This window comes from Granulicella mallensis, assembly GCF_014203225.1.
Classification (GTDB): Bacteria; Acidobacteriota; Terriglobia; order Terriglobales; family Acidobacteriaceae; genus Granulicella; species Granulicella mallensis_A.
In genome coordinates this window covers 1-114038 of record NZ_JACHIO010000018.1, presented here as the reverse complement: position 1 = coordinate 114038, position 114038 = coordinate 1, and the positions used below count along the sequence as shown (strand labels likewise).

Sequence of the window (114038 nt, the reverse complement as noted above, 5' to 3'; positions counted from 1 at the left end):
AGCGCGGCCTCCCACTCGGGGAGAATGGCGCCGGTGAGGTGCGCGCTTTCGTCCTTCGCGGCGTGCAGGTCGGGCCGCGCCAGAGCGTCCAGAGAGGCGGCGATCATCAGCTCAAGATTGCGCTCGGCCAGTACGACATCCGAGTACTTCCAGTTGAGCACTTCGCCCTGCTCCGTAATGCGCAGCTCGCCGGTAAAGCTGTCGAGTGGCTGCGCGTAGATCGCGCGATGTGTTGGGCCGCCGCCACGGCCTACTGTGCCGCCACGGCCATGGAAGAGCCGCAGGGTTACGCCGCATTCTCTGGCAACCTCATGCAGTGCGCGATGCGCCTTCCAGATCTCCCAGGTGCTGGCGATCATGCCGCCGTCCTTATTGGAGTCCGAGTAGCCGAGCATGACCTCCTGGCGACCGTTCCACGCGGCCAGCAGGGGCTTGAAGGCTTCGCTCGACCACAGTTCACGGCACACGTCCGGCGCATTGCGCAGGTCTTCGATGGATTCAAACAATGGAACCGGTTGCAGGCCGGGATCGCGTCCTTGTTCGACGTCGCCGCCCTCTACGTGGACATTGCCGAGCCGCGCGAGCCATAGGACCCGAAGGACATCCTGCGCGGTGCTCGCGCCGGAGATGACATACTGCGCGATAGCTTGTGGCGCACGCTGCTTGACCTCGGCAACGCCCTGGAAGGTCGCCAATACTTCTGCTGTCTGTGGCGAAAGCGGAGCGGGGAGTTGCAACGACGCAGTGTTATGCCAGGCGCTCAACTCATCGACGGCCACCTCGTGCACGCGTGCGTGCTGGCGGATGTCCAGTGTCTGCAGGTGCAGGCCGAAGGTGCGTACCTCCAGCAGTAGCGGGTCGATGAAGAGCTGTGCCAGCCGCAGGCCGCGATTGGCCGCGAGCGAATCGCGCAGCAGCGAGAGATCGTCCAGCAGCTCAGCCGCGCTGCGATAGGGCTGCAGCGTTGCATCTCCTGTCAGTCCAAGGTTGCGATGCATCGTTGCCGGTGGCGAACCGCCCAGGCGCAGTGTGATGCACGCGATCATATGGCGCACAGCCTCATACGAGATGTGGTCCTGGATGGTGGCGTGGCCAGCGGCCCTCAACTCCTGCAGGTATTTGTCGAGGCGCGCTTGCAGGGCAACCGAGATGGGTGCCTGATTGGTGGAGGAGGCCAGCTGCTCGAAGACGTCCTGCAACTGCGTGAGGTAGCGGTCGAGCAGCAGCTGCCGTGACATCGCGAGCGAATCACAGGTCGTCTGCGCGGTGACGAACGGGTTGCCGTCGCGGTCGCCGCCGATCCAGGAGCCGAAGCTGACGACCAGCGGAAGCTCGGCGATGGAGGGCTGGCCTTCGTCCGAGGGGAACCCAGCCTCGGAGGGGAACTCGGCAGCGAAGGCGTTGGCGATCTCTTTGTAGAGCACGGGAATCGTGCTGAAGATGGAGGCGTCGTAGTAGTCGAGCCCCATGCGCACTTCGTCGCGTACGGTAGGCCGTGCACTACGCACGTCGTCGGTCTGCCAGAGCGCGGTGATCTCCGCCAGCAGCTCGTTCTCGAGGGCATCGAACTCCGAGGGTGGCAGGAGGATTCCGTCGAGCCTTTCAAGGAGGTCGGAGATGCGGCGGCGCTTGAACATCACGCTGCGTCGGGCGACCTCGGTGGGGTGCGCGGTGAAGATCGGGGTGATGCAGATGTGTCCCAGCAGCCGCAGGGCTTCGTCCCGGGTGATGCCCGTCGCGCGCAACCGGCGCAGTGTTCCGCGCAGGCTGCCGCGCTGCGGTGTCGCCTCGGCATCCAGCAGGGAGGCGCGGCGGCGGCGCTTGCGGTGGTTGGTTTCGGCGAGGTTGATGAGCTCGAAGTAAGAGGCGAAGGCTCGCGCCAGCCGATAGGCCGTTGTGGGATCGGCGGCGGTCTCGTGGGTCAGGGCCTGGGCTTCGTTCAGATGCCGGAGGCCAGCGGCTTCGTCCCCGGTGGCTTCGGCCTCGCGGCGTGCGATGGCGATGCGTCGCAGCGATTCGACGGCGTCGAACAGGGCGTCGCCGGCCTGCTCGCGCAGAACCTGGCCGAGCAGCGTGCCGAGCGAGCGGATGTCGCGGCGCAGAGGGGTTTGTTTCTCGTCGCCAGATCGCGCTTCGAGTTCAGCAAGACGTGCAGGCCAATCAGTCGGTGTCCACAGCGAGGGCATAGTTAATTATGCAATGCCGTTGCATGACTTAGAGAGATCGACCGGCGGTTGTCCCTGCTTTTGTTTCTAACCTTTGTTTCTGAGTCAGGCTGCTAGGCCTTCCGGCGTGCAAACTTCAACCCCGACCAATCCTCGCTCACGGAGCAGACTTTATAGTCCACCAGGCCGCGTGCGAGCGCGGTGTCGCGAACGTGATTCTGGTTGAAACCCGGTTTATGCACGGCTTTGGGATGAATGATCCATGCGGAGGAACCCTCCGGCAGCTGCGTGGCGAGGATGTCCACCGTGGCTTCGAGATCGGCGAGCGATCGGATGAAGCAGAGCGCAAGGAACGTCTTCGCGGTGAGGCGTGTGCTCAGGCGCACGGAAGAAGGCAACTCGCCCAGTGTCTGCTCGAAGCCTTCGGGCGCAGCCAGCAGAGCCACTTCACGCGGTTCCGGGGTTGTCGGCAGAATACCTAGCTTGCGCGGCAACGGCGTGCCGGAGTAGTCGGTACGTTTCTGCGTTGGTTGTGGCATGGCTGAGAGCGATCCGTTGAGCGTAACACCCACGGGTATAACGTGCCAGGCGAGGTGAGGCGTCCTTGGCCTGGGCAGGTTTCTGATGGGGGAGCGTGAAGAAGTTAAAAAAAATTCATTTATAGAGTGCAGAAGTGTGTTTGGCTGGTACGCTCATTCTGCACCGAACTACAAAGGAACGACTCATGGCAATCACTTCTCCTGCATTTTATTTTGTTTTGATTGGTCTTTTGATTGGGGTTGCGACGCTATTGTCGCGCGGTACCAGGCAGGATGCAAAGAAGTTGAACGTTCCGCTGGAGTCGCTGCGCGGGCTGCTGGCGGTCAGCGTGCTGTCCTGTCATGCTCTGGTCTCGTATTTTTCCTTCAAAACAGGAAAGTGGGACCCGCCACCGTCGGCTTTCTTTTCCTATGCCGGAACGGAATCGGTTGAGATGTTCTTCTTCATGAGCGCATTTCTGTTCTGGTCGAAATGCCTGGCAAATAATGGGGTGGGAGGGTACGGCAGCTTCCTGCTAAAGCGCCTTCGCCGGCTGGCCCCGGCATACTATGTTTCGGCGCTGTTGATCGTGTTGGTGGTCCTGGTCCGCACACACTTCCGTATTCTCATCTCTCCGCTGACGTTTCTGGGGCAGTTACTGATGTGGCTCGTATTCATTCCTACGCCAACGATGAACGGGCTGAAGGATGTGCCAAACATCAACGCCTCCGTAACGTGGACGTTGTTTCTTGAGATCCTCTTTTACCTGATGCTGCCCGTGCTGTACCGCATCTTCAAGGGATATCGCATTCTGATCGGGGTCGGAGCGGCGCTGGCCATCTACGCTGCACTGGCGTTGCGTGGCGTCCGAATGTCTTCCGACCCTCACACAACCAGCCCTGTTGCGCTGGGCGTGCTCTTCCTCGATCTCCTCTTCGGCTTTGGCTTTGGATTGGGGTTGTTGCTGGCGTTCGTGTTCAAGACATGCCCCCCGGAGTGGCTTGCCGTGCTGCGGCAGAGGCGGTGGACTCCCATCGCTCTGCTGTGCCTGGCGGCTCCCATGCTTTTGAAGGTGAAGTACTACGATGCGCCGCAGTTCTTGTTTGTGATTGTCTTTTTTGCCTTTGTGGCGGCAGGAAACGACTTCTTCGGTTTCCTTTCGCTGCGTGGGGTGTTCCTGCTGGGAACGGTAAGCTACAGCTTCTACCTGACGCATGGCATTGTGCTGTACGTGCTCTCGCACGGATTGGACCATTGGGTCCCGATTGTCTCTCTCTCTCCGCTGCGATATTGGGGCTTGATTGGCGTGGTCGGTATCGCGACGACCTGTCTGGCGACGCTGCTGTACCACAACGTCGAAGTCAAGTTTATGCATCAGCGATCTGCTTTGGCGCATGCGGTGACGAAGGACGAGACAGCTCAAGAAGCGGTTGTCGTGGCACAGGAGTCCGCTGCGACATAAACGGTTTCTTTTCGCGTACGACGAAGTGCAGGTCGTCATTCCGTGGCTTACCGGATTCTTGCCGGTCGGCTTACTTCGGGGATAACGAGGCCGAATAAATACTCAGTTGCACATACGCAGCTTCTAGCAGCGGTGCTGCGACGCCATGAGCGCGGCCTCGGGCGAGGAAGTCTCCAAGGATGTGGTCGGCCTCTACCGGTGCACCCTTTTGCAGATCCCGAAACATGGAGGCCGTGAGCGCGGAGCCCGGTTCGGTCATGCGGGCGGTGTGTTGCTCTAGAAAGTCCGGCTTCTGCGGATAGCCGTTGGCTGCCGAAATGGCTGCCGATTCGGCGATGATAGCGCGCACAGTCTCCACGCCGCCTGCAGCGGCTTCGATCTCTCCGATCGTCCCGCGCAGCAGGCAGGTGGTGCCGGCAAGGCTTGAAAGCATCGTCCACTTCATCCACAGAGAGGCCAGGATGTCGGGCGAAAGCATGGTTGGGAAGCCGCAGCCCTGCAGTGTAGCGCCCAGGGCCTCGATGCCCGGGGTGACACTCTTGTCGCGCTCACCGAAGACCATGTCGTGCCACGGCCCGAACTGGAGGACATGGCCTTCGGGACTGAGATCGGAGACGATGCGGGTCGAGCCGCCAAGAATGGCGCTCTCCCCGAAGCGCGCGACGAGGATATCAAAATGGCGCATGCCGTTGAGCAGCGGAAGGATCATGGTCTGCGCGCCGACGGCGGGCGCAAAGTCCTGAATGGCCGCGTCGAGCGAGTAGGCCTTCGTGCTGAGCACGATGAGGTCGAAGGGCTCGACGATCTCGGAGGCGAGCAGCAGCTTCGGCTGCATCGCGAGGTCGCCATGGGGGCTCTTGACGACCAGCCCTGTGCGGCGCAATTGTTCGGCGCGACCGGCACGGACGAGAAAGGTGACATCACGACCAGCAGCGGCGAGCCGTGCTCCAAAGTAACCGCCAACAGCTCCGGCTCCGACGATGAGAATGCGCATGAGGTTCTCCTACTTGCATCCATGTTACCGAAGCAAGAGGCATGAGGTGAGAGTATGAACACGAGCGGAATAGCGTATTCACAAAATAGCGATTTAGTTCGAAAGCCACATTCCAAAGGCCGCGATCGTAAGCGGGCCATTCGACGGTGAGGTTGGTATCGAACTAAGCCCCGAAGGGGCGACGCTATCCCAGCCCAGGGCGTAGCCCTGGGTTACAGGGCCAATAGTGCTAGAGGGCTGAAGGCCCGATCTATCGTTCAATCCCAGATATACCGTTCATCGTATTCAATGCCGTATTTCTTGAGGAAGGTTAGATATTCCTGCTGAAACGTGCGGGTTCGGTGATGTTCTTCCTGAGTATCGATGTAGCTTCGCAATACTTCCAAATCCGAAGGTCCGACGGAGAACGCGCCGTATCCAGCCTGCCATGTGAAATGAGCCAAGGTGGACGATTGTACTTTGAGCCATTTTGAGGATGAAGCCTTCAGTTCCATTACAAGTTGCGAGATTGTAATCGTTCGAGAGAGGCGAATAGCGAGGTGGACGTGGTCTGCGACACCTCCCACTCGATAGCATTCGCAGTCCGCGTTGCGGGCCACGGTGGCGAGATAAGCGTGAAGTTCTGGCCGTATCTTGGCATCGAGGATGGGTGTGCGGTCTTTAGTGCTGAAGATGATGTGGATGAGTAGGTAAGAGAGCGACTGTGCCATGGTGAAAGGATAGATCGGGCTTTCAGCCCTCTGTCTTTTCTCTACGTCACGACCCAGGGCTACGCCCTGGGCTGGGATAGCGTCGCCCCTTTGGGGCTTAGAGTTGTGCTGAGTTCAGTGGACCTGAGCCAGCCTCAATTTTCCAGCCAATTGTGACTTCGTACTCTGTCGCGGGCATATCTGTCCGCTCATTCCTCGTGATGGTGAAACTGTCATTAAAAATGAGCAACATCAGGCCGTAGTCTGTTCTTCCAACTGCATCGCCAGTTCTTCCCACTCTGCCGTTCGTGCGGCGTGCTGTTCGCGGAGGGTATCGAGCTCCGTAGCAATCGCTCGTGCAGCCTCTGCTGTTGTGAACGCAGCCTGCTGTTGTTCGGCTGCCAGAATGCGGGCCTCGAGGTCGGGAAGTTCGTTCTCGATAGTGGCTACACGGTCTTCGAGCTGCTTCAGCTTGATGGGGTTCAGGCGCTTGACATTGGTCTTGGGTGTCGCCGTCACAGGAGCCAGCGAGCCTTCCAGCTCGTGCGTGCTGGTACCAGTCTCCGGCACGGCACTGCCTGCCTGCTTGACGGGTTTGAACATGCCCGTGGCCGCGTCGATGTGGGAGTTGGTTGCGGTATCCGTGGTGAGCTTGGCCTTGGCCTCGGCGGTGTTCGTGGGGATGCCGCCGCCCTTGCGGAAGAGGTAGTCCTCGTAGTTGCCGGGATAGATATGGACGCGGCGGTCTTCGACCTCGAAGACGCGCGTAGCCAGACCGTCGATGAAGTAACGATCATGCGAGACGAAGATGACTGTGCCGCTGAACTCGCGGATGGCATCCAACAAAACATCTTTGGCGCGAAGATCGAGATGGTTCGTCGGCTCGTCGAGCAGCAGGAAGTTCGCGGGTGAGACCAGCATCTTGGCCATCGCGTAGCGGTTGCGCTCTCCGCCGGAGAGCACGCCGAGCTTCTTGAAGACGTCGTCGCCGGTGAACATGAAGCAGCCCAGCAGCGAGCGCAGTGTGACTACGTCGACGCGCGGGTTGGAGCCGGTGATGTCGTCGAGCATCTCGGCGTTGCCGTCGAGCACCTTGTACTGGTCCTGCGCGAAGTAGTCGGCCAGCACGTTGTGACCGAGCCGAAGGGTTCCGCTCGTGGCCTCTTCCAGACCGGAGAGCATGCGAATCATCGTCGATTTGCCCGCGCCGTTCGCGCCGACGAGCGCGATGCGGTCGCCGCGTTCGATGGTGAAGCTCACATTGTCGAGCACACGCTTTTCGCCGTAGTGCTTGGTCAGGTTGGTGACCTCGATCACGGTGCGGCCGCTGGCGGGCGGTTGCGGGAACTTGAAGTGGATCGTCGCCTCTTCTTCCGGCACTTCGATGCGCTCGATCTTCTCCAACTCCTTGATGCGCGACTGCACCTGCTTGGCCTTGGTGGCCTGGGCGCGGAAGCGGTTGATGAAGGCTTCGAGGGCTTCGATGCGGTCGCGTTGGTTCTTGTACGCGGCCATGATCTGCGCGCGGCGCTCTTCCTTCAGCGTCAGGTACTTCTCGTAGTTGCCGTGGTACACGTGCATCCGCTTGTTCCAGACTTCGACGATCTTGTTCACCGTGACGTCGAGGAAGTAGCGGTCGTGCGAGATCAGGATGAAGGCGTTCTCGTAGTTGTGCAGGTAGTCTTCGAGCCAGTTGCGCGATTCGAGATCGAGATGGTTCGTCGGCTCGTCGAGCAGCAGCAGCGAAGGTTTCTGCAGCAGCAGCTTGGCCAGCGCGATGCGCATCTGCCAACCGCCGGAGAACTCCTCCGTCCGGCGCTGCCAGTCTTCCTTCGAGAAGCCCAGGCCGCCGAGCACCGCGCCTACCTGCGCGTCCAGCGTGTAGATGTCGTGCACGTGCAGATGGTCGGCGATCTCGGAGTAGCGGTCGGCCGCAGCGGCGTACTCGCGTGACTTGGGGTCGGCATCGGAGAGGATGTGCGTCAGCGCTTCGGACTCCTTCTCCATGTCGCGGAGCTCGTCGAAGACTGAGAGACACTCCTCGAAGACGGAGCGGCCGGAGAGCGCGAGGCCGTCCTGCGGCAGATAGCCGAGCGTCATGCCCCGGACGTGGGTGCGCTGGCCGTAGTCGAGCGACTCCATGCCGGAGAGGATCTTGAGCAGCGTGGATTTGCCCGTGCCGTTGCCACCGACCAGGCCGGTGCGCTCATTGGGGGTAATGAGCCAGTTGACGTCATCAAAGAGGAGTTTTTGGCCGAATCGTTTGCCGGCGCCGGAGAGTTGGAGCATCGATTTCTATTTTCTCATTACTGCTTTCTCATCCTTGCGCTTTTGCCTTTGCCTTTGTTCTTGCCTTTGCCTTTGTTCTTGCCTTTGCCTTTGTTCTTGCCTTTGCCTTTGTTCTTGCCTTTGCTTTTCTGGTTGTCATTCCGAGCGCAGCGAGCGAACCTGCTTCCTCCCGCTCTTTGTTCATATCTCCCAGAAGATACGCGCCAGAGCCGGAGCTTGGTTTGGGCTCACTCATGTCGCTTGTGGTAGCGCTGGCAAAAAACGGGAGAAAGCAGGTTCGCTCGCTGCGCTCGGAATGACAACAAGAAAGGCAAAAACAAGAGCAACAGCAGATTCCCTGCAGGAATGACAACCAGAAAAGCAAAGGCAGCTGCTAGCCGTCCCAGCTATTAAATGCATCGAAAGGAGATTGGAGCCTTGCACAAATGAACGACGATGAGACGCAGCGTGGTACCGAGCCCGAACGGGCCGCAGTGAACAGATCGCCGCGCTGGTGGCGCAGGCGATGGGTACAGGTGACATTGACGGCTGTGGTAGTCGTCCTGGTAGGGCTTGTGATCGGAGCGGCCTATGTCATCCATAACGAGGAGCCTCTCGTCCGCGGACGTGTGGTAGCGGCACTGAGCCAGCGATTCAACTCACCGGTTGAGCTGGATAAACTAAATATCTCCTTGCTGCAGGGGATTGAAGTGCATGGAAGGGGCCTGCGCATACGCTATATCGCGGGACCCACAGCGCCGGACCATGAAAGCAATGTGCCGATGCTTTCGGTAGCCAGCTTCACGTTCCGGACGAACTTCACGGAGCTGTTGCACCAACCGATGCGCGTCGAACATGTAAGCGTCGAAGGCATGGAACTGCACATTCCGCCTGCGAACCAGCGTGGACCCTTGATCCATCACGACGATCCAGGGGCTACGCCGACGAAGGTTACGTTCCTGGTAGACAGGATCTCCTGCAAGGATGTGAAGCTCTTCATCGAGACGAGCAAGCCAGGGAAAGATCCATTGGAGTTCGACATCCAGAAGCTCATCCTGACGGATGTCGGCGCGACCCAGCCGTTTGCGTATGAGGCTGATCTGACCAATCCCAAGCCCCTGGGGCAGATTCATGCCACCGGGCACTTTGGTCCCTGGGCCAGCGCGGAGCCGCGCGATAGTCCGCTGGACGGTGACTACAGCTTCAGCCACGCCGACCTGAGCACGATCAAAGGCATCGGCGGAATGCTGTCGTCGACAGGTCACTTCAGTGGACAACTCGGGAACATCACGGCCGACGGAACGACGGATACGCCGGACTTTTCGCTGGATGTCAGCAACCATCCGGTGCCGCTGCATACAACGTTCCACGCCTACATCGACGGTTCCACAGGCGACACGACGCTCGATCCGGTGCAGGCTCATCTGTTGCACTCGGACTTTACCGCTCGGGGTAAAGTGCAGATGATTCACGGGCAGGGGCACGACATCGCGCTCGATGTGGATATGCCCCATGCGCGTATCGAGGACATGCTGGAGCTCGGGGTGAAGACCGATCCTCCACTGATGCACGGTGCCCTGACGCTCAAGACGAAGCTGCACATTCCGCCTGGGCACGTGCGCGTGGCGCAGAAGGTAGAACTGACAGGGAACTTTGCGATTCATAGTGTGGGATTCAGCAATCCCAAGGTGCAGGACCGCGTGGACTCGATGAGCATGCGTGCCCAGGGCAGGCCCCAGGAGGCCGGTGCGGCGGGCAGCGATCGCCAGGCTGAGGTGCAATCGGAGATGACTGCGCACTTCAACCTGGGCCATGGCGTGATTACCGTGAACGACCTGCACTACAAGATTCCCGGAGCTCTGGTACTGCTGAATGGCGTCTATTCGATGGATGGCAACCTGTTCGAGTTCAAGGGCCACGTCCGCACCGATGCGACGGCCTCGCAGATGGTGTCGGGCTGGAAGTCCTGGCTGTTGAAGGGGGTCGATCCGTTTTTGAAGAAGAATGGAGCCGGCCTGGAACTGCCGATATCGATTAGCGGCACAAAGGGTGATGTAAATTTTGGGCTGGCACTGAATGGCACCTCGAATGAAACGCCCGAGCAGATGAAGGCGGATTTGAAGGCGAAGGCCGCGGCGCGGAAGGGTTTCCCGCAGCCTCCGAAGCATTGAGCTGTTCAAAATGAAAGACAGCGGCTGCCTTGCCCTGCTAACTTGGATAAAGAGCAATGTCTTCACAGCAGCATCTTTTTTCCGAGACCCGGCCCGTGCAACCCGCCCAGAAGAACGAAGATCCGGCGCCCGCGCCGGTGTGGCTACAGCGGTTGAGCCTCATTGTGCTGGTTATCTTCTGCTTTTATATCGGCGGAATCCTGTCGTTGCTGCCCTGGTGGCCGCGTTATTGGGACCAGAATGGCTGGCTGCTGGCGCACCCCTCGCTTGACGCGATGCTGCAACACGGCTGGGTGCGTGGGATCGTAAGCGGAATCGGACTTTTGGACGTGTGGATTGGTGTGAGCGAGCTGCTGCACTATCGCGACTACCGGGCGTAGTTGCAGGGTAATCCCATTTGATTTTTAGTGCCAAAACGAATGCCTGGTGGGTAACACCAATCCTAAGCCCCGCAGGGGCGACGCCATACCAGCCCAGGGCGTAGCCCTGGGTTACAGGCCAATAGAATTCTGAGCCCTGAAAGGGCGATCTATCGGTGGCAGCACGATAGGTCGCCCCTTCAGGGCTTAGCTACTGCGGCGGTCCTAACCCAGGGCTACGCCCTGGGCTGGTATGGCGTCGCCCCTGCGGGGCTTAGTTTGGTGCTTGTCTCTATCTTTATGTTCTCCCTCTGTATTTTCAGCGCTGAGGATTTCAAGGCAATTGCCCTGGGCCTAACGGCTTTACCTCTATGAATTCACATCCGCTCGCGAGACAATAGCTGTCTTATGCCGAACACCCTCGATCCCAAGCACTCTGCGGAAAATCCCAACCCTCTTGAAGCCGCGCCTCTCGCGTATGAGAACGACGAGTTTTTGAACTCGCCGGATGGTCGCATGCTGCGCATCATGGCTGAATACTCCGAGCCGATGGCGCGGTTTCGCCGCGAGCGCATCCAGGACACGGTCGTATTCTTCGGCTCGGCGCGGTTTCGCGCGTTTGATGAGGCCTCTCAGCAGCTCGAACTGCTGGAGAATACAGGTTCCACCAAGCTCGCTCCCCCGGAGGAGCAGCCCGCCCGCGCTGGGGAGTCGGAGGAAGACACCACGGAGTTGAAGCACAAGCGCGCGGAGGCGGCGGTCGAGATGGCCCGTTACTACGAGGATGCGCGCACGCTGGCTCGGCTGATGACGGAGTGGTCGTCGAAGCTGCCGGGACGCAGGCATCGTTTTGTGATCACGTCGGGTGGCGGCCCAGGCATCATGGAGGCGGCAAACCGAGGCGCGTGGGAGGCTGGCGGCAAGACCATCGGGCTGAACATCAAGCTGCCCTTCGAGCAGATGCCGAACCCCTACATTACGCCCGCGCTGAACCTGAACTTCCACTACTTCTTCATGCGCAAGTACTGGTTTGCCTACCTCGCGAAGGCGCTGGTGGTCTTCCCGGGCGGCTTCGGAACGCTGGACGAGATGTTCGAGCTGCTGACCCTCGCCCAGACGCATAAACTGGCGAAGAAGATCACGGTCGTCATCTACGGATCGAGCTACTGGAAGAACGTCATCAACCTGGAGCTGCTCGCCGAGAAGGGAGCAATCGGGCTCAAAGATATGGACCTCTTCGAGTTCGCCGACACGCCGGAGGAGGCGTTCCACATCCTGCGCGATGGCCTCACGATGAACCACCTCGATGGTGAATCTTCCGGCCAGCGCGATGAGGAACCAATTCCAGCAACACCCGCTCCCAGCGCACAGGAACTGCTTGGGCCGGATATCGCGAAGACGCAGTCGTAGAGCAGGAAACAGCTGCATTTCCTGTTTGCGTGTGGCGTTTCATCGAATCATAGTGGCAGCATGCAAACATTTCGCTGTGGCAAGAACCGGAAGGGCCTGGCTTCAGCCAGGCCGTAGGTGTGAGGCACGATCCCTTCCTTTCTGCCGAAGGCCGGAGTGAAGGCGCAGCCGCAACGACTGAATTGCCTTCTTTAGTGGAGGCGAACCAGTCTGGTCATCGGCACGAATCTCTGCAGCACGTCCCGAGAGGCACACTCCATCAGGTCCGACATTGGTGAGGTGCAGGCCCTGCGAGGGAAGGGCAGAGGCCATCCCCATACGTTTTTGGGTGCATGAAAGAAAGCAATTCAGTCGTTGCGGCTGCGCCTTCACTCCGGCCTTCGGCAGAGCGGAATAAGTTTTCAGCTTGACCTTATGCGGCAGGGTTGAAACCCTGCCCTTCCGGTTCTTGCCACATCAGCGTGTTTGCATGCTGCGAGAAAGAACTGATGACACGCCCTAATTTCTGGTAAGAACCCGCAGCAGAGCTCTTGGTCCTACGAGCACAAAGTCCAGTACGACACGCGGCATCGTGCGCAGATCGTGTGCCAGGGAGGTGCCATGAGCCCCGCCGAGCATCACGCCGCGGCGCATGGCGTACCAGCTAAAGCACGATGAGATGGACGCGAAGCAGAACGAGACGATAAGGCCGGTGCCCAGGTGCGGCGTTCCGGCCGCGCGGTGTATCCCGAGTTGGGCCAGAAGCATCAGGGAAGGCATGCCAAGCCAGACGACCAGCGCGGTCGCCCAGACCGGCTGTGCGGCGCGCAGGCGCTGCGAGACGGCTCCCAGCAGCCCGGCGGCGAAGATGGCGAAGACAGCTTCCACCAGCATGGCGCGGAGAGCCTTGTGATGGCCTGATTTCAGGTTGCTCGCGAAGAAGGTGCTCGCACGGATCACCGCGCTGATCGCCGCCGCCTTCCAACTCCAGGTGGCGAAGAGCGTTGTGCGGGGACGCAGTACGATATCCCGCAGGGCCGTGCCTAAAGCTATATCGAGATCGTCCGAATGCGCTGCCTGCGTCGAGTTCATAGCCAAGTTCATAGCGTCAAGTTCATAGCTAGGATAGGTGCATCATAGCGGAGAGCGTGAGTATCTAGCCTCAATCTCACAACAATTGCGTATAGGAAACTCCAGGGGGAAGGCCTCTGTTCTGCCGAATCTCCGCGTCGTGCCTGCTTCATTGCCTAAGGGGAAATAGAGAGGGAAATCACTTCTATCTCCCTGCGTTTACATCATTTACTCCAAGCGCTGATAGCATGAGGGCGATGCCGCTGCGGGTTGCGTACTTTCCGGACAGCTTTCATGAAGTCAATGGCGTTGCGCACACCAGCCGCAACTTCGTCGCCTTTGCGCAAAGGCATGGGTTGCCGTTTCTGTGCGTCCGCGCAGGCCGCCGCGCCAATGCCTTTGAGCAGGAAGGCGAACTGCGCACGCTGGAACTGGGCCGCAGCGGGCTGGCGGTGAGCCTTGAGCAGGACCTCCACTTCGACACGCTGTTCTTTCGCTATCGCGACCTGATCTCGCAGACCGTGCGCGACTTTCAGCCGGACGTGATTCACATCACGGGCCCCAGCGAACTGGGCATCTTTGGCGCGTACTTTGCCTGGAAGCTCGGCATCCCGCTGGCCGCAAGCTGGCACACGAATGTGCACGAGTATGCCGCGCGACGCATGCGCTGGCTGACGCGTCACCTGGGAAGTGCGGGCAAGAATCTGGACAACGCCACCGAGACGGCCACCCTGGACGCGACCTCGCGCTTCTATCGCCTGGCCAAGGTGCTCTACGCCCCGAACCCCGAACTCTGCGCTCTGCTGGAACGCAAGACCGATCGGCCCTGCTACCTGATGCAGCGGGGGGTTGAGACGGACCTCTTTACTCCTGCTAAACGCACACGCACGGAGGACGGACAGATCGTGCTCGGCTACGTGGGAAGGCTCTCGGTAGAGAAGAACGTCGCGCTGCTGCCTCGTGTCGACGCCGAGCTGCGCGCCCGAGGGATTACCGCGAAGTGGCTCATCATCGGCCACGGCGCGGAGGAGGCTGTCCTGCGCCGTGAGCTGCCGTCCTCGACCAACTTCGCCGGGGTGCTGCGCGGCGATACCCTGGCCGAAGCCTACGCGAACATGGACCTGCTGGTGTTTCCTTCGCACACCGACACCTTCGGCAATGTGGTGCTGGAGGCCCTGGCGAGTGGGGTTCCTGCGATCGTGACACCGGATGGCGGTCCCGCACATATCGTGCGCGATGGACAGACCGGACGTGTGGCGACCGACGCCGCGTTTGCAGGCGTGATCGCCGAGACGCTCACGCAGCCCGAGCAATTTGCAGCGATGCGAACGGCCGCGCGGGAGTATGCGATGGGCTGCTCGTGGGACGCGGTCTTTGAGCGCGTCTATGCGGCGTATCCGACCAGCCGGTAACGGGTAGTGTCTGGAGAATCGGGAACAACAGAGAATCACCGATTTTGTTCCCCCCAGAGACGTCATCCTGAGCGTAGCGCCTCGCGTTTTTTTGCGAGGTGCGGAGTCGAAGGACCCCGAAGGGTTCGATCTCACCCAAGAGGTCGGGACCTTTCCCAGCACGAGAGTTCAGGCTCGAGCGCTCGGGGTAGAAAAGCTCCAAAGGGCATAGGCGAGAGGTTAACCTTCGGGGTCCTTCGACTCCGCGTCCCCAAATGCTGGGACGCTACGCTCAGGATGACGATTCTGTGGGAGGTACAAACAAAAGCTGATGACGCTTCTGTGGGGAGACATAAAACATGAATGCAGCGATAGTGGTTTTGCTCTAAACCACTATCTCCGATTCGTCAGATGCTACCTGGGGATGAGTCCTGAATCGATGCCCGATGCAAGTGTTCAGGTCTGGAATTGAACGCCGCGCGGAATTGTCTGGGCGTCTGTCCCTTTGTCTCTTTGAACTGACGATTGAAGTTCGCCAGATTTCGATACCCGACACTATCAGCGATCAGGGAGATCGGTTTATCGGTATGGATCAGGAAGGCGCAGGCGTTGCCGATCCGCAGCCTGGTGACGTATTCGGTCGTCGTCATTCCCGTCTGCAGCTTGAACAGACGGTGCAAAGAGCTTCTGCTTAGAGCTGCGATCTGGCTGAGCTGGTGAACAGCATTCTGTTCCCGATAGTGCTCATGCAGGTAGGAGAGAACGCGACCGATCCGCTCTTCCAACGCATCGGGCATGGCATGGACCGGCGCCGAGGTCAGTGGTCTTGCCTGCACATCCCGCGACAGCAGGAGCAGGAGTTGCAGCAAGGCCGGCAATCTGTCCTCGGCTGTCTGATCCAGCATGGCGCAGATCATCGGACGGGCCCTGGCTCTCACCTCTTCGGAAAACTCGATGGCCCTGGCCGAGCTTTCAAGAAGCGCCTGTAGGGGGCGTAGCTCGACATGCGGCCGAATCAGGCTCTGTACGAAGGCGTCACTGAACCACAAGACGAGTGCCTGGTGTGTCGGACCTCTCCCACAGTCTCCGCTGGAGCACCAGGTATGAGGGATCTTCGGGCCAATGAGGACCAGATCTCCGTCATCGTAGGAGGACATGTTGTCTCCAACAAAGCGCTGCCCACGGCTGTTCAAGGTCAGGGTCAGCTCGTACTCGCTGTTGTAGTGCCACTCGAAGGGAATGGCCGGCAGGCGCCGGTCGAACAGGGTCCACGATCCTTCTTTCGAGGCCGCAATGTATTCGAGGTAGGGCTTCATCGTGGGTACCGAATGACGGAATTGTATTCGTTTTGATAAAAGATGTGAGATTCCAGTACCGGTTTTTGATACAGGGCGCAAACATGGACGAAGCCGGACTGCCTATCGTTGTCCTGTGCGCAAGAGCGCTCTGGAGGCAGCGATGAACCAGACAGCCGTGATGGACGAAAAGGCAGCGGGCAAGCCCGGCGACAACAAACTCACCCCTGCAATCTCTCGGGAACCCCTTCACCTGATCCAGAAGAAGCTGCCTCTGCGGGTGCTTTCCAGGGAGGACTTCGCGCACTGGCAGACCTATGGCTTCGTGGTGGTCAAACAAGCTGTGCCCAACGCTAACGTCGAAGCCCTGAAGAAGCTCCTCTGGGAGTTCCAGGAGATGGATCCCAATGACATCTCTACCTGGAACACGGCTCAGCTACGCGATCATGCGATGAAAGAGCTGAACAACAGCGGCATGGTGGAGATCTACAACCATCAGGCCCTCTGGGATAATCGGCAGAAACAGCGCGTTTACGACGCATTTGTGGACATATGGGACGACGAAAAGCTCTGGGTCACGATCGATCGTGCCAACCTGAACACGCCCAACAGGAGTGGCCGCGCCTTTAGCGGCTTTATTCATACCGACGTCGACACGACGCTCGAGCCGCTTCCCGTCAATGTGCAGGGGGTCCTCTCCCTGGTGGACGTCGATGGCGAGACGGGAGGCTTTCAGTGTGTCCCGGAGCTCTTCCGCACGTTTGAGGAGTGGAAGAAGCTCCAGCCGGAGGGACGCGACGGCTTCAGGCCCAATGTCGATGGGTTCGAGGTGTATCCGGTGCCGATGAAGGCGGGCGACCTCATGATCTTCAACAGCCTGCTGGCCCATGGCATCCGTCCGAATACTTCGGAGGACAAGGTGAGGATGGCGCAGTACATCTCGATGACACCGGCCGCGGAGATCGATGAGGAGTTGCGCGAGCGGAGGATTCAGTCGTGGAAAGAGCGCCGGGCACCGGAGGGATTCGCTTTTCCGGGGGATCCGCGCGAGTGGGAGCGGACGAAGTACGAGACAGCCGTTCTTACTCCCTTGGGTCGTAAGCTGCTTGGGCTTGATTCGTGGGGTTGAGCTGCTAGTACGAGTGCAGCTCCCCAATGAAGACACTCCAGGGCGCGAGGGTCAGTTGCTGGGTCGTCTGGAACCGCATGTTTGCTTTGTCGGAGACCAGCAGCATGCGCAGCCCGCCAGGACGCAGATGCAGGCGCTCTATATCGTTTTGGAGCGAGAGTGTCGTGGTCTTCGCCGAGAGGTTACAGGCAATAATGACGGTCCCCGTTTCGCGCACACCCGGAGCCTGGCGTACCCATACCAGAGCGTTGTCGGCGTTGTGATCGAGTACGGAGAGCGAGCCCGTCTGTAATGCCGGACTTCCGTGATGTAACTGGCTCAGCCTGCGGTAGAAGTTCAGCAGGGAATCGGGATTCAGATCCTCGATGGCTACATTGAGAGATTCATGCCCTGGGACGGAGGCCTCTGCGGGTAGCTTTCCGGAGGTGAACCCCATCAGTGAATTCGGATCGGCGCTCGGTTCGCCCGTCCTCGGATCGATAGGCCGGGGCTTGGGCTTGGTAGGCGGGGGAACATAAGGCACGAAGGCGGTGTAGACGTCTTCGCGCTGGGGGGTGGGCGTCGGTTTGGGAGCTTCTGCCACGGGCTCAGTCGGCTTTGGCAATGTGATGTTGCCGGGAGTCCACTGCATCGTGGAAGCGCGCTCAATTCCGATCTCCTGCCCATCATGCAGTGAGGCAGGCCCATGCGAGGCAAGCAGCATCGTGGCGGCGATCTTCGCCAACGAAGCCTCTGGCGGCGTCTGTCCATCGAGCTGCAGGACGAGGGGCATGTCCGGCGAGGCTTGCACTGCAGCCAGCTCGCCGCGGTAGTTTTCCAGCGTAGCAGCCCCTTTGCCGAGGTTGAAGTCGACCAGTTCGTGAGACGCACCGCGCTGCCCTCGACGTGCTGTTGCGGCGGCGGGGTCGTTATCGGTGAGCAGGATGCGGTCGCCGGGAAAGCTGTTGACCAGTTGGCGGAGAGGCTGCAGGGGGTCTGCTGTTCCGGCCGGGCTCGCAAACAGCGAACTCTTCGCATAGAGCCCTGCCGCTCCGCGTGTTAGCCAGGACCTCGCCTCGGCCAGGGCTTGTTGTGCCCCGCCTTCATGGTGGGGTGCGAGTTCGACGATGATTCGCACATGGCGACTGGTCGCCTCACTGAGCAGATCGTCGAAGCCTGCGTCGTCGAAGGGCGACTCCAGCACGATGGCATCGACCCCGAGGGATTGCAGGTAGTCCAGCCGCTGCGCAATGCCGCGCAGGTCGCCTGTGCCATCGCCGTCGGAGTCCTGAAAGTTTTTGGGTTGGACGCGATAGAAGACGGCGTTCTGCCACCACGTCTCCTGCGTAAGGCCTGAGCCTGCCCAGCCGGGGCGTGCGAGGGTCTGGGCCGCCACTGGAATCGTGGGCGGCGCGCAGAGCAGGAAGACGCTACAGAGAAGGATTGTCCGTTGGTTCAGAATCTGCATAGACAAGACCGTTCCTCACTTTGATGCTACGTGAGAAACGGTCCGTGGATAGGCTTGGGTTATTTGCCCAGACGTGAGTTACTTGCCCAGATAGGTACGGTAACGCGTCTCGACGACGCCGGTGTTACGCGCGAGTTGCAGCTTGGCCACGTTGTACTGGTAGAGCGCGCTCACGAGCTGAGCATCTGCACCGGTCACCGTCGCTTGTGCGTCCACCACTTCAAGGTTCGTGTCGACGCCCGCGGTAAAGCGGTCGCGCACATCGGAGAGCTCCTGTTTGGCGAGTTCCACGTTGCTCTGCGCTACCTTTACCAGCTCATTCGCAGCGTTTACGTCCAGCATCGCAGATCGAATCTGGGAGTCGATGGCGACGCGCAGGTCAGCCTCGCGCTGCCGCAGATTGGTAATCTGGGCGCTTACCTGCTGCTCTTCTCCACGCTGCGCGGCTTCCCGGAAGATGGGGAACTTCAGGCTGCCCTGGGCGGTGAAGACACCGTGGTACAGGCCTCCGGTTTCACCCAGAACGCCGTAGAAGCCGTTGAAGGCCAGGGTCGGCAGGCGCTGATACTTCACGGCGCGCAGCTCGCGGCCGTAGACGTCGGCCTCTGCCTGCAGGCTCAGGAAGTCTTTGCGGTGCTGGTAGGCCGTTGCCTTGGCCTGGTCGAGGTCCATGTCCGCAAGCTGCTGGAACGGCGCGGTATCGGTGAGCTGAAGCTGCTGTCCGGCGGGCAGGCCCATGATGCGGTCGAGCTGGATGATGTCTTCGGCTAACTGGGCTGCGGCAGAGATGCTGGATTGATCGCGCTGCTGATATTCCACCTGGGCGCGGAGAGCGTCAAGACGGATGCCGACGCCGGCGTTGAGCCGGTCGGTGGCCTGATCGAAGAGCGTTTTGGCCGACTCTTCTTCAGCCTGGGCGTTGGTCAGGGTGGCCTGGTCGGCGAGAACCTTTAGATAAGCGGTGCTAACGGCTAGTACAAGGTCTCCGCGACCGTTCAGTGTGTTCAGGTCGACGACGGCTGCTTCGCGCTTTGCTCCGCGATAGAGCTCGTAGGCTGAGAGATCGAACACTGTCTGGTCGGCGTTGATCTGCGCCTGGGTTGTGTTGACTTTGACGATAGTCGGGAACTGACTGGGATCAAAGCCAAAGTCAGCAATGAGCGAAGACTTAAAACCCAGGGCCGCGAGATTGATCTGTTGCGCGCTGCTTTGGGCTGTGACGCTCAACGAGGGCAGAAGCGCATTGATGACGCTGTATTCGTCGCCGCGCACGGTGCGTTGGTTCGCGCGGTCGTACTTGATGCGCAGGTTGCGCTCCAGGCCGTAGGAGATCGCGTCATCCAGCGAAAGCGGCAGAGGGCCGTCTTTGGGAAGCTCAACGATGACGCCGCCCGGTCCCGTGGTCTTGCTGGGGGCGGTAAAGATCATTCCCGACCCAGCGGGTCGCCCTTGCGTCGTGTCTTCCAGTGCCAGCACAGCGCTGGGGGCCGAAGGCAGGCTGGCCGTCGCCGAGACCGGAGCCTGCTGCGCAGGTAGGGCGTGGCCCGTGGCCAATACAGCGGCCAGCGCTACAGCTGAAGAGAATCGATGTCGTTGCAAAGTCACTGTCATTAGAGTGCCACGCAAAGGAAGGAGATGCGAAATATCGGGAGAAAAGTTGTTTGTTCTCAACAGTCGGTTTTACGGTCCAGACCATTGCGGTTTTTGGCAACTTCCAGGGACTATGGATTTTTGAGCAGACCCGCTGCCTCCTGCAGGCTATGTGCCGGCGAGGGCTTCCAACCGGTTTTTACCTCGTCCTCCTGGGTTCCGATGGTTTTGAAGAGCGCGTGTCCCCCGATGTGGACGTGCGTTTCGGTAATCTGCCACAGCCCAGGGGCGATCTCGCGGCGTTCGATATCGAAGGTGCCGCCCTGGTTCAGCTTTCCGATGAGGCCGAAGGCAATTTTGATGTCTCCGACCAGCTTGCCGCGCAGGGTGCGGATGCGATTACCGTTCTTCACGATGACCATCTGTCCGGCCATCGTTCCCATGACGTGCGATTCCATGTTCGGGGGATCGAAGGCGGGATTCGGCTGGTAGGCCAGGGTAATGGTCTCCGGGGTCTCGCTGACGATCGTCCAGAGGTAGGCTTTGGGGAGCATCTTCAGCATGGAAGAGGCCTGTTCGTCGTCGTGCGCATCTTCTTTGCGCTGTTTGGCCTGGGCGGAGCGATCGTTGGCGTACTCAGAGATACGGCTCATCTCCTCATCGCTGGCTGCAGCATCCAGGGGCCGGCCCCACCGTTCCACGATGCGCTTCAACTCGCCGTCGGGTGTCTGGACAGCCTGATAGGTGACGTCTTTGCCGGGGGTCACATCGTGGCCTCGATAGATCCAGAGGCTCTTATCGGTGCGAGCGGCGGACAGTTCGGACTGCACAGCAGCTTCAACCGCCTGCTGTGCCTGAGGCTGTGAGGCCTGTGCCTGAAGATTCTGCGGGGAATACAACGCGGCCACCAGCGTAAAAGCGACCAACGACAAATTTCCGATGGAGCAGCGTACCAGCATCGTTTCAGATTAGATGCTGGAGGGGCCCTTGTGGTTAAAAGGGGTTATTCGGGGACAATCTTTACGAAGATGCCGTCGGGCAGACTCGCGCTTCCGAGCAGATGCACTACCCCGTCGCGGGTAAAGCCGCGAAGCATTCCTGCCGGAGGTTTTTGCGAAGCGCTGGCCGGCGAAGCCACTCCGGGGGATTCTTGTACCCCTCCAAGGCTGGACGGTTGGGATGGTGCGGTCGATTTTGAAGGGTAGGGTGTTGCGCGCGGAGTTGGGGCTGCTTCACCGGCGGCGCGCGGACGCTTCATGCCGCGGTCCATCGCTTCGTTGGCCAGGCGGTCGGCGTCCTTGTTCTTGTGGCGCAGGGCGTGGCTGATCTGGAAGCCGTCGAGTTGCGCGATACGGCGGCGGGCCTCTTCCCAGAGGGGGCGCAGGTCGGGCGAGTTCACCTTGTACTTGCCCTGGATCTGTTTGACCATCAGCTCGGAGTCGGAGACGACGCGGAGATTCTTGTAGCCGTTGTCGAGTGCCCATTGGAGGCAGCCGAGCAGACCGGAGTATTCGGCGTAGTTGTTGGTGCGGAGGCCGAGGAATTCGCTGAGTTCGGCCAGAACCAGACCCGCCTCATCCTGGATGAGGGCTCCATAGCCAGCGGGGCCGGGGTTGCCGCGGGCACCTCCGTCGCAGTGTGCAGAGATCCAGGAGGCGGTGTTCTTCGGCGATTCAACAACGCGCGGCTCGGACGGTTCGGGGAAAAGCGAAGGCATTGAGACAAGTGTAAATGCCCCCGGAGATATTCGGGCGTCCTATGCGGCTATGCGGCTGCGAACTCGAGTTTTCGGTATGGGGCCGTTATACACGTAGACCCAGCACTCCTGCTGCGTGCCGTCATCCAATGTGACGGAAGTTTTCAGGCGTCGAAAGAGGCTGTGTTCAGGATCCTCTGGCTGGTACTCTTCGTATTCGTCCAGACGCCTCAATGCGGTGTTATCAGAAGGTAAAGTGAAAATTTCACCAGAAATCTCTTCAGTATTGCGGGATGTGAGGACCACGGCAGGATAATCGGCGAGTTCGTAACGAACTCCCCGAATGGTTCCATGGCCGACATGGCGAAAGTGGCTCACAATATCGGCGATTTCTTTTGGCGCACGATTAGGGTGCAGCGTGCCGTAGACGAACAGTCGTTCTGCCATGCTTTCACTCCCTTCAATGCGCCTTGCGCCTCTTACTAAGAAGTTTATCGAGGTACTCGAATCCTTTGTGCGGATTCTTAACATAGTCTCGCAATAGCCGATTTTCTTCTAGCAGGTTCAGGTAGTAGCCAAGCATTGCCTCAACGGCTTCTGCTGACAGAGTACCGCAGCTCTCAAAGTAGGCCGCTAATTCGAAGAAATTTAGAAAGTCCGTAAACTCTCCTGATTCCGACGAGACAAGCCGGTCAATTTTTGAGGATGCGGACTTCTTGTCGTCATCGAGGGCATTGCGAATCTTTTTGTATGTTTCGTCTACGAAGAAAGAGCGATGAAGTTGGGAGATGAACTCTGCCTCTTTAGTACGGGTGTTTTTCTGATAAGTACGAATTGCTATGCCTGCCGAAACGGCAGCGACTATGGCCGAGACACCGGCAAGGGCTAAGGAAGACCATTGCAATGCGAACTTTTGAATATCAGTGGGACTCATCGGTGAAGTGATGATAATCGCGAAGACTAGAAAGTTGAATTTCTCGACGCTCTGCTTACCTTTGATCGGGTGAAATCGTCTATCGAGGTGTAGTCACCTGACTCCGGAGTCAGACAAGCATGAGCGTAGTAGAGGCGATCGTCCTTCCCGGCGAGACCAGCCGCCGTCGTCCCAGTCCCTTCGCCCTCGGCCTGCAGCAGGCACCAGGTAGCGCTGCAGAGGTAAAATCAGCGGCAGGTATGCCGAAAGCCGCCGCACAACCCGGTACGCGTGCCAAACTGTCCACCGAGCAACTTGAGGCACGGCAGCAGCAGCGCGCTGAAGACGACGAATTGATCCGTGCGGCCCAGAAGGGCGATCGCGCGGCCTTCGATACGCTCGTCCGCCGTTATGACCGCAGCGTGCTTCGTCTCGCGCTGCATGTGCTTGGTAATGAGCAAGATGCACAGGATGTTCACCAGGACGCGTTCATCAAGGCATATCGCCACCTGTCGAACTTCCGTTTCGAGTGCTCGTTCTATACGTGGCTGTACCGCATCGTCACGAACCTGTGCCTGGACCAGCTTCGCCGCCGCAAGAGCCGCCGCGAAGACCCGTCGACCGTGCTGGATAGCTCGGGCGATGAGATCGACCTGCTGGCTAATCTGCAGGATGGCCGTGCGATGGCCAACCCGGCCCGCGAGCTGGAGCGTAAGGGCATGAACGAGGCCATTCAGAGCGCACTGGCAGAGTTGACACCGCGTGAGCGTACGGTCTTCGAGTTGAAGCACTACCAGGGGCTCAAGCTGCGCACCATCGGCGAGATGCTCTCCACGACGGAAGAGACGGCGAAGAACACGCTCTTCCGGGCAACAAGGAAGTTGCGGGCACGGCTCGCGGATGTTCGATAAGAAGTAGAAGTAAGAGCAGGGATTGGAAGTACGGGCTCGTCGTCAGATCGTGAATTGGCAATAAATCAGTGGCCGTAGAGCCGCATGCAGCAAAGGCAATACCACTCAGAGGCTGGTTAGAGGTACGCAAACATGACGTGTGAAAACGCACAACAGAACATCATCCTCGCGCAGTATGGCGAGCTTCCGGACGAGTTGCAGTTTCCGCTGGAACAGCACATCGCAGGATGCGAAGACTGTCGCCGCGAGTGGAAGGCCCTGCTGGCCCTGAACGAGGAACTCGCGCTGACACCCATGCAGGAGCCCTCGCCGAACCTTCTGGCCGCCTCGCGCATGAGGCTGGATGAGGCGCTCGACGCCATGCCGGCCCGCTCGCTCTCGCAAAGCTTCTTCGGCAGCGCCTTCCGCTGGCTGGGCTACGTGCAGGGAGCGCCCGCGCTCACCACGCTTCTGCTCGGAGCGGGCTTTCTGGGCGGCAACTTTATCGCGCGCTACCAAGTGGCCCATGCGCCCAAGCTGCCGACGCCGGTCATTCTTTCGAACTCGACCAACGGAGCGATTGCGAGCGTTTCGGGCATCGTGCAGACGCCCAACTCCGACCTGGTGCAGGTGAACTACAACCGGCTGGTGCCGGAGACTGTGCAGGGATCGCTCGACGACCCGCAGATTCGCCAGTTGCTGATGCTTGGCACCAAGCTCGCGACCAGCAACGATGTTCATGCCAACTCGGTGGCGTTGCTGGCCAGCGAGTGCGCGGCTGGCCATCGCTGCGACGCGGACGGTACAAGTGAGGGAGCCACCGGCATTCGCACGGCGTTGCTGGCTTCGCTGCGTAACGACAAGAGCCCGGAAGTCCGGCTCAAGGCATTGGCTGGATTGCAGCCCTATGTGGCCCAGGACGAACATGTTCGCGATGCCGTACTGGGAGCGCTGATGCATGACAAGAGCGCTGACGTCCGGACACAGGCCGTCTCGATGCTGGAGCCGGTGCAGGGAGACTCCAGCGTGCGGCAGGTGCTGCGCACCGTTTCGTCGCAGGATGCTAATCCGGCTATTCGTACTGCGTCGTTCCAGGCTCTACAAGGTGCGGCAGATATCCAGTAATGCCAGAATCGCTACAACTCGAGCTTGTGCGACTGAGCCTCTCTCCACAGAATCGAGGGGGACAACCCTTTGTGTTTTCGCGGCGGGGTGGAGCGCTCTCCTGCCTGCTTGCTCTCACGCTGACCTTCACAGTCGCACCCCGTTTGCTGGCGCTCACCTCGCAGCAACTGCGCGGTACCGTCGGGGGGCATGAACATGTTGCCGGATATCTTGGAGTCGGCTTTCATGACATCACCGACGATCAGGTTGCAGCGCTGCATCTGCAAAAGGGACGCGGTGCCGAGATCATCCTGGTCGATCACGATGGGCCTGCGGGCAAGGCGGGGTTGCAGCCGCATGACATCGTCGTGCAGATCAACGGTCAGCCTATCGAGGGAGCAGAGGTTCTGCGGCGTATCATTCGCGATGCCGGCGCGGGGACGGCGATAGGGCTATCGGTCGTGCGCGAGGGACATCCTGTCTCGCTGATCGTGCAGCTGGCTGATCGCGATGAGGTCGCCCGCCGCGCCTGGCAGGAGCACATGATAGCGTCGGATGCGCCGACAGACGATACGGTCGATAGCAGCGTGGATGGCAATACGGCCGATTCCGCTCCCCGGTCAGCTCATACCCAGGGCTTCATTGGCAGCATGCTGCACATCGGGCCGTACACCGGGGTTGCGTTGGAGGCGATGGAGCCGCAGCTTGCGGGATTCTTTGGGGCTCCGCATGGCGTAGGCCTGCTGGTTCACACGGTCGAGCCCAACAGCCCGGCTGCGGTGGCGGGTTTGCGCGCGGGAGATGTTGTTTTGCGCGCGGACAGCGTTGCCATGATCTCGACAGCCGCATGGGCCAAGCATCTGCATCTCAGCAAAGGTCGCCCGATTGCGTTGACTGTGTTGCGTGATAAACGAGAGCAGACGCTGATCTTAATTCCTGACAGCAAGAAGCGGTCGGCGGTGGTGATCCCGCAGCTCTTCGATGAGCCGGTTGTGGTTGTTTCGTATCTGCGATAGGCCTGTAGCGATAGGCCTGGGTAGTGTCTGACGAATCGAGGACTACGTTTTTGCTGTTGTCTCTGAGATAGGCCCGGGCTTTAGCCCTTGGGATAAGCCTTCCTATCTCCTGGCATCTCTGCCTGCGGAGAGGAGAGCCTATCCCAGGGGCTGAAGCCCCTTTATTGGCTATCTTGAATGTCCGGGCTAAAGCCCGGATCTGTCTCAGAAGCAAAGACAAAAACCGCTATTTCCCATTCGTCAGACACTACCTAAACCCAAACGCCAAGCTTCGTACGTAAGTTACGACTTCACGACAGCAGCGGGCTTGCCTTCCTGCACGTAGTTCTTATTCCATGCAGGGATTTCGGCAACGTAGGTGCCGGGTTTTTCGATGACGCACTGGCAGCCGAGCCGGGAGTTCAGCTGCAGGCCGGGAGCCAGGTCCAGGCGGTCGAGTTCAAGATCTTCAGCCTCGGAGACGCCCTTTTCGCCTTCCTTCAGGAAGATGTGGCAGGTCGTGCAGGCGGAGACTCCGCCGCAGGCGTGGTCGAGGAAGATGCCATAGTTTTCGGCTACGTCGAGAAAGCTCATCGGCTGGCCGTGGCCGTCGTAGGGCAGCGAGCCGAAGGGGAACTCGACGGTCTTGTTTTCTGGTTGGAAGGTCACGCGGACGAGGTTCTCCGCGGGTGGCTTGGAGAGGTCTACTTCAGGAAGCGGGTTTTGTGCGTGCTCTGACATGTCTTCCTCTATTTTAGTCTTCTGTCGATTCGCCTGGCGTCTCGGGATCGTTCTCGGCCGCTTCGATCTCGTTTCCGGGCTTCGAATCTTCCACTTCAGCCTTGGCGAAGGCATGCGGTGCGTTGGGTGCGGTGCCGAGGCCTTCGCCTGCGGCCTGCATTGTTTTGCCGCCGAGCGCGCCGGTGACGGCGGTGTCCATCATGATCTCGGCGAAACGGCGTGTCTTCTTGTCGAGATGCTCGATCGCGTTGCGGATGACCTTATAGTCGCCGCCGGTGATGGAGGCCTTGAGTTCGAGAGCGGCGGCCTTGATCTCCTCGTGTTCGAGCGAGGTGAGCTGCTGCCATGCGGCGGATTTTTCACCCTTTTCGACGGCGGCGAGGATCGTCTCCGCCTCGTTCTTCGCTTCGATCACCTGGCGTGCGGTGATGTCCTCTTCGGCGTTATCGAAGGAGTCGAGGATCATGGTCTCTACCTGCTCGTCGGTGAGTCCGTAGGTGGGCTTTACCTCGACCTGGGCCTCCTGTCCGCTGCGCTGTTCGCGTGCGCTGACGTGGAGGATGCCATTGGCGTCGATGAGGAATTTGACTTCGATGCGCGGCAGGCCGGCGACCATGGGAGGAATGTTCTTGAGGTCGAAGCGGGCCAGCGAGCGGCAGTCCTTCGCCAGCTCGCGTTCGCCCTGCAGGACGTGAATCGCGACGTTGGTCTGGCCGTCGACGCCGGTGGTGAAGTGCTCGGTGGCGCTGGCGGGGATCGTCGAGTTGCGCTGAATGATCTTGGCCACCACGCCGCCGAGGGCTTCGATGCCCAGGGAGAGCGGTGTCACATCCAGCAGCAGCAGGTCGTTGGTCGCGGCGTTCTCCGAGCCGGAGAGAATCTGCGCCTGCACGGCTGCGCCGAGTGCGACCACTTCGTCGGGGTTGAGCTCAGTGTGCAGCTTCTTGCCGCGGGCTTCCAGATCGAACAGCCCGGTGACCAGCGTGCGAACCGCGGGGATGCGCGTGGAGCCCCCGACCATGACGACTTCGTCGATCTGAGCCGCGGTGAGTCCTGCGTCCTTCAGGGCCTGTTTACAGGGGCCGGCAGTGCGCTCGATGACGCCCGCAATGAGCTGCTCGTACTGGGTACGGGTGATCTCGCGGAGGTACTGTTTGCCGTCTGGGAGCTCAAGGATAAGACGCGTGGAGTCTGCGGATGACAGCGCGATCTTCGCATCGATCACGGCCTTGCGCAGCGCCTGGATCGCTTCGGGATTCGTGCTGATGTCGAGACCGAGGTCGCCCTTGATGTCGTCGAGCGCGACGGCGGTGAGCAGGTTGTCGATGTCGTCGCCGCCAAGGTGCGTATCACCGCCCGTCGCGATGACCTCGAAGATGCCCTCGTGCAGCTTGAGGATGGAGATGTCGAAGGTGCCGCCGCCGAAGTCGTAGACAGCAATGATGCCGTCGCGCTTCTTGTCGAGACCGTAGGCCAGTGCGGCGGCTGTCGGCTCGTTGACCAGTCGCAGGACTTCGAGTCCGGCGATGCGGCCTGCATCCTTGGTAGCCTGGCGCTGTGCGTCGTTGAAGTACGCGGGCACGGTGATGACGGCTTTGGTCACTTCAGCGCCGAAGAAGCGCTCCGCATTTTTCTTGAGCTGTAAGAGGATATAAGCGGAGACCTCGGGCGGGGTGAGGGTGAGGCCGCCGATGTTGAGCTTTAGCACCTCGCCTGCCTTGAGCCCTTCGGCAAGCTGGAAGGGAAAGAGCTTCAACTCGGGTTCGACATCGGCGAGATCACGGCCCATCAGCCGTTTGACGGAGTAGATAGCGTTTGCCGAGTTGGTCAGAAGGACATTACGCGCGGCGTTGCCGACCGAAAATCCCTGGGCCGTATCCTGATCGAACGCGACGACCGAGGGAACGATCGGCGAGCCGTCTTCTCCGGGAATGACGGCCGGCGTGTCACCCTGCATGAAGGCGATGAGCGAGTTGGTGGTGCCGAGATCTATGCCGACGACGCGCTGCTGAGCTTGTTGCTGTTCTGACACGAAAATCCTCTTTCATGGGCGCTGTCGCGAGACAGAAGCGCCAATGACTATTGTCTTACATCGCGGACGGAGTTTGTCCTATATCGTGCTGGAGACTTGCAAAATTACGGTACAAATACCAGGCGCGTGTCTTGTTCTTTTTCGTTCCAGAGAGCTTCGACCTCGCTCAGAGGCACGGTTTTGATACTGAATGCGAAGGGTTTTTTTGCAGCAGCTTGAAAGAACTCCGCAATGGCCTGGCTGAGCTGGCTGAGCGACGCACTGCCGAAGCCGCTGCCGAGAAGCTCCAGTCCGGAGCTGCGCAGAGTGGCCGCAGGCAGGGAGATATTGGCTCCGGCGCTCGATCCGATCTGGACGAAACGCACGCGCGTCGAGGTGGTCTTCAGCCCTTTCTTCGCGATGGCCTGAAGCGCGGCCTCGGCGGGAGCGCCCCAGAGATAATCGAGCACGACATCGATGCCTTGATCGAACTCAGCGCGGAACGCGGCTACCAGGGCCTCGGGCTCTTGTTCGAGAGAGATCACTGCATCTGCGCCAAACTCTTTGAGCTTCGCTAAAGCTTCCGGGTTACGTCCCGCAGCGATGACGCGCCTCGCGCCGAGACGTTTGGCAATCTGTATGGAAAGCTGCCCGGAGACGCCTGTCGCGCCCAGAATCAGAACGCTTTCACCGGCCACGAACTTGGCTCGTACCGTGAGTGCGGCCCAGGAGGACATGGCGGGGTTAGCGATTCCTGCAGTGGTCGCATCGTCCAATCCCTCAGGCAATGGCAGGCACATCCAGCTTGGGGCCAGAGTGCGTTCGGCAAAGGTGCCGAAGGGGCTTCGCGCCACGCCGAAGAAGACGCGTGTTCCATCTTCCAGTCGCCCGACGCCATCGACGCCGGGAATAAACGGCAGTTCGCCGGTGCTGCCATAGTGCGTGCCGTTGGCCAGCGACTTCACGATGGGGTGCAGCGCGGCTGCGGTTACTGTGACAAGTTTTTCGCCTTCTGCTGCAACTGGGTCGGCGAAGGTCGTGTAACGGGGAGGAGCATTGAAGGCGTGGACGACGGCAGCGTTCATTAAATTCTCTCCTGGCAATTGCTTTCCACTGTACAGATGCGCTGTGATGGCGCGATGATGCAGGTCAGAGGCAAAGGTCATGTCACTACAGCAGAATCTTACGGGATCGACAATTATTCCGAGCTTGCGGTATCGCGATGCGCATGCGGCTATCGACTGGCTGGTGCGGGTCTTCGGCTTTCACAAACAGGCTGTGTACGAAGGCCCGGACGGCACGGTGATGCATGCACAGCTTACGCACGGGCTCGGCATGTTGATGTTGGGCTCCATCCAGAACCACGGCGAGTTCAGTCGCGTGATGGTACAACCGGACGAGATCGGCGGCCGCGAGACGGCGGGGCTCTGCCTGATCGTTGAGGATTGCGATGCGGTCTATGCTTCGGTCAAGAAGGCCGGTGCGGAGATTGTGCAGGAGTTGTCCTCACCGGAATACGGTGGCAAAGCCTTCGCTTGCCGTGACCTCGAAGACCATGTTTGGTGGGTGGGTAGCTATAATCCCTGGGCGGTGCAGGCATGAGCGGCCTTCCGTACGCAGAGGCACTTGGATCGCGCGATCCGCAGCAGGTCATTGCCGAGACGCCACTACGGTTAGCACGCGTGCTGGAGGCTTTGACACCTGAGGAGATCGAGGCACAACCCGCGCTGGGCAAATGGAGTGTGCGTGAGATCGTCGCGCATCTGGCTGACTGTGAGATCGCCTGGGGTTGGCGACTGCGGCAGGCCCTGGCCGAAGAGCATCCGGCGATTCAGCCCTTCGATCAGGAGGCCTGGTCACGTGTTTATGCAGCGTACTCGCTGGCGCAGGCAAGAGCCTGCTTTGAGGCGTTGCGGGCCTGGAATGTGGCGTTCGTCGGGGCGTTGAGCGAGGCCGATAAGCAGCGTCCTGTGACCCATCCCGAGCGCGGTGAAGAGACGCTTTGGAACATCTTGCAGATTATGGCTGGGCACGATTTGCATCATCTGGAGAGATTGGAAAAGTAATCCGTGTCTAGGACATGTTCTCCAATGGCGCGAAGCGCGTTCCCCGATGCTTTGGCATCGGGGATTCGGAGGGAGCCGTAGCCTTTAGGCTACGGAATTTAGGCCTAGCAAAATGTGGCCTTTAGGCCCGGGCCTTCTTTCGGCTGCGGACAAAAGGCCCGGGGCTAAAGCCCAACTCTCGCCTGGCTCTTATTCCGTAGCCTAAAGGCTACGGCTCCCTCCGTGTCCGCGACGCTGAAGCGTCACGGAGCGCGCTACGCGCAGTCCAATGAACGCCCTAACGTGCAGAAGTTCCCTCGTGCCGCTGCTTCGCCAACTTATCTTCAAACTCCTTCTGGTGTTCTGCCACGGCACGCTTATACCCCTCGGGATCGAGCCACACGGCGGAGCCTTCCGTCGCCATTCGCGACAGCTTCTCCTTCATTTCAAAGTAGCCTCCATGCGCGCCGAGAAAGATGTCGCAGGGCAGCGAATGCAGAACCTCGAAACCATGTGCGAAGTCCTGGGCGATGCCGGGATACGAGGCCGGACGTGTTGCCGTCGCTACGAGCCGGTACTCCGAAAGCACATTCCAGCTGCCCACGATCACCACATCGCGCGGCTTGCCGTTGTCCCGAACGCGCATCGTCCAGGTGGTGCAGCCGCGTGTGTGGCCTGCGGTCTTGTGCGCCACGAGCACGCTGCCGCCGAGTTTGACCTCGTCTCCGTCGCGCAGCACGCGGTCAACGTGGGCAGGCGGCATAAGCTGCCTGCCTCCGTAGGCGAAGTCGCTGCGGCCGCCGTCCTGGATGGTCGGCACGTCGGCGTCCATCACCATATACTTCGCGCCGGTCTGCTTCAGGATGGCCGCGCTTCCCCCAGCGTGATCGGAGTGAGCGTGGCTGATGAGCAGGATCTTGATGTCGGAGAAGCGAAACCCAAGCCGCTCGACGCTGTGCCGAATCTGCGGCACGGAAGACTGCAGATTGGAGTTGATCAGGATGTCGCCCGCAGGAGTGACAACGAGATACGACGCCAGGTCCCGGCTTCCGACATAGTACAGGTTGTCCGCGATGCGGAAGGGCGCGACAGGCGTGATCCAGTCGGGGTTCATCTGTGCGTGCAGCCTGCCGAAGGAGAGCAGGACGATGACAAAGCACAATAGTTTGCGGCAAGGGCTCATCCCTGCTTGATAGCAGAGCGAACGGTTCAAAAACCAGCGAAGAACGTGAGGGAACTTCGCTGGTAACGGTCGGAGCTTTTCAAACTATTTGGTTGGAGCAGATGCCTGTGCGCTCAGGACGAATTGAGCTTCGCCACGGCCGAACGACCAGTCGTCCATGCTGTTCTCGCTCAACACGATCATGACGTCGTCTGGGGCGACGTTCGCCCGTTCTTGAAGGAGCTGGGCCGTCTTGCTGTAGAACGCCTGCTTGATCTCAGTCGAGCGGCCCTGGCGAAGCGTCACATGCACGATGAGGAAGTCGCTGGTGCGCTGCATCTTCATGAAGTGCGGGTCGCCGATTAACTCATCCTGGCTATGCGCGGTCAGGACTATGAAGCGGTCGCCTTCCGGGATGTTGAGCGTAGCGCGCATGGAATCGTAGATCGCATCGGCGATCTGTTTACGACGATCGGTGGAGACGGTATCGGAGACGGAGATTCGTACGAGTGGCATGGTTTTTTCCTGTGTGTTCCTGAGTCCTTAGGATTCGAGAGCTTCGTTGACATCCCGCACAAGGTTGCGGATGTAGCTGCGGCGATTGAGTAGTGCGACCAGCGCTTGCTTGGCCGAATCTTTTGCGGTTGCGTCGTTGGCATCCACGGCGGCGTCCCACTTCGACCACAGGGCTTCGAGCTGCTGCTGCGACTCGCTCAACATGGCGGTGAAGTGCTGCTGCGCCTGTTCAAGATCGCGGCGAGTCTGGGGATCGTCTTCACCCATCTTCTTGGCGATGCGCATCTCTTCGAGCTGCATGTTCAACTCGAAGGCCTCTTCGAGCAGATCGGGCGGGGCGACCTGCTTCTTCTCCGTGCCCGCAGCCTTGGCTGCATCGGTGGCCGCGCGTGACTGCTCTTCCAACTGGATGCCTTCGAGCGCGAGCAGATACTCAGTCCGCGCGATGGGGTCGCGCAGGGTGCGGTAGGCGTCGTTCAAGCGTGAAGAGGCGGCGAGCGCGGCATCCTGCTCGGCCTGTGGTTTGGCGGCGAAGCGATCAGGATGCAGCCTGCGCGACTGTGCGTAGAAGGCCTTCTCCAGCGTGGGGAGATCGATGTGGAGATGCTGCGGGAGTTCGAACTGGGTGAAGTAGCTGGGGGAGGCTTCGTGGCTCATCGGGTCTTCCAAATCTCGACTTGTTCTCTCTAGAATCTCGTCTTGTTTCTTTAGATTAGATGTTTTTGCAAGCCAGCGCGAAGCGGAGAATCGTAGACTGCTATTTATGACCCGATCGATTGTGTTGCTGCTTTCTCTCTCGTTGTTTGTTCCTTCCGCGCTGGCTCTGCAGAAGCCAGCAGCAGCGAAGTCCGATGCCGAACCCGCGTGGATGGCGGATCTTGCGCGGCGGCACGAAGAGTTGATCCAACGCAATGGCCCCGGGACAGATGCTGAACTGCGGGACCGGCTACTGGCTATGCTTGATCGCGACCAGGAGGCGCGCGGCGTGAAGGACGGTCAGCCGAAGAACAAAGAGAAGCTGGAGATCGCTACCAATCTCGCGGAGATCGACGCAGGGCTGACGACGGAGTTGAAGGAGATCGTCGCCAAACAGGGCTGGCCGACGATTGGGCTGGTAGGCATCAAGGCGTCGAACGGAGCGATGTATATCCTGACGCACTCGGCCGACCATGCGTGGCAGCTTTCGTTGCTGCCGCAGTTGGAGCAGCTCGCGGATGCCGGCAAGATCGATGGCTCCACGCTGGCACTGGTCATCGACAAAGAGCTGGTGTCGGAGGGGAAGCTGCAGCGCTATGGGTCGCAGTTCAAGTTTGTGGACGGAGCGATGGCGATGTATGGCGTCGAAGATCCGGGGACACTGGACGCGCGACGGGCCAAGGTGTTTCTTCCGCCGATGACGGTTTACAAGCAGATGCTGTCGGAGATGTATCACCTGAAGGCGACGGACAAGATTGTGAGTGCTTCGGCACCGGTGCAGTAGGCTACGCGGCGATGGCGATGCGTTCTGCCGTTGTCACGGGTTCAGGAATAGGCAAGCCGTCTTCGTGGAGGCCTGCAATATGGAGAGCAATGCCTTCGCGGATGAGGGTATCGGCTTCTTCGCGGGTATCGCCGACAACTCCGAGGCCAGGGAGATCGGGGGCATAGGCTCCCCATCCACCATCTGCTGCTCGTTCGAAGATAACTAGATATTCACGCATCAATTACTCCAAGCCTGCTTGCCTCAGAATACTCTTTCGAGTCCCCTCTGGCACGTCTTTTCCAGGCTTACCCGCTATCGTGACGCGACCAGATTTGGATGGATGTTTGTATTGCTGGTGGCTGCCGACAGTATGAACAAGTCGCCAACCGTCCTGCTCAATGAGTTTGACGATTTCTCTATACTTCATAGTTTGTCCTCACACGGGTTATCTCCGTAAGGGACGGATCATGTCAAATCGTTGAGGTTTACGCCGAAAAACTAGACCCACACCCGCAGCTCTTGGTGGAGTTGGGGTTGATGAAGTTGAAGCCCTGACGCATCAGCGTCTCTTCGAAGTCCAGCACCATGCCCGCAAGATATAGGTAGCTCTTCGGATCGACGAAGAGACGAACAGGCTTTGCGCCGCTGGGGTCGTTGGGGGTCTCGATGCCTGCTCCGAAGACGAAGGTACGATCACGCTCGCGGGGCTGGGTGTCGAAGCGGATGTTGTAGCTCAGACCCGAGCAGCCGCCGCCCTGAACGCCCAGGCGCAGACCGCCCTGGTCGGGCGAGATGCCTTCCTTGGCCATGGCGACGCGGATGCGCTTGAGCGCGTTCTTCGTAATCTCAATGGCGGCCTTCGCGCGAGAGGTCTGGCCTTCGGCGATGAGCAGCGTCATGCCTGCAAGAGGGTCTTTGGGAGCCGCGGGCACGGGAGCGCTCATGGCCTGGCTGGTCGTCGAACTGATGGAGACGGTAGACATACGTTTATTCGATGAGTGTTTTGGCCGTAGGGAAGCAGATTCCCTACGGGAATGACAGAAAGAAAAACAAAGGCCGGCGGTGATGCTGTCCGCCGGCCCACGAGTATTGGTTTGCGCTTAGTGAGCCGCGACTGCGACGCCAGCTTCTTCGGCAACGCCGTTCTTTTTCTTCCAGTCGCCGATCGCGGCGCGGATGGCGTCTTCCGCCAGAACCGAGCAGTGAATCTTGACCGGAGGAAGCGCGAGCTCCTTCACGATGTCGGTGTTCGAGATCGTCAGAGCCTCGGCAACGGTCTTGCCTTTGACCCATTCGGTAGCGAGCGAGCTGGAAGCAATCGCCGAGCCGCAGCCGAAGGTCTTGAACTTGGCATCCTCGATGACCTGGGTCTCGGGATTCACCTTGATCTGGAGGCGCATGACGTCGCCGCACTCAGGGGCGCCGACCAGGCCGGTGCCAACCTCGGTCGAGCTCTTGTCGAGCGTGCCGACGTTGCGGGGATTTTCGTAGTGATCAACAACCTTATCGCTATATGCCATGGGAATCTACCTCGTTTCCTTAGATGATACTCCGAAGCTGGAGGGTTCGGAAGGGCTTGATTATTCCCTCTGGCTGTTTGGCGCGGGAATTGTGTCCTCGTTGCCCGTACCGTAGGTGGGGTAGGGCAGCGGTTCGGTGTTGATTGGAATGGCTTTCAGGGTGATGAGGTCCTGTTGAACCATTGCCCAGGCAGCGGAATCATTTTTTGTGGCAAAAGGCAGGCTTAGGTCGGCGTAGTAGAGGAGAATATCGGCCTTGATACCGGGAGGAACGGCGTTCGCAGGGTGCAGCGCCAAGCTGTGGAGCAGACGGGCATAGGTGGCGTCGGTCAGAGAATAGCCGCTGGGCCTGACCGGATAGCCGGTGTCCAGATCGCGATTGAGCAGCGGATGGTGTGGATCGTGAGAGCCGCGAGGGACCTGTTGTTCCGCTCCGGAGAGGGCGGGGAGCGGCTGCGAGGGGGCGGGATCGGAGTGGGTATCCTCTGCGGCGGCGAGCGTGGCGGTCTGTTTCGTCGCAGGGGGAGGGGTGAAGCGGCGCAGTTGGGCGTCGAGCTGGTCGGCTGAACGCATGACCGAGTGGATATAGTCGGCCTCCGTCTGCTGGGTGGGGCCTTTGACGGCAACCAGTTTCAGCGCCCCGACCTTGGGCAGAATGAAGAGAAAGCCGGCGAGACAGTAGGTGCCGACTCCGGCCTTGCCACGGTAGGAGTCCCAGTGGTTTTTCTGGGAGATAGCAGCAAGCTCGTTGGTAAGGCGCTGAAAGTCGGGATCCGTGGTGAGGTCCGAGGGTTCGCGTCTGCGGTGCAGCAGGGTTACGGCAAACGCGATGCGTGGAATGAAGCCGCGCACGGCGAAGCGATAACCACGGACATTGATACGGCTGCGGCGATGATCGGTGAAGTCTTCGCGCAGGCCATATGTCTGGTAGAAGGCGAGAGCGAGTTGGCGGGTGGGAACCTCGAGACCGACGTGTCGCAGGTAGGGCAGGGGAGCGAAGCGGTGATGCGCGATCTCGTTGATATCAAAGGCGAATTCGGTCTGTACATGCTGATGCTTGCCCTGGGCGTAGTTCACGGATAGGCCGTAACGCTGACCGAGAGTGGGGAACTCGATAGGGACAGCCCGATTGGTGGCTTCGGAGTGGCCGATGGTGTCGCCGATATAGTGCGAGAGAGCGCCGACGGCAAAGGCCAGTTCATCGGCATTTCCGGCGTTGCGGAAGAGGTTGACGACGAAATCTCCCGACCGGACGTAGTGGGTCAGGTTGGAGAAGTTGGCGTCGCCGAAGGGGTAGTAGCCGATGTCCTGGATGACGCAGCCACCGTAGGCATAGGCGCGCGCATGCTCAATCTGCGCGGGCGTCAGCGTGGGATAGCGGCTGAGCAGCAGTGGAACGATGGAGCTGTCCCAGGTGAGATCGATCAGTTGCTCATGGGTCAGTACGGAGTAGGCGTCTGCGGGGCGAGCGAGGCCGAGCATACAGAGCAGGGCGACGAGCGCGAGGCGGAGGCTCAGAGTCATGTTGTTCGGATAAGGGTATAGCAGAAGCCCTATGTTTTTCTTGTTGTCATTCGACTTCGATGACAACAAGAAAAGCAGACGCACCTTATAAAATCAATCGCGGTATTCAAATTGAACACCGTCGCTTGCCCGGCGCAATTGCCAATCTGGGCAGAATCTCGACAAGACAATCGTTCATCAGGAGACAAGCATGAAGGAAATGCGCTTCGCAGCCATCTTATGTGTCGCCCTATCGCTAAGCGGTTTGGCTATCGGGCAATCCGGCTCTGACAAACTGAATCGGCAACTGATTCAGGCTTCGGATGACGGCAATGCCGAGGTCGTGAAGACGCTGTTGGCGCAGGGAGCTGATATCGAAGGCCGGGATGACAGCGAGCAGACTCCACTCAAGGTGGCCACCGAACACGCCAGAGTTGATGTCGTACGGGTGCTGTTGGCTAAGGGCGCTAATGTTGAGGCTAAGTCCAACTCTAAAGGGACTTCTCTCAACTGGGCCGTGGGTGGAGACGGGAAGATTCCCCGAAGTGAGTATGCGGATCGCCTCGCGATCGTGAAAATATTGCTGGATAAAAAGGCCGATACCACGGCGAAGACGACAAGCGGTGATACAGCCCTTCACCTGGCTGCTCTGAATTATGTAAATACCGACATTCTGCAACTGCTCTTGAGCAAAGGCGCAAACGTCGAAGCAAAAAATCGGAACGGCTTCACTGCCTTGATTTACGCAGCTCTCGAAGATCACACCGAAGCCGTGACGATGCTTCTGGCGAAGGGTGCCAAGATCGACGCTGCGGACTCGGAGGGGAAGACAGCACTGATGCATGCCGTCAGTGAGGAGCGCATTGATTCAGTGAATCTATTGATCTCTAAGGGGGCGAACATCGAGGCCGTGGACAACGAAGGCCAGACCGCGCTGTTCCGGGCGGCTATGGATGATGATTCCAACTACGACTGGGGCGGCAACTATGTAGAAGTGACGAAGCTCCTGCTGGCCAAAGGCGCCAACGTGAATGCCAAGGACGACCACGGTCGTACTCCTCTTCAGATGGCTATCAGGAACGACAAGCGCCAGGTCATCAAGCTGCTGCAGGAAAAGGGCGCGCACTAAATCGATACAGCAGATTCCCTTCGGGAATGACAACAAGAAAAGCAAAAGTAGAAGCAGAAACAAACCCCATTCATTCGCGAGGAATGAATGGGGTTTGGATAGTTCCTAGCCGAAATTACAGGCTCTTGGGCAATTTCAGCACCTACGGCTTCATCTTCATTACTAAACTAAATAGGAACAATATGGTGTAACCTCCGAGCACGATAGGTGCAGCCGAGACGATAAGCCAGTATCGAAACGTTACGTGCAGGCAATGGTCGACGATCGCTGTTGCTGCCAGCATGGCAAGCAATACAAGTGAGACTCGAAGAAAACGGCCCGTATCGCTTAGGATTCTCTTTTCCATGCGGTCTCCAGAGGATGTCCACCCGATTGTACTTGTCTGAATAGAAGCGCTTCCAGTGTCCTGAATCAATGTTTGTTGAAGAAGGATGGCCTTTTTCTTACAGCGCGAAACGGAGGGAGCAGGGGCCTTCAGGCCCCTGATTTTAGGCTTAGCAAACATGTGGCCTTTAGGCCCGGGCCTTCTTTCGGCTGCGAGCAAAAGGCCCGGGGCTAAAGCCCGATTCTCGCTTGGCCCTTGATTCCGTAGCCTAAAAGGCTACGGCTCCCTCCGGCCCGCGACGCTAAAGCGTCACGGTTTGCGCTTCGCGCTCTCCGGCAAAGCACAATGAGCGCAAAAAAGAGCAGACGCCTTGTGTAAGGCGCCCGCTCTTTTGTGTTCGTAGCTTTTGAAAAGTGCCTACAGCTTAGTGCGCAGCCCACTCGATCTTGCTGAGGTCGATGCCTTCCTTGACCATCTCGTACAGCGGCGAGAGCTCGCGGAGCTTCGAAACAACGTCAATCAGCTTGTCCGAAACGTAGTCCACTTCCGCCTTGGTGTTGAAGCGGCCGAGGCCGAAGCGGATGGAGCTGTGTGCCACATCGTCGCCAAGGCCGAGGGCCTTGAGAACGTAGCTGGGCTCCAGCGTGGCCGAGGTGCAGGCCGAACCGGAGGAGACAGCGATGTCGTTGATGCCCATCAGGAGGGATTCACCCTCGACGTAGACGAAGCTCATGTTCAGGTTGCCGGGCAGATGATGGTCCATGTTGCCGTTAACCTGCGTGTAGTCGAGAGCCTTCTCCAGCTTTGCGCGAAGGTAATCGCGGAGCTCGATCTCGCGGGCGGCTTCGGCTTCCATCTCGTTCTGGCAGATCTCACAAGCAGCGCCGAGACCGACGATGCCCGGAACGTTCAGCGTGCCCGAACGCATACCGCGTTCGTGGCCGCCACCGTTGATCTGCTCGGAGATCTGTACACGCGGATTGCGGCGGCGAACGTACAGCGCGCCCACACCCTTCGGGCCGTAGATCTTGTGGCCGGAGAGAGAGAGCACATCGATGTTGTCGGCGATCACGTTGACGGGAATCTTGCCGACGGCCTGGACCGCATCGGTGTGGAAGAGCACACCCTTCTCGTGGCAGAGCTTGCCGATCTCGCGGATCGGCTGGATGACGCCGATCTCGTTGTTCGCATACATGATCGAGACGAGGATCGTCTGGTCGTCCATGGCGCGCTTCAGGTCTTCAATGTCAATGAGCCCATCAGCCTGCGCGGGCAGGTAGGTGATCCGGTAGCCGGACTTCTCGAGGCGCTTGCAGGTGTCGAGCACAGCCTTGTGCTCGGTGACCTGGGTGATGATGTGGTTGCCGCGCTCGCGGTACATCTCGGCGATGCCCTTGATGGCGAGGTTGTTCGACTCGGTCGCGCCGGAGGTGAAGATGATCTCCTTGGCGGTAGCGCCGATGAGCTTGGCGATCTGTTCGCGAGCCTTCTCGGTCGCGGACTCAGCCTCCCAGCCGAAGCTGTGGTTGCGGCTGGCGGCGTTGCCGAAGATGCCGGTCAGGTAGGGCATCATGGCCTCAAGCACGCGCGGATCCAGCGGCGTGGTCGCGTGGTTATCCATATAGATGGGCAGCTTGACGCCGGCGGGCAGGGGCTCGTTCGATTGAGTGACGTTAATTCCGATACTTTCAGCCATGATGTGCGCTCCTAAACTTGAGTGTTGCTGATTACAAATGGTTTCCGGCCAGCTTTAAACTGCGGATGAGCTGGCTACGAGTAAAACTAGAGCGCGATGCTCACTAGACCGCCAGCCAGGGCCGCAGCAGGAGAGTCCTCGATCGGTTCAATCAGATCCGAGACGCGGATGCCGCTGAGCAGTTCCTTGATGCTGTCGTTAACCTTACGCAACGGTTCTTTGATGGTGCAGGTACCGTGCAGGTCGCAGGTTCCGTGGATAGTAATGCAGCTGGTGATAAAAAGCGGGCCGTCGATGGCGCGAATCACCTCGAAGGCCGAGATGTCGTGGGCCGAGCGGGCAAGCGCGTAACCACCGTTGGTTCCGGCGTGCGAAACCAGCAGACCGGACTTGGCCAGCGTCTGCAGGATCTTGGCCAGAAGCTGCGGAGGGATGTGATAAGCCTCCGCGATATCCTTGGCGGATTGCGCGCCATTGGTGGACTGCTCGGCAAGGTACTTGAGCGCTATCAATCCGTAGTCCGCTTTTTTGGTCAGTCTCAGCATGATCGGCAAAGGCGAATCGAACGCATGTCGCGTAGATTTCGGCCATTCTCAGTGTACGGCGCGGAAGGTTCGTAAGCAAGACCAATGCGGTCGGAGTTGCTAGTTGTGTAAGACTGCGCCACTGGGAGACGACATCTGCACGCCGTCCTGCGATAGGCTAAGATTCGTTATTCGATACAACTTTGTGAATGCTTTTCGTCAATTCCGTGCCACGCCCAACCTGCTGACTATGCTGCGGTTGTTCGTTCTGCCGTTTCTGGTCATCACCATTCTCGACGGCCACTGGCGGGCGGCGTTTGCGCTGCTGTGGTTGGCCGGAGTGAGCGATGGGCTCGACGGTCTGCTGGCGCGCTGGCTGCAGCAGCGAACTACGCTCGGTCAGTATCTCGACCCCATCGCCGACAAGCTTTTGCTGAGTACGCTCTTTGTGGTGCTGACGCATGTGGGCCTGATTCCGCGCTACGTGACGGTACTGGTCTTCAGCCGCGACCTGGGAATTTTGTTGATTGCCACGCTACTGTTCGCCACCAATACGCTGCGCGACTTCCGCCCGAGCCTGTTGGGCAAAATAAACACCGTGGTGCAGATCCTTGGGGTCTTGACGGTGATGACCTGCCAGGTGATTCCGCAGTCGGGGCTGCACGATCTGAAGAGGTTGCTGCTCTGGGCTATCGCTGTGCTGGCACCGGTTTCGGCTGCGGAGTATGCGTGGATCGTAATCCGGCGAGTGCAGGAGCCGGTCGCGGTGGCTCCGCCGAAGGCATGAGGCGATTGTCTTAAAAAGACATAGGGAATGTAGCTTTTGGTTAAAACCGGGTTGCGGGCCTGACGAGTTGCGGATACACTGAATAGACGCACCAGAGGCGCGTAGCTCAGTTGGTTAGAGCGCTACCTTGACACGGTAGAGGTCAGCGGTTCGAATCCGCTCGTGCCTACCACTCCTCTCCACCCTCCGCTAGACGGGCAGGATACCACCGGAGAAATCTTCCGGAATCCAGATTGCGCGTGGGTTGTTGATGGGAGTCTCTTCTGGGGCAAAAGATTCGTTTGGAGCAATGTCATGGCACAGGTATGTGAGCTTTGCGGCAAAGGCCCGCAGTTCGGTAACAACATCTCGCACGCGCACAACGTCACCCGTCGGCGCTGGAACCCGAATCTTCAGTCGGTGAAGGCCCTTACCAACGGCGCGACCAAGCGCGTGAAGGTCTGCACCAGCTGCATCAAGACCGGCAAAGTCGTAAAAGGCTAAAAGCAGGAAACAGCAAGTAGGAAACAGCAAACAGTAGACCTTGTGGATACTGTTTGCATTGCTGCATCTACTGCCATACCCGGAAATCCGAAATCTTCTGAAGACCAATAAAAAGCCCCGCCTGTAGGCGGGGCTTTTGCTATTTGCTACTTTTTGTTTCCTGTTTCCTGTTTCCTGTTTCCTGCTCTTAGCTCTTCTTCTCGAACGCCAGCGAGGCTGAGTTGATGCAGAAGCGCTGCCCGGTAGGTTTGGGGCCGTCGGGGAAGACGTGGCCGAGGTGAGCCCCGCAGGTGGCGCAGGTGATCTCAATGCGGCGCATGCCGTAGCTGTTGTCTTCATGGGATTGGACGGCGTCCGACGAGATGGGGGCATAGAAACTCGGCCAGCCGCAGCCGGAGTCGAACTTGGTTTCGGACGTGAAAAGGGGAGCGTCGCAGGCACCGCAATGGTACATGCCATCGTCGTGATTGTTGGTCAGTACGCCGGTGAAGGGGCGTTCGGTGCCCTTCTCGCGCATGACATGGTACTGCTCCGGGGTGAGGATGGCGCGCCACTCCGCGTCGGTCTTTTCGATCTTTGCAGGCTTCGTGCCGGTGATGGTGGTTTCAGGCATAGTTGTCTCTCCTCTGCTCTTCATTCTTCACTTATTAGATGCTGCCGGAGGTCGGACGGTCCAGCGGCCGGGTTCGTGTGAAGGATAGAGGGACAAGGATCTTCTTTGATACTTCTGTTCGTTAGATTTAGGACCTGTTATCACTTCTTCTGGGGCGAAGTCGAACTCTGCAAACAGTTTGCCGGGGCACCATTTCGTTAAGGGCATGGCTTCAGCCATGCCGCAAGCCCAGCGTCGAAGCCGCGTACCTCGCTGCCGCAGGCCGGAGTGGAGCCCGCAGGGCGCAACGGTTGAATTGTCTTCTTTGGTCGTAGCGAAACCAGTCGCTCTAGCCACGGATACAGCCTTGGTGAGCCCTGCACAGTCTCGGTGGCATAGAGGAAAGCAATTCAGTTGCTCCGGCTACGCCTTCGCTCCGGCCTTCGGCAGAGAGGAAAGAGATAGTGCCGAGTTCTTACGGCCTGGCTGAAGCCAGGCCCTTCCGATCCGAGCCACAGCAAGCTATGTGCACGGCTCAATCTTCATCTTGAAATCGTAGTTGTATGACACATGCCCTGGATCGCTTTTGCGCGTGACCTCCACGGGGTTGGAGCACTCGATCGGAACTGAAATGACTGGAAGAGCAATCCTCTAAGTTTGATTCCGGCAAGGTTGTTGCTTTTCCCTGTGTACCAGTAAAAACACGCCCATTTATTTTGTTCATTTTTCTCTTGCGCAACATCGTGAGCCGAGAGTAGTGTGTTGCGAGCATTAGTCAAGCGCTTTTCTAATACGGTTGCGGCTGGATCCAGACGGTCAAGCGGCATTCTGTCGCACGGAATGGCAGGGCCGTTCCGTTGAGCGGCGTTGCGTGCCAATTTATTCGAGTGCGGTTTTCCGCATTCGTTACAGATAGATGTCTTGTGTGGAGACAAACGTTTGACTCGGGTGCTATGGAGCGATACCTCTTCGGCTTAGCGGTTGCGGCTGGGGCCCCATGCGGAACGGGATAACAAGCTTTGTCCCTATAAATTTTTCACTTGCGCATTGCACAAAATTCAGAGTAGTGTGTTTTTCGCTCCAGTCAACCGCTTTTGTAGAGAATTACGCGGTGTCGTTGTGCCTTGTTTCATGTTTCATTTTGAGGAGACCTGCCATGTCGAAGTTCGTTCGTGTTGTCGGCTGTATGTTCATGCTGTTTGCTCTTTCGCTGATGGCCTCAGCGCAGTTGTCTACATCTACTCTGTTTGGTACGGTTACGGACTCTACCGGTGCCGCTCTTCCTAAGGCAACGGTCACGATCACCCAGACGGACACCCAGTTTGTCCGCACGGTTGTGACCAACGATGCCGGAGAGTATCGCGCCGACTTCCTTCCGGTCGGACCTTACAAGGTGACCGTTTCGGCGAGCGGATTCAAGACCCTCGATCGCGAGGGATTGACGCTGACTGTTACTGAAGAGGCAAAGCTGGATCTTTCCATGCAGGCGGGAGGCACCTCGCAGACGGTAGAGGTCACAGCCGACATCCCGTTGCTGAACACGGGTAACTCCGTACTGGGCCGGACAGTCGACAACGTCGAAATCGACAACCTTCCCCTGGTCGATCGCAATGTCTATACGCTGTTGGATTTAACGCCGGGTGTTCAGAACAACAACGCCGCGGGCAGTGGTGGTAATGGCGGCGTGATCAACCCGCTTGGCTACCCTGAGCAGCACGTCAAGATCAACGGTTCAACAGACTCGGGCGTAGGCCAGGTTGCGTATTACCTGGATGGCGGCTCGAACATGACCGGTGTTCGCAATACGGGCAACCCGCTGCCGAACCCGGATGCGATCAGCCAGTTCCGCGTGGACACCAACAACTTCTCTGCGCAGTTTGGCCGCAACTCGGCCGGTGTGGTTTCGGTACTGACGAAGTCGGGCTCCAACGACTTCCATGGTTCGGTCTTCGAGTTCTACCGCGATCGCAACTTCAACGCTACAACGCACCTCCAGTCATCGAAGACACCCTACAATCAGCAGCGCTTCGGTTTCGTGCTGGGTGGTCCGGTGATTAAGAACAAGCTCTTTTTCTTCGGGTCTTACGCGGGGTTCCGCTACATCTCGGATAACATCCTGACGACCACTGTACCCAGTGCGGCGATGGATGCCGGCAACTTCTCAGAGAACATTCCCACGACCGCCGTCCCGGCAGGGCAGACGAACTGCACGGTCGCGGAGCAATCTTCGACGAAGTTCTGGGCCTGCAATCCCTATCGCTCCAAGACGGGTTCCGATCCTGCTTTTTACCCTGGCAATATCGTTCCTGTCTCAGATTTCGATCCTTCCATAGCCGCTATCCTCAAGGCTGGGCTTATTCCAACGCCTAACCCCTCACAGGCCTCTGACACCATCTATACCCGCCGCGACTTCAGCCCGTTCCGCGAGAAGACGGACGAAGAGCTCTACAAAGGCGACTATCAGATGACGCTGAGACAGCGCCTGACGATGAGCTACTTCCACGAGACTGGCGACTTTGTCGTGAACCCCTCCGGTAACAACATCCTGGGCTGGGTGGTCCATGACTACACGTTCGCGCAGCACGATGCCAACGTCGCCCATACCTGGACGATCAGCAACAACACGGTGAACCAGTTGATGTTGAATTACACCCGCCTCATCGGAGGCCGTGTACCGTCGCCGGCCGAAAGTCTTGCGAACTACGGATCGAATTTCGCGGAGCAAACCCCGTCCGGTACGATCTGCGGTATACCGGCGCAGGCTGGTTGCTCGCGGCCGCAACTCAATCCCAGCGCCTGGTTTACTGCAGGCAACGCCATCACCGGACCTGTGACGGGTAGCAATGTGTACGCTATTCGCGATGTCGTCAGCAGTACTCACGGCAAGCACACGCTTTATTACGGTGGTGAGGCCAACCGCGAAACGATGCCCAGCAGACCACTCTCAACAACTATGGTGTCTTCGGCTTCACGAACCATACCAACACGGCGAACCGTTCTTCGGCTGCCATCACCGACTTCTTCTTCGGATCCCCGAATACGATGGAGCAGGATGTTCCGGTGTATGCCAACGCGAACTACTTCAACTATGGCCTGTTCTTCCAGGACGACTGGCGCGCGCTGCCGAATCTGACGATCAACCTCGGCATCCGGTACGACATCCAGACGACGCCGACCGATACGCAGCGCATGACCATGCAATTCGTTCCGGGCAAGCAGTCCACTGTTGCGCCCTCTCTGCCTCTCGGCATTCTGCTTCCCGGTGATCCGGGAGTACCGGCGGGTGGCGTCGCAACACGATATGATCACGTCTCGCCGCGCGTTGGTCTGGCCTGGCAGCCCTATCCGAGCGGTCACACGGTGATTCATGCTGCAGCGGGCATCTTCTATGGCTCGGTGGGTGGGAATCTCTTCACCTATCCGTCCAACGGCGAGCCATTCTCTGGCCGTCCTACCTTCAACAATGTGATTCATATCAGTGATCCGTACGCTTCCGATCCCAAGGATTTCTGTGGCGGTGATGCGACCTGTATCGCTGGTGGAGTGGGACATTCGCCTTTTCCCTTTATCTATAACTCCAAGAATCCGCAATTTGTCGTAAAACCGGCGGCGCTGATCTCCATCGATCCGAACTTCCGCTGGCCGGAGATCTATCAGATCAACTTCGGCTTCCAGCAGCAGCTCACCAGCAGCTTTGCCTTCTCGGGCAGTTACGTGGCATCACTCTCGCGCAAGCTGCCGATTGAATGGGATATCAACTACCCCACCTTCAACCTGAATGGCGCTGGAGCGTCAGGGGCTTCGTGCACCGATGTGACCCTGAACTGCTCGTACGCGAACACCACCAGCACCGTGAACAACCGCCGTCCCTTCAACCAGAAGACGTACGCCGGCGGGTCTGCGGCTAATCCAATCCTTTCCAGCATCTCGCAGATCCAGTCTTCGGAAGGCGCCAACTATAACGGCCTTCAGATTACGGCTCAGCAGCGCGTCACGCATGGTTTCTCTATCCAGGGCTTCTATGTCTGGTCGAAGTCGTTGCAGAGTGAAGATCTGGACACCACGGGCAATACCGGCAACAGCTCGAACACTGAAACCGAGGACCCAAGAAACAAGCGCCTCGACCGTCAGCGGTCGGACTTCGATCAGCGTCATGTTGTGGCCATCTCGTTTGTGTACAAGCCACAGTACGGTGTCTCCAGCAAAGTGGTTCGCCAGATTGTCAATGGCTGGACGATCACATCGATCATCCAGCTGCAGAGTGGCAATCCTATCAACATCACCACCGGCTCGGACAATAACGCCGATGGCGTGACGAACGATCGTCCGAATCTGGCGCCCGGCGTCATGCGTGCGCATGTCAAAGATAACGGCCATTCGCGCACGGCGATGATGCAGCAGTGGGTTGATTATTCGCAGTTCTGCGTGGCAAACGCGGCGCTGAATGGGATTCCCGCCTGCCCACAGAACGGAGCCGGCCCAGCCAACTCCGATGGAACGGTTCGCCAGAACGCGTTGGATGGACCTGGACGCCGTGCTGTTGCCGCATCGCTCTTCCGTGACTTTTCGATCACGGATCGCGTGAAGTTCCAGCTACGCGGCGAGGCAGAGAACGTCTTCAACCTCACGAACCTGCCCAACCCAACCCTCACGCTAAGCTCGGGTATCCCTCCAGGCCCCGGCAATCCGACCGCTACGGGATCATTCGGCAGGATCAACGGTGCTGTCAGCGGCGGCACCTTCGGCAACCGCGTCCTTCAGGTAGGTGGCCGCATCTTGTTCTAACCCTTAACCCGCAACAAGCAGACAGGCGGCGAGATCTTCTCGCCGCCTGTTGTGTCTTGGAGAGTGCTTTCAGAGAGCCTCTTCCTTTTAGAAAATTTGCAAGACAGGCATGTAATCAAATGCTTATTCTCAGGACCTATGCGCAACTACTCTCATCGCACCGTTTTGATTCTCCCTCTGACATTTGTGCTGTCTGCTATGGCTCCGGCGATGCTGGGCCAGACTGAGCAAGCGGCTCCGACTCCGGAATCTACGCTGCACGTTACCTCGCGGCTGGTGGTGTTGGACGTGGTGGTGATCGATTCGGCCGGACACTTTGTTCCGAATCTCGACCGCTCGCAGTTCACGGTGACCGAGGATAAGGTGCCACAGACGATCCGCAACTTCGATCCGCCGTCGGGGCATGAGATGCCTCCGGGATCGGCGGCGAAGCTGGTCGTGAACAGCAGCGCCGACCTGCCGAAGATCGGCAATGCCCCGGTGAACATCCTGGTGTTCGACGAGGTGAACACACCCTTTCATCATCTCGCTTACGCACGCCAGATGATGGAGAAGTATCTCCAGGCGCAGCCGGAGGTTTTGCCCGTGCCGACGCTGTTTGTGGCCGCGGGTGCGACGAAGATCGCTGTGCTGCACGACTACACACAGAGCCGTGCCGACCTGCTCGAGAGCATCCGGAAACATACGAGCGACCTGGATTTTACGACCGTGATGAACAGCCTGAATGGTGGCAACGGTGGAGCGGACAACGGCATGGTAAAGACCCTTGGGGCGCTGACGCAGATTGCGGAGAGCGTGCGCGGGGTGCCAGGCCGAAAGAACATCATCTGGGTTGGCACCGGGTATGGCAAGGCCGGCGACCTGAACAATATGAGCCAGTCAGATTACGACAGGGTGCTGGCTGCGATTCAGCGTGTGACCGATCGTATGCTGGCGGCGCGCGTGACGCTGTACACGATCGATCCGGAGGGTACGGCGGCGGCCGATCCGGGGAATGCGCAACAGATCGATCCCACAGCGATGGGCGGGGCCACTGGATCGTATGGCGACAACATGGCCTTCGAGAGCTTTGCTACTGCAACAGGCGGTCGTGTGATCGGCGGCCGAAACGATCTGGAGTCGCAGATTGCGCAGGTCTCGATGGAAGGCACGGAGTACTACACGCTGGCCTATGCGCCGACGAGCACGAGCGGTGCGACCCGTCCCTATCGCAGGATTCGCGTGACGATGAAGGACCCTTCGCTGCGGGTGATTACGCGGGAGGGCTACTTCGGCGGCGATGCGCCGGTGGCAGCAGTTGCGCCGAACAAGGCGAAACAGTCCACCGATTTGAAGTTTGATCTGCTGAGTGCGGCAAAGACCACTCTGGTTTACAGCGGTCTGCACGTGGACGCTACGCCGGGCAAGAATGGCTACACGCTGCTGGTGAACGCCAACGATCTGCACTTTGCGGACCAGCCAGATGGCTCCCGGTTAGCCGAGGTAACAGTGATCGAGGTTTGCTATGCCGCCAAGGGCAAGGAACTGGGCCAGCATGCCGCGGAGTTGAAGGAGCGGTTGGAGGCCAGCGACCAGATCGGCCCCTCCTCCCGCGTGGGGTTCTCCTTCCCCTTCCTGACTCCGATGGGTACGGCAAGTATTCGATTTGTCATGCGCGATGCGGCGACAGGGACTCTGGGCTCAGCGAACGTGAAGCCGTAATTTGGGTCGCTGAGCGCGAGCTCCAGACAATAAACGCTGGATGCTGAATCGTAGTGTGTGTCATCAAATTTCGCTTGTAGCATGCAAATGCTCTGCTGTGGCAAGAAACGGAAGGGCATGGCTTCAGCCATGCCACAAACGCCAGGAGAAAAGCCTGTACCGCTCTGCCGAAGGCTAGGGCGTGTCATCTAATTGAGCCAGATGGTGGTAGCGGCGAGGTGTATGGCAGCGAGGAAGTTTTTAGCTGTTTTGTCGTAGCGAGTGGCGATGCAGCGGAAGAGCTTGAGTTTGGCGAAGAAGTTCTCGATCAGGTGTCTAGCTTTGTAGAGTTCCTTGTCATATTCTCGTTGTACTTTTCGATTGGCTCTAGGCGGTATGATGGCCTTTTTCCCAGCTTCTTTCAACGGTTCCAGCACCCTTTTGTCGGCATCGAAGCCCTTGTCGGCGATCACCGTCCTGGCTTCCAGCAGAGGCAGCAGCACATCGGCTCCATCCAGTTCGCAAGCCTGGCCTTCGGTGAGATGAAAGCCAATCGGGTTGCCGAGCGCATCAACGGTGGTATGAATCTTGGTGCTCAACCCGCCCTTGCTGGGGCCGATGGCTTGCGAACAGCCCCTTTTTTGCGCGCCCCTGCGCTATGCTGGTGGGCGCGCACAATGGTCGAATCAATCATCGCGTATTCGTTGTCGGCATCTTTGGCCAGATGCTCGAAGATCTCTTTCAAGACCCCGCGAGCCGCCCAGCGGCTGAACCGCGTATGTACCGCCCGGAAATCACCGAATCGCTCCGGAAGATCCCGCCACGGAATCCCCGCGCGATAGCGGTACAGCACCGCCTCCACAAATAAACGGTTGTTCATCGCAGGACGACCCACCACTCCGTCTCGCCCAGGCAAAACATCCTTCATCCGTGCCCACTGATCATCACGCAATCCGTAACGCCTTACACTCATCCCTTCAATCTAAAATCTGCAAACAAATCAGGCATATAACCAATTAGATGACACGCCCTAGAGTGAAGGCGCAGCCGGAACGACCTGAATTGCTTTTTACATCCCCAAAGACGCATGGGGGTGACCCCATGTGTTTCCTTCGTGGTGCAGCTATCTCCACGAAGGTCCGGCTGCTAAGAGACATTCCGCCTCAACTGCGCTGCGGAGATTCGTGCCGATGGCCAAACTCGTTCGCCTCTATCAAGGAAAGCAATTCAGGTCGTTCCGGCTGCGCCTCCGCTCCCGCCTTCGGCAGAGCGGTATGAGCCTTCAGCTCGATCCTTACGGCACGGTTGAAACCGTGCCCTTCCGATTCTTGCCACAGCAGAACGTTTGCACGCTACGAGAGAGTTTGGATGACTCACCCTATGCCGAGGCCTACTCTTTCGCTATGCAATCGATCTCTACGAGCGCATCTTTGGGGAGCGCGGCTACCTGCACGGTCGAACGTGCAGGGGCTACAACACCTTCGGGAGCAAAGTAGCGCGCGTAGATGGCGTTCATTGCGGCGAAGTCTTTCATGTCCTTGAGAAAGACCGTGGTCTTGATGACGTGAGTGAGGTCGATACCGGCTTCGCCGAGTACGGCCTTCAGGTTTTCGAGCACGCGGGTCGTCTGCTCGGTAATGCCGCCGGAGACCAGGTCGCCCGTGGCGGGGTCGATGGGAATCTGGCCGGAGGTATAGATCGTGTCGCCCACGCGTACTGCCTGGGAGTATGGGCCGATGGCGGCGGGAGCGTCTTTCGTCGAGATGGCGGTCTTGTTCTGTGACATGGTTGGATTGTGCCCTTTGGCGCGGTGTGCATGCAAGCCGATGATTTTCTCGAATTGTGACACTGGGAAGGCTATGAAATCGAATAGTATTCCTGTGGGAGAAAAACCACATGGGATTGCTCGATTCATTAGAAGGTATGGCGGCGTCCGCAATGACCAATAGCGGTAGCGATCAGGCGAAGGTAGCGGGTGGATTGATGCAGGCCCTTCAGGAGCATCCCGAAGGCGTGCAGGCGATTCTCAACGGCTTTCAAAACAATGGCATGGCTGGGCACGTTGAGCAGTGGGCCAGCGGAGCCCTGCAGACGGCGACGCCGGAGCAGGTGCAGACCGGGCTTGGCGGTACAGGTTTGATCGAAGCGACTGCAGAGAAGGCAGGCGTTTCACCGCAGGTGGCGCAGACCATCCTGGCTTCGGTGATGCCGATGGTGATCTCGCACTTCGCTCCGAACGGCCAGGCTCCGGAGCAGAGCCAGTTCAGCGGGCTGGCAGGGCAGTTGTTGCAGAAGTTTCTGTAAGAGTTTTATGGAACGAGAAGGGCGGGGATCAGTCCCTGCCCTTTTTCTGTCTACCAGCGCAGGTCAGGAATTTGAATCGGGTTCGGGGTTCGAGTTCGGCTGCTGTGCGGGCGACGGCGGAGCTTCGGAGGGTTGAGCGGGTGGGTAATGCCCTGGATCATATCCGGGATAATATCCAGGTGGAACGCCGGGATACGCATACATCGGCGGTGGCAACAGTGGTTCGAGGTATTGCCCGACCAGCGGATAGCGGCCCCCAAGGAAGTACAGCGCGTACGCTTCAAGGAAGGTATGGAGATAGCCGAACGTTACAACGACGGCCATAATCAGCAAGACAAAAAGGATGATGCCCAGGACTACCCAGCCCGCGATCATCAGGACGTGGCCTCCGGTCCCTGCATGATGCAACACAGCCCACAGAACAACCCCGAGACCACCCAGTGGGATGAGCGCGATCAGCAATCCGAAGAACAGGGCGACTTCAAAGATTAAGGCTCCTGCAAACGTCAATAAGACGCGCATGACAAGGTAGAGAAGCATCTGGCCGGGTTCGGCGCGGACGAGGCTGAAGACGCGGCGTACGGTCTCGGTAAGGGGCGTACCCTCCAACGCCATGAAGGGTAATCCGAAGTCATGCAGCAGTGTGTAGCCTGCGCCTATAACAATCAGGATCGCAAAGATTGCGAGGCCGAATCCTAAAATCGCGAGAAAGAAGCCGGCGAAGGCCTGCTGCTCCACGTTGGTTCCAGCTCCAAAGCTATGGATGAGGTGGAGGACGATGGGGATGAGGAGCGGCGCGATACACAGCAGTGCGATGCCGAAGAAGGCCAGCTTCAATCCCATCCAGTACCAGGTGGCACGGCCATAGCGCCGCCAGATCGGTGCGACTGTGGTGTCGCGTCGCAGCACGATCTCAAAGAGTACAAACTGCAGTCGAGAGCCCAGATAGAAAAGGGCAAGCGCAATCAAGAGCCCGATGCTGCCAATGACCAGAGCGAGGGCGAAGATTGAGGCGGCGATCGCTGGTGATAGGCCGGGTAGGTGGTCTCGTCCGGGGTAAGGACTCGAAAAACTGCCGCCTCCCGTATTGGCGAAGAAGGCGACCGCACCGATCTTGAGCAGCAAACGCCAACTGCGCGGCGCGATCAGCAGGCGGCGTGTGTGGTTCCAGGCAGGAGCGATAGCGTCGACGGCGGAGAGTGGCCGCATGCTGCACCTCGGTGGAAAGTCTTGTAAGGAAGGCTACCGCACCGGACGGGATTTGAGCGTTATTATTTCGCCAGCCACGTATCCCAGGCTTCCAGCGCGCGTTCGCACTGAATCCGGTGGCGCTCTTTCTTGTCGCGAATCTTCTTGCGCAGCTCTTCTTCGAGCGGCGGCAGCAGGTCGAAGGTGATGTTCGCAGGCTGGAACTTTTTGTGCTCGGCGTGGGTGATGTAGTAACTCAGAGAGCCATTCGCTGTGAGTCGTGGCGCGGGCTCGGGTTGTTCTCCGCGGGCCAGTGCGGCGGCATAGCGCCCCGCGAGCAGGCCCGAGGCGATGGACTCGGTGTAGCCCTCGATGCCGGAGAGTTGGCCCGCGATCAGGATGCCGGGGTGGGCCTTGAGCTGAAGGGTCTCCGTAAGCAGTGACGGCGCGTGGAGATAGGTGTTGCGGTGGATCTGGCCGTAGCGCAGGAAGGTCGCGTGTTCGAGGCCGGGGATCATGCGCAGGACTCGTGCCTGCTCGCCGTACTTCAGTGAATTTTGAAAGCCGACGAGATTGTAGCTGTCGGCGCGGAGGTTCTCCTGCCGCAGTTGCACCGCGGCGTAGGGCCAGCGGCCCGTCTTGGGATTGGTAAGTCCTGCAGGCTTCATCGGGCCGAAGCGAAGCGTATCGCGGCCACGGCGGGCGGTCTCTTCGATGGGGAGGCAGCCTTCGAAGTATTGCAACTTCTCTGGCGCTGCCGTGACGCTGCCGTCCGTGGGAAGCTGCTCCCAGGCCTTCTGCTCGATCTTTTCGGCGGTGGCGAGGGCGTCCATGAAGGCTTCGTACTCTTCCTTGGTGAAGGGGCAGTTGATGTAGTCGGCGGTGCCCTTGTCCCAGCGCGCGGCGAAATAAACCTTGTCCATGTCGATGGTGCTGGCATCGACGATGGGCGAGATGCTGTCGTAGAAGGCGAGATGCTCGGCGCCGGTGAGGCGCTGGAGTTCTGCGGCAAGCGGTGAGCTGGTGAGGGGGCCGCTGGCGAGGATCGTGATCGTGTCGGCATTGTTTTCGTCGAGGTGAGTAATCTCTTCGCGACGGACGGTGATGCGTGGGTGTTGTTCGATCAACTCGGCTACGCGGCGCGAGAACTCGGTGCGATCGACGGCGAGCGCGTGGCCTGCGGGCACGGCGCTGGCATCGGCGGCCTGCAGCAGGAATGAGCCTGCGCGGCGCATCTCCTGTTTGAGCAGCCAGGGCGCGGTGTTTTCGCTCTCGGACTTGAGGGAGTTGGAGCAGACGAGTTCCGCGAAATCGGAGGTCTGATGGGCTTCGGTGGAGCGCACGGGGCGCATCTCGGAGAGGGTGACGTCGCAGCCCGCGTTGGCTGCCTGGAGTGCGGCTTCGGGGCCGGCAAGGCCGCCGCCGATGATGTGGATCTTCTTCATGTCTCTTTAGGTTACTGCCAATACGTGCAGCGGCTCGCCTGCCAGCCGCATGATGCGCCACTCGGTCTGGAGGGTTGCGCCAATGCTGCGGTAGACGGCAATCGCCGATTCGTTCCAGTCGAGCACGTCCCACTCCAAGCGCGGGCAGCCCTCGTCGATCGCGATCCGTGCGAGCTTCGCCAGCAGAGCCTTGCCGATACCGCGTCCGCGCAGGGCAGGCGTCACGTAGAGGTCTTCGAGCCGGATGCCGTGATGTCCGAGCCACGTGGAGTAGCTGGTGAAGTACAGCGCAAAGCCTGCGGGCGCGTTGTTGTAGTCGGCGATGAGCGCCGTGAAGCGTGGCGTTGGTCCCCAGCCGTCGCGCAGCAGGTCGGCTTCGGTGGCGATCACAGCGTCTGGCTCGCGCTCATAGAGGGCGAGTTCGCGGATGAAGCCGAGGATGGTGGAGACATCAGCAGGAGTGGTGGGGCGGATATTCAGCATAAGAAAAATGAGAGCTTCGAGATGCGAGAGACGAGATGCGAGTGGTTATTTCGACGGTTTGGGTTCTGTAGAGGGTTTCAGAGGGATCTCGAAGGTGTCGAGAGGATTGTTGGTTGCGGCGTAGCGGACCTTGCGCAGTTCGAGGTGGGCGTGTTCGAGAACGGGGTCGTCGATCTCGCGCACGTCGTAGAAGAGGTAGCCGGAGACGGTGGTGTGCGGCGCAACGGTTGTGGTCTGGAAGCCGAAGTCTTCGTCATCGGCGAGGATCTGTTTGTTGATCGGCTTGTGGTGGATCGTGATCGATGGGATCGGCGCGGGCATGGGGATCTTCGTGCCGGTGACGGACTTCATCGAAAAGAGGCGGCGCTGCAGGTCGTCGTTGGTGGCCGCGGGGATGAGGGTGTTATCGGCCGCGATGAAGTGGATGCGCGCGTCGTCGAGCGTGAGCGCCTGGTCGGAGTCGTTGGTGACGATGACGCGCAGGGGCATGAAGCCGTGGTGGTAGTAGTCGAGGCGGGTGTTGGGTGCAGTCTCTTTGCTGTCACCGGGTTCTGCGGAGATCGTAACGTGCTCGCCGGGGTGTGTGTCGTGCATGGGATATTGCTGTGCGGGCAGCGCGGGTTTGGGCTTGCGGGGCTTTTCGGCGTGGGCTGATGCCGTCGTCAAAGAGACGAGGATTGCGGCGAAAACAAGCGATATCCAGTGGCGGGGCATACGATTCGATTATCCTCTTCGCTATGTGTGACGAGCAAAAGAGGGCGGGTCGAAGAGCGTGGTGATGCTGGCCTATAGCCTGTTACTGACGCTGGGACTCCTGCTCAGTTCGCCGTGGTGGCTGCTGCGGATGGCAACGACCGAGCGCTATCGCGAGGGCCTGCGCGAGCGGCTGGGCGACGTGCCCGCGCGTTTGTGCGAGGCGGTGCGTGGCAAGCGTGTGATCTGGGTTCACGCCGTGAGTGTGGGAGAAGTGCTTGCGGCATCGCGGCTGGTGGGGGAGCTGGAAGCAGCGCTGGGTGAGGGGTTTCGCGTGGTGGTCTCGACGACGACGCGTACCGGACAGGCGCTGGCGCGGGAGAGGTTCGGAGCGGAGCGGGTGTTCTATATGCCGCTCGACTTTGCGTGGATGGTGCGGCGATATCTGCGAGCGTTGAAGCCGGAAGCTCTCGTGCTGATGGAGAGCGAGTTGTGGCCTCGGATGCTGCATGAGTGCGCACGCGCGAGCGTCCCCGTAGCTGTGGTGAATGCGCGAGTGAGCGATCGCTCGTTTGCGCGCACGATGACGGTACGCGACATCTGGCAATACGTGCTGCGGAAGCCTTCGTTATGGCTCGCGCAGAGTGAAGAGGATGCGCGTCGCCTGATCGCGCTGGGTGCCTGGGGAGAGACCGTAAAGGTTAGCGGCAACCTTAAGTACGACGTTCGCGCGCCGCGGCAGAGCCGTATTGCGGAGCTCATTCGTGAAGCAGTGGCAGGCAGGCCGGTGGTAGTGGCTGGAAGCACTGTGGGTGGCGGAACGAACAACGAGCTGAATGAAGAGGAGATGGTAATTCAGGCCTGGGAAGGTAGAGCGCGTAGCGAGTTCAATGCGTTGCTTGTTCTCGCACCTAGACATCCCGAAAGGTTTGGTCTTGTCGAATCGGTTGTCAGGAAATTCAGATTTGTCCGCGCGAGCGATGGGGTTCCAACACAGGAAGGCTCATTGGAAGTGGTGCTGCTGGATACCATTGGCGACCTGGCTTCCGTGTATGGCCTCGCCGATATCGCGTTCGTCGGAGGCAGTTTGATCAAGTCTGGCGGACACAATCCCCTGGAGCCGGCACAGTTCGGCGTGCCGGTCGTGATGGGGCCTTCGTTTGAAAACTTTCGCGATGTGGTCGGAAAGATGCGTTCCTCGGATGGCATCTGCATTGTGCAGGATGCGGAGGAGCTGAAGCTGGTTCTGGTGGGGATGCTGAAAGACCGCGAGGCGGCACGGGCGGTAGGCGAGCGTGGACGGCAGGTGTTTGAAGCGCAGCAGGGTGCGACAGCGCGGACGGTTGAGGCGATCGTTGCGATGGTGAAGCCATGAGCACGCGCAGGCCATGGGCAAAGCCGTTGGTGCCGGTGTATGCGGCTGTGCTTGCGGCGAAGGAGGCTTTGCGTCGCATGGGGGGGCTGCCGACGCGCAAGCTGGCATGGCCGGTGGTGAGTGTGGGGAGCCTGTCGGCGGGCGGTGCGGGCAAGACGCCGGTGGTGATTGCGCTTGCGACGATACTGCGTGATGCCGGGTGGAGTGTGGATGTGCTGTCGCGGGGGTATGGGCGCGAGGGACGTGGTGTGGAGAGGGTGGTCGCCGGTCCTGGAAAGCAGGTTCCTCGCGTTGCTCGGAATGACAACCAGAACAGCAAAAGCAACGACAGCAGCAACGGCACAAGCAAAGGTGAGAGGACAGGCGATGGCGGTGGCAAAGACTTCTCTGCTGCCAGGTTTGGAGATGAGCCCGTGCTGATCGCGCGGCGTACGGACGTGCCGGTTTGGGTCGGCGCAGATCGCTTTATCGCAGGCGAACTGGCAGAGAAAGAGGCTGCGAAAGACGCGCGAGGTTTGCATCTGCTGGACGATGGGTTTCAGCATCGCCAGTTGGCGCGAGCCTTCGACGTCGTGCTGGTGACAGCGGAAGATCTAAACGACAGGTTGCTGCCCGAAGGAAACCTGCGCGAGCGTTTTATTGCCTTGCAGCGTGCGGATGCGGTTGTGGTGCGTGCGGAAGAGGTGGAGGGGGTCTCCAAGCAGGTTTGGCCGCTGGTCCGCGAAGGCGCGCAGATCTGGACGGTGCAAAGGAAGCTGCGCTTTCCCGCGCCGCTCTTTGTGTTTGGCGCCGGTCTGCGGCCCGTGGCTTTCTGCGCGATTGCGCGGCCGGAGGGATTCGCCTCCATGCTCACTGAAGCCGGCTGCGGGATTGTGGAGACAGTTGCCTTTCGTGACCATCATGCGTATACGATGGCGGATATCGACCGTGTCATCGAAGTTGCGAAGGGGATGAAGGCGACTGGATTTGTGTCGACAGAGAAGGACGCCGTAAAACTGACTGCGGCGATGCGCGAACGGTTGGAGGCCTTTGGATTGCTGATGATCGTTGCCCTCGAAGCGGAGTTCGTCGATGGACAGGCGGTTCTGCGCGCGATCGAGGCGCGTCTCTGATGAGAGTGCTGATCGTGCGCGTCGGCGCGCTGGGCGATGTGCTCCATGCGTTGCCTGCTGTGGCAGCGCTGCGGCAACAGCAGCCGGAGTGGCTCGAGTGGACGATCGACTGGGTCGTCGATCCGCGCTGGGCCTCCTTGCTGGTGGGGGACGATATCAGAGGCCCGGTGGTCGATCGCATCCATGCGGCGGAGACGAAGCTCTGGTCGAGCGCGCCGATGTCTCTTGCGACGTTGCGCTCGGTTCTCGATCTGCGCTCCGTGTTGCGCGCGGAGCGGTATGACCTGGTCATCGACATGCAGGGCACGGTGCGTTCGGCGGTCATCGGCCGCATGGCAGGCGCGCGCAAGTTTGCCGGCTATAGCGATCCGCGCGAGGCCGTGGCTGTGAACCTCTACACGGAAAGACTCGCACGGCGCGGAGCGCATGTGGTGGAGCAGGGCGCAGCGTTGCTGGGAGCAGCCTGTGGCCTGAAGATTGCTCCGGTTGAGATCTCGCTGCCGCGCGTGGCGTGGGCCGAGCACTGGGCGGAGGAGGAGGCCGTGCTGTCTCGTCCGCTGTGCGTGCTGGGAGCCGGCGGCGGCTGGGGGGCCAAGCATTGGCCTACCGCCAGATTCGGTGCTCTGGCGTTGGAGCTGCGGGCGATGGGGTTCGATGTCGTCGTGAACGCGCCGCACAAGAATGACGTTGTGGCCAACGAGGTTGTGGCCGCGAGCAAGGGAACCGCGAGGATGGTGGTCTGCAACGTTACGGGGCTGGTGGCCCTGATGCGGCGGACAGATTTATTTATTGGCGGAGATTCCGGGCCGACGCATCTTGCCGCAGCCCTTGGCGTTCCTCTGGTAGCGCTCTTCGGCCCGACCGACCCGGCGCGTAACGGACCATGGGGTCCGGGAGCCAAGCGCGTGTTGCGCGATGCGTCGTCGGTCACGAGCTACAAGCATGTTGCGGAGGGTGATCCGGGGCTGGCGAGGATCACGGTGGAGAGCGTGCTCGAAGCCGTGCGGCAGGTGCGTGGGACGTAGGCCAGATCATTTGAGAGAATAGCCGGATGGGTTCAGCAACACAGGGCAAGACACGATGGCAGAAGTTCGCACGGCGCGCGCGCGTGCCGCTGGGGTTTGTCGTGGCTGCGATCTTTCTGGTATTCGCACATTCAACCTGGCAGACACTGGCGTGGAGCCTCGCGCTGGTGCTGCCGGGCCTCTGGCTACGCGGCTATGCCGCAGGCTATGTCAAGAAAAACGCGGAACTTACGCACACCGGTCCCTACGCGTACACGCGCAATCCTCTGTATCTGGGATCGATGGGAATTGCGTTCGGCTTTGCTGTTGCCGTGGACCCCGTGTCCCGCTGGTGGCTTGGTTTGTTGCTGGCGGTGATGTTTCTCGCGATCTATGTGCCGACGATCCTCTCTGAGGAAGTCTTTCTCCGTGCAACGTTTGCGGGTTTTGACGAGTATGCGCGGCGCGTTCCTCGGCTGCTGCCGAGGCTAACGCCTGCGCGTTTTGGTGAGTCTAATGCGGCGGGGAGCGGAAGGTTCTCTGCGGAGCGCTATCAGCATCACCGCGAGTACAATGCTCTTATGGGCGCTGCCGCCATCTATGCGGCCCTGATTTTGCGAATGGTACTGTTTCACGGGCGCTCATAAAAACCCACAGGAGATGAATGATTTGAAGGCTCGGATGTTTTCGGTCGCGTTGGCCTTCTGCACGATGGCTTGTGGACTCACCAGTTCCGTCCTGGCCCATGCGCAGCTTTTCTCCCCGCCCAAGCCTGTGGCGCAGAAGCCAATCCCTGTGTTGCAACCCCCGCAACCGGGCTTTATGTATCCGCAGCATGAGACCCTGACCTTTACCGTGGACTGGCGTGTGTTTACCGCAGGCACGGCGGTGTTTCATCTCGACCAGGTGGGCGATGTGCAGAAGCTCTCGGCCACGGCGGATTCTATCGGAGCCGTGAACCTGCTGTTCCCCGTAGTCGATCGTTTTCAATCCGGCTTCGACCTGAAGACCGGCTGCTCGACCGGCTTCAATAAGCAGATCCAGGAAGGCCGCCGCAAGATCGCGAGCGAGCTGATCTTCGACAACGCTCGCGGCAAGCAGATACAGAATGAGCGCAACCTGGTGAAGGGCACGGCGACGCACCAGGAGGCGAATGTTCCCGCCTGCGTGACCGATTCGCTGGCGGCGATCTTCTATACGCAGTCTCAGCCGTTGAACGTCGGGCAGATCGTCTCGTTTCCGCTGGCCGATTCCATGCGGACAGTAACCGTCGGGATGAAGGTCGAGAGCCGCGAAGAGATCAAAACGCCCGCAGGCACGTTCCAGACCGTCAAGGTGCAGGCGACAGCCGAAGAAGGTGTCGTGAAGAACCGCGGGCACATCTGGATCTGGTACACCGACGATCCACGGCATATTCCGGTGCAGATGCAGGCGAAGCTGTTCTGGGGTACGATCACCTTTCATCTGCAGTCGATTGATCTGAAGTAAGCAGGATTCGATGGGCTTTAAGCGAGCCGCCAGACGTTGAGAGATGCGGTCGCCTCGAAACGCATCCTAGTTGAGAGACACACGATTTAGAAATCCGCACGATTTAGAAATTCAGAGACGAGCCCCTTAATGAGCGAAGACACGAAATTTGTAACCATCGCAACCTTTCAAGACCCCGTCGATGCCAACCTGGCGCAGACTGCGCTGGAGTCGGCCGGCGTTGAATCGTTCCTGCAGGGTGGAAATGCGAACAGCATGATTCCCTCGGCGTTTACCGCACGGTTGCTGGTACGGTCCGAGGATGAAGCGGCTGCTCGTTCGGTCGTCGATGGGGCGGTGGACACCCCGGAGTCGATGGAGACGGTGACGGCTGCCGAAATCGCAGATGAAGGTGAAGTAAGGTGAGCCGGCCGAAGGCTGTCGTCTGTCTTTCGGGCGGCATGGATTCGACCGTATGTGCGGCGCTCGCGGCTCGTGATTACGAGAGCTACGGGCTGCACTTCAGCTATGGCCAGCGAACCGAGGCGCGCGAGTTGACCTCCGCTCGCGCCGTGGCGGCGGCTGTAGGTCTGCACGATCTGCTGGAGCTGAAGACCGACCTGTTTCGGCGCATCGGCGGCTCGGCCCTGACCGACAGCTCGATTGCCGTGCCGGAAGCGGGGGATGAGAATGCGGACGAGACCTCCCACCGCACCGGCAGCGAAGTTCCGGTGACGTACGTTCCCTTTCGCAATGCGCATTTTCTGAGCGCGGCGGTGAGCTGGGCGGAGGTGCTGGGCGCCACGACGGTATTCATCGGGGCGGTGGAGCAGGACAGTTCCGGGTATCCGGACTGTCGGCCAGCCTACTATGAGGCATTCAACCAGTTGATCAGAACAGGCACGAAAGAAGGCGAAATTGCAGTGGTAACGCCGCTGATTCGCCTGCGCAAGAGCGAGATCGTACGGTTGGGAGTTGAATTGGGCGCACCGTTACATGTAAGTTGGTCGTGCTACTCGGGTGAAACCGAGGCCTGCGGCGTATGCGAGAGCTGCGTGTTGCGGTTGCGAGCGTTTGCCGAGGCTGGGGCGGTCGATCCGATTCCGTACGCAGAACCAAAACGTTCGAACTGACGAAACCCAGGCTGGCAAGACAGAGACTGGCAAAACAAGATCTGCACGAGCGAATGGCGGGCAGTAATCGGCTGCAAGGCCTCGCACAAGGAAAGAAGGATGCAAATGGCGAAGAGCAGAATGATGGTATTTCAGGCGGCAGTGCTCGCATCGGCGACGCTGTTTGGTACAGGCGTGGGGATCGCGCAACAGGCAGCGGCTCCGGCCAGCGTTCACGGTCATTTGAATGACCCGGCAGGTATGCCGCTTAAGAACGTGACCGTGCAGTTTACGAAGGACCACAGCGGCGATCTGAAGAACCGCAAGTGGGTCTACAAGTTCACGGGAGACGACAACGGCGACTACAAGGGTACGGGCATCGAGCCCGGTGACTACTTTGTCGATATTATTCAGGCGGACAAGAACCTTGACTTCGTTGAGAGCTCGAAGTTTGTTGCCGGCGAAGATAAGACCCTGAACTTCGACCTCAGCCGCAAAGAGTACATCGACAAGATGAGTGACGCGGACAAGGCAGCGCTGGCGGAGTACAAGAAGCATGCTGGCGAGGCGATGGAAGCGAACAAGGTCATCGGCAACCTGAATGCGACCCTGAAGACCGTGCGTGCCGATCTGGCTGCGGCGGCTGGCCCGAAGTATGACGATGTGAGCAAGGACGTCACCAGCATGAAGCAGGCCGTCGACTCCAAGCCCGATGAAGGTCTGCTCTGGATCACCTACGGCGACACATTGGTCGCACAGGGCGATCATCTCGCGAAGGACGACCGGGCTGCCGGTAAGCCGCCTACATCCGACGACGATGTCGTGAAGAACTACACCATGGCTGCGGACTCGTTCAAGAAGGGCGCAGACCTGATGGCGGCATCGAAGAAGCCGAGTCCGACGGACCAGGCTATCGCCTACAACTCGATGGGCAACAGCCTGGCCAAGGCAGGCAAGATCCCGGAGGCCCAGGCAGCCTACGAAAACGCCGTCAAGCTGGACCCAGCCAAGGGGGGCATGTACTACGGCAATGAAGCCGCTGTGTTGTTCAATACCAACCAGATGGAGGCTGCTCTGGCTGCTGCCAACAAGGCTATCGCTGCCGACCCAACCCGTCCCGATCCCTACTTCATCAAGGGCCAGGCACTCATCGGAAATGCAACGGTCGATCCCAAGACGCAGAAGCCTGTAGCGCCTCCGGGATGCATCGAGGCCTATCAGAAGTATCTTGAACTGGCTCCGGATGGCAGAAGCGCTCCAACCGTCAAGGAGATTCTGGCTGGCTTCGATGTGAAGATCGACACGAAGTACAAGGCTGGCAAGAAGTAAGTTCCAGTTGAGAGATGTCGTGAGGCCCTGGCCCTTTGTATAGGCCAGGGCCTTTTCGTCTCCGGAGGGTCCAGTGACTGAAAAGATGCGCGAAAGAGTGCTGCCGTTCGACGAGGCGCTATCTGCCGTACTGGCGCAGGCACGCAGTTTCGGACTGCCGGGCAAGAGCGAATCGCTGCCCTTGCTCGAGGCTGCCGGACGAGTGCTGGCGCAGGCGATCGCCGCCGAGCGCGATCAGCCTCCGTTCGACCGCTCCACGCGGGATGGCTATGCTGTCCATGCGGCCGATATCGCCTCCGGGCGAGCGCTGCAGGTGGCAGGTTCTATTCGCGCGGGGGAGCGTTGGCAGGGCCAGCCGCTCGCTGCAGGCGAGGCCATCGAGATCATGACGGGCGCTCCGCTGCCGGCAGGGGCAGAGGCTGTGCTGATGGTGGAGCACACGGCCCTTGAGGGAGCCGCGCTTCGTGTCGCCGAGGGGCGTACGGTGCGCGTGGGCGAGAACGTCGTTCCACAGGGCTCTGAGGCCCGTGAAGGGGACTCTCTGCTGCCTGTGGGACGCGTATTAGGCGCCGCTGAACTGGCCGTTGCCGCAAGCTGCGGGTGCGCCAGTCTGGAGGTGTTTACCCAGCCGGTGGTCGCGGCTATCGCCACCGGAGATGAGTTGGTGGAACTCAACACCGTGCCCGAGCCGTGGCAGATTCGCAACTCGAACAGCTACGCTCTTGCTTCGCTGGTTCAGGCCGAAGGAGGCTTGGCCCATCAGCTCCCGATTGCACGGGATACGCTGGAGGACCTCAGGGAGCGCATTGCGCAGGGGCGGTCGGCAGACCTGCTGCTGCTCTCGGGTGGGGTCTCGATGGGCAAGTATGACCTCGTGGAGCAGGTACTCACAGAGAGTGGCGCGGAGTTCTTCTTTACCGGCGCTCTGATCCAGCCGGGGAAACCGGTGGTCTTCGGCAGGTTGCCAAAAGGGTCAGCGAGCCAGCGAGTCAGCGAGTCAGCGAGTCAGTGGACCTATTTTCTGGGGCTCCCGGGGAATCCAGTGTCGACGCAGGTGTGTTTTCATCTGTTTGCTGCACCGCTACTGAAGGCGCTGGCAGGGCGGTCGGACCTTGTGCCGCGCTTCGTCGAAGCTCGATTGGCCGAGGACGTGAAGGGCGGCTCTCGTGTGACGCGGTTCCTGCCTGCTGAGCTGGTGAGCGCCTGGGATGCGGTGACGGTGCGTGTCGTCGGCTGGCAGGGTTCGGGCGATGTAGCGGCGAACGCTCGTGGAAATTGCTATGCAGTGTTGCCTGTGGGGATTGAGGTGTTTCGGGCGGGCGAGACGGTGCGTGTATTGCTGCGGTAGCATTGCGGTTATGCAGTCATTGCGGCGAATTAATCTGATGCGTGCCGTCACATGTGCGGCAATCATTACCAGTGCAGCGTTCCTGCTTGTAGACTCCGTGCTCAGTGTCTACTTAGGAAGCCTCGGTATGGATATTTATCCAGCATGGCTGTTTCATGTGGCAATACTGCTGGGTACGTCATTCATTGTGGCTGCTTGCAATCTGATATGGCTCGGGCGGAGCAGAAGATGATCGACAAACTCTCCCACTTCGATGAAGCTGGCCAGGCTCACATGGTCGACGTGAGCGCGAAGGCCGCAACTCGCCGTGAGGCCGTCGCAGCCGCATTCGTCGAACTGAACGAGGCTGTACTCGCGGCGTTGCCGCAGAATCCCAAGGGCAATCCACTGGAGGTGGCGCGCTTTGCGGGGATTCAGGCGGCCAAGCGTACCAGTGAGTTGATTCCGATGTGCCATCCGCTGGCTTTGAGCTTTGTCGATGTGCAGGCGACGGTGGTTGCGGGTGGGGTAGAGATTCGTGCAACGGCTGCGACGATTGCGGGCACGGGTGTCGAGATGGAAGCGATGACAGCGGCCTCGGTGGCTGCGCTGACCGTGTACGACATGACCAAGGCGCTCGATAAGGGCATCAGGATTCGTGAGATCGTGCTGCTGTCGAAGACGGGCGGCAAGAGTGGCGAGTATCGGCGCGGTAATTCCTAGAAAAATCACTTCAAAATTGCCACCTCAACCGGGTGCCCCATCCTCGACGCGCGTTTTTTGCGCGGCAGGGTGGGGTATCGTGCGAAGCACGACCGCCTTTGATTTGTAGCAGCGACCACGCCCGAATTGAGGAGAGCGATCGTTTGCTACCGCAAACGATACCCCCGACGCAGAGCGCGCTTCGAAGATCTGTGGGATTCGCTTAGCGTCTATACCCCACCCTGCCGCGCATAAAGCCGCGCGTCGAGGATGGGGCACCCGGTTGAGGTATGACAACTCTGACATGTGTCTGCTTCGACTATCTTTCGGGCGTTCCCCAAAGACCTGTCGCTAAACAGCCCGTGCGAGCGTAACCGCAAAATACCGGTTGTCGTCATGCCAGATATGTACGGGTTCAAAGCCCACGCTGGCTAAGAGGTCCGTCACTGCGGCATCGGTGAACTTGTAGCTGTTCTCCGTATGGATCGTTTCGCCCTGCGCGAAGCGAATGCGCTTGCCCGCAAGGGAGACCGTCTGCGCTGCGAGGCTCTCGAGGTGCATCTCGATACGGCTGGCTTCTGCATTCCACCGCGCCCGATGCGCGAAGGCATCGAGATCGAAGTTGGCATCGAGCTCGCGGTTCAGGCGCGTGAGGATGTTCTTGTTGAAGGCAGCCGTGACACCGGCAGCGTCGTCGTAGGCGGCGAGCAACTTGGCGACTGACTTGTGCGCTCCCGGGGCCATGTCCGTTCCAAGCAGCAGGGAGTCGCCGGGTTGCAGATGTTCCCGCAGGTTATGCAGAATTGCGGTCGCTTCCTTCGGCGTAAAGTTGCCGATGCTGGAGCCGATGTACAGCGAGAGGATGCGGGAGCCATCGGGCCGTTCCAGTTCGAAGGGTTCGGTGATGTAGTTCGCCACACGCGGTTGCACTGCGACACCGGGAATATTCGCGGCGATGGCCGTTGCAGCTTCTTCGAGAGCCGTGGGGCTTACATCGATCGGTTGATAGAGAACTTCACTTTGAAAACGCGTTGCCGCCTCAAGCAGCAGGCCGGTTTTAGCCGCGGTTCCCGCACCAAGCTCCGCAATAGTTACGGCCGAGGTGCCGTCGCGGAAGATCTCGTCCGCGTGCGCGGCAAGGATCGAGCGTTCGACGCGCGTGAGGTAATACTCCGGCAAGGCCGTGATCTGTTCGAAGAGTCGCGACCCCAGCTCGTCATAGAAGAGCCAGGGCGAGAGCGTCTTGGGGTTGCTGGCAAGGCCGCTGAGGGCTTCGTGGAGTACGGCTTCGAGCAGGGCTTCGGGGGCTTCGGTCATCAAGAGTCTGTGCCTTTGCTGTTTCGTTCTTAATCGTGGGTACGGTTGAAACAGAATGCCAGATTCATTGAATCTGTGCTTGCAGGGATTCGATGCGATCTCGCTTCTGTCGTTGCTTCGGTTTCGACAGAACCTAACTCGCACCATCGCGCGCCAGCCGAAGGCCGCTGAACTGCCACCTTGTGCCGGGTGAGAAGAAGTTGCGATACGTCGCGCGGATATGGGTCTTCGGCGTCACGCAGGAGCCGCCGCGCAGTACGATCTGCGAGCTCATGAACTTGCCGTTGTACTCACCGAGTGCGCCAGGCAGAGGCTTATAGCGGGGATAGCCGGTGTAGGGAGACTGGGTCCACTCCCAGACGTCGCCGAAGAGCTGCTGCGGAGCGTGAGGTTTTGTCGCGGCGGCGCTGGCCGATGACGGATGCAGGCTCTCGTGTTCGAGCAGATTGCCTTCGATCGGCTGCTGGGCAGCGACAAACTCCCACTCGAACTCACTGGGCAGGCGATGGCCGGCCCAACGTGCGAAGGCATCGGCCTCGAAGAAGCTGAGATGGCAGACAGGCGTCTCGGAGAGTTCGTCGAGAGGACGGAAGCCGTGCAGCGTATAGACGCTCCAACCGGATTTGGTGTTGGCATCGCGCTGCCAGTAGAGCGGAGCCTGCCAGCCTTCCGCGCGCATGGTGTCCCAACCTTCGGAGAGCCAGAGCTCGGGGCGGGAGTAACCGTTCTCGTCGATGAAGGCCAGATACTCGGCGCAGGTAGTAAGGCGCGAAGCCATGCGAAAGGGGGCGAGGTAGACCGGATGGCGCGGCGTCTCGTTATCGAAGGCAAAGCTGTCGATGGCCGTGGGGTCGGGGGTAACACCAATCTCGACGACGCCCGGGCGGACGGGATATCCGGGGGAGAAGCTGAACCAGTCCAGCGGTGGGGCGATCTGTGCGTTGTCTCCGGCGAAGTTGTCCGGAGCGGCTACGTAGGCCGGATGCAGCGGGTTGGTGAAGAGCGCGTGCTTGGTGTCAGTGGCGATCAATTCAAGGTGCTGCTGCTCGTGTTCGAGGCCCAGGACGATGCGGCGCAACGCTTCGTCTTGCGGGGCATGCTCCAGCAGGCGGGTGATGGCAGCGTCGACATGACGTCGATAGGCCAGGATCTGGTCGAGCGGTGGCCGGGAGAAGGATGCGCGCAGTTTCTTCTCCGGCATCTCGCCGAGCGACTTGTAGTAGCTGTTGAAGAGCCAGCGGAAGTCGGGATGGAATGGCTGATAAGCGGCCACGAACTCGCCGAGCACGAAGGTCTCGAAGAACCACGAGGTGTGCGCGAGGTGCCACTTTACGGGCGAGGCCTCGGAGCAGGACTGCACCATCAGATCTTCCGGGGTAAGAGGCGCGCAGAACTGCATCGTCGCCTGACGGACGTCAAGGAAGCGTTTGAGCAGCGAAGTGGCAATAGAGGGTTCGGTTAACATCAGGGCACGCTCCAGTCTTCGGCTGGGCTTCTTCGAATCAATGGCACTACTCTGCGTGTTGCTTTCCATGAGTTTGCTAGCCGAGCTCACAGTACCTTACCAAACGCTACGGGATAGAAAGCGCCTGTGCAAGAAGAAGATGGTTTCAACGGGCTAAAGGTTTCACGCATGTGCGTTCAATAATCGGGCGAGCCCAAAGGCGGCCGCCGCCGCGGCTCCTCCGATCAGAACGGTTTGTACGGCGCTGCGCAGCCAATGCGAGCCAAGCAGCCTCCCCTTCACCCCTCCGAAGACCGCCAGGGCGATCAGGGTGATCACCACCGAGGACCGCAACGCGGAGAAGGTGTCGGCGAGCAGCATGTAGGGCAGCAGGGGGATAAATCCTCCTGCGATGTAGGAGGCCGCGATGGTCAAGGCCGACCGCCAGGCCCTGCCCTCTACCGGTGTTTCAAGGCCCAGCTCGAAGCGCATCATGAAATCGACATAGGCCCTGGGGTTGGCCTGGAGTGCACGCAGGACGGGTTCCGCCGCTTTGCGGTCGACCGAGTAGGCGGCAAAGATCTCGTAGATCTCGTCTTCCTCGTCGCCGGGCCGTTCGACGACCTCGTGCTCTTCGCGGCGGCGTTCGGAGGCGAAGTGTTCGGCGTCTCCCCGCGCCGCGAGATAGCCGCCCAGCCCCATCGCGATGGACCCGGCCGCGATCTCGGCGAGCCCGGCGATGATGACGAGGTGTCCGGAATCGACCGCACCGGCCAGCCCCGCCGCCAGAGCAAACGGCACGGTCAGTCCATCGGCAAGCCCGATGACGATGTCGCGTACGACGTCGGAGGACTCAAAGTGGTGCTCATGATGCAGTGAAGAGGGGGTGGAGGATTGCATAGTTATCCAGTGTAGAGCGGGAGTTGCGGGCCAGAAAGACGTGGGGAAACAGCTATAATGTAAGGAGGCGTTTCTGCGGAGATTACTATGATTGCCAGCAAAAGTCCCGTAAATCTTGACCAATTGAAAGATGCTTTTTCGCTGGGCGAAGCGAATGTGGCGTTGGAGGGATTCGACCCCCACCAGCATCCGCTCTATGCAAAGCTAAAGAATCAGGTCCTCTCTGGTGAGATGTCTGCCTCCGAGATGGGTGATGAAATTATTGCCTATGCCATGCGGCGGCAAACGAATAACGCTGCCGCGTGAAGCAAGCATTTGTCGACCCCTACTGCTATCCCGGAACGAATGTCCTCAAGAATTTAGCCGACATTCGCGACCGTGACATGCTTGAAATGACGGAGGCGGCGCTGACGGCCTCACAGACGCTACTCGTCGAAACGTCCTTCAGCCCACCGTACGATCTCGCAAAACTTCTCTTGATACATCGAACGCTTTTTGGCAAGCTCTATCCCTTCGCGGGACAGGTACGTGTGCACACAGGCCGTATAACTAAAGTCCGTGCCAGCGGTTACGCCGTTGTCTATTGTGATTCGGCATTCATTCCTGAACAAATAGGCCTGGTCTTTCGGCGTCTCGCGGCGGAGGGATACCTTACAGGGATGCCTCAACAAGCTTTCATCGAACGGGCAGCTCATTTTTATGGGGAGCTCGATGCCGTCCATCCGTTCCGTGAAGGCAATAGCCGTACGCTTCGCCTATTCTTTTCAGGTTTGGCTCAGACTGCAGGCTACCAGCTTGACTGGAGCATCCTTGCGGCAGAAGAGGGGCTTCGCGAGCAGCTCTATGCAGCCCGTGACCTCGCGGTGATGCACGGCGATTCTGCATCGTTAGCCGCAATCTTCGCTTCTATCCTTTCGCCACTCTGAAGGGAAACCCAACCCAATCATTTCGCCGCTACAACGATCTTGGGCCTGGCGTCGAACTCCCGCCGAGCCGTCTGCACGCGCTCCTGATGTGCCATCACCCATTGCCAGACGCCGCAGAAGGCCTCCGACAGGCTGAGGCCCATGTCCGTCAGCCGGTACTCCACGTGCGGCGGAATCACGGGGTGCACGGTGCGCACGATCAGACCGTCGCGCTCCATCTGGCGCAGGGTCTTGGTCAGCATCTTCTGGCTTACGCCACCGACCAGTTCCGCCAACCGCGTAAAGCGCACCTCTCCGTGCTCCTCCAGGGCCTCCAGCACATACATCGTCCAGCGATCGGCAACCGCGTCGATCATCTCGCGAACCATTCGTTCCAGTTCTGGGGTACGCTTCGATTCATCGGCCATTTTGCAAATCTCCTTTACGGTTTCCATTAAGTAAGTACAGAACGATTAAGTGCCTACTTCCTAAAGGAGAGTGTCAACTCTAGAGTAGCTCAAGGAGACAACGCATGAATACCACAGGAAACACGATCTTCATCACCGGCGGCGGTTCCGGCATCGGCCGCGGGCTCGCCGAAGCCTTCCACAAGCTGGGCAACAAGGTCATCATCGGTGGCCGTCGCGAGAGTGTTCTTGCTGCCACTGCTGCTGCCAACCCGGGCATGGAATTCATCGTCTTCGACGCCGCTTCGCCCGAGAGCATTACTGCCGGAGCCGCGGAGCTGACACGGCGCTTCCCCGCGCTGAACGTGGTCATCAACAACGCCGGGGTGCAGTGGCAGCATAACTTCGCTACAGAAGCTACGCTCAACGAGGCCAATGTCGCTTCGGAGATCGACATCAACATCCTCGGCGTCCTGCGCGTCAGCTCCACCTTTCTGCCGCATCTGAAGCAGCAGGCTGCGGCGACGATCATCAATGTCACCTCGGGCCTGGCCTTCACGCCGATGGCGGTCTACCCGGTCTACTGCGCGACCAAGGCTTTTGTGCACTCCTTCTCGATGTCGCTGCGCCACCAGTTGCGCGAGACGACCGTGCGCGTCGTGGAACTCGCTCCGCCCTGGGTTGGGACCGAACTGGCTGCGGCACAGCCGGAGCAGGCCGACCATGGCGAGATGAAACCCATGCCACTGGCGGACTTTATCGCCGGGGCCATGGAAGCGCTCGCTACCGACGGAGTGGAGTTGCTCATCGCCAATGCGCGCTTCCTGCACGATTCCGCCGTGGCGCCGCAGGCCGCCGAGGTCTTCGCGATGGTCAACGGAGCTCACTAAGCAGCTGCCGTGCTAATCCAAACTGCAAACGCCGAATACGCGAAGGACGCCGAGTTTGCGCCAGGTTTCCTTGCGTCAACTTGGCGTACTCGGCGCACTTAGCGTTTGCAGTTTGATGACATCCCCCTGGCAAACACAGGAAAGCTGGCCCGTTGGGTTGCGGGGATTGATACACTCATCCCTGCAACCCATGAGCCTTAAAGCCAAGATCGAAGCTGTCATCTACGCGTCAGAAGAGCCCGTGACGCTCGCGCAACTCACCGGCCTGCTGGGCGAAGAAGGCCAGGCCGAACTCGATGCCCTCGAGTCGCAGCAGCAGTCACTGGCGCTGGACGAAAATCCCGCCGGCGAAGCTGAAACCGTTGACCAGGATTCACTGATTGACCAGGATGCCTTGAATGCCGAGACCCTGGACGAGTCCGAGGTTTCGAGCGCTGAAACGCCCGATGAACCGGTCGAGGAATCGGCTGTAACGGGTGAGGTTGAGAGCGTAGAGACCCAGCCTGTCGAGCCGGAGCCTGCTCCGGAGACGGCCCCAGCGACTGAGCTGCCGGCAGAGCCGTCCGCGGAGGTTCCAGCGGAATCTCCGGTTGAGGACAAAAAGCTCACCCGTGAACGGGAACGCAAGCTGCGCGATTACTTCCGTTCGCTGCTCGATCAGCTCATCTCCGACTACGTGAATAACGACCGTGGACTGGAGATTCGCGAGGTAGCGGGCGGTTTCCGCCTGGCGACCAAGCCTGAGTATCACGATGCCGTGCGCGGCTTCGTCAAATCGCTCAAACCGCCTCTCAAGCTGTCCCTGCAGGCGCTCGAGACGCTTGCCGTGGTGGCCTACAAGCAGCCGGTGACCGCTCCTGAGGTCTCCGAGATTCGTGGTGTCGACTCTGGCGGCGTGCTCGGTTCTCTGATGGCGCGCAAGCTGGTGACGACTGCCGGACGTAAGCAGGTGATCGGCCGTCCCATCCTGTACAAGACGACCAAGGACTTCCTTGTCCGTTTCGGACTGAAGGACATCAACGAGCTCCCCAGCATCGAAGAGTTTGAGAAGATGGCCGGTGAACTTGCGGATAGCGAACCCGTGCAGGAGGAGATCCCCATGGACGACGTCAACGGCGGTACGCCCTCCAGCCTGGACGAGGCCAACTCAACTCCTGAGCCGACCAGCACGCTGCATGAGAGCGTCGAGGAGCTGATCAGCGACGACTCGACGAAGCCCGAGGGGCATAACCTTGAGCATGCCGATACGCATGAGGTCGAGCCGCTGGTAAGTGAGCCTGTTCCTGAGGAGCCCGTTCATGTGCCGGAGAGCGAGCCGCAGGCCGATGGGGACAGCAGCGACGAAGACTAGGACCTGTCATCAAATTGCTTCTGAAGTGAAATCGAACAGTGCCGAAGCAAACAGTTTGCACGGTTCGATTTCACCGTTTGCACGATTTAGCTTCGCTCTAAGAAGAGTTTGATGACGCACCATAGAATTTCCGTGAGCCTCTTTCCGGGACTCTCTTTAGGTTTTCTTGCGTTTCTCGCGCTTCGAAGGCGATAGACTAGAGAGTCTATGAAGCCCGAGACGAAAGACGCCGCGCCGCGCGGTGATCGCTTACAAAAGATTCTTGCCCAGGCCGGCATTGCGAGCCGCCGTGCCGCCGAGACGATCATCCTGGAAGGCCGTGTGCAGGTGAACGGCCAGGTCGTTACCGAGCTCGGCACACGAGCCGATGCAACGCGTGACCACATTCGCGTCGACGGCAAACTGCTGCATGGCCCGGAGCCGCAGCGCTACTTCATGGTCAACAAGCCGCGCGGTTACGTCACGACACTCGACGACCCCGAGCATCGCCCCACGGTTATGCAGCTTCTCGGCCAGGATGCACAGAGGAAGAGTGTAGGCGAGCATAACAAGCTGCCGCGTCTTTATCCTGTCGGCCGTCTCGACTATCTGAGCGAAGGCCTGCTGCTGATGACCAACGATGGCGAGCTTGCGAATAAGCTGTCGAAGGCGGCTGCCGGTGTCGAGAAGACCTATCTCGTCAAGGTCTCAGGTTCACCGACAGATGAGGCCATCGACCAGTTACGTCGTGGCATCATGATCGATCGTGGCCGCCTCAATGAGGTCCGCAGTGGGCGTCGCGATCGCGTACTCACGAACCCCGCAAAGATCGAGCAGGTTCGTCGTGGCGAGAATCCGTGGTTTGAGGTCACGCTGACGGAAGGCCGCAATCGCCAGCTCCGCAAGATGTTTGAAGAGATCGGCCATCACGTCGAAAAGATTCGCCGCATCGGCTATGGCGCGCTCGTGCTGGATATTCCTCCGGGTGGATTTCGCGAGCTGACTACGGGTGAAGTGCAGGCGCTGGGCCGTGCTGCGGCAGGCAAGAAGGTCGAGCGCAAGAAGACGCTGCCTGAAGCCGCGCAGCTGAAGAAACCTGTGCCTCCGAAGAAACGTGCTTTTAAGAAGGCAGTTCGTAAGCGCACTTCGTAGTGCGTGTTATCAGACTGCGCGAAGCGCGTTCCGTGACGCTTTAGCGTCGCGGGGCGGAGGGAGCCGTAGCCTAAAGGCGATTGCCTCCCTTACCCTCCGTCTCCCTGATGCTGAAGCATCGGGGAACGCGTTCCGCGCTGTGTTGAACAGACGAATGGCTCACCATACGAGCAACCCTTTATTGCTGCTGAATGAATTCAGCTTCCGGTGGAAACATCGCATTCCACTGGAACGTCTTCCTCTCTATTGGAGGCGCTTTTCTATGCGTGGAATGAAGTACGTTTTTGCTGCAGTATCAGCCGCGATTTTTTTGACTGCCGCTCCGCAGTCGCATGCCCAGATCACCATCAACATCGGAGCTCCGCCAGCTTGCCCGTATGGCTACTACGACTACGCTCCCTATAGCTGCGCGCCCTACGGCTACTATGGACCGGAGTGGTTCAACGGTGGTGTCTTTATCGGCGCGGGCAAGTGGTTCCATGGTCCTGCCAACTTTCACGGCAATGTGAACAACCGTCTGGATCCGCAGCACGGTTATCACGGTGCGTTGCCCGCTCATGGCCCGGCCCAGGTGCATCCCGATAAGTTCAAGAGCTTCCAGGGCAATGAGGCGCGCGATGGTCGCGGCCATGTTCAGGCCGGCGGACATCGCTAATCGATGGAATAAATAGCTTTCTCAAACGTTAACAAAAACAAGGCCTTTGCGTGGAGTTACGCTGCGCAAAGGCTTTTGTATATTTATCGCTGGACGTAAACGCAACTTTCCATGTTTTAACGCATTCTTATTTCAAGTGAGGTGCTTCATGCGTGTACTTAAATATTTACTGATCGCTACTTTTGCATTCGTTTTCTTGGGCGCGGCCCCTGCACCGGTTACTCCGGCTTTGCACGCTCAGGTCACCATCGGCATTGGTGTAGCTCCGGAATGCCCTTACGGGTACTATGGCTACGCTCCTTATAACTGCGCTCCCTACGGCTACTATGGGCCGGAGTGGTTCGTTGGCGGCGGCTTCGTTGGGGCGGGCCCATGGCATCATGGCGCGCCCTTCTACGGCCACATCAATCGCGCTTTCGATCCTCGCTTTGGCTACCATGGCGCGTTCCCCGGACGTGGCCACTATGTAGAGCATCCGGATCACTTCCGTAGCTTCCACGGCAGCCACTATAGCGACGCGCGCGGAAACTATCACACGGAAGCTGAGCACGGCCACTATCGCTAACTAACGGTGTGCGTCTCCTGCGGGGGACGCACACGGATCTTCCACATGGGCCTGACGGTACGGTGTACCGTCAGGCCATGTGCCCAGATACAACTGCCCCGGTGTTCCATTGCGGAAGACGACAGGCGGCGGAACATATCTGAAGCTGGTCGAGGGCTCGGTCGCGAGCGAATCGATCACAGCATCCAACACCTTCCAATAGCCAAAGAAGTCGAGTTGATTCAGCGACGCTGATTCCTCAAATCCACTGCGCCCTGCAATGTGTTTCGGCACCTTCGCTAAAGGTGTTGCAAGAGCAATGTCGTAGCGCGAGTCCGGTGCTCCGGGCGATCCGTGTCCTGCACCGATCTTCTTTCCGCCATGCTCATCGCCAGGCAGGATCAACAACACGCGGCGGTCTGACTTTGTGGCACATAACAGCCCAGCCAGTTTCCGACCGGTTGGCAGACCGATTGCCTTGTCATCCTCGCCTGTAACCATCGCGATGGGCAGCGTCGGCGGCAGATCGCGCAACGCAGGCCAGATGCTCTTTGCCGCCGGGCCCCGGACGACGTGGTAGGCGTCCGCCGGTGCAGCCAGCACCAGGGCCTGGGGCGCGGGCAGATGGGTTGAACCCGTAGTGGCTGCGAGCTTCAAAGAGATCGCCGCACCCATGGAGTAGCCGAAGTACACCACGCGCTGCGGGTCCGGGACGATGCCGCGCTGGTTCAATGCCGTAAGCGCCTCTTGTTCTGCTTGCGCCGTGTTATCCACGACGATCTGCGGTGAAGTCGAATCGGCATCCTGGTACACGGGGAATACAACGACGTTGCCCTCACGCGCGAGATGGTCGATGAGTGCGCCATAGTTCTCCGGATTCATGCCCTGCCATCCGTGATGAAAGAACACGAACGGTGCCTTGCCTTCGACAGCGGGCTCCGCGGGGAGAAAGACGTAGACGCGGTGCATGCCTTCGCCAAGGGCGACGAGGTCGATCGAGGCATGTGTCTGCCGTGCTTCAAGGACTGCTGGACCGAACTGACTTTGCCAGTTTTGCTGAGCGCCAGCGGGCGACACGCCTAGCGCCAGAAGGATTCCAACCCCGAGGGGGCGGCACCACCCGTCGATGGCCCGCTTGAAATTTTGAATTCTCATGGCTTCGTAGATTCCTGTGCGGTCGTGACAGGAGCCGCGACGGGCTTTGGTACTTCCTGCACTGCGAGCCAGCGCAGCAGTTTCGTCGTGATGAGGGTTGCGCCGTCATCGGAGAGATGAATGCCGTCACTCTGGCGCAGCCGCGTTGTGTGGCCGTCGATCTCACCGTAGTCGCGAAAGCGTCCGCTGCCATCGCCGACAAGACCGGCCGTACCCACCCAGATGGCATGGGGCGAAGCGCTCACGACACTGTAGTCGATGCGATTGATCAGTGCGATGCGCGCATCGTAGACATCGGACTTCATGGGCGGCAGTCCCAACCAGATCACGGTTGCGCCATTCTCTTCCAGCATGTCGAGATATGCCTGGACCCTGCGCTGGTAGATGCGTTTCCATCCGTCTGAACCAAACGGGTAAGTCACGCCGTCCTCGACGAAGCCCTGTCCGTCATTTGCGCCGATAGCCACGAGCACGAAGTCGGGGCGTGCCTCTTTCAGCATGGCAGGATATTCAAGCTGCCAGTTGAAGACCTCCGGTCGCGCCAATCCGGTGCCTGACTTGAAGGCATGGACGAAGCTGAGGTTCTTGTAGAGAGAAGCCTGGCGCAGGATCGTCGAAGACATTCCCACGGCCATCATGGAGTCTCCCGCGAGCGCAATGGTGCGCGTTTTACCTGTGGCAATCGAGGGGATCGCAGGGAGAGTGCTCAAGCCTGGCGCAGCATCCGGGCGCAGCGGTACGGGCTGTATCGTGACGGTCGCGGTTGTTGGCGTGACAGGCTTCGTGACGGTAGTTGTATTTTTCAACGGTACCGTGACTGTCGATGGGGCCACAGGCGGAGGAGTTAGCTCTTTCGGTTGAGTGTGAGTGTTCGCCTCGGCCAGTGCGGCCGGGTCGTCGCTCCAGCCGATGCGGGCCAGCTCCACGAGAGTATTTCTGCGTCCCTGTTCGATGTGCAGCGGCGCAAGCGCGCGGTGCAACGCCGTTGCAACCGGCATGGCAACAGTCCGCTCCAGTCCGAGGTCCAGCCGCTGCGCCCAGTCATAGAGGCCGCCCGACTCCAGCAGCAGGGCTGCAAGCGCAAAGGCGCCAACGCTGGCGGCGAGTTGGGAGAGCGTCGAAAAACGTTGATACGCGCGCATGATCGGGCCTTACAACCTCAAAACTGAAAGTAGATGAATGGTGCCACACCCGTCGGCCCCAGCAGCTCAATCGCAAACACGCCCAGTGCCAGCGCCACGCCGTTGACCGCAACCGGCATGCGCGACATCGTCGCTTCAACACTGCGACGCCAGACAGGCGGAGCATATTGTCCGAAGAGTCCCAGCACCAGGCACAACACCACGGGCCATGCCGCCAGCGTCACTGCACCATGGCTGCCCAGCTGATGCAGCACTGTGGCCGCGAGTCCAAACGTAGGAGCACGGAAGAAGACCCAGCCCAGGCATACGGCATGGAACATCAGCAGGCGTGCGACCCATGGCCACGCGGTGCTGGAGCGCAGACGTTGCACGGCAGGCGAGGGAGCTGCAACCCATAACCGATGGATGACGAGATATAAGCCCTGCAGACCGCCCCACATCACGAACGTCCACGAGGCCCCATGCCACAGGCCGCCGAGCAGCATGGTGATCATCAGGTTGATGTAGGTGCGAGAGACGCCGCGGCGCGATCCGCCCAGCGGGATGTAGAGATAATCGCGCAGCCAGCTGGAGAGCGAGATGTGCCAGCGCTGCCAGAACTCCTGCGGATCGGTCGCGGTGTAAGGCGCGTTGAAGTTGCGCGGGAAGCGATAGCCCAGCAGCATCGCGCAGCCGATGGCGATGTCCGTGTAGCCGGAGAAGTCGCAGTAGATCTGCGCGGCGTAGCCGTAGATGGCGAGTAGCACATCGACCGAGTGGAAGTTGGCGGGCGCGCTGAACACCGGCTCGACCAGCCGCGTCGAGAGCGTGTTCGAAAGAATCACCTTCTTGAACAGCCCCGCGAGGATCAGCAGAAACGCCCGGTTGACGCGGATATGCTGCAGGCTGCGCTGGCGCAGAAGCTGCGGCACGAAGTTCGAAGCGCGCAGGATCGGCCCGGCGATCAACTGCGGAAAGAATGCGACGTAGAGCAGAGCATCGAGCAGGTGCAGCGGCTCACGCAGCTTGCGGCGATAGATATCGCCCATCAGCGAGATCGCATGGAACACGAAGAACGAGATACCCAGCGGCAAAAATGGCGTAGAGATATTCCACCCCGGCGTGTGTCCGACGAACCCCCACAGCCCCAGCGCGCTCAGCAGCAGGAAGCTGGTGTACTTGTAGTAGGCAAGTACGAGGAGGCACACGGTAACGCCCGCGATCAGCAGGCGCTTGCGCGTTACACCGTCATCCGTGCGTTGCAGAGCCTGGCCGATGAGACCGGCGAAGAGCGAGATCAGAAAGAGCAGAGGAACATAACGCCAATTCCAGAAGCCGTAGAACAGGTAGCTTGCCGCCAGCAGAAAACTTTTGTGCGCGATCCGGCGCGGTGCCAGCGCCCACGAGATCGCCAGCACGGCGAGAAAAAAGACGGCATATTCAACAGTAGGGAAGAGCATAAGGCTTGCTTGCGCAAAGATTACGTTAGAACTGCTCTAGTGTCTCAGTTTGAATTGCCGACAGGGTTGCGCACAGAGATACCGGGGCTGTGAATCGCCTGCTTTTCTTTCAGCCCTTCTCGCAGGGAATCTGCTGCTGACGAAGGCTCGCGGGGCGCTTAGCCTCTATGTCATCGCAGCAGATTCTCTGAACTCCACATCACGCAATTTCAGCGGCAGGCGTGACTTTGGCGAGGTCCTGCTTCAGCAGATAAAACGAAACGGCCAGCAGAACTACGTCTTTCATCAGGAAGGCGACGTTTCCGACCATCGCGGGAAATCCTCCGGCAGAGGGTGCCCAGCCGTCGGGCATGAAGGGGATAATCGTAACTGTCGCGATGAAGGTAAACACGGACCCGAGAGCTCCTAGGACTCCCAGCTTCTTATTCCAGAATCCGGCAAGCAAGAGCGCTCCAAACAGCCACTCCGAGACGCCTAGGAAGTACGACGAGCCTGTCATTCCGAAGACGGGGTACATCCAGGAGATGAGCGGCCCGTGGGTAAAGAAGGGGACGAGTCCCTTCACCTCATAGTCAAACCATTTCTGATACCCGAAGAAGAAGTAGATGATGACCATCGACGCGCGAACGAGATGGTTGTCGAGATTGCCCTTCAAGAGACCTGTTTTCGATAGAAGCCTGATAAGCCAGTTCATGATCTTGTCCTTTTCTTTTCCTTGAATGCGGTGCTTTCAATGGGAAGCATCTTTGAAAAGGATATGAGACTTGTTGGCGTGTTTAGTCTTATTGATATACCTTATAGTCTCAAATGGACCAACTGGCACCCTACTTCGAAAGGTTCTCTCTCTCGGCTCGAATGTTCTATTCGGGGCTCTTGTGCGGAAGCACGGAGGAAAACGAACATACCGGTCATCTTCATGTGCTCAGGAAGGGCAGACTGACGGTCACCCGGCCAGATGCTCAACAGTTGATCATTGATACCCCAAGCATCGTGTTCTTTCCTCGCCCACGCCGCCATCGTCTTCACGGTCCGGAGCAGGAGGGGGCCGAACTGGTATGTGCCACCATCGAGTTCGGCGCCGGAATGTTGAACCCTCTCATCGCATCGCTTCCAGAGCCGCTGATACTCCCGTTGGACGCCCTCCCCGAACTTGAACCGACACTGCAGCTCCTGTTTTCAGAGGCTTCTTCAGGACTCCCAGGCCGTCAGGCTGCGATGGATCGGCTCTTCGAATACCTCTTTGTGCTCCTCATACGATCGGCCATGAAGGAGCACAGGATCGACAGCGGAGTTCTGGTCGGGCTGAGTGATCTGCGTCTGGGCAAGGCCATCGAGGCCATGCATAAGCATCCTGAGACTTCCTGGTCGCTGGAACAGCTTGCTCAATGTGCAGGGATGTCCCGTGCGCGCTTCGCTGCTTATTTTCGTCAGGTGGTCGGCATGACACCGTTTGATTACTTAACGGATTGGCGGCTGGGAGTTGCCCAGACCATGTTGCGTAACGGCAGCTCGCTGAGGCTGATCGCAGCCGCAGTGGGATATGCAAACGCTACAGCCCTGACGCGAATCTTTACGCAACGTATAGGCATGTCTCCCTCAGAATGGCTCGCTCGCAGCCAGCTACATAGCGGAAGCAATGTCCCACTGTCTCCGCAACCTGCGGGCGCTTAACCTGAACGCGTTCTTTAAAGGGGCAAGCTCCTTCCCTATATCGCCCATCCCTAAGGTTTGGCGCTGCAACGCCGACCCACGGTCGACTGTGGCCGGGAGGGCTTTTCTTTGCCCCTCATTCACATGATTAACATTGGGGCTAACGCGAATTTCCCAAACAATTCGACAAGATTTACCATCCTGTAGTAATTAAGCGGTCGCCGACAGGATAAACTCAACGGCGACCGGGGTGCGTTCACTGCGGCTGAGGAGAATGTGTGAGCCAAACTGTCTTCGTCTTGGAAGACGATGCTGACATTAGCAGACTGGTGCAGTATCAACTGGAACGAGCGGGCTTTATTGCGAAGCCGTATGCGGCCATTGGGTCCATCGTGCAGGATGCTGAACGTTCGCGGCCTGCGCTGTTTCTGTTGGATATCATGGTGCCGGGCGGCGATGGCATGGATCTCTGCCGTCGGCTGCGTCAGCATCCGACCTTGAGCGGTGTTCCCGTGATCTTTCTAACTGCGCGCGCGTCGGAGAACGATCGCGTGCATGGTCTGGAACTGGGCGCCGATGATTACATCACCAAGCCGTTCGGAACGCGGGAGCTTGTGGCGCGTGTCCGTGCGGTCTTGCGGCGCTTTGAGCCCTCCGAGGCTCCCGGTCCGCTCTCGATCGTCAAGATCGAAGAGATCGAGATCGATGGCAGCGCCATGCAGTTGCGTGTGAAGGGCGAACTGGTGCCGACGACGGCCACCGAGTTTCGTCTGCTGGACTATCTTGCCCGGCATCCGGCGCGGGTGTTCAGCCGGGACCAATTACTGGATGCTGTGTGGGGAGATGCGCGGTTTGTAACGCCGCGCAGTGTGGACGTGTATGTGCGCCGGATTCGGGAGAAGGTGGAAGCCGATCCGGAGACCCCACGCTATTTGAAGACGATGCGCGGAGCAGGGTATCGCTTCGAGATTCCCAAAAGCCGCGAAGCTCAGTAACCTCGCGACTCAATAGTCCGGTGAGAGGGGATCGTCTCACCGGACTCAGGTATTTGAAGACCCATGGGAACCTCTGTCATGAAGCGGAATTTGTGGCTTTCTTTGTGGCTGCGTACTGCGCTGGCTGTCGCCGTTGTGGCGGCAGCGGCGCTGATACTGCCGCATTGGTGGCTGTGGGCACTCCTGCCCCTGGCACTGGCAGTTGTTTCGTGGGTGGCGTGGGCGGTCTCGCGTGCCGTGGAGAGCGGGCTACGCACGCTCAAGCCCAATACCGGCGCACCCCATGCCGATTTGCCCTTTGAAGAGTTCGAAGAGCTGGCTGCGTCGCTCGACGCGGAATCCGCCCGGCAGACCAAACAGTTTGAGGCCACCGCCGAGAGCCAGCGCAAGCTTGAGCTGCTGCTAGATTCCATGCAGGACCTGGTTGTTGCGGTCGATTCGGCCGGGAGGATCTCCTGGACGAACGCACCGATGGCGCGGCTGATGTCTTCCTCTTCCGGCTCGGTACGAACGGGACATGCCCTGGTACAGACGATCCGCGAGCCGGAGGTTCTGGCCTGCGCGCGCATCGCGTTGGAAGAGCGCACGGTGGCTGAACGGGAGGCCGTGGGCTTCAATACAGGCCGGATTTATGCCGTAAGCGCTGCTCCCATGGCCGAGGGGGGCGCCGTGGTAGTGCTGCGCGATATCACCCGCCTCCAGCAGATGGAACGCACCCAGAAGGAGTTTGTGGCGAATGTCTCGCATGAGTTGCGGACGCCTCTGACTTCGATCATGGGGTACGTGGAACTATTGATCGACGACGGCAACTCGGACGCCAACATGACTGCGCAGTCGAGGGAGTTTTTCGACGCCATTCTGAAGAATGCGCAGCGGATGGGCCGGCTGACCGAAGACCTGCTCGTGATGGCCAAGGTGGACTCCGGCGAACAGAAGATCAATCCTGCTCCGGTTCGTGTGGCGGCCCTGCTGCACGAGTCAATCGGCGCGGCAAGCGGCTTGCTGAAAGACGATGCGCGGCTGGAGATTGCCGCCATGGTCGACACCGAAGTCATGGCGGACACCGACGCCGTGGTGCAGGTGTTGAGCAACCTGATCGAGAACGCCTTGAACTACGGTCGCGGCGCCCATGGATCGCTGGTCGTGATGGCTGCGGAGATGGTGGCCGGGCCTCCGGCGATGGTGAAGTTCAGCGTGCGCGACTTTGGAGCAGGTATCGCTTTCGAGCATCGCGAACGCATCTTCGAGCGCTTCTACCGCGCGGACAAGGCACGGTCGCGTGAGTCGGGCGGTACGGGGCTGGGGCTATCGATTGCGAAGCACCTGGTGGAGTCCCACGGGGGAACGATCTGGGTGGAGAGCGATCTGGGCCGCGGCAGCCGCTTCTGCTTCACGCTGCCGCAGGCTCCGGTGCGGAGCAATCCTCTGCCCGACGAGGAACAGGCGTCGCTGAATTAATCGCTGACAGGTTGAAGAAGTATCCCGTTACAGCGGCCAACGGCCTTTACAACAGCCCTGTAGGCGTTAGGCTAATGCCGGCGATGGTGTTTTCAACCTCACCGCGAAACTGCCATCTCGGCTGGAGACTGCATTTTGAATCTCACTATGTCCCGCACAATTCTTTTACTTTTGCTTGTTTTCATCTCGGTAACGGCCTTTGCTCAAGCGCCGCAGGCTGCGCCGAGAGAACCCAGTCCGGCCTGGCGAGTGTATTGGGCAAAACAAGAGGCCATACGCAAGCGTGGCACTATCGCTCTCAACGCGGAACAGGAAAGAATTAAGAGCGAACTCTGTGCGGATGCCACTTCTACTGTCGACATTGGGCATTGCTACGAACACGAGTTGGAAATTACCGATGGCAACCGTATCGCTTACGTCCGGGCCATCGGCGGACTCCTTCGGCTTGCGGCCCCATCGGAATCAGGGGGAGCAACGAAACCTGCACCGGTTGAGAAATTGCCTTTGGATGTCGCTGAGGATATTTGGCTGCAGTACCGTGAGAAAGGTTGCAGATCCGTCTCGGATCAGTCTGGCGGGTCACTATCTGGAGATCTTTATGTCACCTGTCTTCTTGAAGTGACACAGAACCACATCATAGAGCTTGCGGACCTTTATAAAGATCTTTGGCACTGATTTCGGTAATCCCGGATTTCGGAAAATGTCATCTTTGAGGAATGACATTCACTCCGCTCTTTGTTTTGTGTAACTGCGTTTTTATGCCACAACCTCAAACGGCCGCATCATGTCATTCGATTCGTGCTCGAGGATGTGGCAATGATAGAGATACTTGCCCACATACCCGTCGAAATGAACGATGATCCGGGTAATCATTCCGGGAGGGCACTGGATCGTATCCTTCCAGCCGACTTCACTGGGCTCCGGCGGCCTGGCGGGAGCCAGGTAGCGCAGCTTCTTGTACATCTGGTAGGAGAAGACCTCGAACGTGCGGCGATCCAGAAGCTGAAACCGGACGAGATGCAGGTGCATGGGGTGAACGTCTTCGGTCAGGTTGACGAACTCCCAGATCTCGGTGGAATTGAGCTTTGGCTGCTCGGTGACAGGATCATGCCAGTGCTTGCGGTTCAGCAGCATGATCATGGGATTGCCCACCTTGTCCTGATACTCGTTGAGCGTGATGGTGCGGGTAACGGTAGCCGTGGACTCGGGAATCCGTGGAACGGTTCGCAGTGTAGCCGGGATGGAACTCATCTTGTTGTGGCCGGTCTGCACGGCAGGGGCTGCGGTTGCAGCCACACGGAACTGCAGGATCTCGAAGGCGCCATTCACCAGGTGCACCTGTTTCCCGGCAAATTGAGAGAAGTCAATGAGTAGATCGGCGCGCTCGGCGGGGGCGAGAAGCAGGCTCGTGAGCTTTACGGGAGAGGGGAGCAGGCCCTGGTCCGAGCCGATCTGGTGAAAGGGGGGCTGCTCCGAGAGCGAAAGCGCGAAGAAACGGCTGTTGGCGGCGTTGAGCACGCGAAAGCGATAGAGGCGCGGCTCGACTTCGAAGAACGGGCGGACCTTGCCGTTGATCAGCGTGGCGTCCGCGAAGAACTCCGGCACCCAGGGGTGGTCGGGGTCGCCGGAGGTGGGATAGAAGAGCTGCCCGTCCGCGGTAAAGTCGCGGTCGTAGATCGAAAGAGGGACTTCGTATTTGCCGGAAGGCAGGTTGAGGGCGTCCTCGACCTTGTCGCGGACCAGGAAGTGTCCGAAGAGTCCGGCGTACATGTTGAGCCGGTTGAGCCCCATCGCGTGGTCGTGATACCAGAGGGTGGCTGAGTCCTGCTCCAGGGGATAGTGGCAGGTGCGGCTGGTGCCGGGGACGAACCAGTCTTCGGGGTAGCCGTCGTCCTTGGTCGGGACGCGCGCACCGTGGACGTGGACGATCGCCCGAACCTCGGGGAGATCCCGGCCACAGCCGTGGAGGCTGTAGTCGATGGGCAGGTAGTGGTGCGTGGGCAGGGCGTTGACCCACTCAATTTCCAGCGGCTGGTGCGAGCGGGCCTCAATGACCGGTGCGAGAGGGCTGGAGCTGCTTCCAGTCCCATAGGCCCAGAAGCGGGCAGCGGGAACGTCGCGATGGATCTTGGCGTGGACCTCGCGCATGGTGACGCGGAGCTTGTGCGGCTGGCCATGGTGGGCGACCGGTACGAGCCGCTCGGGCAGCGGAAGCGCGTCTACAAAGGGGGGCAGTTCCAGCGAGTGCAGCATGGGCTGCGGCTTTGCCGTGCTGGCGGGCATGGCCATCGGCTGCTGTGCGAGGGCAGGAAGAGCGCCTGGAAGAAGCGAAAAGGCAGAGGCTTGCCTGAGAAAGCTGCGGCGGGTAGAGGGCAATGGAGCTCCGTATCGAGAAGCCGTGGCAAAACTGCGGTTAGTCCCTCAAAACTGGCAGCTTTGCAAACAGTTCCAGAAAAAAGAATCACGCACCCTGATTGCGGGTGCGTGTCTTTAAGCTAGAGCAGTTATGTAACGGGTTTGTGAACAATCAATTACTTGCAAGCAGCAGTGGCAGGGCTGCAAACCTTTCCGGTGGTAGGGCTGAGATAGAGCGGTGTGGGGTTTGGCGGTGTGGCTCCATTCGAGAAGTCGAACATGGCGTTGATCGTGCCGGCGCCCGTATCGAACGAACCGTTGCCGATGCGTGCGCCACCGAGGAACACGTCCTCGATGAAGTGGGTGATCGAGGCCTGATCGGTGGGGGTGGTGTCGATGTAGTTCTTTTTGGCCCAGGGGGAGAGAACCAGGAGAGGAAGACGCGGGCCATGGCCGCAACGTCCGGCTACAGGCTTGCCATTTGAGTTCGGACCAGGCAGAGCGGCAGCAGCAGCAGTAGCGCTGATGCAGAGGTTTGAGCCCGGTCCATTGAGCACGTCCTGAGCTGTGGCAGAGCCGTTCACCAGGTCTGAGACATGGTCGTACCAGCCATCGGAGTCATCGTAAGCGATGATGATGGCGGTGTTGGGCCAGAACGACGAGGCTTCAATTGCGTTGATCTCGTTGACGAGCCAGGTCTGCTCGTCGAGAGGATCGGAGTAGCCGGCATGACCGTCCTGATAGCCGGGAGCCTTCAGGAAGCTGACCGAAGGCAGGTTTCCGGCGGCGAGGGCGGTGTTGAAGTCCAGCGTATCGTACTGATGGTTGGCAGCGTCGGTGGTTCCGATAGCGGCCGTGGGGCGGTTGTGCATCGGGTTGGCGGTGCTGGCGTAGTACTGGAAGGGCTCGTGGTGAGGAATGTAATCAGCCTTCAGCGGGTGTCCGGGGATGTTGACGGCGCCTGTGCTGCGGTTGCAGCCCGTGGTCGTGATGCCGTTGGAAGTGTTGGTGATCGAGAGGTCGAAGCCGCCCTCGAAGAAGCCCCAGGTGACAGGTGTTCCGTTTACACCGGTGTTCAACAGGTCGCCGATGTTGATGTTCTTGCCCTTGGGGGCGTTCATCTGGACATTGGCGCTGGCAGAGGAGCAGACATCGCCGGTAGGATCTTCATCGTTGGTGAGAGTGGTTCCACCCTGACCGTCGTCTACTGTGCCACTGGCAGCGCCAGCGCTGAAAGAAGCGACGCCGTTGGTCTGGCCGGAGACGAGGTTGATCGCTCCCTGGGTGGAGGCACCAAAGGTGCTGCCGAAGGAATGGTCGTTCATCGCATACTGTTGCGCATAGTTCCACAGCGCGGTGACCGTATTGCCGTCATAGTAGGCCATGGTGAGGGACTGGGTGTTAGCCAGAGACGGTGCGTTCGTTTGAGTCTGGAGAGGCTGGCCATCCGGCGTTCCGACTGAAAGTGGGAAGAGGTCCATCTTGCCATTGTCAAAAGCCGCTTGCTCGGGGGTGTAGCTGTGATCTTGATCACCGGTACCTGCCTGGTCTGCGCTTAGACGGAACGGATTGGACGGCGAAGAGATGACTGTGCCACTCGTGATGATGCTGTTGGCGGGATTCAAGTTTGGGTTCGCGGTGAGCAGCGAAGGGTTGGAAATGTAGTTGTCAGGGATGGGGGTGCCGGTGGCAGCGGTGAAAGATTGCCCATCGGTGTTGGCGGCGTTGGGATAGGTGCCGAAGTAGTGATCGAAGGAGATGTTCTCATCGAAGATCACAACGACATGCTTGATCGCCGCGGAGGCGGTTGTGGGAGTCGCTGCCGGTGGAGTCGGCGGTCCGGGGATTGCGGTGAGAGCAGAATTGCAACCGCTCATAACAATCGTAGCGGACATGACAAGAGCAAGAGCTTTGCGAACCATAGCCAGGAAGCCTCGAAGTGAAGATACTTGCGTCCCTTTTTGTAGTCCCTCAATGTTTTGTCCGAGGTCAATGGAGTTTGAATATACGGTGAACTTTGCAGACGGTTTTCGAGCACTCTTAACTGTTTGGGTACTCCCGCAGGAGCTTCCACAGGCAGCAGTTGCCTGTGAGAAAGGTTTGGGATACCTCTTCACCCCTTGCCGCAAAGCCTCAGAAGGAAAACGGGAAGGGGCCTCCCAGGAAGCCTCTTCAGAAGTTTGGATAGGTTTGTGGCTGGACGGAAGGGAAGGTCTTTCCTGGGGGAAAGTCGTGTTCAGGTACAGGCTTTCGCCTCAGAGGACGGAGGGGTGCTCCTGGCGAAAACAGGGTATCCACTAGCTTTACACCGGTCTTGCACCTGCTTGCGCGAGCCAGTTGAAGCATGGCCCTCGGCGCTGAAACAAGTCTGATAAGGGGCAAGGTGTTCCCAAAAACTGGCTAAATTCATGTTCCATTAACACTGGGTTTTTCCGACGTTTACATTGAGTTGCGAGCATCGCCTCAACGGCAAAACAGGCAAGGAGAGTTTGAACTCGGGCGAACGACCGCCGGAGAGATATGACACCTTAGCAACGCCGTACGAGGAATTGATGACACGACTTAGGATACTGGCCGCGGTTCTGGTTGCAGGGACACTGGCTTCGGCCTCTGTGCATGCTCAGACGACAGACGACAGCAAAGCGCACAAGAAGCCGAAGCACCCGGTAAAGGCGAAGGCCGAGAGTGCAACCGAAACCCAGCTCCGCGAACTGCGTGAGCAGATGCATGCTCAGCAGAGCGAGATCGAGGCGCTGAAGTCGCAGCTCTCGGGTGCGAGCCAACAGGCCCAGCAGGCCGCCACGGCTCAGCAGTCGGCTGCCGAAGCGCAGTCGCAGGCTGCCGCCGCTTCCGCTGCTGCCTCTCAGGCCACCGCCGCTGCCGCCGAGAGCTCGAGCAAGGCTGATGCCTTGCAGACCACGGTCAACGACCTGAAGACCAGCAACGTCGGTCTGCAGGAGACGGTCGTCAGCACTCAGAAGACCATTCAGGACCAGCTAGAGTCGCCCTCCACTCTGCACTACAAGGGCATCACGATCACCCCGGTTGCCTTCTTCGCGCTGGAAGGTGTGTGGCGTGAGCGTTCGGTCAACTCCGACATCAACACCCCGTTCAACTCGATTCCTTTCCCGAGCGCGAACGAAGGCCACGTGAGCGAGTTGAACCTCTCGGGCCGTCAGAGCCGTCTTGGCGGACTCTTTGAGGGCAACGCCGGCAACTACAAGCTGTCGGGTTACTTCGAGGCTGACTTCCTGGGCACAGGCACCTCGTCCAACAACAACCAGAGCAACAGCTATGTTCTCCGTCAGCGCCAGATCTGGGGCAAGGTTGAGACGCAGAGCGGTCTCGCTGTGACCGGCGGTCAGATGTGGTCGCTCGTTACTGAAGACGGCAAGAGCACGGACGTTCGCACTGAAAAGCTGCCGAACACCATCGATCCTCAGTACATGGTCGGTTTCTCGTGGGAACGTCAGCCCGGCGTTCGCTTCCAGCAGCGCTTCGGCGATGTAGCGACCGGTGCCCTTACGGTAGCTGCCTCGGTTGAGCAGGCGCAGATCACGAATTTCACCGTGGCCTCGGCTACTACCGCATCGATCCCCACGAACTTCTTCTTCGCCGGCCCCGGCCAGAACGGCGGTCTCTACAACGCCGCCGGTAACGTAGGAGCTGGAAACACTGCAGGCACAGGCGGAATCACCACCTATGCGAACAACGTTGCTCCCGACGTCATCGTCAAGGCTGCGTATGACCTGCCCAAGGCGCACTTCGAAGTCGGTGGCCTTGGACGTTTCATGCGTGACTACTACTTCCCGATCCTGACCGCGGGCGGAACGGCTGCCGCGCCTGTCTACACCTACTCGCCGAACTACAACGGCAACACTGTGACGGCTGGCGGCATCTTCGGCAGCGCACGTGTATCGCCGGTCAAGTTTGTCGACTTCGCGGTGCAGGCCATGGGCGGACAGGGCGTTGGCCGGTATGGCTCGGGCCAGCTCGCTGACGCGACCCTGCGCCCGGACGGAACGCTGGAGCCGATTCGCAACTACCACGGTCTGTTGAGCATCGAAACGCACCCCCTGCCGAAACTGGATGCCTATGCCTACTACGGTGGAGAGTATGCTCAGCGCACGGTGTACAAGACGCCTTCGGGTGATCTGATCGGCTACGGCACCCCCAACCTGAGCGATACGGGTTGCTACAACCTGCCGGCGAACCCGGCGAGTGCGGGCGGTTCCGCTGGTGGAATCGGGGCGGTCAGCTGCTCTTCGCCGACCCGGTACCTTCAAGAAGGCATGATCGGCTTTACCTATCGTGCGGTCAACAGCCCGAAGTATGGCCGTCTCCAGTACCAGTTCACCTACAGCTACCTCCAGCGTAATCTGTGGTCCGGTGTCGGCAGTGCAACGACTCCGAGCGGTCCTCGCGCTGAGGACAGCATGTTCCACGCGGGTATGCGTTACTACATCCCGTAGTAACAAACCCATCGTAGGATGGATTGCATTGGATGCAGGGTCGGCCCTCCCCATGTGGGAGGGCCTTACCCGCAGCGAGAACTTCCAGGAGATATTTGTGAAAGCTAAACTTCTTTCCGTAGTCATGCTGACCGCTATGGCGGCAACCGCTGGAGCACAGAACCTTACCGGCGCAGGCGCCACCTTCCCCAACCCCATCTACTCGCGCTGGTTCAGCGAGTACAGCAATGCGCATCAGGGCGTGAAGATCAACTATCAGTCAGTAGGTTCGGGCGCCGGCATTCGCCAGGTGTCGACCAAGATCGTTGACTTCGGCGCTTCGGACGGTCCCATGACCGATCAGCAGATCTCCGAGTCGAAGATCAAGCTGGTTCACATTCCCACGGTGCTCGGAGCAGTCGTTCCGGTGTACAACATCCCGGGAGTCGGCGGCGACCTGAAGTTCTCGGGCGACGTGATTGCCGACATCTACCTGGGCAAGATCACCAACTGGCATGATGCTCGCATCGTCAAGGACAATCCCGGTGTGAACCTTCCCGACCACCAGATCCTCCCGGTCTATCGTTCGGACGGGTCGGGTACGACCTACATCTTCACCGACTTCCTCTCTAAGGTGAGCCCCGACTTCGCCTCGAAGGTTGGTAAGAACACCTCTGTGCGCTGGCCTGTGGGTATCGGTCAGAAGGGCAACGAAGGCATCGCGGGCATGGTTCGCAACAGCCCCTTCTCCTTCGGTTATGTCGAGCTGATCTATGCGGCGGGCAATAACATGTCTTACGGCCTGGTTCGCAATGCAGCCGGCAAGTGGATCAAGGCTTCGACGGGCGGCGTAACGGCTGCTGCCGCCGCTGCTTCCAAGAACATGCCTGCCGACTACCGCGTATCGATCACCAATGCGGCTGGTGCGGAGTCCTACCCCATCTCGTCGTTCACCTGGCTGCTGATTCCGGTCAAGTCCGACGATCCAGCCAAGGGGAAGGTCCTGCATGACTTCCTGCAGTGGATGCTCGACCACGGCGAAGACGAGGCTTCTCAGATGACCTACGCTCCGTTGCCGAAGCCGGTTGCGGACCGCGTACGCCAAACTATCAACCAGATCCAGTAACTGTTTGAAAGGAAGGGGCTTGTATTGGATCTCAAGCTCCTTCTGCTTCACTTTCCCGGCTGCGCTGCTACTATGAACCCGGCTCATATTCACCGTCTATTCATAAGGCTTTAATAAAGTGGCTTGGGAGAACGCAGAGCGAGTGCCAATGAATGAGCCAGGTTCCATCCAGCTTCCTCAAACCATTCTTCCGGAGCGCTCTGAAGCTACGGGGCCCGTTGTCGAAGTGATTAAACCACCCTCCATTATCCGCAGCTTCCTGCAGTCCAAGAGCTCAGGCAAGTTCGCTGACGGCGCCTTTCAGGGCATGATGGTCGTCTGCGCGATGAGCATCTTCTTCATCGTGCTGCTCATTCTCTCCGTTCTGGTTTTGAACTCGAAGCTGTCCATGCACACCTTCGGGTGGAAATTCTTTACCAGCAGCGCCTGGGACCCGAACGTGGGCGACTTCGGCGCCTTGCCCTTCATCTGGGGAACGGTGGTCTCCTCGCTGCTCGCGGTCTGCCTGGCGGTTCCTCTGGCTCTGTGCGTGTCCATCTTCCTGCTGGAGATCTGCCCTCAGTGGCTGCGCGGGCCTATCGCCTTCCTGACCGAGATGCTCGCCGCGATTCCCAGCGTTATCTATGGCCTTTGGGCGATCTTTGTCCTGGTGCCGATCATGCGCGACAACGTCGGCCCGCTATTGCAGAAATATCTTGGCTGGACGGGCTTCTTCGGCGGCCCGAACTTTGGTGTCGGTATGCTGACGGCCGCCGTCATCCTGGCCATCATGATCTTTCCCGTCATCTCCTCCATTAGCCGTGACGTCATGAAGGCCGTGCCGATTCATCAGCGGGAAGCCGCCCTGGCTCTGGGAGCGACTCGCTGGGAGATGATCCGCATGAGCGTGCTGCGCAATGCGCGCATCGGTATCGTGGGATCGGTGATCCTCGGCCTGGGCCGTGCACTCGGCGAGACGATGGCGGTGACGATGGTCATCGGCAATCACCCCGATATCAGCAAGAGTCTCTTCGCTCCGGCGACGACACTGGCGAGCGTGATCGCCAATGAGTTCTCGGAGGCTACCGGAGACCTCTACGTCAGCGCCCTGATCGAGATCGGCCTGGCGCTGTTCATCGTGACCATTGTGGTCAATGCGATTGCGCGGCTGCTGGTCTGGGCTGTGACGCGCGGAAACTCGGCGAGGGCTGTCTAATGGGGTCTCTTCCAATCCGCTCCGCGAACTTTGAGCGCCTGAATAAAGCCCGACGGACAGTGACCGATCACTTCGTGACTGGGTTGGCAATCCTGAGCACCATAGTGGTGCTGGTTCCGCTGGTGGCGATTCTCGGCTATCTGATCTACAAGGGTGCCAGTTCGCTGAACTTTGCTTTCTTTACGCATATCCCGGCACCGGTTGGAGAGCAGGGCGGCGGCATGTCGAACGCCATCGTCGGCTCGGGTGTGGTGCTGGGGCTGGCGAGTCTCCTGGGAATCCCGGTAGGTATCGGTGCCGGCGTTTATCTGGCCGAGTATGGACAGGGACGGCTGCTGGGAAACATCATCCGTTTTACCGCCGATGTGTTGAACGGCGTGCCGTCGATCGTGATGGGAATGGCTGCCTTCGCGCTGATCGTGGCGAAGCAGCAGCACTATTCGGCGTTTGCCGGTGGAGTGGCACTGGCCATCATGATGGTGCCGACCATCACGCGCACCACCGAAGAGATGCTGGCCACCGTGCCCCACGCTATCCGCGAGGCGGCGCTCGGCCTGGGAATTCCGAAGTGGCGGACCGTTTTATCGGTAAGTTTGAGAACCGCTTCGCCGGGTATTATCACCGGCTGTATGCTCGCGTTCGCGCGCGTTGCGGGTGAGACCGCGCCGCTGATCTTTACGGCTTTCGGTAATGAGTTCTGGAGCTTCAGTCTCAAGGAGCCTATCGCAGCCTTGCCGCTGGAGATCTATAAGTATGCGATCTCGCCTTACGATGAGTGGCATCGTCTGGCCTGGGGCGGAGCTCTGGTGCTGATTGCGATGATCATGGTCTCGGTGACGCTGGTGCGAATCTTTGCCAATCGTGGCGTGCTCAAAGGAGGGCATTAGGTGGGAGCCGACATTCGCGTCGAAAACTTGAATGCGTGGTATGGACAGACACACACGCTCAAGGACATCAATCTGCATATTCCCGCGAATCATGCGACTGCTCTCATTGGGCCGTCGGGTTGCGGCAAATCGACCTTTGTCCGCTGCCTGAATCGTATGCACGAGACGAACCCGATCGCCCGCGCGGAGGGTACGGTACGCATTGGCGACATCGATATCTACAAGGATGCCGCGCCGGTTGAGATTCGCCGCCGCATCGGCATGGTCTTCCAGCGGCCGAACCCCTTTCCTACGATGTCCATCTACGACAACGTTGCGAGTGGCCTGAAGCTGAACGGATTCCGCAACAAGCGCGTGCTCGACGAGGTCGTCGAGCGCAGCTTGAAGTCGGCGGCGCTGTGGGACGAGGTCAAGGACGACCTGAAGAAGAAGTCCGGCGCCAGCATCTCCGGCGGTCAACAGCAGAGGCTGTGTATCGCGCGCGCTTTGGCTGTCGATCCTGAAGTCCTGTTGATGGACGAGCCTGCCAGCGCGCTCGACCCGGTGTCTACCGCTAAGATCGAAGACCTGATCTTTCAACTGAAGAGCCAGTACACGATCGTAATCGTGACGCACAATATGCAGCAGGCCGCTCGCGTGGCGGAGCATACCGGCTTTTTCCTCACGGGTACTTTAGTAGAGTTCGATAAGACGCATAAGATATTTACTAATCCTTCTGACAAGCGCACGGAAGACTACATTACGGGGAGATTCGGTTGATGCGAATCAAATTCCAGCAGAACCTGGACGAGTTGAAAGAACGGCTGCTGGTCATGGCCGGTCTAGTCGAGCAAGCCATTCAACGCGCCACCGAGTCGTATTCGACTCGCGATCTCGGTCTGTGCGAGATGGTGCTGCGCTCCGAGCCGGCGATCAACCGCATGGAACGCGAGATCGATCAGGCCGCGCTGGATCTGCTGGCCATGGAACAGCCGATGGCTGTCGACTTGCGCTTCATCATCGCGGTCATCCGCATCAACGCCGACCTGGAACGCGTAGGCGACCAGGCGGTGAACATCGCTCAGCGTGTGCAGGACCTGGGAATGTTCGCCAACGTCGATGTGCCGGTCGATATTCCCAAGCTCGCTTCGCTGTCCTCGGCGATGGTGCGCAAGGCGCTGCAGGCCTTCATTGAGGGCGATGCCGATATGGCGCAGGCGGTGCTCGCGCTCGACGATCAGGTCGACGAGATGAATTCCGCGGCGTTCCGGTCGTTGAGTTCGCTGATTGGCGAGCGGCCCGAGATGACGCCGCAGGCTCTGAACGCGCTGATCATCTCGCGGAACCTGGAGCGGGTGGGCGACCACGCGACGAATATCGCGGAAGACGTGATCTTCTGGGTACGCGGTGCGGATGTGCGTCACGGTGCTATCGCAGAAGAGTAATATCTGGCCCTGTGTCTGATTAGCCACAGGGCACCCTTCTACCCTCCGGTCTCAGCGTGATATTCTCGATGAGATAGGAGCCCCCTGACGACATGTTCTCCGAGCCCTTCTATGACCCGGCAAGATCATACCAGGGCAATTTTGAGCATGGCCCTTTCGGTCTCTTTGCCGACTCCTCCTCCTACGAACAAGCTGGCGAACCGAAGTATCAGTTCTTAGGGAATGCGGTCTTTACTCCCTTTGGAATTCCTGCCGGTCCCCTGGTGAACGGTGCCTTCGTCAAGGCCTCCCTGGACAAGGGCTTCGATATTCCGGTCTACAAGACCGTCCGCACGCACAAATTTCCCAGCCACTCCTGGCCGAATGTCCTCCCTGTAGAGGTTGAAGGCGATCTAACGCCCGACAAATCTCGCCTGGTGACGCGTCCCGATTACACCGAGCCCCTCTCCATTACGAACTCGTTTGGCGTCCCTTCGTTCGACCCCGATTTCTGGCAGCCGGACCTGGCGTCTGCTGTGGCGCATGCCCGCAAGGGACAGGTTGTTGTGGCGAGCTACCAGGGGACGAAATCCGAGAACGGCAGTGTTGCTTCCTATCTCGCCGACTTTGCCCTGGGGGCCAGGCTGCTGAAGGAGACCGGGGTAAAGATCGTCGAGGTCAACCTGAGCTGCCCGAACGAGGGCACCGCCGAGCTTCTGTGCTTCGATGTTCAGCGCAGCCGCGAGGTCGTTGAGACGATCAAGAACGAGCTTGGCAGCGTGCCACTCGTCGTCAAGCTTGCCTACTTTGCCGATAACGCGCGGTTGGAGACGCTCATCAAGGAGCTTGGCCCCATCGTCGACGGCATCGCCGCTATCAACACCATCACCACGGAGATCGTCGATAAGGACGGCAACCAGGCACTGCCTGGTGAGGGCCGTCTGCGTAGCGGAGTCTGCGGGCACTCCATCAAGTGGGCTGGTGTCGATATGGCAGGGCGGCTTGCCGGGTTGCGCGAGAAGCTTGGGCTGAAGTACGAGATCGTCGGCGTCGGTGGCGCAGGCAGTGCTGCCGATTATGACGAGTACCGCAAGGCTGGTGCGGACGTTGTGATGTCCGCCACGGCTGCGATGTGGAATCCGCTGCTGGCGCAGGAGATCAAGAGAGCTGTCCATGAGTAGTTACGAGATCGCAGAGGCGTTGATCGCCATCCAGGGCGTTGGCTTCAAGCCGCGCGATCCGATCACCTTCAAGTCGGGAATTAAATCGCCGGTGTACTGCGATAACCGCAAATTCCCCTTTCATCCGGAACAGTGGGCGAAGGTGATTCATGGCTTTGAACAGCTTGTAGAAGAGAAGCAGATTCCGCTGGATGTCGTCGGTGGAATCGAGGCTGCGGGAATCCCTCACAGCGCTGCGTTTGGATTTTCGGCGAAGAAGCCTTCCATCTTTATCCGCAAGGAAGCCAAGGGTCACGGTGCGAAGAAGCGTGTGGAAGGCGGCGATGTCTCCGGCAAGCAGGTGGTGCTGATTGAAGACCTGGTCACCACGGGAAGCAGCAGCCTCTCCGCCGTTGAAGCTCTGCGTGCGGAAGGCGCGATCGTGAGCGACTGCCTGGCGATCATCAGCTATAACTTTCCGGAAGCCATTGAGAACTTCGCGCAGGCCGGTGTCCGGCTGCATGCGCTGACGACCTTTGAAGCTGTGCTGCAGATTGCCATCGAGCGCGCGACCCTCGATGAAGCGGGCGCGGCGATCGTGAGAGACTGGCTTCGCGAACCGCATGGCTGGGCAAAGCGCCACGGACTTGAATAGAGACGTGTTTTTCAATCGAGGAAGATGAATACGATCCTGCAAAAATATAACCGGAGAGCCGATGCGATCCGTTCGCTGCTCTGTGTCGGTCTCGACTCCGAGTTCAGCCGCATTCCAGAGCAATTCAAGTCCTCTGACTATCCCCAATATGAGTTCAACAAATGGATCATCGAACAGACGCACGAGTACGCGGCCGCGTACAAACCCAACATGGCGTTCTACGAGGCATGCGGGGAACAGGGGCTTACCGCGCTGGCGTTTACGATGCAATATCTTCGTGATGAATATCCAGAGATCGTAACCATCTGCGACGCCAAGCGCGCGGACATCGGCAACACGAATAGAGGGTATGTCGAGTCGATCTTTGATAAGTTCGGGTTCGACTCCATTACGCTGCATCCCTACCTGGGCAAAGAAGCGCTCGCACCCTTTCTGGAGCGGAGCGATAAGGCGTGCATCATCCTCTGCCGCACCTCGAACGCCGGCGCGGGGGAGTTCCAGGACCTGGAGACGAATGGCAAGCCGCTCTGGCAGATCGTTGCCGAACGCGTGAGCCAGGAGTGGGATAAGAACGGGAACTGCATGCTTGTCGTGGGCGCGACCTACCCGGACGAGATGCGCAGGATACGCGCAGTAGCGCCGCAGACGACCTTCCTGGTCCCGGGCGTTGGAGCTCAGGGCGGAGATGTTGCCGCGGTCGTTTCAGCGGGACTCGATACCGAAGGCCGTGGACTGATGATCAGCTCTTCGCGCGACATCATCTTCAGTGACGATCCTGCAGCCTCTGCACGGGGCGTTCGTGATGCCATCAACGCGGCCAAGGAGGGCGTCCATGTCCGTCGATAAAAGGCTTCGCATTGAAGGCAGGATTGCTAATCACGATCGCGAGTTCGAAGGCGCGATTGAGATCAATACCACCACGGGATTAATCGAGCACGTCGGTCCCAAAGAGGGGCGAAGCGACCTGGAAACAGAGGGGTGCATTCTGTTCCCCGGCTTTGGCGACCTGCACATCCATGCGCGCGAAGACGTCAGCGGAACGCAATGCTATAAGGAAGACTTCGTAACCAACTCGAATGCTGCGATTCACGGTGGAGTCGTCCAGGTTGCGGACATGCCGAACAATCCGGTCGCGCCCATCGACGATGAGAAGTACGCTGCGAAAGAACTTCTCACGAAGAAGTCTGCTGTCCACGTCACTCTCTACGCCGGTATCGGCCCGCAGACGCAGCCGCTGCATCGGCATGTGCCTTACAAGGCGTTTATGGGGCCGTCCGTTGGCGATTTGTTCTTTCGTTCGCAGGCGCAGCTTGAAGCCGCCATTGCGAACTACCGCGGAAGAAACGTCAGCTTTCACTGCGAAGATCCTGAGATCCTGGAAGCGCACAAGCACGCTCCTACGCATGAGCAGAAGCGTCCGGCATCGGCCGAAATCACTGCGACAGAGTTCGCGCTGTATCTGATCGAGAAGTACGAACTGGCTGGAAAGCTGTGCCACTACTCGACGGGAGACGGCCTGAAGAAGATTGCCGCCGCCAAAGCTCGCGGCGTCCGTGTGACCTGCGAGGCGACTCCGCACCATCTGTTCTTCGACGACAGCATGCTCACGGACGAGAACCGGCTCTGGCTGCAGATGAATCCTCCGCTGCGCAGCCCGAGCGATCGCGTGGCCCTGATCGCAGCGCTGAAGAGCGGCCTGGTGGATTACATCGCGACCGACCATGCTCCGCACACGATAGAAGAGAAGCTCAAAGGAGTGAGCGGCGTTCCGCTTCTGGACACCTACGGAGCCTTCGCGACGTGGCTTATGGCAGAGCATGGTTTCACTGCCTGCGATATCTCGCGCGTGTGTGCCTTCAACCCCGGAGTGTTCGTGCGCGAGTTTCTTCCCGCCAGCCTGGGGAAGGGCTTTGGCCTGATTGCGCCGGGTTATGCGGCTTCGCTGACGATTCTGGATATGAAGACGCCGTATGCCGTCACTCGCGAGTCGGTCAAGACGAAGTGCGCCTGGTCGCCCTTCGAGGGCTATACTTTCCCCGGCAGCGTTCGCTACACGGTCTTGAACGGACAGGTCCACCAGGCTTCGTAAAGTTTTCCCTATGCAAAAACTCAAGCACATCATCAGCACGACACAGCTACTCAATCGGCCCCTGCAGGAGCATCTGTTCGCGTCCGCCGCACAGATGGAACGCGACGATGCGCAGCGTACCCTGGCGCGTCCGTTGAGCGGAAGAATTCTGGCGACGATCTTCTATGAGCCGAGTACGAGGACGAGGCTGTCCTTTGAAGCGGCCATGCAGAAGCTTGGCGGCGGTGTTCTTACTGTCGAGAATGCGCGAGATAGCTCTTCCGCGACCAAGGGTGAGTCCATCGCCGACTCTATCCGCGTGATCAGCGGTTACGCGGATGTAATCGCTCTGCGTCACTTTGAAGAGGGCACGGCGAAGATTGCTGCAAAGATGTCTCCCGTGCCGTTGATCAATGCGGGCGATGGCATTGGAGAGCATCCGACGCAGGCGCTTGCGGATATTTATACCATCGAGAAAGAGCTGGGTGGCAGGGAAGGCCTGCGCGTTGCGCTGGTCGGTGACCTGCTCTATGGAAGAACGATCCACTCGCTGCTTCCGCTGCTCTGCCTGTATCCGGGGGTGCAGATCGACCTGGTGTCGCCTGCGCAACTGCGCCTGCCGGCGAAGTATATTCAGCATCTCGAGCGGAAGGGTGTGAACTTCAGAGAGAGCGACAAGCTTGGAGCCAGCATCAAATCGGCGGACGTAATCTATGTCACGCGGGTTCAGAAGGAGCGGTTCGAATCGCCGCAGGAGTATGAGGCCATCAAGGACGTCTACCTGATCGACTCGAAGATTGCCGACAAGCTGAAGCGGCACGCTATCATTATGCACGCCCTGCCGCGGGTCAACGAGATTGCTCCAGAGGTAGACTCGAACTCGCGTGCAGCCTACTTCCGCCAGGCGAAGAATGCGTTGTATATTCGCATGGCGCTCTTGAATTATCTGCTGGCGTAGTGAGGGCGACCGAATCTCCGATTATGAAACCCCGGAGCGTTCGCCGGAATCACATATTCAAGGAAACGGATTACTGAACCAGGAGGAAAGAACGATGGCAAAGAAAAAGGATCTGCTCGCACGCCGCAAGGCTCCATTGACGACTCCCAGCGATATCGCCCCGGCGGCGGTGAAGAACATCACAGGCGCTCTGAATGCGCTGCTGGCGGATGTATTCGCGCTGTATCTCAAGACCAAGAACTTCCACTGGCACATGAGCGGTCCGCACTTCCGCGACTATCATCTGCTGCTCGATGAGCAGGGCGAACAGATCTTTGCCATCACAGACGATATCGCTGAGCGTGTACGCAAGATCGGCGGCATCACTGTGCGCTCCATCGGGCAGATCTCCCGGCTGCAACGCATCAAGGATAACGATGCCGAGTACGTCGATCCGCTCGACATGCTGAGCGAGCTTCGCGAGGACAATAAGGCACTCGTTCTGAGCATGCGCGCCGCACACGATCTGTGCGATGAAGCCGGTGACGTCGCAACGACGAGCCTGCTCGAGAACTGGATCGATGAAGCACAGCGCCGTAGCTGGTTCCTGTTCGAGAGCACACGTAAGGGCTAACTGGCTTTCGTCAGGTACCAAGTCCAAGAGGCATACCGCAAAGGTATGCCTCTTGGACTTGAGGACGATGAGGTCGGCTCAGGACTTGTCCACGTCCGCTGTGCCGATTCGTCCGCGTTGGTGTTGTAGAAACGCGCCGCCCGGTGTTTGACGCTGTGGGTCAAGCATAGGTTCTGTCTGTGATGGAAATCTTTACGGCTTGTCGATTCCGCTGTACAGCCCAGAAGAAATTGCTGTACCCCTACGTTCTTATTCAATCCCCCACAGACTCTCAGGATGACGCGTTTGTGGGGGATTGAACCAAGAACATAGGGGATAGCTTCTTGACTTCATTAAGCGTAGTCTTCGCTAACCGTCGCATCGGAGCCTTCTCCAACCTTCAGGGAACGGAGCAGGAGTGTCAGCGAAGTGCTGATTAGAAGGTTCAATAACAGGGCGGGCACGGCGGCGTACATTGCGTAGGTTCCACCGAAGAGATGCAGCGGATACACGGAGCTCTTCAGTCCCAGGGAGACGGCCATCTGCGTGCCCCAGAACATGCCTGCGGCCCAGCCGCAGAGCAGTGCCCAAGGATTCATCCAGCGGGTGAAGGCCCCGATGACGACTGAGGGAAAGAGCTGCGCGATCCAGATGCCGCCGAGTAGTTGCATCTCGATGGCGTAGGGCGTGGGCAGCTTGAGCACAAAGGCCAGCGCGCCAAATTTTACGGCGAGGCTCACGATCTTCGCCGTGGTCGATTCGCCGCGGTCGCTCAACCTGGTGCGGCGGAACTCACCCAGCAGATTGCGGGTGAAGAGGTTTGCCGCGGCAATCGACATGATGGCCGCGGGCACCAACGCTCCAACAGCGATGGCCGCCAGGCAGAAGCCGGCGAACCACTCTGGAAACATCTTGAGAAAGAGCAATGGAACGGCGGCGCTGGTGTCCTTCGTCGCCACGCCTGCGGCCAGGGCGATGAATCCGAGCAGGGCGACCAGCCCCAGCAGAAAGCTGTACGCGGGCAGCAGAGCGGCGTTGCGGCGGATGACGTTGCCATCCCTGGCGCTGAGGATGGCTGTCGCGGTATGCGGATAAAGCATCAGCGCGATCGCGCTGCCGATGGCCAGCGTCGAGTAGCCGAGAAACTGCTGGGGACGCAGGAAGATCGATCCCGGAGGCGTATGCAGGGAGAGCTGCTGATTTGCGACGGTGAAGATATGAGCGTAGCCACCGAGCTTGATCGGCAGAAGGATGATCGCGGCAGCGACCATGATGTACAGCATCACGTCTTTGACGATGGCGATGACCGCAGGCGCACGCAGGCCGCTCGAGTAGGTGTAAGCCGCGAGCACGAGGAAGGCGATGACCAGTGGCGCTTCGCCGTGCAGACCCATCACGCTGAAGACGACGCGCATGCCCACAAGCTGCAGCGCGATGTAGGGCATCAGTGCGAGGATGCCGGTGACTGCAATCGCTACCGCGAGCCAGCGATTGCCATAGCGTCCACGCACGAAGTCGGCCAGTGTCACATAGCCGTTGTGCTGGCATACGCGCCACAGCCTCGGCATCACGACCATCATGTAGGGGTAGGCGATGATGACATAGGGCAACGCAAAGAAGCCCATGGCGCCCGCGCCGTAGAGTGCTGCGGGGACGGCAATCACCGTGTAGGCCGTGTAGAGATCGCCACCGACCAGGAACCACGTAATCCATGTGCCGAAGCTGCGCCCGGCGAGACCCCACTCCTCCAGCGAGTGCATTCCGGCATCGGGTCTGCGCCAGCGCGCGGCCATAAAGCCTGCCACTGTGACGAAGAGAAAGAAGAAGCAGAAGACCGCGAGGGCTGTGGTGTGCATAGGGAATTGGTGGTGCTGTTGTCGTTGTTCTTGCGCTCGGAATGACAACCAGAAAAGCAAAAGCAAGAACAAAAGCGCTGTTGCCTACTTCCTGCTACTGCAGCTTTCCGTCGTTCAGGTCGTAGACTACGATGCCGAGATCGTTGAGGGTTCCAACGGCGGTCTCCATGGTGCGGCGGACCTGCGGCTGGGCGCTGGCTGGAACCTTGTGTGCTTCTTCGATCGCGATGACACGACCATAGGGCCAGGAAGTTTGTGGGACCGCACTGATGGCCTCGCCCAGCTTCTCCATGCTCAGGTTCAGCTCCTGCCGCCGTGCGCCGACAGGGCGAAGGATGCCGCCTGCACCGTAGTCGCTGGTGTTGGCGTCAGCCAGCAGGACATGTAGGGTTACCATGCCGGCCTGTACGGTGACGTAGGGGTTCTCCCAGCTTTCATAGGTATGCACCGCCATGTATCGGTTTTTCGAGGGAGGAGGGATGCTATCCAACTGCTCCCTTTCTGCTTCTAACACTGCATGCTGGTCGGCGACGGCCTGAGCGCTGGCAGGGGCCGAGGTGGAGTGTCCGTGGCAACCGGCGAGGGGCAGGACAAGCAGAAGAGAGAGGCAGAGGGCGCGTGTATTCACCGCAACAGGATAACAAGCGCCGCTTTGGCTGCGTTTTAGAAACTGGAGGAGAACTAGTGGTGTTCGGCTATTCTCAGAAGATGTGGAGTACCCGAACTACGGGCGACATGGACCGTTGGTGGCGTCTGCCGGTTTCGGAGCTTCTGCTTGCGTGCGTCTTTCTCTGGTTTTTGCCAATCCTGGCCTGTGCTCAGCAGCCATCCGTGCCTGCAGCCACGCCACAGGCGGTAACGCCGCCACAGGTCGTAACGCCTCAAGGACAGCTTCCTGGAAGCATCAGCGGCATCGTGATCGATGTTGGGGGAACTGTGGTCGCAGGGGCCCATGTGACGCTTGTGACGGGGAGCTCTGCGCAGGCGCGCGAAGCGACGACCGACGCCGGGGGAGCTTTTGTCTTTCCGGACGTAGCAGCGGGAGACTTCAAGCTCACGGTCACCTGCGAAGGGCTCGAACCCACCCTCACCTCGGGAACCATGCAGGCTGGCGAAACCTATCTGGTGCCGAAGATCGTTCTACGCGTAGCGACCGCCCATACGAGCGTGGATGTAACGCTCTCGCGCTACGAACTGGCGGAGCCAGAGGTAAAGGCTGCGGAGCAGCAGCGACTGGTGGGAGCTATTCCCAACTACTACGTCTCCTATGACTGGAACGCCCCTCCGATGGCGAAGAGACAGAAGTTCGAGCTTGCGTGGAAGTCCACGATCGATCCTTCAAGCTTTGTGATCGAAGCGGGATTTGCAGGAATCCAGCAATGGCAGAACGATTATCCCGGGTTCGGACGGGGAGCGGAAGGCTACGGGAAGCGCTTTGGCGCTGGCATGGCTACCGAGAGTACCGGCAATATTCTTGGCGGTGCTGTGTTTCCGATCCTCTTCCGGCAGGACCCGCGATACTTTTACAAGGGCACCGGCAGCTTCTGGTCACGGGCAGGTTATGCGCTGTCGACGGCGGTCATCATTCGGGGCGATAACGGGCGCTGGCAGCCGAGCTACTCCGGCATCCTGGGCAACTTCAGTGCCGCAGGCCTCTCGAACTTTTACTATCCCGCCAGCAGCCGCCAGGGCGCGGGCCTGACTATCTCCAACGGGCTGGTCGGCATAGCCTTCAATGGTGCGAGCAACGTGTTGCAGGAGTTCGTCCTGCGTAAGCTCACAACGCATTCAAGCAAGAAGTAGGGCTCAGGGCGTAGGGCTCAGGGTTTAGAGGACAGCGGAACGTAGCTGCCTTTGTCTTTGCTTCTGTCGTTGTCTTGCTGTTGTTCTTGCCTTTTTGGTTGTCATTCCGAGGCGCAGCCGAGGAATCTGCTTCCTCCCGTTCTTCGTTCGTGCCACCTCTAAAATATGTGAATTAGAACTGCATCCGGTTTGATCTGACAATGCTTGTGGTGGCACTGGCAAAAGCGGGAGGAAGCAGATTCCCTGCGGGAATGACAACTAGAAAAGCAAAGATAAAAGCAAATAGCAACTGTGTCGTGTTTGCATTTGCTGAGCCCTGAGCCCTGAGCCCTGAGCCCTGAGCCCTGAGCCCTGAGCCCTGAGCCCTCCCCTACCTCCCCTGCCAGACTGCGGGCCGCTTCGCCAGAAACGCCGTCAGCCCTTCCTGCTTGTCAGCCGTACCACATAGCCGTCCGAAGATATCTGCTTCGGCGCGGAGGCCTTCGGCCAGTGGCAATCCTTGGCCGCGGTCGACCGCTTCCAGCACGCCGGAGATGGCCAGCGGCGCCATGACGGCAATCGTCTCGGCAAGTTGCCGTGCGCGCGCCATCAGCTCTGCCGCAGGCACAACCTCTTCCACCAGCCCGATCCGCAGTGCTTCATGAGCATCGACGATGCTTGCAGTCAGCATCATGCGCAGGGCCGCGCCGTGACCGATCAGACGCGTCAGCCGCTGCGTCCCTCCATAGCCTGGGATGAGCCCCAGCTTTACTTCCGGCAGGCCGAGCCGCGCCTTGTCGCTGGCAATGCGCAGCGTACAGGCCAGGGCCAGTTCGCAGCCGCCGCCCAGCGCGACGCCGTTCACACAGGCGATCACCGGCTTGCCGCAGCGCTCGATCTGCGCGAAGACCTGTTGGCCACGATCGGAGATCTGTCTGCCGGAGAGAGCATCGGTCTCAAGCAGGCCGCGAATATCCGCGCCGGCGGCGAAGGCGCGGTCGCCTGAACCGGTCAGCAGGATGACGCGCACGGCCTCGTCACTCGCCAGCGTGCTGAAGGTGTGCACGAGTTCATCGAACATCGTGGCGTCGAGCGCGTGCAGTACCTCGGGGCGATCGAGAGTGACGGTTGCAATCGCGCCTTCACGTTCGTGCCGCAGTGTCTTGTGACGAATTGGTTCGGACATAAAATCACCCCTTTTGAAGGGTACGGCCTTCAGGCCGTACGGAAACAACTGCAAATATAACGCGGCTTTAGCCACGGAGAGACTCTCCACAAGCGGATATTCCCTCCGTGGCTAAAGCCACAGTGTCAAAGAGGACTGAACGGCGGAACTCAAGTTCTGCCCCTTCAAAACAAAGATGTCTTCCATGAACGCTTCACCCCACAGTGTCTGCTTTACCCCAAGCTGACGATACAATCGAACCTATGATTAAGGGAATTACATCGGTTGCGGCTATCGCTTCGGACGAAGGATTCGACAGGCTCAACAGCCTGTTTCGCGCATTGGGTTTTGAAGAAGGCAAGGGCTGGAACGACAGCTCCGGACGCGGTGCGGCGTTTCTCGCTCCGGTAGGGAATCTGGAGCTCATTACCGGCCGTGCACCCGCCGTTCCGGGGCTGCTGGTCGAGGTTACGCAGCTGGATGCTGTGTATGCTGCCGTGCAGGGCTGGCTTGCCGCGCAGAGCGCAGAGAACGTCAGCGCCGCGAAGCTCACCGAGGTTGCGCCGACGCATTGGAACTCGCGCCTCTTCACGGTCGATCTTGCGGCCGGGTTGCAGCTTGGTTTCTGGGAGTCGGAGAATCCTCTCCACAACCGTCCGATCGCCGTGGAAGGTGACCTCTCGGCGGCAGGCAAAAAGTTTGCGATCGTTGTCGCGCGCTGGAACGCGGTGATCACCGATCGCCTGCTGCAGGGCTCGCTCGATGCGCTGCATCGCAGCGGTTGTGCGAAGGACGACGTCGAGATTGTGCGCGTCCCCGGTGCGTGGGAGATTCCCTCCGCCGCACGCACGTTGGCCGAGTCCAAGCGCTTCGCCGGTGTGATCACCCTGGGTGTTCTGCTGCGTGGCGAGACGGCGCACTATGAGGCCATCTACACCGAAGTCGCGCGCGGGATCGGGCAGTCGCAGCAGGAGACCGGCATTCCCCATGGCTTTGGTGTTCTTACCTGCGAGACGCTCGAACAGGCGCTCGACCGCGCCGGACTGAAGGCTGGGAACAAGGGCTTCGAGGCGGCGATTGCGGTCATCGAGATGGCGTCGATTCAAGGCAAGCTGGCAGGGAAGAACTAATGGGCACCCGCCGCAAGTCCCGTGAGTTAGCCATGCAGATGCTCTTCCAGGGCGACCTCGGCAAGCAGAAGCCGGAAGAGGTCGAAGAGTTGTTTTGGGCGTCGCGCGAAGATGTCGATGACGAGACGCGCGGCTTTGCCGACGATCTCCATCGCCTCGCTACGCAGCGCGAGGACGAGGTTGATGCGTTGATCCAGAAGCATGCGCAGAACTGGCGGCTGGAGCGTATGCCGGTCGTCGATCGTAACCTGCTGCGCACAGCTGTCGCGGAGATGGTGGGATATCCCAAGACACCCGCCGCGGTCATCATCAATGAGACGCTGGAGATCGCCCGCCGCTATGCCGCACCGGAGAGCATTCATTTTCTGAATGGTGTTCTGGATGCGATCGGACGCGAGTTGCTGGAAGTCCGATTGAAGCTATAAAAAGCAGCAAAACAGATCCAGGAATCAGGAAACAGAAAACACTGCAATAAGAAAGGCCCTCCGATTTGGAGGGCCTTTCTTATTGCAGTGCTTATGACTTACAGCGTGGTGGACTTCTTCGGACGCTGTACCAGCAGGTTGGGTGTGCCGACCGTGACATTGGCCGGGCAGGGAGGAGTGGCGACGATATAGGTGCTGCCGGTTGCGCAGGGAAGGTTCGGCACAATCGGAGTGCCTGAATCGGCTGCCGTTGGCGTTGAGCCGCTGGTGTTGACTGAGATGATGTGAACCAGGTTGTCACCCGACGTCCCTGCATAGAAGCTCAGGTTGTCGGTGCTGAAGACACCTGCCACGGGAGCCAGGCTCGCTCCGCCTGTCAGGGTGACGGGAGTGATCGTGCCCTTGCCGCCTGAACCGGGGATGAGGTACATCGGCAGAATTCCGCTTGAACCCATGTAGGTAACGAACGATACTGTCGAGCTGCTCGCAGGGACTACGCCGGTAATGCTGGTGGCTGTAACACCCGTAAGCGGATAGGTCATGGCCGAGCTGGTGAAGTAATTCGGCGGGACGACCGTGGGGCAGGCCTGGAGGGTTGCAATACCATTTTGTGAAGTGGCTGGCAGCGTAACGCTGACGTCCGAGAGAATTAATCCCGAAGCTTGCGCTCCAAGGATGTGCTTGCCATCTGCCGTTGCAGCCAGACGATCGGTGAGGGCGGTTGCATTGGTATCGGCTATCGGATACAGAGCGTTTGTGGCGATAGGCGGAGTGCCGGCGCCAAAGCTGCTGCTGGAGCAATAGCTGCGGGCCTCGGTGCTCTTATCCCCGGCAAAGTAGGCTCCAATAGCTGGAACCATCACCGCCACGTCGTTATAGGGCTGATCCGGCGCAATTGCCGTCCAGCCGTTGAAGAGCGAGTGCACCAGCAACTGCGCAGGGCCCAGTGTTCCAGGGGTGGCAGACTGAGCGGTTCCGGTGATGTAAACAGTCTGGCTGTCAGGAGACCATTCCGCGTGGGTTCCAACACCGTTATAGGTTGCTGTGATCGTGCCGGTGCTGGAAACCAGTGTGACTGTCTGCCGTGTAGGGTCTGTTACCGCCAGTGTTGAACCATCGGGTGAAACGGCAAGTACTGAGCCGACGACGTTGGTATTAGCCGAAGACACTGAATTGCTCGCCGTGGCAAATGTCATGAGCGCCTGGGTGCTGCCCATATAGATGGTTGTGCCGTCCTGGGTGATCACCATCGAGTTCGGGACGTACGGCAACTTGACCAGGGGAGGCTGCTGGTTGGTAGTGAAATCCAGCGGGTAGAGATACTGCGACTGCGTACTGGCGACATACAGCACCGTAGAACTGTTGGCGACGGTGTTGACTGTAATGCCGTTCGACGTAATTGGCTTGCCATTGCCGTTCAGTCCGATCTGGCTGAACGGGGCTGGGTTGCAGCCGCCGCTGTTACCCGGTTGGCAGACGGCGGTAATGGTTGCCGATCCTGGGAATATAGGGGTAACCGTGGCCGCGCCAGGAAGTGTCTCCGGGGTGGTCGAGGTGTACTCCAGGGTGAGCCCAGTGATGGCGTGCCCGAGTGTATCCAGTACCTGTGCTGTGAACGGCTGCGTGTTGTTCAGAGCGACGCTGATGGGGCCCTGGGGGTTGGGCTGTCCCTGAGCGGTGAGGACGATCGACGCCGGCGGGCAGGTGGAGAAGTACCCTGCTGTGTCGGCCGAACCTGAACTCGAGACGGTAGCGGTGATCGTGGCTGAACCAGGCTGTTGCGCTGTGGCTACGCCGCTCTCGTCAATGGTGACGACGTTATTCGTTCCCTGCGCGGCAAAGCTCAGGTTGCCAACGTCGCAGGTGATATTGTCAGCGGGGTTCGTCGTTCCATTGGTGTAGACCTTTGCCACGAGCCTGGCAGTCTGGGTCTGCGAAAGGCAACTGACTCCGTCGTAGATGACGTTCGTAGAGGGAGCGGTGGTGGCCGTCGGGCAGCACTCGCTCGAGGGATCCGTTACCGTGGGATTTGGTCCGCCTTGGCATGCTGGGGTTCCACCTCCAATGGTGACGCTGGTTACCGTCGGATGCACATAGACGGGGATCGCGTTACTGGTAGCACCGTTCCCCGTGGCCGTAACGAAGTACAGGTGGGTCGACGAAGGCACCTTCGGAGCAGTGCAGGTGGTGAAGTCGGCGATACCCGAGCCCGAGTTGCGGTTCCAGGAACCAGCGCATACCGAACCGGTTCCGGGATTGATGTCGGCATTGGTCAGCGACGTATCCGAGGTGGCATAGGTAAACGACTTGACCGAGACCGCATTGCCTTTGCAGTCAATGGCGTTCGCATTGAGTGCCTGGCCGATCTGGCCATAGCTGAGCGATTCGTCGGTTGTTGCCAGCGTGGCCGACAACGTAATGCTCGCTACCTGTCCAACGACCGGGCCGGAGTCCAGGCCGTTGCAAAATTGCGCAGGCGTACTCTTGCTGCAACCGGCCACAGACAGGCCGAAAGGCACAGTAAAGAAAATAAGAACCAACAGACTGACTAACCGCCGCACTCAGACCTCCCCGTCCAACCGGAACTCAAGCTGAACGGTCAAACCGCCAACCGCTGAAACTCCGAGTGTCCAGTTTAGGGGTTGGACGGGCCACGAGCAAATGGGAAAGACAGAAATACCAAACAGCGAATAGGAAACAGCGAAAATTGGGGTTCTCTGGCGGTCGCAGATACTCCCCAACTCTCGCTGTTGCCTGGTTGCTACTTCTCGTTTACTGCTTTTCCGGCATGTTCTCCGCGAACCATTTCACTTCGCGCTCCTTGCGGTCGCGAATGTGATCGGGGTTTCGGAAGCCGTGGCCTTCATTTGGATAGATCACGAGCTGTGTTTTGACGCCGAGATCGCGCAGCGCGTGCCAGAACTCGAAGCTTTGCGGCGCGGGGCACTCGCCATCGCGATCGCCTACGATGACGAGCGTCGGTGTCTTCACATTCTTGATGTAGGTGATCGCTGAGCTCTTCGCGTAGACCGCCGGATCGTCATAGACGCTGGCGCCGAAGAACGGAATCATCCACTGGTCAATAGAGTTTTCGCCGTAGTAACTCAGCCAGTCGCTCAGACCTGCGCCCGCAATGGCTGCGCGGAAGCGATGGGTCTGCGTGACGGCGAACATGGTCATGAAGCCTCCGTAGCTCCAGCCTGTCAGCCCTTCACGGTTCTTGTCGACGGAGACCTTCGCTTCGACGGCGTCCATCCCCTTGAGGATGTCGCGAAGGTCGCCATAGCCGAAGTCCTTGCGATTGGCCTGTGTAAAGGCTTCGCCCTGGCCAAAGCTGCCGCGCGGATTCGGCTGGAATTCAAAGTAGCCTTCCTCGGCCCATGACGAACCGCCCCAGCGCGAGCCGGTCGAGGCTGAGGGGCCGCCGTGCACGGTCACGATCATCGGATATTTTTTGGCGGGATTGTAGTTCTTCGGATAGGTCAACCAGCCCTGTACGTGGAGGCCTTCGTTCTCCCACTCGATGGACTCGGTGCGTGCGAGCGGCTTTGCGCCGTCGTTCAGGTGCGTCATCTGGCGGAGAGCATCGCCGGCGCCGGCCCACAGCTCTGGCGCCATGTCGTGGCCACTCTTCACAAAGGCCAGAACGCCATTGCTGGAGAAGCCGACGGCGTCCTTGATCTGCCCGCCGCTGACCGTCGCTTCACCCAGGTCGATGACGCTGTCCGGAATCATCGACCGTGTGGCGACGTTGTAGTCCGATAGCACAGTGTGGCCGCGGCGGTCTTCGACGAAGCCGACGCTCTTGTCGTTAATCCAGGCTTCGAAACCGGGGGTGCCATCGATGTTGGGGGTGATGTCGGTGGGCTCGCCGCCCTTCGCGTCGACGACCCAGACATCGCCGCCGGTAGAGCCCTGATCGCTCATCAGGCCGCCGATAAGGGCGATGCGCTTGCCGTCCGGCGACCAGCGGGGAACGGCGATCTGGAGGCCATGCAGCGGGCCGGTGACGGTGTTCGGATCGAGGACAACGGCAGGTTCCTCATGCGCCTGTTCACCGCGTGGAAGCACAGTCTGGGCGTAGAGCTTTGCGATCCACCAGTTGTTCTCTCCCGGAGGATTCGCGGCGATGAAGGCAACCTGCCGGGAGTCGGGCGACCAGGCAAATTCGTAGACGTGCAGGCTGGGAGCTGTCTCCCAGTTCTCCTGCCCATCGGCGGTGCTGACAGCGTAAACCTGCTGAATCTCTACGCCATCTTCGCCGATGACGCCGTCCCACGGCTTCATCGCGTCGAGCGCGCCGGCCGAGCGCGTAGCGTTCTTCACGAACAGAAAGGCGATCTGCTTGCCATCCGGCGACCAGGCAGGCTGTTCGATGTTTCCTGTCACATGCGTGAGCTGCTTGATCTCGCCTGTTGCTTTGGACCACAGAAAGATCTGTTCCTGGTCCGTCTTGGCATCCTTGCCGGTGCAGGAGGAAGTAAAGGCCAACGTCTGGCTATCGGGCGACCAGACGGGGGACCCGCTGGAGCAGTCGCTGGTACCGTGTGGTGTGACCAGCTTGGCGTCGTCAAAGTGCGCCAGTTCTGCAACGTGGATCGTCGAGTCCTCACGGCCGCGTAGCGTCCACGCCAGGGTCGAACCATTGGGAGAGATTGCTACGGCTCCCGGAGCATTGACGCGTGCTGTCGCCTGCGTCAAGCCTGGAACTGTGGGGAGGAAAAGACAGGCTGCGAGGAGAGGCAGGCGGGTACAGCTCGGCAATAAGTTCATGCACGAAAGCGTATCACTGAGAGTGCGTATTAATCAGAATTGATTCTCGATATCCGGTGAACCTGAATCTCGCGCAGCACGGAAAACCCCATGCGCCGATAGAGCTCAATGGCGGTCTGGTTTGCCGAAGCCACGTGCAGGCACGAGGTGCGACCGGCGTCGCGGTGGTTCTGCCGCAACTGCGTCATGATTCGCGGCGCATAGCCTTTGCCTCGGTGTTCCGGATGGGTGCAGACGCCGCTGATCTCACGCCAGGGATTCATGATCATCCGCTCGCCTCCCATGGCGATCAGCTTTCCGTTCTCCCATACGCCGTAGTAACTGCCCATCAAGCAGGTACGGCTGCGAAAGAAGCCAGGAAAGGCAATCGAGGTGAGCTCCACCATGGCGGCTGCATTGGCACAGGTGAGCGGGGCAATTTCGATGGGCTTCGTTTCAGGGAGGGCTGATGCCAGCGGGAAGACCATCTGCAGGCAGGCAAAGGTGCCCTCCGAAAGCAGGCCAGCTACCTCCGGCGGTTTTTCATTGACTACATGGGTGCTCTCGCCGGGCAGAAGCAGGGAATGCAGCTCGCGGAGCGCTTCGGGGGTGTTTTCGGCCACTGCGGCGAAGGGAGCGACATCCTGCGGGTACTTGCAGGCTCTTCCTGCGGTCAGAGCGAGCCCCTGATGGGTCGTCTGCAGCGCATTCCAGACCGGGTTGGCGAAGGGATCGATGCTCAAAATTGGGTAAATTCCTGTTACCAGCATAGCGGAGACCGCAATTTCCTTGACGCCCCACCACTCTCTTGCTACAGTAAAAAGGTTCCGCGAGTATCCGGAACGTACCGTCAGCAAGAGGTTCTAGCGGCAGGCAAGGCTTCAGTGCCTGCGCTACACTGGATACAAGAGATATACCGCAGGATTCCCACGGATAGCAGATGAGGGGAGTCGGTAAGTCTGCGGTTGGCGTTAGCCTATCGATCGCGCCTGCGACACCCTCCACCTTGGACGGGCTATGTGGGCCGGAACAGCGAAACGGAGCCGGACTTGGAGCGATGCTCTGAACCTCTCGGTCACCGTCGACTGTTATTTGCCTTTGAGTAGTTGCAGTACACGCAGTGAGCAGTACGGCCGCGTGCAGGATTCAGAACTTCGCCGAGGCGTGTCCACACGTCTCGCCTTCTGTGCGTTTGTGCGCCGGAAGTAGCGCGATAGGAGCTGCCCTGCATCGAGCCCATAGCAAATTGGGCAATACCCGAAAGAATGTAGCCTCGGGTAGTTCCGAAGGAGTTTTACAGTGCCTACGTTTCATCAGCTCGTAAAGCAGGGCCGCACGCCGACCCGCTACAAGACCGCCTCACCTGCGCTGCAGGGTTCGCCCCAGCGTCGTGGTGTTTGCACTCGCGTCTACACTCAGACCCCCAAGAAGCCGAACTCGGCGCTGCGTAAGGTTGCGCGTGTTCGCCTGACCAACGGCATTGAGGTCACCACCTATATCCCGGGCATCGGCCACAACCTGCAGGAGCACTCGATTGTGCTCATCCGCGGCGGCCGTGTGAAGGATCTGCCGGGTGTTCGTTATCACGTGGTTCGGGGAACGCTCGACTCGGTCGGCGTTGCCAACCGCAAGCAGAGCCGCTCGAAGTATGGCGCGAAGCGTCCGAAGGCTGCTGCCAAGTAAAGATTTGTGACGGGCCCGCAGGGAAGCAGATTCCCTGCGGGGATGACAAAAGAAAAGCAAGAACAAGCTCAGCTCGTGAGAAGTCACCGCGCTGAGGGAAGACGAGAAAGAAGAGAATGCCTAGAAAAGGTTACATCGCCAAGCGTGAAGTCGCATCCGATCCGATTTACGGTTCGACCCTGGTAACGAAGTTCGTCAACAGCATGATGTGGGGTGGTAAGAAGTCCACCGCGCAGGGAATCTTCTACGAGGCGATGACCAACCTCGAAGCGAAGGGTGGCGATGAAGCCCTCAAGCTCTTCAAGAAGGCTGTCGAGAACGTCAAGCCCATGCTGGAAGTGAAGTCTCGCCGTGTTGGCGGTGCGAACTATCAGGTGCCGATCGAAGTCAATCCTGAGCGCCGCACCTCGCTGGCGATTCGCTGGCTCGTGACCTACGGTCGCGCCCGTGGCGAAAAGGGAATGGTTGAGAAGCTCACGGCTGAGCTGCTGGACGCGGCTAACGGCCGCGGCGCCGCGATGAAGAAGAAGGAAGACGTTCATCGTATGGCTGAAGCAAACAAGGCCTTCGCTCACTACCGCTGGTAGTTGCGGATTGGAAATAGGGGACAGGAGACAGCAAGACTCCTGCGCCGATTGAAGTTTGGCTGACCGCGAGCGCAAGCTCGCAGAAAAGATACGAATCGTGGCACGCACAGTACCTCTCGCAAAATGTCGGAATATTGGCATCATGGCTCACATCGACGCCGGCAAGACGACGACGACCGAGCGCATCCTCTTCTATACGGGTGTCAATCACCGTATCGGTGAGGTGCACGAGGGCACCGCAACCATGGACTGGATGGAGCAGGAGCAGGAGCGTGGCATCACGATCACCTCTGCTGCGACCACCTGCACCTGGAACGGTATTCGCATCAACATCATCGATACTCCGGGTCACGTGGACTTCACCGCTGAGGTGGAGCGTTCTCTGCGTGTACTCGATGGCGCAGTCGCCTGTTTTGATGCGGTCGCCGGCGTTCAGCCCCAGTCCGAGACGGTCTGGCGTCAGGCCGATAAGTACAAGGTTCCCCGGGTTTGCTTCATCAACAAGATGGACAAAGCCGGCGCGGATGCGGTCTACGCAACTTCGACGATCGTTGATCGCCTTGGTGCGCGTGCGATTCCTATCAACATTCAGATCGGGGCCGAGGCAAAGTTTGCCGGCGTCGTCGACCTCGTTACGATGAAGGCTATCCTCTGGCACGACGAGACGATGGGTGCGGAGTACTCTATCGAAGAGATTCCTGCGGCTCTGCTTGATACGGCCAAGGCTGCCCGTAGCGTCCTGATCGAAGCTGTTGCCGATTCCGACGATACGATTATGAATCACTTCCTCGAAGGCTCTGAGCCGACCGAGGCAGAGCTCAAGGCTGGTATCCGCAAGGCGACCATCGCCATGAATATCTTCCCTGTGCTTTGTGGTTCGTCTTTCAAGAACAAGGGTGTGCAGACGCTGCTCGACGCTGTCGTCGACTATCTCCCCAGCCCGCTCGATATTCCTCCCATGATCGGTCACAACCCCGACAATATGGAGGAAGAGATTGTTCGCAAGGCTGACGATAGTGAGCCTCTTTCGGCGCTCGGCTTCAAGATCATGACCGATCCCTTTGTCGGACAGCTCATCTTTATCCGCATCTACTCTGGCGTTCTCAAGACCGGCGACACGACGCTGAATCCGCGCACCGGCAAGACTGAGCGTATTGGCCGTCTGTTGAAGATGCACGCCAATAAGCGTGAAGAGATTACTGAGATCATGGCTGGCGATATTTGCGCCGCTGTTGGTTTGAAGAACCTGGTTACCGGCGATACCATCTGCTCGGCTAAGGACCCGATCGTTCTTGAATCGATCGACTTCCCCAAGCCGGTCATTGAGGTTGCTGTCGAGCCGAAGACCAAGGCTGACCAGGAGAAGATGGGTGTTGCGCTTTCGAAGCTGGCGCAGGAAGACCCGACCTTCAACGTCCGTACGGATATCGACTCTGGCCAGACCATCATTGCCGGCATGGGCGAGCTGCACCTTGAGATCATCGTTGATCGCATGATGCGCGAGTACAAGGTTGAAGCCAACGTCGGCAAGCCGCAGGTCAACTACCGTGAAACCATCCGCGGAAACGCCGAAGCGGAAGGCAAGTACATCCGCCAGACCGGCGGTTCGGGTAACTATGGCCATGCGAAGATTCGCGTCTCGCCGAACGAGCCTGGCAAGGGTTATGAGTTCTCGAACGATACCAAGGGCGGCACGATTCCCAAGGAGTACATCAAGCCGATCGATCAGGGCATCCAGGAAGCGATGCTTGGCGGCGTTCTGGCTGGCTACGAGATGGTCGATGTGAAGGTTTCGCTCTATGACGGCAGCTACCACGACGTCGATTCGAACGAAATGGCATTCAAGATCGCCGGCTCGATGGCGTTCAAGGAAGCGGCCCGTAAGGCGAAGCCGGTTCTCTTGGAGCCTGTGATGGCTGTGGAAGTAACCGTTCCCGAAGACTACATGGGCACAATCATCGGCGACCTGAACGCTCGCCGTGGCCGCATTGAAGGTATGGAGATGGTGGGTAATACGCAGGCAATTCGCGCCAGCGTGCCACTCTCAACCATGTTTGGCTATGCGACTCACATGCGCGGTGCTACCCAGGGCCGTGCAAACTACTCGATGCAGTTCAAGCAGTACGAGGAAGCCCCTCGCTCGGTCTCGGAAGAGATTATTGCCAAGGTGCAGGGTAAGGACGCGAAGTAAGTACGACCACGAGATTGCAGTACAGCCAGCCGCGCGCTGGAGCCGGTGAAGTCTAGCCGGCGCGCGCAAAACGCCGCAAGGCAAGATTTCGCAACACATAACTACGGAGAGAGTCATGGCGAAGGAAAAGTTTGATCGCAGCAAACCGCATGTGAATATCGGGACGATTGGTCACATTGATCACGGCAAGACGAC

The 114038-nt window shown here is 59.4% G+C and carries 106 protein-coding genes, 1 tRNA gene and 2 pseudogenes (1 of these 109 running past the window's edge); 59 read left to right on the top strand and 50 right to left on the bottom strand.

Going from position 1 to position 114038, the window contains the following annotated elements; genetic code table 11:
* Positions 1–2186, bottom strand: the 5' portion of a protein-coding gene (ppc, locus tag HDF15_RS19435; RefSeq protein WP_184258548.1) for a phosphoenolpyruvate carboxylase. Its footprint begins 691 nt before the window's first position; the window shows 2186 of its 2877 coding nt (coding positions 1–2186); its start codon is at positions 2184–2186; its stop codon lies off the left edge, out of view.
* A gap of 92 nt (positions 2187–2278) precedes the next feature.
* Positions 2279–2704, bottom strand: coding sequence for a DUF3052 family protein (locus HDF15_RS19430; RefSeq protein ID WP_184258546.1), 426 nt, complete (start codon positions 2702–2704; stop codon positions 2279–2281).
* A 185-nt stretch (positions 2705–2889) separates the two neighbouring features.
* Here HDF15_RS19430 and HDF15_RS19425 point away from each other — a divergent pair, with 185 nt between their 5' ends.
* Entirely contained in the window at positions 2890–4146 is a 1257-nt protein-coding gene (locus HDF15_RS19425; RefSeq protein ID WP_184258544.1) for an acyltransferase, read from the top strand.
* 70 nt (positions 4147–4216) lie between these two features.
* On the opposite strand, the gene HDF15_RS19420 is transcribed toward HDF15_RS19425, so the two are convergent.
* The 3 genes from HDF15_RS19420 to HDF15_RS19410 form a co-directional block, all read right to left on the bottom strand.
* Positions 4217–5140, bottom strand: coding sequence for a ketopantoate reductase family protein (locus tag HDF15_RS19420; protein WP_184258542.1), 924 nt, complete (start codon positions 5138–5140; stop codon positions 4217–4219).
* A 257-nt stretch (positions 5141–5397) separates the two neighbouring features.
* Positions 5398–5850 (bottom strand): IS200/IS605 family transposase, encoded by a 453-nt coding sequence (gene tnpA, locus HDF15_RS19415; RefSeq protein WP_184258540.1) that lies wholly within the window; start codon positions 5848–5850, stop codon positions 5398–5400.
* Between the two features lie 231 nt (positions 5851–6081).
* A complete protein-coding gene (locus HDF15_RS19410; RefSeq protein WP_184258538.1) occupies positions 6082–8118 on the bottom strand; it encodes an ABC-F family ATP-binding cassette domain-containing protein in 2037 nt (678 codons plus the stop codon).
* 425 nt (positions 8119–8543) lie between these two features.
* Between HDF15_RS19410 and HDF15_RS19405 the strand changes: the two genes are divergently transcribed.
* From HDF15_RS19405 to HDF15_RS19395, 3 genes are all read left to right on the top strand, one after another.
* Positions 8544–10268 (top strand): hypothetical protein, encoded by a 1725-nt coding sequence (locus tag HDF15_RS19405; RefSeq protein ID WP_184258536.1) that lies wholly within the window; start codon positions 8544–8546, stop codon positions 10266–10268.
* Between the two features lie 56 nt (positions 10269–10324).
* A complete protein-coding gene (locus HDF15_RS19400; RefSeq protein WP_184258534.1) occupies positions 10325–10648 on the top strand; it encodes a hypothetical protein in 324 nt (107 codons plus the stop codon).
* 387 nt (positions 10649–11035) lie between these two features.
* Positions 11036–12037, top strand: coding sequence for a TIGR00730 family Rossman fold protein (locus HDF15_RS19395; RefSeq protein ID WP_184258532.1), 1002 nt, complete (start codon positions 11036–11038; stop codon positions 12035–12037).
* 498 nt (positions 12038–12535) lie between these two features.
* On the opposite strand, the gene HDF15_RS19390 is transcribed toward HDF15_RS19395, so the two are convergent.
* Entirely contained in the window at positions 12536–13108 is a 573-nt protein-coding gene (locus HDF15_RS19390; RefSeq protein ID WP_184258530.1) for a hypothetical protein, read from the bottom strand.
* A gap of 236 nt (positions 13109–13344) precedes the next feature.
* Between HDF15_RS19390 and HDF15_RS19385 the strand changes: the two genes are divergently transcribed.
* The gene (locus HDF15_RS19385; protein ID WP_311733155.1) at positions 13345–14499 is read left to right on the top strand and encodes a glycosyltransferase; all 1155 of its coding nucleotides are present in this window, start codon (positions 13345–13347) and stop codon (positions 14497–14499) included.
* Between the two features lie 386 nt (positions 14500–14885).
* Here the strand turns inward: HDF15_RS19385 and HDF15_RS19380 are convergent, their stop codons facing one another.
* Complete coding sequence (locus tag HDF15_RS19380; protein WP_184258526.1) at positions 14886–15794, bottom strand: AraC family transcriptional regulator; 909 nt, start codon at positions 15792–15794, stop codon at positions 14886–14888.
* Positions 15795–15936: 142 nt separating this feature from the next.
* Between HDF15_RS19380 and HDF15_RS19375 the strand changes: the two genes are divergently transcribed.
* Positions 15937–16902 carry a phytanoyl-CoA dioxygenase family protein gene (locus tag HDF15_RS19375; RefSeq protein WP_184258524.1) on the top strand — a complete coding sequence of 322 codons (966 nt, stop codon included), beginning with the start codon at positions 15937–15939 and terminating at the stop codon, positions 16900–16902.
* Between the two features lie 4 nt (positions 16903–16906).
* Here HDF15_RS19375 and HDF15_RS19370 read toward each other — a convergent pair whose 3' ends face one another.
* The 6 genes from HDF15_RS19370 to HDF15_RS19345 all read right to left on the bottom strand — a co-directional run bounded on the left by HDF15_RS19370 (position 16907) and on the right by HDF15_RS19345 (position 22569).
* Entirely contained in the window at positions 16907–18349 is a 1443-nt protein-coding gene (locus HDF15_RS19370) for an alpha-amylase family glycosyl hydrolase (RefSeq protein ID WP_184258522.1), read from the bottom strand.
* 78 nt (positions 18350–18427) lie between these two features.
* Positions 18428–19960, bottom strand: coding sequence for a TolC family protein (locus HDF15_RS19365; protein ID WP_184258520.1), 1533 nt, complete (start codon positions 19958–19960; stop codon positions 18428–18430).
* 110 nt (positions 19961–20070) lie between these two features.
* Positions 20071–20865 carry a hypothetical protein gene (locus tag HDF15_RS19360; protein WP_184258518.1) on the bottom strand — a complete coding sequence of 265 codons (795 nt, stop codon included), beginning with the start codon at positions 20863–20865 and terminating at the stop codon, positions 20071–20073.
* Between the two features lie 77 nt (positions 20866–20942).
* A complete protein-coding gene (locus tag HDF15_RS19355; protein WP_221314518.1) occupies positions 20943–21656 on the bottom strand; it encodes a ribonuclease HI family protein in 714 nt (237 codons plus the stop codon).
* A 39-nt stretch (positions 21657–21695) separates the two neighbouring features.
* Positions 21696–22082: a gamma-glutamylcyclotransferase gene (locus HDF15_RS19350; RefSeq protein WP_184258516.1), complete on the bottom strand. Its 387-nt coding sequence runs from the start codon at positions 22080–22082 to the stop codon at positions 21696–21698.
* 13 nt (positions 22083–22095) lie between these two features.
* On the bottom strand, positions 22096–22569 hold the full coding sequence (locus tag HDF15_RS19345) for a hypothetical protein (protein ID WP_184258514.1): 474 nt from the start codon (positions 22567–22569) through the stop codon (positions 22096–22098).
* A gap of 119 nt (positions 22570–22688) precedes the next feature.
* On the opposite strand from HDF15_RS19345, the gene HDF15_RS19340 reads away from it, so the two are divergent.
* The 3 genes from HDF15_RS19340 (at position 22689) to HDF15_RS19330 (ending at position 25558) form a co-directional block, all read left to right on the top strand.
* Positions 22689–23459, top strand: a complete 771-nt coding sequence (locus tag HDF15_RS19340; RefSeq protein ID WP_014263718.1) for an RNA polymerase sigma factor — start codon at positions 22689–22691, stop codon at positions 23457–23459.
* 132 nt (positions 23460–23591) lie between these two features.
* Positions 23592–24563 carry a HEAT repeat domain-containing protein gene (locus HDF15_RS19335; protein WP_014263719.1) on the top strand — a complete coding sequence of 324 codons (972 nt, stop codon included), beginning with the start codon at positions 23592–23594 and terminating at the stop codon, positions 24561–24563.
* Complete coding sequence (locus tag HDF15_RS19330; protein WP_184258512.1) at positions 24563–25558, top strand: PDZ domain-containing protein; 996 nt, start codon at positions 24563–24565, stop codon at positions 25556–25558. The genes HDF15_RS19335 and HDF15_RS19330 overlap by 1 nt, the downstream gene beginning before the upstream one ends.
* 282 nt (positions 25559–25840) lie before the next feature.
* Here HDF15_RS19330 and HDF15_RS19325 read toward each other — a convergent pair whose 3' ends face one another.
* From HDF15_RS19325 to HDF15_RS19315, 3 genes are all read right to left on the bottom strand, one after another.
* Positions 25841–26278: a 2Fe-2S iron-sulfur cluster-binding protein gene (locus tag HDF15_RS19325; RefSeq protein WP_184258511.1), complete on the bottom strand. Its 438-nt coding sequence runs from the start codon at positions 26276–26278 to the stop codon at positions 25841–25843.
* 13 nt (positions 26279–26291) lie between these two features.
* Positions 26292–28310, bottom strand: a complete 2019-nt coding sequence (gene hscA, locus HDF15_RS19320; RefSeq protein WP_184258509.1) for a Fe-S protein assembly chaperone HscA — start codon at positions 28308–28310, stop codon at positions 26292–26294.
* Between the two features lie 104 nt (positions 28311–28414).
* Positions 28415–29374 (bottom strand): zinc-binding alcohol dehydrogenase family protein, encoded by a 960-nt coding sequence (locus HDF15_RS19315; protein ID WP_184258507.1) that lies wholly within the window; start codon positions 29372–29374, stop codon positions 28415–28417.
* Between the two features lie 79 nt (positions 29375–29453).
* On the opposite strand from HDF15_RS19315, the gene HDF15_RS19310 reads away from it, so the two are divergent.
* Positions 29454–29891 (top strand): VOC family protein, encoded by a 438-nt coding sequence (locus tag HDF15_RS19310; RefSeq protein WP_184258505.1) that lies wholly within the window; start codon positions 29454–29456, stop codon positions 29889–29891.
* Positions 29888–30355: a DinB family protein gene (locus HDF15_RS19305; protein WP_184258503.1), complete on the top strand. Its 468-nt coding sequence runs from the start codon at positions 29888–29890 to the stop codon at positions 30353–30355. The genes HDF15_RS19310 and HDF15_RS19305 overlap by 4 nt, the downstream gene beginning before the upstream one ends.
* 277 nt (positions 30356–30632) lie before the next feature.
* Here the strand turns inward: HDF15_RS19305 and bla are convergent, their stop codons facing one another.
* The 3 genes from bla to hscB all read right to left on the bottom strand — a co-directional run bounded on the left by bla (position 30633) and on the right by hscB (position 32669).
* The gene (gene bla / locus HDF15_RS19300) at positions 30633–31517 is read right to left on the bottom strand and encodes a subclass B3 metallo-beta-lactamase (RefSeq protein WP_184258501.1); all 885 of its coding nucleotides are present in this window, start codon (positions 31515–31517) and stop codon (positions 30633–30635) included.
* Between the two features lie 84 nt (positions 31518–31601).
* On the bottom strand, positions 31602–32012 hold the full coding sequence (locus HDF15_RS19295) for a tautomerase family protein (protein WP_184258499.1): 411 nt from the start codon (positions 32010–32012) through the stop codon (positions 31602–31604).
* 27 nt (positions 32013–32039) lie between these two features.
* A complete protein-coding gene (hscB, locus tag HDF15_RS19290; protein ID WP_184258497.1) occupies positions 32040–32669 on the bottom strand; it encodes a Fe-S protein assembly co-chaperone HscB in 630 nt (209 codons plus the stop codon).
* Between the two features lie 106 nt (positions 32670–32775).
* Here hscB and HDF15_RS19285 point away from each other — a divergent pair, with 106 nt between their 5' ends.
* Positions 32776–33492, top strand: coding sequence for a DUF6624 domain-containing protein (locus HDF15_RS19285; protein ID WP_184258495.1), 717 nt, complete (start codon positions 32776–32778; stop codon positions 33490–33492).
* A gap of 1 nt (position 33493) precedes the next feature.
* On the opposite strand, the gene HDF15_RS19280 is transcribed toward HDF15_RS19285, so the two are convergent.
* The 5 genes from HDF15_RS19280 to HDF15_RS19260 form a co-directional block, all read right to left on the bottom strand.
* The gene (locus tag HDF15_RS19280) at positions 33494–33712 is read right to left on the bottom strand and encodes a type II toxin-antitoxin system HicB family antitoxin (protein WP_184258493.1); all 219 of its coding nucleotides are present in this window, start codon (positions 33710–33712) and stop codon (positions 33494–33496) included.
* Positions 33713–33715: 3 nt separating this feature from the next.
* Entirely contained in the window at positions 33716–33901 is a 186-nt protein-coding gene (locus HDF15_RS19275) for a type II toxin-antitoxin system HicA family toxin (protein ID WP_184258491.1), read from the bottom strand.
* Positions 33902–33959: 58 nt separating this feature from the next.
* The gene (locus tag HDF15_RS19270) at positions 33960–34457 is read right to left on the bottom strand and encodes an iron-sulfur cluster assembly accessory protein (RefSeq protein WP_184258489.1); all 498 of its coding nucleotides are present in this window, start codon (positions 34455–34457) and stop codon (positions 33960–33962) included.
* A gap of 117 nt (positions 34458–34574) precedes the next feature.
* Positions 34575–34994 (bottom strand): Fe-S cluster assembly scaffold IscU, encoded by a 420-nt coding sequence (iscU, locus tag HDF15_RS19265; protein ID WP_014263732.1) that lies wholly within the window; start codon positions 34992–34994, stop codon positions 34575–34577.
* Positions 34995–35054: 60 nt separating this feature from the next.
* Positions 35055–36518 carry a zinc dependent phospholipase C family protein gene (locus HDF15_RS19260; protein WP_184258487.1) on the bottom strand — a complete coding sequence of 488 codons (1464 nt, stop codon included), beginning with the start codon at positions 36516–36518 and terminating at the stop codon, positions 35055–35057.
* A 190-nt stretch (positions 36519–36708) separates the two neighbouring features.
* On the opposite strand from HDF15_RS19260, the gene HDF15_RS19255 reads away from it, so the two are divergent.
* Entirely contained in the window at positions 36709–37626 is a 918-nt protein-coding gene (locus HDF15_RS19255) for an ankyrin repeat domain-containing protein (RefSeq protein ID WP_184258485.1), read from the top strand.
* A 142-nt stretch (positions 37627–37768) separates the two neighbouring features.
* Here HDF15_RS19255 and HDF15_RS19250 read toward each other — a convergent pair whose 3' ends face one another.
* From HDF15_RS19250 to HDF15_RS19240, 3 genes are all read right to left on the bottom strand, one after another.
* Complete coding sequence (locus HDF15_RS19250) at positions 37769–37972, bottom strand: hypothetical protein (protein WP_184258483.1); 204 nt, start codon at positions 37970–37972, stop codon at positions 37769–37771.
* 403 nt (positions 37973–38375) lie between these two features.
* The gene (locus HDF15_RS19245; RefSeq protein ID WP_184258481.1) at positions 38376–39647 is read right to left on the bottom strand and encodes an IscS subfamily cysteine desulfurase; all 1272 of its coding nucleotides are present in this window, start codon (positions 39645–39647) and stop codon (positions 38376–38378) included.
* Positions 39648–39733: 86 nt separating this feature from the next.
* The gene (locus HDF15_RS19240; protein ID WP_184258578.1) at positions 39734–40192 is read right to left on the bottom strand and encodes an Rrf2 family transcriptional regulator; all 459 of its coding nucleotides are present in this window, start codon (positions 40190–40192) and stop codon (positions 39734–39736) included.
* A gap of 184 nt (positions 40193–40376) precedes the next feature.
* On the opposite strand from HDF15_RS19240, the gene HDF15_RS19235 reads away from it, so the two are divergent.
* The 3 genes from HDF15_RS19235 (at position 40377) to rpmB (ending at position 41441) form a co-directional block, all read left to right on the top strand.
* Positions 40377–40958: a CDP-alcohol phosphatidyltransferase family protein gene (locus HDF15_RS19235; protein ID WP_184258479.1), complete on the top strand. Its 582-nt coding sequence runs from the start codon at positions 40377–40379 to the stop codon at positions 40956–40958.
* Positions 40959–41053: 95 nt separating this feature from the next.
* A tRNA-Val gene (locus HDF15_RS19230) sits at positions 41054–41130 on the top strand.
* 122 nt (positions 41131–41252) lie between these two features.
* A complete protein-coding gene (gene rpmB / locus HDF15_RS19225; protein WP_014263739.1) occupies positions 41253–41441 on the top strand; it encodes a 50S ribosomal protein L28 in 189 nt (62 codons plus the stop codon).
* A gap of 187 nt (positions 41442–41628) precedes the next feature.
* On the opposite strand, the gene msrB is transcribed toward rpmB, so the two are convergent.
* Positions 41629–42054: a peptide-methionine (R)-S-oxide reductase MsrB gene (msrB, locus tag HDF15_RS19220; RefSeq protein WP_184258477.1), complete on the bottom strand. Its 426-nt coding sequence runs from the start codon at positions 42052–42054 to the stop codon at positions 41629–41631.
* A 976-nt stretch (positions 42055–43030) separates the two neighbouring features.
* Between msrB and HDF15_RS26285 the strand changes: the two are divergent.
* The 3 genes and pseudogenes from HDF15_RS26285 to HDF15_RS19210 form a co-directional block, all read left to right on the top strand.
* Positions 43031–43459: pseudogene (locus HDF15_RS26285) on the top strand (carboxypeptidase-like regulatory domain-containing protein); the annotation flags it as partial.
* A 1574-nt stretch (positions 43460–45033) separates the two neighbouring features.
* Positions 45034–46818 (top strand): annotated as a pseudogene (locus HDF15_RS25995) (TonB-dependent receptor domain-containing protein); the annotation flags it as partial.
* Between the two features lie 138 nt (positions 46819–46956).
* Complete coding sequence (locus HDF15_RS19210; protein ID WP_184258475.1) at positions 46957–48519, top strand: VWA domain-containing protein; 1563 nt, start codon at positions 46957–46959, stop codon at positions 48517–48519.
* 188 nt (positions 48520–48707) lie between these two features.
* On the opposite strand, the gene HDF15_RS19205 is transcribed toward HDF15_RS19210, so the two are convergent.
* Both HDF15_RS19205 and HDF15_RS19200 read right to left on the bottom strand, forming a co-directional pair.
* Positions 48708–49471, bottom strand: a protein-coding gene (locus HDF15_RS19205; RefSeq protein ID WP_260331186.1) for an IS5 family transposase whose coding sequence is annotated in 2 segments (ribosomal slippage) — positions 48708–49126 and positions 49126–49471 — 765 coding nt in all. Because the reading frame shifts where the segments join, the coding sequence is not laid out codon by codon here.
* Positions 49472–49888: 417 nt separating this feature from the next.
* Positions 49889–50284 carry a RidA family protein gene (locus HDF15_RS19200; RefSeq protein WP_014263743.1) on the bottom strand — a complete coding sequence of 132 codons (396 nt, stop codon included), beginning with the start codon at positions 50282–50284 and terminating at the stop codon, positions 49889–49891.
* A 110-nt stretch (positions 50285–50394) separates the two neighbouring features.
* Here HDF15_RS19200 and HDF15_RS19195 point away from each other — a divergent pair, with 110 nt between their 5' ends.
* On the top strand, positions 50395–50802 hold the full coding sequence (locus HDF15_RS19195) for a YidB family protein (RefSeq protein ID WP_184258473.1): 408 nt from the start codon (positions 50395–50397) through the stop codon (positions 50800–50802).
* A gap of 63 nt (positions 50803–50865) precedes the next feature.
* Here HDF15_RS19195 and HDF15_RS19190 read toward each other — a convergent pair whose 3' ends face one another.
* From HDF15_RS19190 to HDF15_RS19175, 4 genes are all read right to left on the bottom strand, one after another.
* On the bottom strand, positions 50866–52011 hold the full coding sequence (locus HDF15_RS19190) for a DUF3824 domain-containing protein (protein ID WP_184258471.1): 1146 nt from the start codon (positions 52009–52011) through the stop codon (positions 50866–50868).
* A 62-nt stretch (positions 52012–52073) separates the two neighbouring features.
* Positions 52074–53435 (bottom strand): methylenetetrahydrofolate--tRNA-(uracil(54)-C(5))-methyltransferase (FADH(2)-oxidizing) TrmFO, encoded by a 1362-nt coding sequence (gene trmFO / locus HDF15_RS19185; protein WP_014263746.1) that lies wholly within the window; start codon positions 53433–53435, stop codon positions 52074–52076.
* A 6-nt stretch (positions 53436–53441) separates the two neighbouring features.
* Positions 53442–53918, bottom strand: coding sequence for a GNAT family N-acetyltransferase (locus tag HDF15_RS19180; protein ID WP_184258469.1), 477 nt, complete (start codon positions 53916–53918; stop codon positions 53442–53444).
* Positions 53919–53963: 45 nt separating this feature from the next.
* Positions 53964–54632 (bottom strand): hypothetical protein, encoded by a 669-nt coding sequence (locus HDF15_RS19175; RefSeq protein WP_184258467.1) that lies wholly within the window; start codon positions 54630–54632, stop codon positions 53964–53966.
* 64 nt (positions 54633–54696) lie between these two features.
* Between HDF15_RS19175 and HDF15_RS19170 the strand changes: the two genes are divergently transcribed.
* From HDF15_RS19170 to moaC, 10 genes are all read left to right on the top strand, one after another.
* Positions 54697–55986, top strand: a complete 1290-nt coding sequence (locus HDF15_RS19170) for a 3-deoxy-D-manno-octulosonic acid transferase (protein WP_184258465.1) — start codon at positions 54697–54699, stop codon at positions 55984–55986.
* The gene (gene lpxK / locus HDF15_RS19165) at positions 55983–57098 is read left to right on the top strand and encodes a tetraacyldisaccharide 4'-kinase (RefSeq protein WP_184258463.1); all 1116 of its coding nucleotides are present in this window, start codon (positions 55983–55985) and stop codon (positions 57096–57098) included. Before HDF15_RS19170 ends, lpxK begins: the two co-directional genes overlap by 4 nt.
* On the top strand, positions 57098–58123 hold the full coding sequence (locus tag HDF15_RS19160) for a glycosyltransferase family 9 protein (protein WP_184258461.1): 1026 nt from the start codon (positions 57098–57100) through the stop codon (positions 58121–58123). Before lpxK ends, HDF15_RS19160 begins: the two co-directional genes overlap by 1 nt.
* Before the next feature lie 26 nt (positions 58124–58149).
* Positions 58150–58749 carry an isoprenylcysteine carboxylmethyltransferase family protein gene (locus HDF15_RS19155; protein WP_184258459.1) on the top strand — a complete coding sequence of 200 codons (600 nt, stop codon included), beginning with the start codon at positions 58150–58152 and terminating at the stop codon, positions 58747–58749.
* 22 nt (positions 58750–58771) lie between these two features.
* Positions 58772–59590 carry a DUF3108 domain-containing protein gene (locus HDF15_RS19150; RefSeq protein WP_184258456.1) on the top strand — a complete coding sequence of 273 codons (819 nt, stop codon included), beginning with the start codon at positions 58772–58774 and terminating at the stop codon, positions 59588–59590.
* A 129-nt stretch (positions 59591–59719) separates the two neighbouring features.
* Positions 59720–59995 carry a putative signal transducing protein gene (locus HDF15_RS19145; protein WP_184258454.1) on the top strand — a complete coding sequence of 92 codons (276 nt, stop codon included), beginning with the start codon at positions 59720–59722 and terminating at the stop codon, positions 59993–59995.
* The gene (gene queC, locus HDF15_RS19140; RefSeq protein WP_184258452.1) at positions 59992–60702 is read left to right on the top strand and encodes a 7-cyano-7-deazaguanine synthase QueC; all 711 of its coding nucleotides are present in this window, start codon (positions 59992–59994) and stop codon (positions 60700–60702) included. The genes HDF15_RS19145 and queC overlap by 4 nt, the downstream gene beginning before the upstream one ends.
* Before the next feature lie 105 nt (positions 60703–60807).
* The gene (locus tag HDF15_RS19135; protein ID WP_184258450.1) at positions 60808–62010 is read left to right on the top strand and encodes a tetratricopeptide repeat protein; all 1203 of its coding nucleotides are present in this window, start codon (positions 60808–60810) and stop codon (positions 62008–62010) included.
* A gap of 73 nt (positions 62011–62083) precedes the next feature.
* Positions 62084–63358, top strand: a complete 1275-nt coding sequence (gene glp, locus HDF15_RS19130) for a gephyrin-like molybdotransferase Glp (RefSeq protein ID WP_184258448.1) — start codon at positions 62084–62086, stop codon at positions 63356–63358.
* A gap of 228 nt (positions 63359–63586) precedes the next feature.
* Positions 63587–64060: a cyclic pyranopterin monophosphate synthase MoaC gene (gene moaC / locus HDF15_RS19125; protein WP_221314517.1), complete on the top strand. Its 474-nt coding sequence runs from the start codon at positions 63587–63589 to the stop codon at positions 64058–64060.
* Positions 64061–64390: 330 nt separating this feature from the next.
* Here the strand turns inward: moaC and egtD are convergent, their stop codons facing one another.
* From egtD to HDF15_RS19110, 3 genes are all read right to left on the bottom strand, one after another.
* Entirely contained in the window at positions 64391–65356 is a 966-nt protein-coding gene (gene egtD, locus HDF15_RS19120) for an L-histidine N(alpha)-methyltransferase (RefSeq protein WP_184258446.1), read from the bottom strand.
* A gap of 133 nt (positions 65357–65489) precedes the next feature.
* Positions 65490–66821: an ergothioneine biosynthesis protein EgtB gene (egtB, locus tag HDF15_RS19115; protein WP_184258444.1), complete on the bottom strand. Its 1332-nt coding sequence runs from the start codon at positions 66819–66821 to the stop codon at positions 65490–65492.
* 162 nt (positions 66822–66983) lie between these two features.
* A complete protein-coding gene (locus tag HDF15_RS19110) occupies positions 66984–67700 on the bottom strand; it encodes a VIT1/CCC1 transporter family protein (RefSeq protein WP_184258442.1) in 717 nt (238 codons plus the stop codon).
* Between the two features lie 87 nt (positions 67701–67787).
* Between HDF15_RS19110 and HDF15_RS19105 the strand changes: the two genes are divergently transcribed.
* Both HDF15_RS19105 and HDF15_RS19100 read left to right on the top strand, forming a co-directional pair.
* Positions 67788–68006: a hypothetical protein gene (locus HDF15_RS19105; protein ID WP_184258440.1), complete on the top strand. Its 219-nt coding sequence runs from the start codon at positions 67788–67790 to the stop codon at positions 68004–68006.
* Positions 68003–68626: a Fic family protein gene (locus HDF15_RS19100; protein WP_184258438.1), complete on the top strand. Its 624-nt coding sequence runs from the start codon at positions 68003–68005 to the stop codon at positions 68624–68626. The genes HDF15_RS19105 and HDF15_RS19100 overlap by 4 nt, the downstream gene beginning before the upstream one ends.
* Before the next feature lie 17 nt (positions 68627–68643).
* Here HDF15_RS19100 and HDF15_RS19095 read toward each other — a convergent pair whose 3' ends face one another.
* Entirely contained in the window at positions 68644–69033 is a 390-nt protein-coding gene (locus HDF15_RS19095) for a helix-turn-helix domain-containing protein (RefSeq protein WP_184258436.1), read from the bottom strand.
* A gap of 104 nt (positions 69034–69137) precedes the next feature.
* Here HDF15_RS19095 and HDF15_RS19090 point away from each other — a divergent pair, with 104 nt between their 5' ends.
* The 5 genes from HDF15_RS19090 to HDF15_RS19070 all read left to right on the top strand — a co-directional run bounded on the left by HDF15_RS19090 (position 69138) and on the right by HDF15_RS19070 (position 73604).
* Positions 69138–69902 carry an SDR family oxidoreductase gene (locus tag HDF15_RS19090; protein ID WP_184258434.1) on the top strand — a complete coding sequence of 255 codons (765 nt, stop codon included), beginning with the start codon at positions 69138–69140 and terminating at the stop codon, positions 69900–69902.
* Positions 69903–70092: 190 nt separating this feature from the next.
* Complete coding sequence (gene scpB / locus HDF15_RS19085; protein WP_184258432.1) at positions 70093–71253, top strand: SMC-Scp complex subunit ScpB; 1161 nt, start codon at positions 70093–70095, stop codon at positions 71251–71253.
* Positions 71254–71460: 207 nt separating this feature from the next.
* The gene (locus HDF15_RS19080; RefSeq protein WP_184258430.1) at positions 71461–72384 is read left to right on the top strand and encodes a pseudouridine synthase; all 924 of its coding nucleotides are present in this window, start codon (positions 71461–71463) and stop codon (positions 72382–72384) included.
* A gap of 262 nt (positions 72385–72646) precedes the next feature.
* Positions 72647–73039, top strand: a complete 393-nt coding sequence (locus tag HDF15_RS19075; RefSeq protein ID WP_184258428.1) for a hypothetical protein — start codon at positions 72647–72649, stop codon at positions 73037–73039.
* A 148-nt stretch (positions 73040–73187) separates the two neighbouring features.
* Positions 73188–73604 (top strand): hypothetical protein, encoded by a 417-nt coding sequence (locus HDF15_RS19070; RefSeq protein ID WP_184258427.1) that lies wholly within the window; start codon positions 73188–73190, stop codon positions 73602–73604.
* Here the strand turns inward: HDF15_RS19070 and HDF15_RS19065 are convergent, their stop codons facing one another.
* The 4 genes from HDF15_RS19065 to HDF15_RS19050 all read right to left on the bottom strand — a co-directional run bounded on the left by HDF15_RS19065 (position 73605) and on the right by HDF15_RS19050 (position 78013).
* Positions 73605–74738, bottom strand: coding sequence for an alpha/beta hydrolase (locus HDF15_RS19065; RefSeq protein WP_184258425.1), 1134 nt, complete (start codon positions 74736–74738; stop codon positions 73605–73607).
* Positions 74735–75880 carry a DUF459 domain-containing protein gene (locus HDF15_RS19060; RefSeq protein WP_184258423.1) on the bottom strand — a complete coding sequence of 382 codons (1146 nt, stop codon included), beginning with the start codon at positions 75878–75880 and terminating at the stop codon, positions 74735–74737. Before HDF15_RS19060 ends, HDF15_RS19065 begins: the two co-directional genes overlap by 4 nt.
* A 17-nt stretch (positions 75881–75897) precedes the next feature.
* Positions 75898–77319 (bottom strand): MBOAT family protein, encoded by a 1422-nt coding sequence (locus tag HDF15_RS19055; protein WP_184258421.1) that lies wholly within the window; start codon positions 77317–77319, stop codon positions 75898–75900.
* A 199-nt stretch (positions 77320–77518) separates the two neighbouring features.
* A complete protein-coding gene (locus tag HDF15_RS19050) occupies positions 77519–78013 on the bottom strand; it encodes a YkgB family protein (RefSeq protein WP_184258419.1) in 495 nt (164 codons plus the stop codon).
* A gap of 113 nt (positions 78014–78126) precedes the next feature.
* On the opposite strand from HDF15_RS19050, the gene HDF15_RS19045 reads away from it, so the two are divergent.
* From HDF15_RS19045 to HDF15_RS19030, 4 genes are all read left to right on the top strand, one after another.
* Positions 78127–78990, top strand: a complete 864-nt coding sequence (locus HDF15_RS19045) for an AraC family transcriptional regulator (protein WP_184258417.1) — start codon at positions 78127–78129, stop codon at positions 78988–78990.
* Between the two features lie 257 nt (positions 78991–79247).
* Positions 79248–79964 (top strand): winged helix-turn-helix domain-containing protein, encoded by a 717-nt coding sequence (locus HDF15_RS19040; protein ID WP_014263776.1) that lies wholly within the window; start codon positions 79248–79250, stop codon positions 79962–79964.
* Positions 79965–80042: 78 nt separating this feature from the next.
* Positions 80043–81422, top strand: coding sequence for a cell wall metabolism sensor histidine kinase WalK (locus HDF15_RS19035; protein ID WP_184258415.1), 1380 nt, complete (start codon positions 80043–80045; stop codon positions 81420–81422).
* Positions 81423–81557: 135 nt separating this feature from the next.
* Positions 81558–82097, top strand: coding sequence for a lysozyme inhibitor LprI family protein (locus HDF15_RS19030; RefSeq protein ID WP_184258413.1), 540 nt, complete (start codon positions 81558–81560; stop codon positions 82095–82097).
* Positions 82098–82178: 81 nt separating this feature from the next.
* Here the strand turns inward: HDF15_RS19030 and HDF15_RS19025 are convergent, their stop codons facing one another.
* Positions 82179–83798, bottom strand: coding sequence for a multicopper oxidase family protein (locus HDF15_RS19025; protein ID WP_184258410.1), 1620 nt, complete (start codon positions 83796–83798; stop codon positions 82179–82181).
* 155 nt (positions 83799–83953) lie between these two features.
* Positions 83954–85699, bottom strand: a complete 1746-nt coding sequence (locus HDF15_RS19020) for a phospholipase C (RefSeq protein WP_184258402.1) — start codon at positions 85697–85699, stop codon at positions 83954–83956.
* Positions 85700–86329: 630 nt separating this feature from the next.
* Here HDF15_RS19020 and HDF15_RS19015 point away from each other — a divergent pair.
* The 12 genes from HDF15_RS19015 to HDF15_RS18960 all read left to right on the top strand — a co-directional run bounded on the left by HDF15_RS19015 (position 86330) and on the right by HDF15_RS18960 (position 98293).
* Positions 86330–88249 carry a hypothetical protein gene (locus HDF15_RS19015; protein ID WP_184258400.1) on the top strand — a complete coding sequence of 640 codons (1920 nt, stop codon included), beginning with the start codon at positions 86330–86332 and terminating at the stop codon, positions 88247–88249.
* Between the two features lie 97 nt (positions 88250–88346).
* The gene (gene pstS / locus HDF15_RS19010; protein WP_184258398.1) at positions 88347–89354 is read left to right on the top strand and encodes a phosphate ABC transporter substrate-binding protein PstS; all 1008 of its coding nucleotides are present in this window, start codon (positions 88347–88349) and stop codon (positions 89352–89354) included.
* A 148-nt stretch (positions 89355–89502) separates the two neighbouring features.
* Positions 89503–90549 (top strand): phosphate ABC transporter permease subunit PstC, encoded by a 1047-nt coding sequence (gene pstC, locus HDF15_RS19005; protein WP_184258574.1) that lies wholly within the window; start codon positions 89503–89505, stop codon positions 90547–90549.
* Positions 90549–91436 carry a phosphate ABC transporter permease PstA gene (gene pstA, locus HDF15_RS19000; protein ID WP_184258397.1) on the top strand — a complete coding sequence of 296 codons (888 nt, stop codon included), beginning with the start codon at positions 90549–90551 and terminating at the stop codon, positions 91434–91436. Before pstC ends, pstA begins: the two co-directional genes overlap by 1 nt.
* Positions 91437–92195 carry a phosphate ABC transporter ATP-binding protein PstB gene (gene pstB / locus HDF15_RS18995; protein ID WP_014263784.1) on the top strand — a complete coding sequence of 253 codons (759 nt, stop codon included), beginning with the start codon at positions 91437–91439 and terminating at the stop codon, positions 92193–92195.
* Positions 92195–92860 carry a phosphate signaling complex protein PhoU gene (phoU, locus tag HDF15_RS18990; protein WP_014263785.1) on the top strand — a complete coding sequence of 222 codons (666 nt, stop codon included), beginning with the start codon at positions 92195–92197 and terminating at the stop codon, positions 92858–92860. Before pstB ends, phoU begins: the two co-directional genes overlap by 1 nt.
* A gap of 92 nt (positions 92861–92952) precedes the next feature.
* Positions 92953–94020: a hypothetical protein gene (locus tag HDF15_RS18985; RefSeq protein ID WP_184258395.1), complete on the top strand. Its 1068-nt coding sequence runs from the start codon at positions 92953–92955 to the stop codon at positions 94018–94020.
* Positions 94013–94654: an orotate phosphoribosyltransferase gene (pyrE, locus tag HDF15_RS18980; protein WP_184258393.1), complete on the top strand. Its 642-nt coding sequence runs from the start codon at positions 94013–94015 to the stop codon at positions 94652–94654. The genes HDF15_RS18985 and pyrE overlap by 8 nt, the downstream gene beginning before the upstream one ends.
* A gap of 24 nt (positions 94655–94678) precedes the next feature.
* Entirely contained in the window at positions 94679–95500 is an 822-nt protein-coding gene (gene pyrF, locus HDF15_RS18975; RefSeq protein ID WP_184258390.1) for an orotidine-5'-phosphate decarboxylase, read from the top strand.
* The gene (locus HDF15_RS18970) at positions 95487–96743 is read left to right on the top strand and encodes an amidohydrolase family protein (protein WP_184258388.1); all 1257 of its coding nucleotides are present in this window, start codon (positions 95487–95489) and stop codon (positions 96741–96743) included. Before pyrF ends, HDF15_RS18970 begins: the two co-directional genes overlap by 14 nt.
* A gap of 10 nt (positions 96744–96753) precedes the next feature.
* Positions 96754–97680: an aspartate carbamoyltransferase gene (gene pyrB / locus HDF15_RS18965; protein ID WP_014263790.1), complete on the top strand. Its 927-nt coding sequence runs from the start codon at positions 96754–96756 to the stop codon at positions 97678–97680.
* A gap of 94 nt (positions 97681–97774) precedes the next feature.
* Positions 97775–98293, top strand: a complete 519-nt coding sequence (locus HDF15_RS18960; protein WP_184258379.1) for a Dps family protein — start codon at positions 97775–97777, stop codon at positions 98291–98293.
* Between the two features lie 332 nt (positions 98294–98625).
* Here the strand turns inward: HDF15_RS18960 and mctP are convergent, their stop codons facing one another.
* Together mctP and HDF15_RS18950 are read right to left on the bottom strand one after the other, a co-directional pair.
* Positions 98626–100128 carry a monocarboxylate uptake permease MctP gene (mctP, locus tag HDF15_RS18955; RefSeq protein ID WP_184258377.1) on the bottom strand — a complete coding sequence of 501 codons (1503 nt, stop codon included), beginning with the start codon at positions 100126–100128 and terminating at the stop codon, positions 98626–98628.
* A gap of 94 nt (positions 100129–100222) precedes the next feature.
* Positions 100223–100582, bottom strand: a complete 360-nt coding sequence (locus HDF15_RS18950; protein WP_260331185.1) for a hypothetical protein — start codon at positions 100580–100582, stop codon at positions 100223–100225.
* Positions 100583–100815: 233 nt separating this feature from the next.
* On the opposite strand from HDF15_RS18950, the gene HDF15_RS18945 reads away from it, so the two are divergent.
* On the top strand, positions 100816–101931 hold the full coding sequence (locus HDF15_RS18945) for a carboxypeptidase-like regulatory domain-containing protein (RefSeq protein WP_184258372.1): 1116 nt from the start codon (positions 100816–100818) through the stop codon (positions 101929–101931).
* 370 nt (positions 101932–102301) lie between these two features.
* Here the strand turns inward: HDF15_RS18945 and HDF15_RS18940 are convergent, their stop codons facing one another.
* Positions 102302–103096 (bottom strand): enoyl-CoA hydratase/isomerase family protein, encoded by a 795-nt coding sequence (locus HDF15_RS18940; RefSeq protein ID WP_184258370.1) that lies wholly within the window; start codon positions 103094–103096, stop codon positions 102302–102304.
* Positions 103097–103338: 242 nt separating this feature from the next.
* Here HDF15_RS18940 and ribH point away from each other — a divergent pair, with 242 nt between their 5' ends.
* Together ribH and nusB are read left to right on the top strand one after the other, a co-directional pair.
* Positions 103339–104205 carry a 6,7-dimethyl-8-ribityllumazine synthase gene (ribH, locus tag HDF15_RS25565; RefSeq protein WP_221314516.1) on the top strand — a complete coding sequence of 289 codons (867 nt, stop codon included), beginning with the start codon at positions 103339–103341 and terminating at the stop codon, positions 104203–104205.
* Positions 104205–104630: a transcription antitermination factor NusB gene (nusB, locus tag HDF15_RS18930; protein WP_014263798.1), complete on the top strand. Its 426-nt coding sequence runs from the start codon at positions 104205–104207 to the stop codon at positions 104628–104630. The genes ribH and nusB overlap by 1 nt, the downstream gene beginning before the upstream one ends.
* A gap of 98 nt (positions 104631–104728) precedes the next feature.
* Here nusB and HDF15_RS18925 read toward each other — a convergent pair whose 3' ends face one another.
* The 3 genes from HDF15_RS18925 to HDF15_RS18915 form a co-directional block, all read right to left on the bottom strand.
* Positions 104729–107191, bottom strand: coding sequence for a hypothetical protein (locus HDF15_RS18925; RefSeq protein WP_184258368.1), 2463 nt, complete (start codon positions 107189–107191; stop codon positions 104729–104731).
* A 211-nt stretch (positions 107192–107402) separates the two neighbouring features.
* On the bottom strand, positions 107403–109403 hold the full coding sequence (locus HDF15_RS18920) for a S9 family peptidase (protein WP_184258353.1): 2001 nt from the start codon (positions 109401–109403) through the stop codon (positions 107403–107405).
* A 29-nt stretch (positions 109404–109432) separates the two neighbouring features.
* On the bottom strand, positions 109433–110125 hold the full coding sequence (locus tag HDF15_RS18915; RefSeq protein WP_184258351.1) for a GNAT family N-acetyltransferase: 693 nt from the start codon (positions 110123–110125) through the stop codon (positions 109433–109435).
* 556 nt (positions 110126–110681) lie between these two features.
* Between HDF15_RS18915 and rpsL the strand changes: the two genes are divergently transcribed.
* The 3 genes from rpsL to fusA all read left to right on the top strand — a co-directional run bounded on the left by rpsL (position 110682) and on the right by fusA (position 113843).
* Positions 110682–111065: a 30S ribosomal protein S12 gene (gene rpsL, locus HDF15_RS18910; RefSeq protein ID WP_014263802.1), complete on the top strand. Its 384-nt coding sequence runs from the start codon at positions 110682–110684 to the stop codon at positions 111063–111065.
* Positions 111066–111181: 116 nt separating this feature from the next.
* A complete protein-coding gene (rpsG, locus tag HDF15_RS18905) occupies positions 111182–111652 on the top strand; it encodes a 30S ribosomal protein S7 (protein WP_184258349.1) in 471 nt (156 codons plus the stop codon).
* A 97-nt stretch (positions 111653–111749) separates the two neighbouring features.
* Complete coding sequence (gene fusA / locus HDF15_RS18900) at positions 111750–113843, top strand: elongation factor G (RefSeq protein ID WP_184258347.1); 2094 nt, start codon at positions 111750–111752, stop codon at positions 113841–113843.
* Positions 113844–114038 lie beyond the last annotated feature (195 nt).

Bases quoted from the DNA above. Each gene is read 5' to 3' on its own strand.
- HDF15_RS19385 (WP_311733155.1), top strand. From the start codon at position 13,345: ATGCCGCTGCGGGTTGCGTACTTTCCGGACAGCTTTCATGAAGTCAAT.
- nusB (WP_014263798.1), top strand. From the start codon at position 104,205: ATGGGCACCCGCCGCAAGTCCCGTGAGTTAGCCATGCAGATGCTCTTC.
- HDF15_RS19170 (WP_184258465.1), top strand. From the start codon at position 54,697: ATGCTGGCCTATAGCCTGTTACTGACGCTGGGACTCCTGCTCAGTTCG.
- HDF15_RS19285 (WP_184258495.1), top strand. From the start codon at position 32,776: ATGACCCGATCGATTGTGTTGCTGCTTTCTCTCTCGTTGTTTGTTCCT.
- HDF15_RS19070 (WP_184258427.1), top strand. From the start codon at position 73,188: ATGCGTGTACTTAAATATTTACTGATCGCTACTTTTGCATTCGTTTTC.
- HDF15_RS19180 (WP_184258469.1), bottom strand. From the start codon at position 53,918: ATGCTGAATATCCGCCCCACCACTCCTGCTGATGTCTCCACCATCCTC.
- HDF15_RS19390 (WP_184258530.1), bottom strand. From the start codon at position 13,108: ATGAACTCGACGCAGGCAGCGCATTCGGACGATCTCGATATAGCTTTA.
- ribH (WP_221314516.1), top strand. From the start codon at position 103,339: ATGATTAAGGGAATTACATCGGTTGCGGCTATCGCTTCGGACGAAGGA.
- HDF15_RS19375 (WP_184258524.1), top strand. From the start codon at position 15,937: ATGAACCAGACAGCCGTGATGGACGAAAAGGCAGCGGGCAAGCCCGGC.
- HDF15_RS19340 (WP_014263718.1), top strand. From the start codon at position 22,689: ATGAGCGTAGTAGAGGCGATCGTCCTTCCCGGCGAGACCAGCCGCCGT.
- pstA (WP_184258397.1), top strand. From the start codon at position 90,549: ATGGGGTCTCTTCCAATCCGCTCCGCGAACTTTGAGCGCCTGAATAAA.
- HDF15_RS19060 (WP_184258423.1), bottom strand. From the start codon at position 75,880: ATGCGCGCGTATCAACGTTTTTCGACGCTCTCCCAACTCGCCGCCAGC.
- HDF15_RS18960 (WP_184258379.1), top strand. From the start codon at position 97,775: ATGGCAAAGAAAAAGGATCTGCTCGCACGCCGCAAGGCTCCATTGACG.
- HDF15_RS18940 (WP_184258370.1), bottom strand. From the start codon at position 103,096: ATGTCCGAACCAATTCGTCACAAGACACTGCGGCACGAACGTGAAGGC.
- HDF15_RS19370 (WP_184258522.1), bottom strand. From the start codon at position 18,349: ATGCAGATTCTGAACCAACGGACAATCCTTCTCTGTAGCGTCTTCCTG.
- HDF15_RS19035 (WP_184258415.1), top strand. From the start codon at position 80,043: ATGAAGCGGAATTTGTGGCTTTCTTTGTGGCTGCGTACTGCGCTGGCT.
- pyrF (WP_184258390.1), top strand. From the start codon at position 94,679: ATGAATACGATCCTGCAAAAATATAACCGGAGAGCCGATGCGATCCGT.
- HDF15_RS19065 (WP_184258425.1), bottom strand. From the start codon at position 74,738: ATGAGAATTCAAAATTTCAAGCGGGCCATCGACGGGTGGTGCCGCCCC.
- HDF15_RS19405 (WP_184258536.1), top strand. From the start codon at position 8,544: ATGAACGACGATGAGACGCAGCGTGGTACCGAGCCCGAACGGGCCGCA.
- pyrE (WP_184258393.1), top strand. From the start codon at position 94,013: ATGAGTAGTTACGAGATCGCAGAGGCGTTGATCGCCATCCAGGGCGTT.
- tnpA (WP_184258540.1), bottom strand. From the start codon at position 5,850: ATGGCACAGTCGCTCTCTTACCTACTCATCCACATCATCTTCAGCACT.
- HDF15_RS19105 (WP_184258440.1), top strand. From the start codon at position 67,788: ATGATTGCCAGCAAAAGTCCCGTAAATCTTGACCAATTGAAAGATGCT.
- HDF15_RS19195 (WP_184258473.1), top strand. From the start codon at position 50,395: ATGGGATTGCTCGATTCATTAGAAGGTATGGCGGCGTCCGCAATGACC.
- hscB (WP_184258497.1), bottom strand. From the start codon at position 32,669: ATGAGCCACGAAGCCTCCCCCAGCTACTTCACCCAGTTCGAACTCCCG.
- rpmB (WP_014263739.1), top strand. From the start codon at position 41,253: ATGGCACAGGTATGTGAGCTTTGCGGCAAAGGCCCGCAGTTCGGTAAC.
- HDF15_RS19315 (WP_184258507.1), bottom strand. From the start codon at position 29,374: ATGAACGCTGCCGTCGTCCACGCCTTCAATGCTCCTCCCCGTTACACG.
- HDF15_RS19410 (WP_184258538.1), bottom strand. From the start codon at position 8,118: ATGCTCCAACTCTCCGGCGCCGGCAAACGATTCGGCCAAAAACTCCTC.
- HDF15_RS18920 (WP_184258353.1), bottom strand. From the start codon at position 109,403: ATGAACTTATTGCCGAGCTGTACCCGCCTGCCTCTCCTCGCAGCCTGT.
- HDF15_RS19325 (WP_184258511.1), bottom strand. From the start codon at position 26,278: ATGTCAGAGCACGCACAAAACCCGCTTCCTGAAGTAGACCTCTCCAAG.
- HDF15_RS19155 (WP_184258459.1), top strand. From the start codon at position 58,150: ATGGGTTCAGCAACACAGGGCAAGACACGATGGCAGAAGTTCGCACGG.
- rpsG (WP_184258349.1), top strand. From the start codon at position 111,182: ATGCCTAGAAAAGGTTACATCGCCAAGCGTGAAGTCGCATCCGATCCG.
- HDF15_RS19015 (WP_184258400.1), top strand. From the start codon at position 86,330: ATGACACGACTTAGGATACTGGCCGCGGTTCTGGTTGCAGGGACACTG.
- HDF15_RS19145 (WP_184258454.1), top strand. From the start codon at position 59,720: ATGAGCGAAGACACGAAATTTGTAACCATCGCAACCTTTCAAGACCCC.
- HDF15_RS19335 (WP_014263719.1), top strand. From the start codon at position 23,592: ATGACGTGTGAAAACGCACAACAGAACATCATCCTCGCGCAGTATGGC.
- HDF15_RS19250 (WP_184258483.1), bottom strand. From the start codon at position 37,972: ATGGAAAAGAGAATCCTAAGCGATACGGGCCGTTTTCTTCGAGTCTCA.
- HDF15_RS19055 (WP_184258421.1), bottom strand. From the start codon at position 77,319: ATGCTCTTCCCTACTGTTGAATATGCCGTCTTTTTTCTCGCCGTGCTG.
- trmFO (WP_014263746.1), bottom strand. From the start codon at position 53,435: ATGAAGAAGATCCACATCATCGGCGGCGGCCTTGCCGGCCCCGAAGCC.
- HDF15_RS19355 (WP_221314518.1), bottom strand. From the start codon at position 21,656: ATGCCTTCGCTTTTCCCCGAACCGTCCGAGCCGCGCGTTGTTGAATCG.
- HDF15_RS19020 (WP_184258402.1), bottom strand. From the start codon at position 85,699: ATGGTTCGCAAAGCTCTTGCTCTTGTCATGTCCGCTACGATTGTTATG.
- HDF15_RS19110 (WP_184258442.1), bottom strand. From the start codon at position 67,700: ATGCAATCCTCCACCCCCTCTTCACTGCATCATGAGCACCACTTTGAG.
- moaC (WP_221314517.1), top strand. From the start codon at position 63,587: ATGATCGACAAACTCTCCCACTTCGATGAAGCTGGCCAGGCTCACATG.
- msrB (WP_184258477.1), bottom strand. From the start codon at position 42,054: ATGCCTGAAACCACCATCACCGGCACGAAGCCTGCAAAGATCGAAAAG.
- HDF15_RS19395 (WP_184258532.1), top strand. From the start codon at position 11,036: ATGCCGAACACCCTCGATCCCAAGCACTCTGCGGAAAATCCCAACCCT.
- pstC (WP_184258574.1), top strand. From the start codon at position 89,503: ATGAATGAGCCAGGTTCCATCCAGCTTCCTCAAACCATTCTTCCGGAG.
- HDF15_RS19190 (WP_184258471.1), bottom strand. From the start codon at position 52,011: ATGCGGCCACTCTCCGCCGTCGACGCTATCGCTCCTGCCTGGAACCAC.
- HDF15_RS19255 (WP_184258485.1), top strand. From the start codon at position 36,709: ATGAAGGAAATGCGCTTCGCAGCCATCTTATGTGTCGCCCTATCGCTA.
- HDF15_RS19350 (WP_184258516.1), bottom strand. From the start codon at position 22,082: ATGGCAGAACGACTGTTCGTCTACGGCACGCTGCACCCTAATCGTGCG.
- HDF15_RS19050 (WP_184258419.1), bottom strand. From the start codon at position 78,013: ATGAACTGGCTTATCAGGCTTCTATCGAAAACAGGTCTCTTGAAGGGC.
- HDF15_RS19295 (WP_184258499.1), bottom strand. From the start codon at position 32,012: ATGCCACTCGTACGAATCTCCGTCTCCGATACCGTCTCCACCGATCGT.
- iscU (WP_014263732.1), bottom strand. From the start codon at position 34,994: ATGGCATATAGCGATAAGGTTGTTGATCACTACGAAAATCCCCGCAAC.
- HDF15_RS19430 (WP_184258546.1), bottom strand. From the start codon at position 2,704: ATGCCACAACCAACGCAGAAACGTACCGACTACTCCGGCACGCCGTTG.
- HDF15_RS19270 (WP_184258489.1), bottom strand. From the start codon at position 34,457: ATGTCTACCGTCTCCATCAGTTCGACGACCAGCCAGGCCATGAGCGCT.
- egtB (WP_184258444.1), bottom strand. From the start codon at position 66,821: ATGTTAACCGAACCCTCTATTGCCACTTCGCTGCTCAAACGCTTCCTT.
- HDF15_RS19280 (WP_184258493.1), bottom strand. From the start codon at position 33,712: ATGCGTGAATATCTAGTTATCTTCGAACGAGCAGCAGATGGTGGATGG.
- HDF15_RS19400 (WP_184258534.1), top strand. From the start codon at position 10,325: ATGTCTTCACAGCAGCATCTTTTTTCCGAGACCCGGCCCGTGCAACCC.
- HDF15_RS19175 (WP_184258467.1), bottom strand. From the start codon at position 54,632: ATGCCCCGCCACTGGATATCGCTTGTTTTCGCCGCAATCCTCGTCTCT.
- bla (WP_184258501.1), bottom strand. From the start codon at position 31,517: ATGAGCCCTTGCCGCAAACTATTGTGCTTTGTCATCGTCCTGCTCTCC.
- phoU (WP_014263785.1), top strand. From the start codon at position 92,195: ATGCGAATCAAATTCCAGCAGAACCTGGACGAGTTGAAAGAACGGCTG.
- HDF15_RS19080 (WP_184258430.1), top strand. From the start codon at position 71,461: ATGAAGCCCGAGACGAAAGACGCCGCGCCGCGCGGTGATCGCTTACAA.
- scpB (WP_184258432.1), top strand. From the start codon at position 70,093: ATGAGCCTTAAAGCCAAGATCGAAGCTGTCATCTACGCGTCAGAAGAG.
- HDF15_RS19425 (WP_184258544.1), top strand. From the start codon at position 2,890: ATGGCAATCACTTCTCCTGCATTTTATTTTGTTTTGATTGGTCTTTTG.
- HDF15_RS19330 (WP_184258512.1), top strand. From the start codon at position 24,563: ATGCCAGAATCGCTACAACTCGAGCTTGTGCGACTGAGCCTCTCTCCA.
- mctP (WP_184258377.1), bottom strand. From the start codon at position 100,128: ATGCACACCACAGCCCTCGCGGTCTTCTGCTTCTTCTTTCTCTTCGTC.
- HDF15_RS19365 (WP_184258520.1), bottom strand. From the start codon at position 19,960: ATGACAGTGACTTTGCAACGACATCGATTCTCTTCAGCTGTAGCGCTG.
- HDF15_RS18970 (WP_184258388.1), top strand. From the start codon at position 95,487: ATGTCCGTCGATAAAAGGCTTCGCATTGAAGGCAGGATTGCTAATCAC.
- HDF15_RS19075 (WP_184258428.1), top strand. From the start codon at position 72,647: ATGCGTGGAATGAAGTACGTTTTTGCTGCAGTATCAGCCGCGATTTTT.
- HDF15_RS19345 (WP_184258514.1), bottom strand. From the start codon at position 22,569: ATGAGTCCCACTGATATTCAAAAGTTCGCATTGCAATGGTCTTCCTTA.
- HDF15_RS19305 (WP_184258503.1), top strand. From the start codon at position 29,888: ATGAGCGGCCTTCCGTACGCAGAGGCACTTGGATCGCGCGATCCGCAG.
- HDF15_RS19200 (WP_014263743.1), bottom strand. From the start codon at position 50,284: ATGTCACAGAACAAGACCGCCATCTCGACGAAAGACGCTCCCGCCGCC.
- HDF15_RS19240 (WP_184258578.1), bottom strand. From the start codon at position 40,192: ATGCTGAGACTGACCAAAAAAGCGGACTACGGATTGATAGCGCTCAAG.
- HDF15_RS19310 (WP_184258505.1), top strand. From the start codon at position 29,454: ATGTCACTACAGCAGAATCTTACGGGATCGACAATTATTCCGAGCTTG.
- HDF15_RS19380 (WP_184258526.1), bottom strand. From the start codon at position 15,794: ATGAAGCCCTACCTCGAATACATTGCGGCCTCGAAAGAAGGATCGTGG.
- pyrB (WP_014263790.1), top strand. From the start codon at position 96,754: ATGCAAAAACTCAAGCACATCATCAGCACGACACAGCTACTCAATCGG.
- HDF15_RS18950 (WP_260331185.1), bottom strand. From the start codon at position 100,582: ATGGCGGTGCATACCTATGAAAGCTGGGAGAACCCCTACGTCACCGTA.
- HDF15_RS19135 (WP_184258450.1), top strand. From the start codon at position 60,808: ATGGCGAAGAGCAGAATGATGGTATTTCAGGCGGCAGTGCTCGCATCG.
- HDF15_RS19210 (WP_184258475.1), top strand. From the start codon at position 46,957: ATGCGCAACTACTCTCATCGCACCGTTTTGATTCTCCCTCTGACATTT.
- egtD (WP_184258446.1), bottom strand. From the start codon at position 65,356: ATGACCGAAGCCCCCGAAGCCCTGCTCGAAGCCGTACTCCACGAAGCC.
- HDF15_RS19420 (WP_184258542.1), bottom strand. From the start codon at position 5,140: ATGCGCATTCTCATCGTCGGAGCCGGAGCTGTTGGCGGTTACTTTGGA.
- HDF15_RS19090 (WP_184258434.1), top strand. From the start codon at position 69,138: ATGAATACCACAGGAAACACGATCTTCATCACCGGCGGCGGTTCCGGC.
- HDF15_RS19160 (WP_184258461.1), top strand. From the start codon at position 57,098: ATGAGAGTGCTGATCGTGCGCGTCGGCGCGCTGGGCGATGTGCTCCAT.
- HDF15_RS19095 (WP_184258436.1), bottom strand. From the start codon at position 69,033: ATGGCCGATGAATCGAAGCGTACCCCAGAACTGGAACGAATGGTTCGC.
- lpxK (WP_184258463.1), top strand. From the start codon at position 55,983: ATGAGCACGCGCAGGCCATGGGCAAAGCCGTTGGTGCCGGTGTATGCG.
- HDF15_RS19245 (WP_184258481.1), bottom strand. From the start codon at position 39,647: ATGGCTGAAAGTATCGGAATTAACGTCACTCAATCGAACGAGCCCCTG.
- HDF15_RS18985 (WP_184258395.1), top strand. From the start codon at position 92,953: ATGTTCTCCGAGCCCTTCTATGACCCGGCAAGATCATACCAGGGCAAT.
- HDF15_RS19045 (WP_184258417.1), top strand. From the start codon at position 78,127: ATGGACCAACTGGCACCCTACTTCGAAAGGTTCTCTCTCTCGGCTCGA.
- HDF15_RS19260 (WP_184258487.1), bottom strand. From the start codon at position 36,518: ATGACTCTGAGCCTCCGCCTCGCGCTCGTCGCCCTGCTCTGTATGCTC.
- HDF15_RS19275 (WP_184258491.1), bottom strand. From the start codon at position 33,901: ATGAAGTATAGAGAAATCGTCAAACTCATTGAGCAGGACGGTTGGCGA.